Raw genomic sequence first — 115,343 nt, forward strand, 5'->3', positions numbered from 1 at the left:
CGATTTCCCGATTGGCATGTCCGGTGTGCTGCCAGTCAATAATGGCTTTTAGATCAGCAAGCTGAACCTGTTCACCATCAAGGTGGCGCAGTAGATTTTCCAGCAACACTTTCAATGATTTTGGCAATCGATCAATATTACCCAACTCACTCGCCAACTGCGGCAAGCTGTAATAGTGATATTCGCGATCAAGAGTGACCAATCTGGCCATACTCGTTTTGCGTAGATCCAACGACATAGCGCCTCCATTGTTGTTATAGGTGTTCTAAATTAGTGGGTATCTCAACAGGTCTATCCCCTTGAGATTATGAGGTCTGTATTAAATATAACACAACCAAAGTTAACATTTTTGCAACAAGCGTAGTTTTGCTCATTACTTCAGGGTAAATTCCCGACGGTGTGTAACGAGGTCAATACCCTATAAAGTCCTTGGGGGAATTAAAGCAACTATCTTTGAGATATTGGCTAATATTTACGTATTATCGTGACAGGTTTAAATTTTTAATAATGTCGAAACTCTGAAGCAATGAAATAATTTCAAATGCAACAATTTACATTTTTAACGATGAATATGTCAAAACTAAAAGCGGGAATATCAGATGGATAAGATACTGTGTCAACACAATCAAGATATAACGATTATTACCATTAATAATGCGGCAAAGCGTAATTGCTTCGATAATGAAATGTCCATTGCGGTGGTCCAATTAATTCGTGAAGCAGAAAATAAAAAACAGCGCGCCATTGTGATCAACGCTAATCTGTCACAGGGGATTTTTTCAGCCGGTCATGACTTGCATGAATTAACCTCTGCGGGGGAAATTATAAATGACCCTATGTTTGAAATGTTTAAGGTTATCAGTCATTCACCATTACCCGTAATTGCCCAAGTAGAGGGGGCAGTTTATGCTGGCGCTTTACATTTATTGATGGTTTGCGACATGGTTTATGCGACAAAAGACAGTAGCCTTATAATGAGTGCTAATAAAATGGGTGTTCCTTTCTCGCTGAGTAACTATCAACATTGGCTGGCAGTCATAGGCATTCATAAAGTAAAAGAGTTATTTTTCACTGCTCATTCGATATGATGCTAATGATGCATATAACGCTGGTATATTCAATAGAGTATTTGATGATAGAACCAAACTGCAAACTCATATTGAAGAAGTTTGTATCGCTTTAGTCGACTGTTGCGCGGAGGGGATTGCAAACAGTAAATTGCAGTTAAATACTTTATCAAATAATGTCACCATAAACTATGATAAAGCCGCAGAAATAGAAATGTCCAGATACAATATAATCAACAGCCCTAACTTTAAAACGCGGGTAGACGTATTAATTTCTAAATTGGGTCATAAATAATAAGGGAATAGATTATGAGTTCTATGATTTTAAATGATGTATTAGTTATTGATTTCACTCAGGCTTTGGCTGGTCCCTATTGCACTCTGTTACTTTCGTATAATGGTGCCCGTGTAATTAAAATAGAACGCCCGGCATCAGGCGATATGCTCCGCTCAGCGGCTCCTTTCACCCCTGAGGGGCTATCTATTTTTTGGGCGTCTGTTAATTCCAACAAAGAAAGTTGCGCCTTAGACTTAAAGAATAACGATGATCTGGAGTTAATTAAAAACATCATCAGAAAAGCCGATATTTTAGTGGAGAACTTCAGGCCAGGGGTAATGGAAAAGTTAGGTCTTGGCTATGATGATGTAAAGAAAATCAACCCGACAATTATTTATACTTCAATTTCAGGCTTTGGTACAACAGGGCCGATGGCACATGAACCTGGATTTTATTTAATTGGGCAAGGCTATTCTGGCATGATGCCAATTAATGGCGATGTAGATAAAGATATGGGCCGGATTGGTTTTCCTATTGGTGATATAAGCGCAGGAATGTGGGGCTATATGTCGACGATGACCGCCTACTGTGGTCGTTTAAAAACAGGTGTTGGCGCTTATATTGATATATCGATGCTAGATGGATTATTTGCGATGATGCCTGTAGAGGTAACGGCCTACACTAAACTTAACGAACTCGGACACTATACTGGTAATATTGATCCCGCCGCGGCTCCCTTTGGAGCTATACCTACTCAAGATAGTGCTATCATTGTGGCGGTTCTGGGCGAAAAACTGTGGCTCAGCTTTTGTCAGGCAGTAGGAAAAATAGAATGGTATGACGATCCCTATTTCAAAACTGGCCCTGATAGAATCAAAAATAGAGCTGCACTACAAGCTGTTGTACAACCCTTATTCAAACAAAAAAGAACGGCAGAATGGCAAAAGATTCTTACTGATGCGGGTATTCCAAATGGTGTGATCAATGACATTAAACAGGCTTGTGAGCAACCGCAAATTGCGGCACGTAATATGTTGGTAAAAGCGGGAGACTATCTCGTGCCGGGAAATCCAATGAAAATAAGCAGTAATTTTGAAATGAAAACATTTAAAGCCCCGGAAACAATAGGCGCATCTACAGATAAAATAAGAAAAGATTTTAAATAAGTGATAAATAGGAGTGTCAGCACTCCTTCCGCAAAGCAATCTGACAAAACGGAGAATCTAGTATACTCCGCTGATAAAAACCTATAAATCTTACACACGATTATGAACAGTATGATTGAGCAAATAAATTTGGCGTGAAAGAAACTGTTACTGCTGCTGGCCATTCAGCTAAGAATGGTTAGAGCGTGGCTTAATAAATGATTGTTTTTAAAGTAGGCGAGAGTGTTCAGAGTTTTGTGTCACGTTAAAAGCTCATTACAACGTAATCACTTTATCGAGGCGGCCTTCAAAATAAATCGCCAACTGGGACAATGTCAAATTCCAGCTCTGTATCGGCATTATCCATTTACCCTGGGCATTCATCAGCCCGAGATAAAGTCACTTCAATAAACTGTTTTCATTCGGAAAAGCGCCTTTTGTTTTCGTCAGTTTCCTGAACTGACTGTGCTCTGACTCAATATCTGGTGGATAAACCTACGTTCTAATGAAATGTGAAACAGAGGGGATTGATCCCCCCTCTGTTAAGCCCAGGCTCACGGCGGAAAGTTACACATCACTTACACGCAATCTACACATAGTGAGCGAGCACGATTTCCAGGGGAAGATGTAAGCTGTTGATTTAGTTATCACTTAGTCGGCAATTTAATGTCCTTGAACATCGCCTCGATATCATCATTAGAGCGCAGCGCTACGGCTTTATCCACCACATCACGGGTTAGATGGGGGGCGAAACGCAAAATAAAGTCATACATATAACTGCGCAGGAAAGTGCTACGGCGAAAACCAATCTTTGTGGTGCTGTAGGTAAAGATATCACGCGCATCTACCGTCACCAGATCAGGGTCTTGGATGGGATCAACCGCCATGCTGGCAATAACCCCGACCCCTAAGCCCAAACGTACATAAGTCTTAATCACGTCAGCATCGGTGGCGGTAAAGACGATACGAGGCGTTAAACCGGCCCGGTTGAAGGCGGTGTCCAACTCAGAACGGCCAGTAAAGCCAAAGGTGTAAGTGACAATCGGATACGCCGCCAACTCTTCAATACTGACATGGATTTTGCCAGCCAATGGGTGATCCGGCTTAACAACTACAGCACGGTTCCAGTGGTAGCATGGCAACATAATCAAATCGTCATAAAGATGAAGGGCTTCAGTGGCAATGGCAAAGTCAGCACTGCCTTTCGACACCGCCTCCGCAATTTGCGTCGGTGATCCTTGATGCATATGCAACGAAACACGCGGGTAACGCTCAATAAAGCCTTTAATCACATTGGGCAATGCATAACGGGCCTGAGTGTGTGTGGTCGCAACATATAATGAGCCTTTATCCGGATAAGTATGTTCACCCGCAACAGCTTTGATAGCATCCACTTTTGATAAGACTTCACGGGCAATTCGGATGATTTCCAACCCTGCGGGGGTCACCTGTGTGAGATGTTTACCACTGCGGGCAAAAATCTGGATACCCAGCTCATCTTCCAGCATTCTAACCTGCTTACTGATCCCCGGCTGTGAGGTGTATAAGCCTTCGGCGGTGGATGATACGTTAAGGTTATGATTTACCACCTCAACAATATAGCGAAGCTGCTGCAATTTCATATCGATACCATCCTAGGTTGAACACTGCGGGAATACCACAGTTTGGTATATCGGTATCACCCGGTATGCCGAGAAGTTACTCACTAAAACCCGTAAACACCCTGATGTGCGGTGGTCAGTATTGACCTTATAATAACTTTAAGAGATAAAAAAATTATTTATATAACCAATATCACTATATCATTTCAATCGCGGCTGTATAGAACACGGACATAAAAATGATCACATTTTTTGATAAATGCAGCTAGCGGTCAAGAATTGTTAACTTCAACAGATTACTCAAGACTATAAAGCAGTTGAATAAATTAACCCAATAAAAAAACCAGCCATTAAGACTGGTTTTCACTTGTGCTGTTAAGCAGTATCCCCGACAACGGCCATGTTACCGCCCGACGAAGAGAGAAACTTATTTCTTCGTTTCTTTTTTTGCTTCAACCCATTTTCCATCGATATAGAATGCAGACCATCCTGTGGCCTTACCCTCTTTCTCTGATGAAACATACTGCTGTTTAGTCTTGCGGCTAAAGCGAACCATCGTTTTATTGCCGTCATTGTCTACCACTGGCGCATCAGCCAGGTAGCGTAACTTCTCAGGCAAACGATCTTTGAATCTAACCAATTCCTCAACCATTGGCGCGCGGGTTTCACGCGATTTAGGGAAGGTGTTAGCGGCCAGGAACACGCCCGCAGCCCCATCACGTAGCACGAAATAGGCATCTGATTTATCACAAGGCAATTCTGGCAACGGAACCGGGTCTTCTTTCGGCGGTGCAACTTCGCCGCTGCGCAAGATTTTACGGGTATTCTTACATTCGTCGTTGGTACAGCCCATGTACTTACCAAAGCGCCCCATTTTCAGGTGCATTTCAGAACCACATTTCTCGCACTCAACAATCGGGCCTTCATACCCTTTAATTCGGAACTCGCCCTGCTCGATTTCATAACCATCACAGGCCGGATTATTACCACAGACATGCAATTTACGCTGATTATCAATCAGATAACTGTCCATCGCAGTGCCGCACTTCTCGCAACGACGGCGGGCGCGCAAGGCGTTGGTTTCCGCATCATCGCCTTCCAGAATATTTAGAATCTCAGCGTCTGGCACCAGATTGATGGTGGTTTTGCAGCGCTCTTTCGGGGGCAGCGCATAACCGGAACATCCCAGGAACACCCCGGTACTGGCCGTGCGTATCCCCATCTGACGACCACAAGTTGGGCAATCTATACTGGTCATGACCATCTGATTCGGGCGCATCCCGCCCTCTTCAGGATCTTTCTCTGCCTTTTCAAGCTGCTCACTGAACTCAGCGAAGAAGCCATCCAGTACCGTTTTCCATTCAGCCTGATTATTGGCAACCTGATCCAGGCCACTTTCCATACGTGCGGTGAAATCGTAGTTCATCAACTCGCGGAAGTTCTCTTCCAGACGGTCGGTTACAATTTCACCCATTTTTTCAGCATAGAAACGGCGGTTCTCAACCCGGACATAGCCACGATCTTGTATCGTCGAAATGATCGACGCATAAGTAGACGGACGGCCAATACCGCGTTTTTCCAACTCTTTTACCAGCGATGCTTCACTGTAACGTGCAGGCGGCTTGGTAAAGTGCTGGCTGGGGATCAGTTTTTGTAAATCCAGATCAGTGCCAACGTCAATCACTGGCAAGGTGCGATCTTCATCGCCTTTGCGCAGTGCTGGCATCACTTTGGTCCAACCATCAAAGCGCAAAGTACGGCCTTTGGCACGCAGTTGGAAATCACCGGCTTGCACTGTCAACGTGGTGGAATCGTACTTGGCCGGTGTCATCTGACACGCGACGAACTGACGCCAAATAAGCTGATACAGCTTCTGGGCATCGGCTTCCATATCTTTTAACTGCTCCGCCAGCACACTCACATCCGACGGACGGATAGCTTCATGGGCTTCCTGAGAATTCTCTTTGCTACTGTACTGATTCGGCGCGGATGGCAGGTATTTGTCACCAAAGTTATCACCGATATAACCGCGCACCATCGTCAGTGCATCCTGACTTAAATTGGTGGAATCGGTACGCATATAGGTGATATGACCCGCTTCATACAAGCGCTGCGCCATCATCATGGTTTTCTTCACCCCAAAGCTCAGGCGAGTACTGGCCGCCTGCTGCAAGGTAGAGGTGATAAACGGCGCACCCGGCTTACTGCTGGTCGGTTTGTCTTCACGATCCAGCACGTTATAGCGGGCGTTTTCCAATAATTTCAGTGCGGCATGGGTCTGCTCACGGTTAACCGGTTTAAACGGCTTATTGTGCGCATGGGTAACTTCCATTTGTATCGGAACGTCGCCTTTTGCCAGCAGGTCAGCATGTAACTCCCAGTACTCTTCTGGGACAAACGCTTTAATATCTCGTTCACGATCGACGACCAAACGCACAGCCACTGACTGAACGCGCCCGGCAGACAAGCCTCGGGCAATCTTTTTCCACAGCAGCGGAGAAACCATATACCCCACAACCCGGTCCATAAAGCGACGGGCTTGCTGGGCGTTAACCCGATTAATGTTCAATTCACCCGGTTGATTAAATGCCTGTTGGATAGCATTTTTCGTGATTTCGTTAAACACCACTCGACTAAAACGCTTATCGTCACCACCAATCACTTCCCGCAAATGCCAGGCGATAGCCTCTCCTTCGCGGTCAAGGTCGGTTGCGAGATAGATGTGGTCAGCGTTTTCGGCTAATGCTTTCAGCTCGGCAACCACTTTCTCTTTACCGGGCAAAATTTCATATTGCGCTTTCCAGCCATGATAAGGATCGACGCCCATACGGTTCACTAAAGCAACCTTTTCGTCTTTCTTCACTTTTACTTTGGGCTTCTCGGCTTTCTTGGCTTTATCTTCAGTTGAGTCAGCGCTCTTTTTACTGGCTGAGCCACTGGTCGGCAAATCACGAATGTGACCGACACTGGACTTAACCACAAAGTCATTCCCTAAGTATTTATTAATAGTTTTGGCTTTTGCCGGGGACTCAACTATTACGAGAGCTTTACCCATAATTACCTTTTACCTAAATTATTTCTTCTAAAAGAAGGTTTTTATCTTGCCATACCGCGGCATTCTGTATCTCTTTATTTATATTGCGGTAGTTTCACAGGAGATCAACCTGTTTTTTTGATCGGAGCCATAATAATGCAATCCGACGCTCATCTGGCGACCCTGTAAAATGTTTGCTCGCGCCCAAAGCTTTAGCAGTAAACTCTGCTCAATAGCGTCAACAAAACCTTCCACCTAATAGTCTAAAATCCCACACTGTACCTGATAAAAAGCGACACGCAACCTAATTAGCACGGAATCCGAATTTATCCAATAACGGCGATGGAACCACCCAACGCACGAATAAACCTTAGCCGGTTTGCGCACAAATGCTAACCCGCAGTACAATAGTCTGAGAAATTTCACTGTGGTGAGGAGATATAATGAACGCAAACACAACGCCGATCGAACGTAATAAACTCTTGGCGGAAGCCAATAACATTATTCGTCAGCATGAAGATTATCTGCACGGTATGCTGGCGACAGAAGTTGAGCAAAAAGGCCCGGTGTTGGTATTTCGCGGAGAGTTCTTCCTGGATGAGGATGGTTTACCGACAACAAAAACAACCGCGGTATTTAACATGTTCAAACATTTGGCTCACGTATTGTCAGCAAAATATCATCTAGTCGATTAATCGCCGGTTATTTTCATTTTGCCGCACCTTATTTTTGCGGTTGAGTCACCGTTTATTTTTATAAAAATAAACAGGGGGCTGCAAGCCCCCTGTTGTTACTTAGCCAAATCGTTTCATAAACTTATAATAAGGGTTTCTCACCGCGTTGCCACCAGCGCAATAGCAGGCGATCAGCGCTTTCTGCTGCACTACCGGTAAAGCGATCCATCAGGCGTTTGCGACGCGAATAACGGACACCAATAACCTCGTGATTATCCATTTCTGCAATTAATAGATCATCGCTGGTGCCAATGGCATCAACCAACCCTTTTTCTTTTGCTTGTGTACCAAACCAATGCTCACCTGTCGCCACCGCATCAATATCTAATGAAGGCCGCTGCTGCTGCACGAACTGTTTGAATAACAGATGGGTTTCATTTAGATCTTCGCGGAATTTTTCACGCCCCTGTTCGGTATTTTCGCCAAACAGAGTCAGGGTGCGTTTAAATTCACCGGCGGTATGCAATTCAACATCAATATCGTTCTTTTTCAGTAAACGGTGAAAGTTGGGAATCTGCGCCACAACACCAATCGAACCGATAATGGCAAAAGGCGCACTGATTATGCGATCCGCCACACAAGCCATCATGTAACCGCCACTGGCAGCCACTTTATCTACTGCAACCGTCAGACGGATACCTTTGTGACGTAAACGTTCCAATTGCGAGGCCGCCAAGCCATAACCGTGTACCACGCCGCCCGGACTTTCCAATCTCAGCAACACTTCATCTTGCGCAGTGGCCACCGCCAGCACCGCAGAAATCTCTTCGCGTAGCGAAGTCACTTCATGCGCGTCAATACTACCTTTAAAATCAATCACGTAGAGACAAGGTTTAACCGCTGCGATGGCACCGGCCTTGGCACGCTGTTTTTTCAGTTTTTGATCGGATTTCTGCTGTTTTTTAAACTCTTTGCTCCAGACTTTTTGCTCGGCAGACCCCATCCGAGCCAGGCGCATTTCGCGCTGCATTTCCTTATATTGCTCACCCAAATCAACCAGATTCAACTCTCCCCGCTGCCCTTGCTTTCTCATTCCTTGACTGACGATCAGTAGCACCACCGCACCAATCGCTACCACAATGGTCACGACTTTGGCCAGAAACAGCCCATACAGAGAAATTAACTCCACAAATACCGCCTTTCTTTAATATGTTTTTAGAGAGATACCCGCATTCTAGCGAACCCGCAGGCTGGCGTCTTGCGCAAATGAAAAATTGCATTGGTTTCGCTTAAATATAAGAATGTAAGAGATTTCGCGGTATGCCGGGGTAACATCCCCGCCGCCTGTAAGAGGAATAATTATGCATTACCAACCTAAACATGACTTGCTTGATCAGCGCATTATTTTAGTCACTGGCGCAGGTGATGGCATTGGACGCGAAGCGGCAGTGACATACGCCCGTTTTGGTGCCCGTTTAATCTTAGTTGGCCGCACTGAAAGTAAGTTGATTGCGGTGCAACAGCAGATAGCGGATGCCGGTGGGTCTGCCGCCATCGTATTACCACTGGATTTGTCACATGCGACACCACAGAGTTGCCAGCAACTGGCTGACACACTGAACGCGCAGATTCCGTGTCTGGACGGCGTATTACATAATGCCGGTTTATTGGGCGATATCGTGCCAATGGCAGAGCAGAATATCGCCGTGTGGCAACAGGTAATGCAGGTGAATGTTAATGCAACTTTCATGCTTACTCAAGCGCCATTGCCACTATTACTGAAATCCCATGATGCCTCATTGGTTTTCACCAGCTCCAGTGTGGGTCGGCAGGGGCGCTCTGGCTGGGGCGCGTATGCGGTATCTAAATTTGCCACTGAAGGCATGATGCAGGTATTGGCTGAAGAGTATAAACAGAGTAATTTGCGGGTTAATTGTATCAATCCGGGCGGCACGCGCACCCAGATGCGCGCCAGTGCTTTTCCAGATGAAGCCTCCGATAAATTGAAAACACCGGCGGATATTATGCCGTTGTATCTTTACCTGATGGGCGATGATAGCCGCAGAAAAACCGGTATTAGCTTCGATGCACAACCTGGCCGCAAAGCCGGCCCCGCCGAATAAAAGGAATATCATTATGTCTGAAGACCGACACCAGCAGCGCCAACAAAAGATAAAAGAAAAGGTTGAATCGCGGGTTGCCGCCGCTCAAGAGATCCGCGGTATTTTGATTGTGTTTACCGGTAACGGCAAAGGTAAAACGACGGCGGCGTTTGGTACGGTTACGCGCGCGGTAGGTCATGGCCTTAACGCTGGCGTGATACAATTTATAAAAGGGGAATGGCCGAACGGCGAAAAGAATTTGCTTGAGCAGCATGGCGTTGAATTTCAAGTGATGGCAACCGGTTTCACATGGAATACCCAAAATAGAGAAACCGATACTGCGGCTTGTCAGGGCGTTTGGCAGCACGCCTTGCGAATGCTGGCCGATCCGACACTGGATTTAGTGGTATTGGATGAGTTGACCTACATGGTCGCTTACGACTACCTGCCACTGGAGGACGTACTCACTGCGCTCAAACAGCGCCCTGCTCATCAAACCGTCATTATTACTGGCCGTGGTTGCCATCGTGACCTGCTGGAGATGGCCGATACCGTCAGCGAATTACGCCCGGTCAAACATGCCTTTGATGCGGGGATTAAGGCCCAACAAGGTATTGATTGGTAAAAGATGTGTGGTGAGATAGAGGCATTAGATAAGTCATATTGCCGCAGTCACAAAACTGCGGCAATAGAGTTGAGAGCGGTAACTCTGCGCACTCATCACGCGTTAGCCCGATGGCTTACCCGCGCTTATTCGTGCCGCGACGACCCGCAGTGGCTGCCGGCACTGCATTACCTGTATTTTGGCGAGTTGAGCCTTTACGTGCTGAACCCTGGCGGCCAGCAACCTGACGCCCCGCGACTTCAGTATGGCGTTTGACTGCACGGCGGATTTGATTAGCTTTAACCCGACGGCGGTCTTTCTCAACCGGCAATTTACTGACGGTTTCGGAATCCATTTCGACTAATTGACGCAAGTAGTTGGTCGCTTTCAGATCCAGCTCAGTCCAGCCGCCACGAGGCAGACCTTTTGGCAGATTGATATCGCCATAACGCACACGAATCAAACGGCTAACCTGCACGCCGACCGCTTCCCACAAACGACGAACTTCACGGTTACGCCCTTCGGTCAATGTGACGTTATACCACTGGTTAATCCCTTCGCCACCCTGGAAACTGATGGTACGAAAAGCCGCAGGGCCATCTTCCAATTGCACACCACGGCTGAGCTGTTTGATTTTTTCGTCATCAATCAGGCCAAATACGCGCACGGCATATTCACGCTCAACTTCACGGCTCGGGTGCATCAGGCGGTTAGCCAGTTCGCCGTCAGTCGTGAACAGTAATAAACCAGAGGTGTTCACATCCAAACGACCTACCGCGACCCAACGTGAGCCACGCAGTTTAGGCAAACGATCAAATACTGTCGGACGCCCCTCAGGATCATTACGGGTACAAAGTTCGCCTTCCGGTTTGTAATACGCCAAAACGCGGCAAACCGTCTCTTCAGACTCTTTAATAGAAAGAAGGTGACCATCCAGGCGGATTTTAGTGGCCTGAGTCACCTCAACACGATCGCCCAGTGTAGATATTTTGCCATCTACACTGACGCGGCCCTGCTGGATAATAGTTTCGATTTCCCGACGTGAACCGTGACCTGCTCGCGCCAAGACTTTTTGTAATTTTTCACCCACAACTTTTGTTTTATCACCCACAGCCCGGTCGCCCTGTGATTTAGGGCTTTGTGGCTTTGCGTTCGGTAACTGTTGGTTTTCTGACTTCTCGCTCATTGAGCAACCTCTAATGTCGCCTTCACAGGCGTCGTGTTATATATTGTAATCAATAAGTTAAGCTCACAATCAAGCAAAACTCACTGATTGTAATACATTTTGGAACGCAGCATGGCGCGCAGATAACGGCGCAAAAAAACCACACGCTGGTTCGTGACCGCACATATTACACTAATTTCACGATCAGGGTTTCAAAAACTATCCCGGCCGATGACTCAATAGACGTCATTGAAAACCAGTGTGTATAAAGAACAATGCCCTCTCCTGCGTGACTCAATACCTTCGCGTTCAATTCATTACAACAATTGCAGGTTCTGGTCAGTAACGGTTAGCGAAAGGGTGTTGCATCCCCAGCACCTTCACGGATAACCTCTGGAGAGGACTCAGTCAGGTCAATAACGGTGGTCGGCTGCTGGCCCAGCGAGCCGCCGTGAATGATCAAATCGACCAATTTACCCAGATGATCTTTGATCTCTTCCGGATCAGATTCGGCGAAATCATTACCCGGCAGTATCAATGTGGTAGACATCAGTGGCTCACCTAATACATCCAGCAATGCCAGCGCGATAGGATTTGAAGGCACGCGCAAACCAATGGTTTTACGTTTGTCATTCATCAAGCGCCGAGGCACTTCTTTGGTTGCCTTTAAAATAAAGGTGTAATTGCCCGGCGTGTTATTTTTGATCAGACGAAAAGCGGAGTTATCAACATAGGCATACGTCGATAGCTCAGACAAATCACGACATACCAAGGTGAAGTTGTGATTGCCATCGAACTGACGAATACGACAGATACGTTCCATTGCAGATTTATCTTCCAGACGGCAGCCAAGGGCATAACCAGAATCTGTCGGATAAACAACCACCCCCCCTTTACGCAAAACATCAACGCTCTGGTTAATTAAGCGTGGTTGTGGATTTTCCGGGTGAATATAAAAGAATTGACTCATTACTCTACCTCATCATTCAACGTGTGATCGGTATTGGCAGGCACTGTAGGCCAATCTCGCCATACCGGTTCCACCCCTGCGGGCAGCCACAATTTGCGGCCCAATTCAATCCAGGAACACGGTTGATGGAAATCAGACCCCTGGGATGCAAGTAACTTATAATCGCGTGCGTACTGCGCAAGTTGCGCCCGTTCATGGGGCGCTTGCTGGCATTGTGCGACTTCCATTGCGTCGCCGCCTTGTTCAGCAAAATGCGCTAATAACCGTTTTAGCCATTTGGCGGTTAAATCATAGCGCGCAGGGTGTGCCAGCACCGCTTGACCACCAGATTGCTGAATGGCATCAATGGCTTGTTCTATTGTACACCACTGCGCGGGGACATAACCGGTCTTGCCTTTAGCTAAATACTTTTTAAAAACCTGCCCAACATTGCCGGCTAACCCTAATTCCACCAAATAACGAGCAAAATGGCCGCGAGTAACCTGACCGCCTTCAGCCAAGCGATTCGCGCCCTCCCAGGCATCAGGAATTCGTGCTTTTGCCAAACGAGCGCCTATCTCTTGCGCTCTTATATAGCGGTGGTTTGACTGTTCACGCAGCAATTTGACGATGCTGGCATGGTGAACATCAATACCCAGCCCCACAATATGGATTTCGTGGTTTTCCCATAATGTGGAAATTTCCACACCCGAGATAAGTTGCAACGGTAATTGGTGCTGCTCAATCGTGGCGGCAGCCTCGGCCAGGCCCGCAGTGGTGTCATGATCGGTAATCGCTAGCACCCCAACACGCATCGAGGCTGCCCGCAGCACCAGCGCGGAGGGCGCTAAGGAACCATCGGATGCCGTAGTGTGGCTATGCAAATCATAAATCGTAAAAGCAGTAGAAGGGAACGAGCTATCAACGACATCTGCTTTATCAGGTACAGTGGTATTATTCATCACGACTGGCTTATCTATCAAAATGGATTAACCAAAACAAAAATTCAGAAAAACGTAGCTGACTATCATACCCGTTTATCCCCCAGTGACGTTAATCAAACTTCCTCATCACGGCCACGTATCAAAACAAGTGATATTAAAAACAATTAATCAACTGTTGACATTCATCTCATGAACTAGTTTACTAGTACACAAGACATCGCGGTGATGCCAAGACACACGGCTGCACCAATAGGCCAAATGCAATCATAGAGAATAGTGACTGATAATGAAAACTTCCCTGATTTCCTTACTGCGTTGGTGGCACATCTCCCTCTTTTGGGCGATGTAATCACGCATATCAGTCATCAGACAGTGCAGATTGCTTCAGCCCGCGAATAGCGGGCTTTTTTATGGACAGATTTTCAGCGTAACCTTTTTTCAGATCAATTTTTCAGGATGACTACATGATGCCAACATCGCGCCCTAGTTTGCAGTTACTGACAGCCACAGCTTGTTACCGCAATGATCCGACAGCATTGTTTCATCAATTATGTGGGGCGCGACCGGCAACGCTGTTACTCGAATCTGCCGAAGTGACCAGTAAAGAGAATTTGAAAAGCCTGCTTATCATTGATAGCGCCCTGCGTATCACCGCGCTGGGGCAGCAAGTCACGGTCGAAGCCCTGACCCGCAACGGCGCATCGTTATTGCCACTGTTAGATGCCGCCTTGCCAGCCGATGTTAAGATTCAGGTGCGGCCAAATAGCCGCGAGTTAATCTTCCCGGTGATCAATGAGGTACAAGATGAAGATACCCGTTTACAGGCTCTCTCGGTTTTTGATGCGCTGCGTTTACTCCTGACGCTGGTTGATGCTCCAGTTGCCGAGCGGGAAGCGATGTTTGTTGGTGGTTTGTTCGCTTACGATCTGGTTGCCGGTTTCGAGAATTTACCGCCACTGCGCCAAGACCAACGTTGCCCGGACTTCTGCTTCTATTTAGCCGAAACCTTGCTGGTGCTGGATCATCAACATCGCGATACCCGCTTGCAAGCCAGCCTGTTTACTCCGGATGAACATGAGCATCAACGCCTGAGCGCACGACTGGCGCAGCTTGCTCACCAACTGCAACAACCCCCACAGCCCATACCGGCAACATCCGTTCCTGAAATGACGTTACAGTGTAACCAATCGGATGAAGAATACGGCCAGGTTGTCAGTCAATTACAGTTGGCAATCCGTGCAGGCGAGATCTTTCAGGTGGTGCCTTCCCGCCGTTTCTCACTGCCTTGCCCATCACCACTGGCGGCTTACCAGACCCTAAAAGACAGCAACCCTAGCCCCTATATGTTCTTTATGCAGGACAATGAATTTTCGCTGTTCGGGGCGTCACCTGAAAGTGCGCTGAAATATGATGCCAGCAATCGCCAGATTGAAATCTACCCCATCGCCGGTACTCGTCCGCGTGGCCGCCGTGCTAATGGTGAGTTGGACCGCGATTTAGACAGCCGTATCGAACTGGAGATGCGCACCGACCATAAAGAGCTGGCGGAACATTTGATGTTAGTGGATTTAGCACGTAATGATCTGGCCCGTATCTGCGAACCAGGTAGCCGCTATGTAGCTGATTTAACAAAAGTTGATCGTTACTCCTTTGTCATGCATCTGGTTTCCCGCGTCATTGGCACGCTGAGACTCGATCTGGACGTGCTACACGCTTATCAGGCTTGCATGAATATGGGCACATTAAGCGGTGCGCCCAAAGTTCGCGCCATGCAACTGATTGCGGGCAGCGAAGGTACACGTCGAGGCAGCTACGGGGGAGCCGTGGGCTACTTCACCGCTCACGGTGACTTGGATACCTGCATTGTTATCCGCTCGGCTTATGTCGAAGACGGGATAGCCACAGTACAAGCAGGTGCCGGCGTGGTTCTCGATTCAATTCCACAGGCGGAAGCCGACGAAACCCGCAATAAAGCCCGTGCCGTACTACGCGCGATTGCCACCGCACACCACGCCAGGGAGATCTTCTGATGGCCGATATCCTGTTACTCGATAACGTTGATTCCTTTACTTACAACCTGGTAGACCAACTGCGATCCAGTGGCCATCGGGTGGTAATTTACCGCAACCAGATTGCGGCCGATACCCTCATCGAACGCTTGGGGCAGCTTGAAAAACCGGTACTGATGCTCTCCCCCGGCCCCGGCACACCGGCGCAGGCAGGGTGTATGCCTGAATTGCTGCAACGCCTGCGCGGTCAGCTACCTATCATTGGCATTTGCCTCGGTCATCAGGCAATTGTGGAGGCTTATGGCGGCCATGTCGGTCAGGCCGGTGAAATCCTGCATGGCAAGGCTTCGGCCATTGAACATGACGGGCTGGGGATGTTTGCCGGAATGCCCAACCCATTACCGGTTGCCCGCTATCACTCATTGGTCGGCAGCAATATCCCAACAGAATTAACCGTTAACGCCCGTTTTGGCGAGATGGTCATGGCGGTTCGCCATGATGACCACCGGGTTTGTGGTTACCAATTCCACCCGGAATCGATTTTAACGGCCCACGGTGCCCGTTTGCTGGAGCAAACACTGGCCTGGGCGCTATGCCCTGCCACGCCACGTTCTTTGGGTCGGTCGTAAATAAGGAATACCAAATGCACGCGTTATTAGAAAAACTGTTCCGGGCTGAATCCTTAACCCAGGCTGAAAGCCAGCACCTGTTTGCAGCTATCGTGCGTGGTGAGCTGGAACCCAGCCAACTGGCGGCGGTACTGATCAGCATGAAAGTCCGTGGTGAAACACCGGCTGAGATAGCCGGTGCAGCGCAGGCATTGCTGGCAGATGCGCAACCTTTCCCACGCCCTGACTATCGCTTCGCCGATATTGTCGGTACTGGCGGTGACGGCACAAACAGCATTAATATCTCCACTGCCAGCGCCTTTGTGGCAGCCAGTTGTGGGGTAAAAGTGGCTAAACACGGCAACCGCAGTGTGTCCAGCCGTTCCGGTTCATCAGATCTGCTGGCGGCATTCGGTATCCGCCTTGATATGAGTGCCGAGCAGTCTCGATTAGCATTGGATGAGTTAGGGGTGTGCTTCCTGTTTGCGCCGCAGTATCACCCCGGTTTTCGCCATGCAATGCAAGTGCGTCAACAACTGAAAACCCGCACGTTGTTTAATGTGCTGGGACCGTTAATTAACCCGGCACGCCCACCTTTGGCGCTGATTGGCGTTTATAGCCCCGAACTGGTATTGCCGATTGCACAAACGCTGAAAACGCTGGGTTATCAACGCGCGGCGGTGGTTCACGGCGGCGGAATGGATGAGGTTGCTATCCACGCACCGACCTCTGTGGCTGAACTGAATAATGGCGATATTGAAAGCTATCAACTGACACCGGCAGATTTCGGCTTGAACAGCCACCCGCTAGGCGCTCTGCAAGGTGGCGCGCCAGAAGAAAATCGTGACATTTTAGCCCGCTTGTTACAAGGTAAAGGTGAGCCAGCACATGCCGCTGCGGTGGCGGCAAACGTCGCGCTATTACTGAAATTACACGGGCAAGAAAACCTGCGCCACAACGCGCAGCAGGCTTTGGAAATGATACATAGCGGCCAGCCGTTCGAACGTGTTACCGCTTTGGCAGCAAGAGGATAAGTCATGCAGGAAAGCCGTATTAACAAAACCGTGCTCCACGACATCGTACGCGATAAGGAAATCTGGGTTGCCGCGCGGAAATTACAACAGCCTCTGGCCAGTTTTCAAAACGATATCACCCTGAGTCAGCGTGATTTTTACCACGCACTGCAAGGCAGTAAGACCGTTTTTATTCTGGAATGCAAAAAGGCATCGCCGTCTAAAGGCGTAATACGCGAGAACTTTAACCCGGCAGAGATAGCCGCGGTATATCAGCACTACGCTTCGGCTATCTCCGTGTTAACTGACGAGAAATATTTCCAGGGCAGCTTCGATTTCTTGCCGCAGGTTAGTGCCGTCGTGACGCAGCCGGTATTATGCAAAGATTTTATTATTGATGCCTATCAAATTCATCTGGCCCGTTTTTATCAGGCGGATGCCATTTTGCTGATGCTATCGGTGCTGGACGATGACACCTACCACCAGCTCGCTGCGGTGGCGCATAGCCTGAATATGGGGGTGCTAACCGAGGCCAGTAACAGCGAAGAGCTGGATCGCGCCATTGCGTTGGGGGCCAAGGTGGTTGGCATCAATAACCGTGACCTGCGTGATCTCTCTATCGATCTGAACCGCACTCGCGAGCTGGCTCCTCGCCTGCCAAAAGGCGTGACGGTGATCAGCGAGTCCGGTATCTCTCATTACCAGCAGGTGCGTAAACTGAGCCACTTCGCCAACGGATTTTTGATTGGCAGTGCCTTGATGTCTGAACCCGACCTAAACGCCGCCGTGCGCCGCGTATTGCTGGGTGAAAATAAAGTCTGCGGACTGACGCGTGCTCAGGATGCAGCGGCGGCATATAACGCAGGTGCAATATTCGGCGGATTGATTTTTGTCGGCAGTTCGCCGCGCTATGTCGATATTGCCAAGGCACGTAGCGTCATTAGCGGTGCGCCATTGAAGTATGTTGGCGTGTTCCGCGATGCCAAAATTGAAACGGTGCAACAAACCGCACAGCGCCTGTCGCTGGCGGCAATACAGCTACATGGGCAAGAGGATCAGAATTATATCAATCAGTTGCGTGCCATACTGCCCGCGACTTGCCAAATTTGGAAGGCGCTGCGGGTTGACGACACCGTACCGCAGCGCGATTTGCAGCATGTTGAACGCTATGTTTTGGACAGTGGCAACGGGGGCACGGGGCAACGTTTTGACTGGTCACTGCTGGCCGGTCAACCGCTGGATAATGTGCTGCTGGCCGGTGGGTTAGCTGCCGACAACTGTTGTGCCGCCGCTCAACTGGGCTGCGCCGGTCTTGATTTCAACTCCGGTGTAGAAAGCGCACCGGGCATCAAAGATCCGCAACTGATCGCGGCGGTGTTCCAGACATTACGCGCGTATTGATCGTTGATTTTAATGCTAATTTAATTTACGAATACACTTTGGTAAATCCATAGGACAGAAAAATGACCACACTTAATCCTTATTTTGGCGAGTTCGGTGGCATGTATGTGCCGCAGATTTTGATGCCAGCATTAAAGCAACTGGAAGAGGCTTTTGTCAGTGCGCAACTGGACCCAGAGTTTCAAGCCACATTTCAAGATTTGTTGAAAAACTATGCCGGACGCCCGACCGCGCTAACCTTATGCCAGAATTTGACTAAAGGAACCAAGACCAAGTTATACCTGAAACGTGAAGATCTGCTGCACGGTGGCGCGCACAAAACCAATCAGGTTTTGGGGCAGGCTTTATTAGCCAAACGTATGGGTAAGACCGAAATCATTGCTGAAACCGGGGCCGGACAACACGGCGTGGCATCAGCTCTGGCTTGTGCTCTGTTGGGTTTAAAATGTCGCATTTATATGGGTGCCAAAGATATTGAGCGCCAATCCCCGAACGTCTTTCGGATGCGTTTAATGGGGGCGGAAGTGATCCCGGTACACAGTGGTTCATCCACCCTGAAAGATGCCTGTAATGAAGCGCTGCGTGACTGGTCAGGCAGCTATGAAACCGCCCACTATATGCTGGGCACTGCCGCTGGCCCACACCCTTACCCGACGATTGTGCGTGAATTCCAGCGCATGATTGGCGAAGAAACCAAAGCACAGATTCTCGCCCGAGAAGGCCGCCTGCCCGATGCGGTGCTGGCATGTGTTGGGGGGGGTTCTAACGCGATTGGCATGTTCGCCGATTTTATTGATGAACCGGGTGTTGGCCTGATTGGGGTTGAGCCGGCGGGGTTGGGTATCGAAACCGGTCAACATGGTGCGCCACTCAAACACGGTAAAGTGGGCATCTATTTCGGTATGAAATCACCGATGATGCAAACCAGCGACGGGCAAATCGAAGAGTCTTACTCTATCTCCGCCGGGTTGGATTTCCCGTCAGTGGGGCCACAGCACGCTTATCTGAACAGTATCGGGCGAGCTGATTATGTGTCAGTAACCGATGACGAAGCACTGGACGCCTTTAAAGCATTGTCATGCAATGAAGGCATTATTCCTGCATTGGAATCCGCCCATGCGCTGGCTCATGCACTGAAAATGATTAAAGCGTCGCCGGAAAAAGAGCAATTACTGGTGGTTAACTTATCCGGTCGCGGTGATAAAGATATCTTCACCGTTCACGATATTCTGAAAGCACGGGGAGAGATTTAATGTCGCGTTATCAGCAATTATTCCAACAACTGGCGGCAAAAAAAGAAGGCGCATTTGTCCCTTTCGTACAACTCGGTGATCCGACACCAGCCCTATCATTGCAGATTATCGATACACTGATTGCGGCGGGAGCCGATGCATTGGAGCTGGGAATTCCGTTCTCTGACCCATTAGCAGATGGCCCTACCATTCAAAATGCCGCATTGCGGGCTTTTGCGGCGGGCGTTACGCCAGGTATCTGTTTTGAAATGCTGGGGGAGATCCGTAAAAAACATCCGACCATCCCGATTGGCCTGTTGATGTATGCAAATCTGGTATTCCACAACGGGATTGATAACTTCTACCAACGCTGTGCGGAAGTCGGTGTCGATTCTGTCTTGATTGCTGACGTGCCGTTTGAAGAATCCGCCCCCTTCCGTGCTGCCGCAACGCGCCACGGGGTAGCGCCCATCTTCATCTGCCCGCCCAATGCCGACGATGAATTGCTGCGCGAGATTGCATCGCATGGCCGTGGCTATACCTACCTGCTGTCTCGGGCCGGGGTAACGGGTGCTGAAAATCACGGCCATTTGCCGCTAAACCATTTGGTAGATAAATTGCGTGAATATCATGCTGCGCCTGCACTACAAGGCTTCGGTATTTCAGAGCCTGCACAAGTAAAAACCAGCTTAGCCGCCGGTGCTGCGGGCGTGATTTCCGGCTCCGCAATTGTAAAAATCATCGAGAATAATGTCACACAGCCGATGGTGATGTTGGATCAACTGAACCGTTTTGTGTCTGAAATGAAAGCAGCCACCCGCAGCTAGTATTTTAACAACATCAGCGCCTGATTTGCTGACACAAAACAGGCGCTATATTGATGTTTTTAAGTCTCTTCCCTGCCCCACTTCTGCTGTAAATTTGAATAAAAGCCGTTCATAACCAATAATTGTGTAACACACTAAGCATTTCTTTACATTTAAGATGCTATGAGTGATCAGTAGGCTATCTAAAAGTATGAGTTAATAGCACTTTCAACGCATTATCGTTCCACAGCGTCTTGTTAAAACATCGGTAAACATGGAGAGTAATTTATGAAACTTTTTAAGACCCTTTCGGCCTTGTGCATTGCAGCCATTATGGCGATGGCGGTGTCAGCGTGCGCACCTACGCCAAAGTCAGAAGGAACAGGGGGTTATCTTGATGACACTGTGGTGACAACCAAAGTGAAATCAGCACTGTTGGGTGAGAAGAATCTAAAATCGACTGAAATTAGCGTTGAAACCTTTAAAGGCCGCGTTCAGTTGAGTGGCTTTGTCAGCTCTAGTCAGGATGCAAACCGCGCAGTGCAAATTACCCGCGGCGTCCCTGGTGTGAAATCTGTCAGCAATCAGATGCAAATCAAATAATCTCATGAGCGGAGGCGCTCGTCGCGCCTCCTTTGCTACTGATAAGTGAACGTCCCCTACAACGCCAAGAACAAAGGGTAATTAGAAGCGGTAGCCCGCACCGAACATAAACACCCAAGGATCAAGTCGAGTATTGATGCTTTGTTCTACGCCACCGGCTTTGAATTTGACGTCACTTTCAATATTCATCCACCAGACGGACATATTCACCATCCAGTTCTCACTGACCATATAGTCAAGACCCGCCTGCCCGGCGATGCCCCATGAATCCTTCACACTCAAATCCGTTAGGCCTGCTTCACTGCCAGTACTGTTGAACTTCTCATCAAAGAAAGTGGTGTAGTTCAGACCAATCCCCAGGTATGGGCGCAGTTTGTCTTGTTTGTCACGGAAATAGTATTGCGCCATTAATGTCGGCGGTAATTGCTTCACTTCAGCAATAGTACCGGTGGCAGCCAAACCAATCTTATGGCGGAACGGGGTGGCAGCCAGCAGTTCAACGCCAATATTGTCAGTGATCAGATAGCTGAAGGTCATGCCTAACTGGGTATTGTTATCGACCTTAAAAGAGCCGTAACCCAGTACATCATCAGATCCTGCATTTGGTCTGACCGTTGCCGTCCCTGCCCGGAAAATATAATCGCCAGCTTCATGCGCGCTTGCCGCAGTCGGTACTAATGATGCGACAGCTAAGAGTGCTAAAGTGATTTTTTTCATTATCCATTCCATTTGTAGGTATATTTGCGAGCTGAATATACCTATAAATGCGTATTCATGATCCAATCGGGATCACATCTTTGGTAACAATTTAAATAAATCCTATTTTAAGTAAGGTTATTTAATTCCTTAATAATATTGAAATTGATCTGGATCATAAAAACCATTTTCGGCCAAAACGTGCGACTCCCTATTGCCTTGTCATAAATTTAAACGCTCAGGGGAAACTGGAGAAGGTAATGCTACTGCGGTCGTGCCCATTACGGCTTACCACCGTTACCTATTGATAACGTCCACATATTAAGATTGGAAGAAATCAATAACAGACCAATCACAGCATCCCACTGCGCGCCATAACAAGGTATAATCCTCGGCTAAGCGCTATTTTTTCGATCCCAAGGAGCTTTCATGCCTATCACGGCTAACACTTTATACCGTGACAGTTTTAACTTTTTGCGTAACCAGATGCCGGCAATCCTGTTGCTGGCGTTACTGACCGCGTTCATTACCGTCATGTTAAATCAGGCATTTATCCCTGATACTGAACAACTGAGTACCTTAAGCACCACAGAAAATGATCTGACATCGTCGGGCAGCAACATGAGCATCTCTGAGATTGTGTCGCAAATGACACCTGAACAGCAGATGGTGCTGTTAAAAGCCTCGGCCGTGGCAACCTTCTCTGCATTAGTGGGTAATGTTTTATTAGTCGGCGGTCTGTTAACGCTGATTTCTATGGTTTCAACCGGGCGTCGTATCAGTGCATTGCAGGCCATCGGCTTATCTTTACCGATTTTACCGCGCTTGTTATTACTGATGTTTATCGGCACCTTGCTGGTTCAATTAGGGTTGACCATGTTTATCGTGCCGGGCGTGGTGTTGGCCGTCGCGTTGTCCCTGTCACCGGTGATTGTGACCACGGAAAAAATAGGTGTTTTTGCCGCGATAAAAGTGAGCATGAAATTGGCCTTTGCCAATGTCCGTTTGATTGTACCGGCCATGATGCTGTGGATCGCAGCCAAACTGATTCTGCTGTATTTAGACAGCCACCTGACCATTCTGCCCACCACCATTGCTACCGTGGTTTTAAGCGCCCTTAGCAATCTGGTTTCTGCATTATTACTGGTGTATCTATTCCGTTTATATATGTTCTTGCGGCCGAGCACACCTGCCGTCACTGAACCTGCCGAGTAACATCGGTAAGTTCAATCCCAATAAGAAAGGGCCATCACGGCCCCTTCTTATTTTATCATGCAATCACCTGTCAGCCAGGCTCCGGCACCGTGTTATCGCAGCTATCGTCCCTCTCAGCCACCCGCTGTTTACTCTGAATCAGTTTCAGTGCCAGATACAAATCGGGCACCAAAATCAGATCATCATCATGGCTCTTTAGGCGATTAATACGGAACCAGCGCGTCAGCTCAGTGCGCCTTCCCGCCAGTATCAACTTAATATGGCGCAGCTTTAGGTCACGTTTTAGCTCATCAATCGCCGCCAGCACACTGATATCGGCATAGGTAAAACTGGCAACCGCATCAATCACCACCCAATCTGCCGGATGCGGTGTGCTATCGACCAAATTGAGGATGCGCCGCTTAAAATAGGCAACGTTGAAATAGGTCAGTGGCGAGTTAAAACGATAAATCATCACACCGGGCACCGGTTTAATGCCATTTCCACTGCGCATCGAATGAATCATGCCATCGGCATTCACCCCCAATAACTGCTCTGTTGGGCGAAATACCGTGCGCAGGAACTGCAACAGCCCCAATAACACCGCCAAGCCAATACCACTAATCACGCCCACCAAAACCACACTGACGAAAGTAAAAATTGCCAGATAGAAAGCTTGTGTATTGCGTTTGCGCAATTGCCACAGGCTTCTAAACCCCAGTAACGACCAGGCGGCATAGATCAGCACCACGCCCAAGGCTGCGACCGGAATAAATTGCAACGGCCGCGTCAGGAACAGCAATACCGTGGCAATAACCAGTGCGGCAATAATTGAAACCAACTGACTTTTACCGTTGTTGGCATCATTTACCGCGGTGCGCGTACTGGCACCGCTAATAGCAAACCCTTGCGATAACGCCGAGACGATGTTGGTGATCCCTAATGCCCTCAACTCCATATCAGCATCCACTTCATAGCCATTTTTCGCGGCAAAACTGCGTGCAGTCAGCATCATACTGACAAAACTGACCACCGCGAGGTTAAGTGCCGGGATAACCATGTCACGCAGCAGGCCCGGTTGAAAATCGGGCCAATGTACCAGCGGTAACCCGCCCTCAAACCCGCCGACCACCGTCACACCAAACTGCTGCATGTTAGCCGCCCAGGAGACGAAAGTTGCCATCACAATCGCCAGCAAGGGCGCAGGCCAGTTTGGTCTTAGCCACTTCACGCCATATAACACGATAAAGGTCAGTAAGGAGATTGCCACCGTGGGTAAATGGCTGTTAATCAAATTATGCGGCAACGCCAATACCCGCTCAATCAATTGGGGTGGACGGGTCATAAAACCAAACACTTTACCCAGTTGGTCGACAATAATAGTAATCGCCACCCCATTGAGTAGACCGGTCAGTATGGGCCGTGACAATAAATCCGCCAGCGCCCCCAACTTGAAGCGACTGGCCACCAAACACCATGTTCCCATCATTAGGGTCATCATAATGGTTAATTGCCAGTGGACCTCGCTATTCCCCGCCGCCAGTGGCGCGACTACTGCGGCTATTACCGCACAGGTGGCCGCATCAGGCCCGACAATCAGTTGCCGTGAAGAACCAAAAAACGCATAGGCTATCATCGGCAAAATACACGAATACAGCCCCACGGCGGCACTCACCCCGGTCAGTTCCGCGTAAGCAATTGCAATAGGCAACGCGACTGCGGCGACCGATAACCCCGCCCTGACATCGGGCTTTAGCCACTCCCGCTCATAAGCCATTAATTGGGTCAAGCCTGGCATCCAATACCGAAGCGATTTTCTTTGCATATTTACTCCACCCAGCCCTAACCCAATATGGATACCCAATTTACTTATCATGCTGGCTTAGTGCATATCTGGCAATATGCAGACAAAACCTGTTACGTGTTTATCGTAAGTTTCTGCAAATTCTACTGGCGGGACGCGCATTCAGACAGATAATTAAGGATAATACTGTTTTGCCGCAGGTACCCTCATCTGCCTGAATCCGGTATAGTCAGGCGGTGTATAAATAATGGATTGATTCATGAAGCAACTTTTAGATTTTCTCCCATTGGTGGTTTTTTTCGTCTTTTACAAGATGTATGACATTTTTATCGCTTCAGGGGCGCTGATTGTCGCCACGTTGTTAGCGTTAGCCTTTACCTGGTTGAAATACCGCAAGGTAGAGAAAATGACCCTGGTCACGGCAATTATGGTACTGGTGTTCGGGACTTTAACACTGGCGTTTCACAGTGATTTATTCATTAAATGGAAAGTGACGGTTCTGTACGTCTTGTTCGCTGCTGCATTATTAGTTAGTCAGTGGTTCATGAAGAAACCATTGATTCAACGTATGCTTGGCAAAGAGCTGACGCTACCAGATAGTGTCTGGTCTAAACTCAATATGTCCTGGGCGCTGTTCTTCCTGGCCTGTGGCCTCTTGAATATCTATGTCGCGTTCTGGCTGCCGCAAGATATTTGGGTTAATTTCAAAGTATTTGGCTTAACCGCACTGACGCTGGTATTTACCCTGATCAGCGGCGTTTATATTTATCGCCATATGCCCGAAGAACAAAAAAAATCCTAGTTCTGAACCATCTTATTAGGCTCATTGAGCTTTCAGTGAGCCATTCCAGGCGAATTATTACTTTCAAAAGCAGACCGAAATGAACGAACAACAATCACTACCTAACGGTGAACTGGTACTTCGTACCCTGGCAATGCCTGCCGATACCAACGCCAACGGCGATATATTCGGTGGCTGGCTGATGTCGCAAATGGATATTGGCGGGGCGATTCAGGCCAAAGAGATAGCCCACGGGCGGGTGGTGACAGTACGTGTTGATGGCATGACTTTCCTCAAACCCGTCGCCGTCGGTGATGTTGTGTGTTGCTATGCGCGCTGCATTAAGACCGGGCGCAGCTCTATCACTATCAATATCGAAGTGTGGGTCAAAAAAGTCTCTTCAGAGCCTATTGGCCAGCGCTATCGGGCGACAGAGGCGATATTTACCTATGTGGCAGTAGATGATGCAGGTAAAGCCCGTGCGTTACCTGACGGCAGAGGAAATTTTGAGGTCGGTGCGACTCAATAGCCAATGTTCTGTTAGTACAAAGGGTCGCCCACAAAGCGACCCTTTATAATTTTATATCTGATATATCGTTCAAAAGTGATATATCCAAAGCATAAATGTTTTATCTCATCTCCATGTCGCCGCCAATCTTGAACACAATCGTCGTCACATAGTCTTTCGCGGCCACCGCCTCAAAACGCCATTTACGCATCACCTGTTTCACTTCCCGTTCAAAAGTGTTGCGTGGAGCCGCGTCCAATATACGGACATTGGTCACACGGCCATCTTCATCAATGTCATATTGGACTTTAACTTGCCCTTCAACCCCTAACGCCAATGCTCTGGCGGGATAAGTCGGCTTGGCCTTACTTAAGGCTTTTGGCCCAGCAGATGTTGAAGCGCCGGGTACTGAAGCTTTGGGGGCCGATTTAACCGGTGCATTGTTGTCCACCAGTGCCGGTTCATCAGACTTGAATCGCTTATCGTCCGGTGGAGCTTCCACCTTCTTCACATCCGGCTTTTTGACTTCTTTTTTCACCGGTTTAGGCTTGGGCTTAGGTTTTGGCTTTACCGGCTCAGGAATAGGTACAGCAACAGGCTCTGGTAGCACCTCAGGTTCTGGTGGCGCGTCTTCAACCGGTTCTGGCTCAGGCTCGGCGGCGGCAGGTTGTGGTGCCGCAAAAGTGGCGATATTCACCATCGTGACAGCAAGAGGAGCATCCTCTATTTCAGGTTGTATTTTCATTTGCTCTACGGAAACGTATAGCAACGCAGCAACTACGCTACCGTGTAAGGCAATTGAAAATGCGAATGGCCATGTAAGCCGGCGACCCAGGAAAAATTTGTTTAGCTGCATAATAATTCAGTGTCCTCTAATGCAGCCAAGTGTAAATGCAAATAGCAATCATATTCAATAAGCAACCACAAACAATCTCACCAATTAGCGTTAAATGGCGATTAAAACTTCAATCATAACCAAAGCGTACAATAAATTTACCGTCAGTTATCATTTTATTTCATTATAAATAGCGGGTATATTTCAATCAGATGACACAAATAACAGCAGCGCCTCACGATGATTGAATTCATGAGTAGAACATGTTGTTATGGCCCTCCACACACAACCGGCACCACGTTGATAAATTTGAAGGTAAGAAATGTTTTATGTGATTTTTGCAACGGATGTCCCTGATTCACTAGAGAAACGCTTATCAGTACGCCCTGCCCATCTGGCGCGATTGCAAGCATTGCAGGATCAAGGCCGCCTGCTGACCGCGGGGCCAAATCCAGCTATCGACAGTGCCGAACCGGGCAATGCCGGTTTTACCGGTTCAACCGTAATTGCCGAATTCGCCTCGCAGCAAGATGCGAAGTGCTGGGCCGAACAAGACCCTTACGTTGCCGCTGGGGTTTACCAATCGGTGATAGTAAAACCTTACAAACGCGTATTTTGATTCAATAACCGGCCTTAGAGTCCATCCCAGTAGGCATAATTATTGCGGTGAGTTTGAGCACGGACAACGCAGAAGAACCGGAGCGTATACGTAGTACGTGAAGATTCCGAGTACAACCCAGGTTCAAAATGGCAAATAAAATGGCCCTAATGAGATAGGTTCTTCATCACAATAACATCCTTGAATACGCCTGCACTCAGGCGCATTCAAGCCAGCGCCACTAAACTTTATAGTGCTTCAACCAGTGCTCCTCGCAAGCCGCTACCGCTTTATCGAGCATATGAGCGGGTGCTTTTAATATCATATGATCTTTTCTTACCCACACAGGGTAAGTATGTTTACCGGCGGCAATGACTTGTTCAGAATAAATAGCCGCATGGTATACCAGCTCAGACTCTTCACAATAAATCTCATACTTATAAAGTGCAGTACTGACTTTCAAATCCCCGAAGAATACTGTTTTAGCTAATTTATATTGAGACATGAACTCTAGCCTTTGCTGAAGATAGGTAGGTTATCATCCGCCGATTAGCTCGCGTTAACTGTGATATTCACAGCAAAAACCTTCCTAAGTTGATGTCATATTAGCAAAATTCAGTTTTACACCGCCCGGTAACGGCACGCTCAGCGAATATTAAAATCGGTATATTGCAAGGGAAACTTATTAACCTTATTCAACCGCAATGAACTGAATAAGTAACCCTGCATCGCATCAATACCACTATCCGCTAACTGAATAAATTGCTGATGGGTTTCGACGCCTTCAACAATCACATTTTGGCAGTGATCCCGCAGGTGGGCGATCAGATTATTGAAAGTGGCACTCCCTCCGCATTGCCAATAGAAGTTCTTATCAATTTTTACGCATTCAAAAAAACCGCTCGTCGCAGCAGCGAGATGAGCATTACCACTGCCAAAATCGTCTAACCACAACGGATATCGTTCAGCCAACTTACTTAATAATGGGTTCTTAGCACCATCATTGAGATTAGGGAAACTCTCCATCACCTCCAGGCGGATAAACGGCATCACTGCCAATAAAGATATGATTTTTTCGTCATGTAACACGGCTTGCGCCATATCAAAATCTATATTTATTGATAGTGTTATTTGCTGTTCAATAAACCACTGTTGACATTTCTCTACTGCGGATAATTGCTCACATAACAGTAGCGTTTTCGTTTGCGCATTAAGTTGATACAGAAAGCGTTCAGTATAAATTGGCGATTTAAAAGAAGATGTCATAAATCGGCTCAATAACTCCACTGCAAGCAACTTACCCGTTGAGCTGTAAACCGGTTCACAGATAAAGGTGCAATCAACCGCAATGTTTAGCCTGCAACCCATGATAAAAATCCTTTTATTTGATGAGAGCGACAGTATTGATCAATTGATAAAATTGATCAATTTTTTATCATTGATCGTTAAAAGTAATATACAGATTTAAGTGAAGATAACACAGAGTGCATTAACCGATTGAAATAAATGAACTTATAATTTCGCGTTAATAATTCCAAGCGTTACTATTTAAAACTTGCTATTTTCTGGTGAGATGGCCGCTTCGAACAACCAAACAGTAACACCCCTGAAACTGAATGATTAATACGAAGCGACCAAATATATAGAGTAACGCGATGTCATTCTGATGTGAAATAAACTGAGGAGTTATTATTGTGCCTCTTTCTTTATAGCTAATGACATCAGAATTATCGCATTTTGTTAATTTAGGATAGGGATTGTTTTTCTGCGAAAAAAACCATAATTAAAAGTGAAAAATATCCTTGTCGATATTCAATCGTGTAACCTCCCTCTAACAGCAGGACAGGTTACACTCAACCAATAGCCAATATTAATGAAATTTTTTATGTGACAAATAGTTAAAAATCAAAATATTCACCCTTATCAAAAACAAAAACAGCCCCTACAAGGAGGCTGTTTTTACTTCAAGCTCGGGCTACCACTCATAAACAACGGTGAACAATAGCGAGCGTCGGTGCTGATGTTCGTGGAGTTGCCTGACACAGTAGATATGGCGATAACGCCGTGATTGCCCTTCTAGCCAACGATTTCTTCGCCGTTGATTTTGCCGCAGCATTCGCCAACGACCGACTTCATTTTTACTCCGTCGCATGAAAAACTCTTCCAAAGCTGAGAACCACGCTATTATAAACCTTTAAGCTGTTGAGCCAAAGTGCAGTTCGGTGAAATTACGTATTGTGCTCGCCCCCTCTCCTGACGCATTGTTCAACACCTGAATATCAAACCGCGACTTATTACGTAGTCACCGTTGCAAGTCCTTTAGCTTAAAAGATTTTATCCAGTAAAATTCCGATTAAAGGTTTCGCCTTCGCCATACTGTGCGTACACTCTTTTTAGTTACCGTTTGTGAACAGGATTTCCGCCCTTATGACAACATTTTATACCGTAATCAGTTGGCTCTCAGTGTTTGGCTATTGGTTGCTTATTGCCGGGGTAACATTGCGTATTCTGATGAAACGCAGAGCGGTTCCTTCGGCGATGGCCTGGCTACTTATTATCTATATTATTCCTTTGGTCGGAATCATCGCTTACCTCTCATTTGGCGAACTTCATCTGGGTAAACGCCGGGCCGAACGTGCTAAAGCCATGTGGCCCTCCACAGCCCGTTGGTTAAGCGAACTCAAAGATTGCCAACACATTTTTGCCAGTTCAAACAGTGAAGTGGCCACTCCGCTGTTTCAGTTATGCGAACGCCGCCAAGGCATCAGTGGCGTTAAAGGCAATCAATTACAATTATTGACGACCACCGATGACACGCTAAAAGCCCTGATGCGCGACATCGAACTGGCCCGCCACAATATAGAGATGGTGTTTTACATCTGGCAGCCAGGCGGCTTGGTTGATCAAGTTGCCGAATCCTTGATGGCAGCAGCGCGTCGTGGTGTCCATTGCAGGCTAATGTTGGATTCTGCGGGTAGCCAGCAGTTCTTCCGTACCCCTTACCCCGCCATGATGCGCAATGCCGGCATCGAAGTGGTCGAAGCGCTCAAAGTGAATGTTTTTCGAGTATTTTTGCGCCGAATGGATCTACGCCAACATCGGAAAATCGTGCTGATTGATAACTATATTGCCTATACCGGCAGCATGAATATGGTCGATCCACGCTTCTTCAAACAGGACGCCGGCGTCGGCCAATGGATTGATATGATGGCACGGATGGAAGGCCCGGTCGCCACCACGATGGGCATCGTCTATGCCTGTGACTGGGAGATCGAAACCGGCAAACGTATTTTGCCCCCCCCACCAGACGCCAATATCATGCCGTTTGAAGAAGAAAGTGGCCACACGATACAAGTTATCGCATCTGGCCCCGGCTTCCCGGAAGAGATGATCCATCAAGCATTATTGACTGCGGTTTATGCTGCGCGTGAGCAGCTCATCATGACCACGCCGTACTTTGTGCCCAGCGACGACTTGCTGCACGCCATCTGTACCGCTGCACAACGTGGCGTTGATGTCAGTATTATTGTTCCGCGCCAAAACGATTCCATGATGGTACGTTGGGCCAGCCGTGCTTTCTTTGCCGAATTACTGGAAGCTGGCGTCAAAATTTACCAGTTTGAAGATGGCCTGCTGCATAGCAAGAGTGTGCTGGTCGATGGTCAACTGAGTTTAGTGGGTACCGTTAATCTGGATATGCGCAGTTTGTGGCTTAATTTCGAAATCACGCTGGTCATTGATGATGATGGTTTTGGTGCCGATTTAGCCCAGGTCCAGGGTGACTATATCGCCCGTTCAGCCTTATTGGACGGAAAACTGTGGAATAAGCGCCCTCTTTGGCATCGTGTCACTGAAAGATTGTTCTATTTTTTCAGTCCGTTACTGTAATAAGTTACGTGGTTGGGTGTTAGCAAATTGTAGATTCTCTGAGTTACGCAGTAATGGCAGCATAATAATTGTAAAAGCTGTGCCGGGAATGTTTTAATGAGCGCAAACCGCAAATGATAAATGGGAATCTGCAAATGGACCAGAACGCACAAGAGCCAAGCTCAATGGATCTCAATAACCGCCTGACTGAAGATGAAACGCTGGAACAGGCTTACGATATCTTTCTGGAATTAGCTGGGGATAACCTCGATCCGGCCGATATCTTGTTATTTAATCTTCAGTTTGAAGAACGTGGTGGCGCAGAGCTATTTGATCCGGCTGAAGATTGGCAAGAACATGTCGATTTTGATTTAAACCCTGATTTCTTCGCTGAAGTGGTTATCGGCCTGGCTGACAATGATGGTGAAGAGATTAACGATATTTTTGCGCGGGTGCTGCTGTGCCGCGAAAAAGACCACAAACTTTGCCATATCTTGTGGAAAGAGTAATCGATAACGCCGCCAGCGCTGAGCGGTAACATAAAAAAGCCCACCCTTAATTCGGCGGGGCTTTTTGCTATTCGATACGCAACGTTGGGTGAAGCGGCACCATCATATTACAGCGGATCAACTTTCAGACATGAAACCGCGTGTCGGAAACTGCCCTCCAGCAGTGGGCGCGTTTTCGCACATTCTGGCCCGGCAATCGGGCAGCGAGTGCGGAATACACAGCCTGATGGTGGGTTAATCGGCGAAGGTAGCTCCCCTTCCAGCAACTGAATGACTTTAGCCCTTTCTTTGTCCGGATCAGGGATTGGCACCGCAGACATTAACGCTTTGGTATAAGGGTGCTGCGGGTTGTGATAAACCTCATCATAGGTTCCCAACTCCACCGCATGGCCCAAATACATCACTAATACCCGATCAGAGATGTGCTTTACCACCGCCAGATCGTGGGCAATAAAAATCAGTGACAACCCCATTTCGCGCTGCAATTGCTGCAATAAGTTAACGACCTGCGCCTGAATTGACACATCCAGCGCGGAAACCGGCTCATCACAAATCACCAGTTTAGGCTCAAGAATCAGCGCGCGAGCAATACCGATACGTTGGCACTGCCCTCCGGAAAACTCATGAGGATAACGGTTGATTAGGTTAGGTAATAATCCCACCTTTAACATCATGGCTTTAACTTTATCTTTGACTTCCTGCCGTGACATTTTGGGGTGATAAGTGTGTAATGGCTCAGCAATAATTTCGCCAATAGTCATACGCGGGTTTAATGATGCCAGCGGGTCCTGGAATATCATCTGAATGTCACTACGCGTTGCGCGCCACTCAGCTTTGCTCATGTTGAGCAGGTCTTTGCCTAACCACGAGACACTGCCGCCGGAGGCTTTGACCAGGCCGATGATGGCGCGAGCAAAGGTGGATTTACCACAGCCGGACTCACCCACCACACCTAAAGTCTCACCCTCATACAGCCGCAGGGTGACACCATCAACCGCTTTTAGGGTTTTTGAGGGTTGCCAAAACCACTGTTTGCCATCCTGAATATCAAAATGAACTTTCAAGTCAGCCACTTCCAATAATACTTTCTTATCTGTTATGGCATTCATACTAATTCCCCTACTGGCTTAAAACAGGCGCGTAAACGGCCTTCACCAAAGTGCTCCAACTCAGGTGCTGTAGAACAGCGATCCATGGCGAATTGGCAACGCGGCTGGAACGGGCAACCTTTGGGTAAGCGCAGTAAATTCGGCGGATTGCCTGGAATAGTCATTAGAGATTCACCTTCAGCATCAAGGCGAGGAACAGCATTCAACAGGCCAATAGAATACGGGTGGCTTGGGTGATAAAACACATCACGGGCCTGACCGTATTCCATAGTTCGCCCGGCATACATCACCAAAACTTTATTACAGATACCTGCCACAACCCCAAGGTCATGGGTGATCATAATGATCGCGGTATTGAATTCACTTTTCAATTCATTCAGCAAAGTCATGATTTGTGCCTGAACTGTTACGTCCAGCGCAGTTGTCGGTTCATCGGCAATCAATAATTTCGGGCGACATAATAGTGCCATTGCAATCATGACTCGCTGACGCATTCCCCCTGAAAATTCATGGGGGTACATACGCATCCGTTTGCGCGCTTCGGGCATTTTTACCGCATCCAACATCCGAATCGACTCTTCAAACGCCTCACTTTTGCTCATCTTTTTATGCAGTTGCAGCACTTCCATGAGCTGCTCACCCACCCGCATATAGGGATTTAGTGACGTCATCGGGTCTTGGAAAATCATCGAAATTTCTTCCGCCCGCAAACGGTTCAATTGCTTCTCAGGCAGGTTTAGGATCTCACGGCCATTAAATTTCGCGGAGCCACCGATGCGACCATTACTGGCCAGCAGCCCCATTAAAGCGAATGCCGTTTGTGATTTACCCGAGCCAGATTCCCCCACAATACCCAGTGTTTCGCCAGCACGCAGGTCAAAATTGAGTGCGTTAACCGCAGTCACATCACCATCGGGTGTGCCGAATGTGACGGTCAAATCTTTCACATCCAACAGTATTTTTTGCTCCGACAGCGCCGATGGCTGAACAGCAGACTGATTATCAATAGTCGTCATAGTGCTACTCCTCAGCGATCTTTCGGATCGAGGGCATCACGCAAGCCATCGCCGATAAAGTTAAAACAAAACAGCGTCACGACCAGGAAACCGGCAGGAAACATCAGCAACCACGGCGAGACTTCCATTGAGTTAGCACCATCGCTCAACAACGCCCCCCAGCTACTCAGCGGCTCCTGAGTCCCTAACCCAAGGAAACTTAGGAAAGATTCAAACAAGATCATACTGGGAACCAATAAAGAGGCGTAAACCACCACCACGCCCAATACGTTCGGTACGATGTGGCGTAATACGATATTGCGCGTGGAAACACCGCCCACCAGCGCCGCTTCAATAAATTCTTTGCGTTTCAGGCTTAATGTCTGCCCGCGCACAATACGCGCCATATCCAACCAGGAAACCATGCCGATTGCCACGAATATCAGCAGAATATTTTGGCCGAAGAAGGTGACCAGCAGAATAACGAAAAACATAAACGGGAAGGAGTTGAGAATTTCCAGTAGACGCATCATCAGCGAATCGATTTTGCCACCAAGATAGCCGGATAAAGAGCCATACAATGTGCCGACAACCACGGCCACCAACGCCGCCGCGACCCCCACCATTAATGAGATGCGCCCGCCGATGGCCACGCGAACCAACAAATCACGGCCCGATGAATCAGTACCGAAATAATGGCCAGAGGCCATATCCGGTGCGGCTGACATCATGCCCCAATCCGTATCTGCGTAGCTAAATTGCGCTAACATCGGTGCCACAATAACAAATAAGGTAATGAATATCAGGATCACCAAACTGGTGATCGCCGCGCGGTTATGGACAAAACGGCGGCGGGCATCCTGCCAAAGGCTACGCCCTTCAACTTCCAGCTTTTCACTGAAAACATCCAGAGCTTCGCTATTTTTTTTGCTCAACATAATTGGCGTGCTCCAGTGCTAGTAACGGATTTTCGGATCGATGACGGCATACAACACATCCACGATCGCATTAAATAAAATAGTTAAAGCGCCGACCAAAATGGTCAAACTCAGAACCAGGGAGTAATCGCGGTTTAACGCTCCGTTGACGAACAACTGACCAATCCCCGGTAAACCAAAGATAGTCTCAATCACCATTGAACCGGTGATAATACCCACAAAAGCGGGTCCCATATAAGACAGCACAGGCAGCAATGCCGGTTTTAACGCGTGGCGCAATACGATAACCCGCAGTGGTAAACCCTTCGCTCGCGCAGTACGAATAAAATTGGAGTGCAAAACTTCAATCATTGAACCACGGGTAATACGTGCAATGCTGGCGATATAAGCCAGTGACAGCGCTACCATCGGTAAAATAATGAATTTAGGCGCACCACCATTCCAGCCTCCCCCCGGCAACCATTTTAATAGGATGGCAAAAACCAGCACCAATAACGGCGCGACCACAAAACTGGGGATAACGACACCGGTCATGGCAAAGCCCATCACCGTATAGTCCCACTTGGTATTTTGATTTAACGCCGCAATAACACCCGCGCTCACCCCTAATACTACCGCCAATAAAAAGGCGGCAAAACCCAGTTTTGCCGAGACGGGAAATGACGCAGCAACTAACTCATTGACTGTGTAATCTTTATATTTAAATGAAGGCCCAAGATCACCTTGTGCCAGTTGCCCCAAGTAATTGAAATACTGCTTATAAATGGGATCGTTGAGGTGATATTTCGCCTCAATATTTGCCATGACTTCGGGTGGAAGATTACGCTCGCCAGTAAATGGGCTGCCGGGTGCGAGACGCATCATAAAGAATGAGATAGTAATCAAAATAAAAAGTGTCGGAATCGCTTCCAGACAGCGGCGTAGAATAAATTTTAACATTGCCTGTACCTTTAGCCTTTTTGAATTATCAAGCAATAAGGGCAGCACACCCGTTCGCGGCTGCCCCTAATACATTAATGCTTGATAATATAAAGATCTTTAACGTGCATATTGTCCAGCGGATCTTTACCGGTGTAGCCACCGACATAAGGTTTCACAAGACGCGCATTCACGTAGTAGAACAACGGTACAATGGCAGAGTCCTTATCCAACAGAACTTCAGCTTGCTGATACAAAGCGGCACGCTCTTTTTCAGTTTTTACTTTCAGTGTGTCTTTGATCAACTTATCAAACGCCGGGCTTTTATAATGCACGGTGTTATTGCTGCTGTCGGATAGCATCATATTCAGGAATGAAGAGGGTTCGTTGTAGTCAGCACACCAGCCAGCACGCGCGACGTCGAAAGTCCCCTGATGACGGGTATCAAGGAAGGTTTTCCACTCTTGATTTTCCAGCTTAACGTCAACACCCAGGTTTTTCTTCCAGATCGATGCCGCCGCGATAGCCAGTTTTTTATGCAGATCGGAAGTGTTGTATAACAGGTTAAATGTCAATGGTTTGTCTTTAGTGTAGCCCGCGTCAGCCAACAGCTTCTTCGCCACTTCATTGCGTTTTTCTTGCGTCCAGCTAAACCATTCTGGCGGTGTCAATTCAGCGCCACTGGTATACGGAGGCGTGAAACCGTAGGCTGGCAGATCGCCTTGATTCTTCACTTTATTGACAATAATGTCGCGATCCATACCTAGCTTCAATGCTTCACGGACACGGGCATCGGTAAACGGAGCTTTCTGGTTGTTAATTTCGTAGTAATAAGTACACAGATACGGATCAACATGGACTTCTTGTGGGATCTCTTTTTTCAGTTTCTGGAATAACTCGATCGGCATGTTGTTATATGTCATGTCGATTTCACCGCTGCGATAGCGATTTACGTCCGTCACTTCAGAAGAAATTGGCAGGTAGGTGACCTGGTTGATGACAGTTTTCGCATTATCCCAATAGGTTGGGCTACGTTCTAACACAATACGTTCGTTTACCACCCAATCTTTCAGCTTATAAGCGCCGTTGCCGACAAAGTTTTGTGGCTGCGTCCACTTCTCATTAAACTTCTCAATCACCGTTTTGTTAACCGGAGACATTGATGGGTGGGCCAACAGTTTGTCCAGATAAGGAACCGGTTCGGTCAGTGTCACTTCCAGAGTATGGTCATCCAACGCTTTTACGCCCAGCGTATCAGGGGCTTTTTTGCCGGTAATAATATCGTCGATATTAGCGATATGGGCATATTGCACATAACTGGCATAGGGAGAAACCGTTTTAGGGTCAGCCAGACGCTGCCAACTGTAAACGAAATCCTGTGCCGTTACAGGGTCACCATTTGACCATTTAGCATCTTTGCGAATATGGAACGTCCAGACTTTAAAGTCTTTGTTTTCCCAACTTTCAGCCGCACCGGGCAGGATTTTGCCATTAGGATCGTTGATAACCAACCCTTCCAGCAAATCACGAGAGATATTGGATTCTGGCACCCCTTCAATCTTATGTGGGTCCAGTGATTGTGGTTCAGAGCCATTGTTACGTACCAGAACCTGCTTTTCTGCCAGTTGTACGCCAGCAGGGACATTGGCTGCAAAAGAAGTCCCTACGGCCATCATACCCATTGCCGCAGCGATACCTGCCGCCAGTAGCGTTTTTTTTGTGATGTTGGTCATGCTTATATTCACTCCAGTTTTTATTATTGCATCGCCCAGTGACTGAGCAAGCTTCACCTTTAAAAGGTATTTGTAAATTACGTTATTCGGGGAACGAATCCGACTACGTAACATCCCACATGTATAAACATCAGGCCATTTTATCAACCCTGTTATACATCCCTATTGCCTGCCCATTTCAACACCGGTGGAACCACGGCTATCATTGATGCTGCTGAAAACGATAAACCCAGAATAGTGCTAATTATTGCCGATAGTCGCCGCTTAAACTTTATTTGTATTTATCACCGCCCTTTTTACGAGATTTGTGATGTTTTTCTCAATGCTTAAGGCCAATTTGTGGCTAACAACGACTAGCAATAACTATTCCAGAATAGTGAACTTGATAGATTTTTTGTTGAAAAGACAAGAGATCTCTTATCAGAAAGTTGCCCGAAAACTAACAGATGCCGAAATCTGACGCCAATAAATTTTACAGAAATGTTAAGCAATTCTCTTTTCAATATAATTTATAACTATAGTGCTTAAGTACATCAACGCACAATACCTGATATAACAATATGATTTAGATAGATATATTTCGCAAAGCATTTAACTTAAAATCATGAAAAACACCGCCCACCACAAAAAAGAAACATAAAGTTAACATTATTGCCATTGGCAGGATAAACACCTATACATTAGGCGGTAATCACTAATAACATCTAGATAATTTCCGCACAAGCCCTACAGAATGATGTGAGCATTTTAACAACAAATAGCGTGTTTTATTTGATCAAATCCGATACGAGCCGCTCAATAAAGCGGAGTAAATAGACCTTAAACCAAATTTTTAAGATGAGATTGATATAAATGCAGCATTAAAGTGCAATAGATTATATTTGATACGTTCTCTGCACCAAATTAATGCTTAGTTGCCTACAAGATAGGCTTTTGAAATGAAAAAGGTCATCCAATATACATAGATGACCTTTCAATTATGAGGAGGGTTTGCCCGGTGGGTTAAAGTAACCCAGGGAATATCGCTTTAATACCCGTGACAATAAACTCAATACCCAATGCCATCAGCAATAGCCCCATAATACGGGTTATGACGTTAATCCCTGTTTGGCCTAATAAGCGAACTAATAGTGGAGCCGCACGAAATAATAGCCAGCAACAGAAAGCAAACAGCGCTATCGCGACGGTTAAGCCCAATAAATTTTGCCAACTGTGGTAACGAGAACTCCAGACGATGGTTGAACTGATGGCACCCGGCCCGGCCATTAGAGGCAATGCCAATGGGACGACACCAATACTCTCACGCACCGCAGTTTCTGTTTTTTCCTGCTTATTCTGCTTATCTTCACCCAGTTTGCCACTGATCATCGACATGGCAATGCTGACGACCAGAATCCCCCCCGCAATACGGAATGAATCGATAGAAATACCAAATATTTTTAGGATGGCATCGCCAAGGAACAGAGATATCCATAAAATAATCGCCACCGACAGGTTGGCTGTCAGGTTGGTTTTATCCCGCCCTGCTGCGGCCTGATAGCTGGTCATACTGATGAATACCGGCAATATGCCTACCGGGTTAACCAGTGCAAATAAGCCAACAAAAAACTTGATGTAACCTGAAAGGTCCAACAGTGATTGACTCACACATCACTCCGCATTGTTTATAATAAAATCGCTGATAAAAACATTGCTGATAAAACATCATCGGTAGCCGTCAATTATAATCATTCTACCGGCGCACGGCATTGTGGCGCACCGTATCGATGCAATCAACGCGGTGCGTGACAAATATGCATCATATGTTGCCTTATGATAAAACCCTTTCGTGCGTTGTTTTCTGCACGATTTATTTCATGCCAACCACGTCAGGTCGTTCTACCAAAAAACACCGATATGACGCTACTCAGCGAGTTTTCGCGCTAATGTAATGGAATTAGTCACAGGAATCTATGGAATAAAACAGCATTTATACTCAATTTTGGAATGCAGATCGTAATGGCATTTTTTTGTTAAAAATCTGTGGTACTAATGCTGTGTTAAGGTCATGAATTATCGATTTATTCACCAAAATGATAATTACTCTCAACAAATAATTGCTGAATGGTGTCAGCTTGACGGTTTTGTGATTTAAATCACGAAAAGCATACCTAAGAATAGTTAAGCTCAGAGTCGTGGCAGAGAGCGAATCCACGGAGTGAATAAGGTATAAAAGGTTGAAAATGTTTTTTCCTCCCCCACTTTATACTTAACCAACGAGAAGCTCTTTCAGTAAATCAGCGGTCAGAAATAGAAAAGTAGGCTATAAGAACTATCTCTATTTCGCCATACAGTATGGCATAGCCTGTCTATACTAGTTGCTTCAACAGCTCATTTACTAAAAGAGTTTAACATTATCAGGAGAGCATTATGGCTGTAACGAATGTCGCTGAACTTAACGAGCTAGTAGCACGCGTCAAGAAAGCCCAGCGCGAGTATGCCAACTTCACTCAAGAGCAGGTTGATAAAATCTTCCGTGCCGCAGCTCTGGCTGCAGCGGATGCCCGTATTCCATTGGCCAAACTGGCTGTAGAAGAATCAGGCATGGGTATTGTTGAAGATAAAGTGATCAAGAACCACTTTGCTTCTGAATACATTTATAATGCTTACAAAGATGAAAAAACGTGTGGCATTTTAGAAGAAGACAAAACCTTCGGCACCATCACTATCGCTGAACCTATCGGTTTGATTTGCGGTATTGTTCCGACAACCAACCCTACTTCGACCGCCATCTTTAAGGCACTGATTAGCCTGAAGACCCGTAACGGTATCATTTTCTCTCCACATCCTCGTGCTAAAGACGCAACCAATAAAGCTGCCGATATCGTGCTTCAAGCCGCTATTGCAGCAGGTGCGCCAGCAGATATTATTGGTTGGATTGATGCCCCTACTGTTGAGTTGTCTAACCAACTGATGCACCACCCAGACATTAACCTAATTCTGGCAACCGGTGGCCCAGGTATGGTTAAAGCGGCTTACAGTTCTGGTAAACCGGCTATCGGTGTAGGTGCAGGTAACACACCCGTTGTTGTTGATGAAACTGCGGATATCAAACGTGTTGTCGCCTCTATTCTGATGTCAAAAACCTTTGACAACGGCGTAATTTGTGCGTCAGAACAGTCAATCATTGTAGTTGACTCCGTTTATGATGCTGTCCGTGAGCGCTTCTCTTCTCACGGCGGTTACCTGTTACAAGGTAAAGAATTGAAAGCGGTTCAGGATATCATCCTGAAAAATGGTGGTCTGAACGCCGCCATCGTAGGTCAGCCAGCCACTAAAATTGCTGAAATGGCCGGTATTAAAGTACCAAGTAATACCAAAATTCTTATCGGTGAAGTTAAAGTTGTTGATGAATCAGAGCCATTCGCTCACGAAAAACTGTCACCAACACTGGCAATGTATCGTGCGAAGAGCTTTGAAGACGCGGTCGAAAAAGCAGAAAAACTGGTGGAAATGGGCGGTATCGGCCATACATCTTGCCTGTATACCGACCAGGATAACCAACCTGTACGCGTTAAGTATTTCGGCGATAAAATGAAAACCGCCCGAATCTTAATCAACACCCCTGCCTCTCATGGTGGTATCGGTGACCTGTATAACTTCAAAGTAGCGCCATCTCTGACGCTGGGTTGTGGTTCATGGGGTGGTAACTCCATCTCTGAAAACGTCGGTCCGAAACACTTGATCAACAAGAAAACTGTGGCTAAGCGAGCAGAAAACATGTTGTGGCATAAACTCCCGAAATCTATTTACTTCCGCCGTGGCTCCCTGCCTATCGCATTGGAAGAAGTGGCAACTGACGGTGCAAAACGTGCCTTCATCGTGACTGACCGCTACCTGTTCAACAACGGTTATGCCGATCAAATCACCAGCGTACTGAAATCTCACGGTATCGAAACTGAAGTCTTCTTCGAAGTCGAAGCAGACCCTACCCTGAGCATCGTACGTAAAGGTGCAGAGCAGATGAACTCCTTCAAACCAGACGTGATCATCGCGCTGGGTGGTGGTTCACCGATGGATGCTGCCAAAATCATGTGGGTGATGTACGAGCACCCAGAGACGCACTTCGAAGAACTGGCATTGCGCTTTATGGATATCCGTAAACGTATTTACAAGTTCCCGAAAATGGGTGTGAAAGCGAAAATGATCGCCGTCACTACCACTTCAGGTACTGGTTCAGAAGTGACACCATTTGCGGTTGTTACCGACGATGCCACTGGTCAGAAATATCCATTGGCTGACTATGCATTGACTCCAGATATGGCAATCGTTGATGCCAACCTGGTGATGAATATGCCTAAGTCACTGTGTGCTTTCGGTGGTCTGGACGCAGTAACCCATGCGCTGGAAGCGTATGTTTCTGTATTAGCGAACGAATACTCTGACGGTCAGGCTCTGCAAGCGCTGAAACTGCTGAAAGAATTCCTGCCAGCCAGCTACCACGAAGGGGCGAAAAACCCGGTGGCCCGTGAGCGTGTTCACAACGCTGCGACCATTGCCGGTATCGCTTTTGCTAACGCCTTCTTGGGTGTCTGCCACTCAATGGCCCATAAACTGGGTTCTGAGTTCCACATCCCACACGGCCTGGCAAACGCCATGTTGATTTCTAACGTTATTCGTTATAACGCGAATGACAACCCAACCAAACAGACTGCCTTCAGCCAGTATGACCGCCCACAAGCGCGTCGTCGTTATGCTGAAATTGCAGACCATCTGGGTCTGAGTGCGCCGGGCGACCGTACTGCACAGAAAATCCAGAAACTGCTGGTTTGGTTAGATGAAATCAAAGCTGATTTGGGTATCCCGGCATCAATTCGTGAAGCGGGCGTTCAAGAAGCTGACTTCCTGGCAAAAGTAGACAAACTGTCTGAAGATGCATTCGATGATCAGTGTACCGGTGCTAACCCACGTTACCCACTGATCTCTGAGCTGAAACAGATTCTGATGGATACTTACTACGGCCGTGAATTTAGCGAAGAGCTTGACCGTGAAGAAGTGGCTGTAGCCGCTCCGGCACCAAAAGCTGAGAAGAAAGCTAAGAAGTAATAATCGTCATAAGGCTTAAACCCCCACGTTCAAATGGGGTAAAGTAAAGATGATATAACCCCCAATGGGCAACGGCTGATTGGGGGTTTTCTTTTTTATTCCACATGCACCCGCAGCGCCTCCCTATTAATTCTCTCTGTGCCTTCCAACACGCAATCGGCTAAATTGACTCGATATAGTGCGTGCCTCTGCTCATGCGCGCAGTGACACGCGGCTGAAACGTATTTCGGGGTATGGTTCGATGCACATAACGGAGGATCTTTGCAGGCTCCAAGATAAATTCCCTGATGCTGGACGTTCGCTATACACCCGATGAGAGACACAGTTTAAAATATTCAGCGAGTAAAGGTTGCAACAGGAAAGTAAGTCACCACCAAATACCGTTAAGCCTTATTAATTAGCACATAAAGGTTTGTATTGAATTAATACGATGAAAGGCAGACAACCCCACAGACTGAATAAAAAAGCCTGTGAGGTAGCGTACAGCAGAGAATTGACTACTCACATGAATCTGGTTGGCAAGCGGCTTTAATCGCTTCTTTATAATGGCGGCGACAAACGGAAACATAACTTTCGTTGCCACCAATAACCACCTGCTCGCCATCATGTACTGCTTTACCCTGCGCATCTAAACGCAGCACCATATTAGCTTTGCGACCACAATGACAAATCGTTTTTAGCTCCACCAGTTTATCCGCCCATGCCAGCAAATATTTGCTGCCAGGAAAAAGCTCGCCAAGAAAATCAGTTCGTAGTCCATAGCACAATACCGGGATATCGAGATCATCAACCACCTGACACAGTTCCTGAATCTGTTCTTTGGTCAGAAACTGGCATTCATCAAGCAGAATACAATGTATAGGCTTTGCCTGATGTTCTGTCGTGATTATCGCGAACAGTGATGTCGCACTATTATACAGGAGTGCTTGTGAAGAGAGGCCAATGCGTGAACTTACGGTCCCGACGCCAAAGCGGTTATCTATCTCAGCGGTAAATACCAAGGTGCGCATACCGCGCTCCTGATAGTTATAAGAAGACTGTAACAGCGCTGTGGACTTTCCTGCATTCATTGCAGAGTAATAAAAATAAAGTTGAGCCATGGACCCGTAACTCCAATGGTTTAATAAATGATCACAGTGACAACATACGCTCAGTTTATCATAAATTCAGACACGACATAGCGTCTGAGGCTCCGCTATATTGCTGTTTTCCCTATTAAGTAATAGATATTGTTAATGAGACTGTACAAACTTGCATTTGAAATACTGCCTATTATTAGTGACATTACTTGACCAAACTCACAATATTGCAATAGTGAAAAGACTCTGCTTGAACATTAACCAGATTAGTGGTGTAAGAAGCACAAACCACCGCATATGCAGGCCGCACGATTGGTTCATTAATGATGCAAGTAATGTGTTCTCATGATTAATTGGTGTAATAGTGATTACAAATATTGTCAGAACCTGACGAATCCAATACAACATGCCTTTTTGACTTACTGAGTTTTTCACTACACCTATATCTCTCGCTTTTTGCACTATCGGTTATTGCACATACAAACGTGGAAGTTGTCTATTCTTGATTTATTGATATAAAGCAAACTTATAACTTAGTCGGAAAATCATGTTCACTTGTAAGGGCATTTGGCAGCAAAACGAAAAATTGTGTTAAAAAAAGTGCTGAGAATAACAACTGTCCCTCGCTTATTAGTAGCGACCAGCAACTTTCTACAAATAAAATACGTAAATTCGAGCATGTATATCAAATTGGCTATTGCAGAAATTAAAATAGCACTCTATTATTATCCAGACGCCCCCCCACCAATTATAATTTGAGACCAGGACAATGAGCGAAGCGTTAAAGATTCTTAACAACATCCGTACTCTACGTGCACAAGCCCGCGAATGCACTCTTGTAACGTTAGAAGAAATGCTTGAGAAACTTGAAGTGGTCGTTAACGAACGCCGCGAAGAAGAATCTCAATCACAAGCAGAGATTGAAGAACGTACGCGTAAATTGCAGCAATACCGTGAAATGCTTATTGCTGACGGTATTGATCCAAATGAACTGCTGCAAACTTTAGCTGCAACTAAAACTGCTGGTAAAGCAAAACGTGCTGCGCGTCCTGCTAAATATCAGTACAAAGATGAAAATGGCGAACTGAAAACCTGGACAGGCCAAGGCCGTACTCCAGCAGTAATTAAGAAAGCTATTGAAGAGCAAGGCAAATCACTGGATGATTTCCTACTGTAATAGTATTGTTTCATTTACTATTACGATGAAAATACCCTCCCATTCACCGGAGGGTATTTTTTTGTCTCTCATTTAAACTGAGCCATATGCGTTGAAATGCACACCATCATATCGCTGGATTAACATACAAGTGATACATAACCCGTTACCTAAACTTTCGGTTTAGATAAATAACGCTCGGTTATCACTCTGTTGATAAATCTATAAGAATACTCTGCTAATTTATAGTCATACAATAATCAAAATAACTACAACGCAGAATCAATAAAGTCAGTTAACGATATAATCCGATGCTGAGAATGCAGATGTTAGCTACACTATCGAACAAGATTGAGCACAAAATCAGCTAATTTACTTTTTGTACTCAACAGATAAATTCACCTTTACAGACTTATTATGCCCGTCTAATCGAAACACCACGGCCAATCCCGTAATAAGTGAACCCTCGGCTATTTAGACGCTCTGGATCGTACAAATTACGCCCATCAAAAATAATGGGCTGTTTTAGTCGTGACTTGATTACATCAAAATCTGGAGCTCTAAAACTCTGCCATTCAGTGCAAATAACCAAAGCGTCAGCGCCTTGTAAGGCGGACTCTTTTGTCCCCATTAATCTCAGGTCATCTCTTGCGCCATAAATACGCTGCGCCTCATCCATAGCCTCTGGATCATATGCCTGAATAATAGCCCCAGCCTTCCACAAGGTTTCCATTAAAACCCGGCTGGGCGCTTCTCGCATATCATCTGTATTAGGCTTAAATGCTAATCCCCAAAGCGCAAATGTTTTTCCTGCTAATTCTGAGCCAAAATGGCGCTCAATGAATTCGGTCAGCTTATACTTTTGTTGATTATTGGTTTTTTCTACCGCTTGCAAGAGTAGAGGCTGATAGTCATGAGCTTCCGCGGTACGAATTAAGGCTTGTATGTCTTTCGGGAAGCAGGAACCACCATAACCACAACCCGAATATATAAAATGGTAGCCAATGCGTGAATCTGAACCAATGCCTTGTCGTACTTTTTCAATATCAGCGCCGAGGCGTTCAGCAATATTAGCAATCTCATTCATGAAACTGATTTTTGTTGCAAGCATACCGTTTGCTGCATATTTGGTCAGTTCAGCACTACGGATATCCATAATTAATAGCCGATCATGATTTCTATTAAAGGGTTCGTATAACTCGCTAATTAAATCGATCACACCGCTATCATCGGTATCAATACCGATAACGATACGTTCCGGACGCTTACAGTCAGCAACTGCGGCCCCCTCTTTTAGAAATTCAGGATTTGATATCACGTTAAATTCAATGTTCTCTCCACGCTGCTGTAAAACAGCCTGAACCGTTTGCTGTACCTTATCTGCCGTTCCTACCGGGACCGTCGATTTATCGATAATAATCTTCGGTGCATCCATATATTTAGCGATGGTACTGGCAACGTCGAGTACATATTTAAGATCAGCGGCACCGTCTTCATCAGGAGGTGTACCGACCGCAATAAATTGAATAGTACCGTGGGCAACCCCGGCCTGAGCATCCGTTGAGAACTGAAGACGGCCAGACTCATAATTTTCTTTCACTAATGGAGCCAAGCCTGGTTCAAAAATTGCGATCCGGCCTTGTTGTAGGTCGGCAACTTTCTTAGCATCGACATCAATACAAAGTACGTCATGACCAACTTCGGCAAGCACTGCGGCCTGGACCAGCCCTACATAACCAATACCAAAAACGGTAACCTTCATTCCATCGATCCTCGAGTTCAAATTCAATACAAAACTGTCTGTTGGTCATTATCAGTAACGAACCTTAATTTAGCCTGAGGCCGCACATTATCATTGCTGGCTAACATATTAGGCTTACGCAAAAATTAGCCGATGTCGACGCAAGCAAAAGTATATCAAGCCAAATTTCACACATCTTGAACAGACACATAGATTGAAACAAATCGAGTTTATTTCGAAGTTTCGTTATAGAACCATTTATATAGAGAGTCGCGCGATAACGGAAAAGAGGGGAATAGATAGGCTTTATGGCATATTTTCAGGCTAATATATTCAAAAATCAAACTACTCATCAGATGAAAGCATCAGTTTTAAGCGGCTCCCTCCCCCCCATACCTGACACTGCCAGGCATCACAGCGTTGGCTTATTTGATTTAGGTATGTCGTTTTCAGTGTTCCCAAAGGCACACCATTACTTAGCTGAATCTGATTTTTACCTGCACTGACATTGGCATGTAACCCCGCAGAAACCAGAATCAAATTCTGATATTCAACATGGTAATAACCAACTAATAAAGGAAATTGCCCATCCAGATGGGTTCGCCTTAATAATTGATTGACCTGTTTAAGTAAAGATGACATTTGTGGCAGACGTTGCTGTTGATGTGCCAAATGCTCTTGCAATATGCCATTAAATAATACTCGCAACAGTAATGCAGCCAAAATACCATTATCGCCTGCTCGGGTTACGTCCAAACAATAGAAAGCCAAATCTTTATCAGACAATGCTGCAATATCAAGTACCAAACCAGGCTGTTCAACCACGGTCAGTTGACGGTAATTGATTCGACAGCGGGCAATGGTTTGCTGTGCTGGAGGCTGTAGTTGCTTTAATAACTGTGCAGCATCATGCGGATTCTTGCGCAACGCCTCCCAATCCTGAATAAGGTCGGTTTCTTCGATAGCATAAGATGTGAATAGCACCGGGTACAGACATGCCAGTACCGCTTCTCGCAATCGATTCAAATCTACGATTGGTTTCAGCAATACATCTTTTACCCCCAGACGCATCACCTGAGCAATGTCAGTCATCTTATCGGTCGCTGAAATCACCAATACCGGAATCTGAACCCCCTGAATCTGTAAACGTTCAACAAACTCAATCCCGCCCATTTCAGGCATGGCCAGATCACAAAGGATCAAATCCGCAGATTGAACTTTCAGTTGGTTCAATGCCTCCAGGCCGTTTTCTGCCTGATAGATAGTTGCGCCAAGCGAACTCAGGTAGCCGGCGATCACGGTGCGGAAGACAGTTTCATCCTCTACGACTAAAATATTTTTTCCTGCTAGTGGTTTTTCCATGTACTACTTCTCTTACTGACCTTAATGGTAATAGTGGCTCAAAAAGGGTGTTTGTGCTTGTTAGAAATTGTCATGTGATATTTTGTTAATACTGATTCAGCTACTGTCAATTTCTGATTAAATGAGTTAGTTGTTCTGCTTTTATCTCTACGGCTAACTGCCCTGCGGCGATAGCTTCATCTGCACGATGAAAATCCAGCATTGAGATTTGTGGGCAAAAGGGCTGTATTAAGATATCAGGAGGGTCGCCAGCCATGCGATTACGTTTTAAGCGATTCTCTAACACCTGAATCGCGGTAGACATAATTTCCATTGCGCCAGGCGCACTATTGGAAGATTTAGCCGTAAGATTGGCAATCCGCCCTTTTAGCCGCCGTTGCCAACTTTCAGACTGATCAATAGGTTTATCTTCTGAAACCGCGGGTGAAGAAAATAAATCTTGCTGAAATAAATGGGCATCGTGCTGTAAATCAACGGCGATAACAACGTCAGCACCCATAGCTCTTGCGAGCGAAACCGGAACCGGATTAACAACCGCCCCATCAACCAACCAATAACCATCGAACCACACGGGGGCAAATAACCCAGGGATACTGCACGATGCTCTGATAGCCTGCTTAATATCACCTTCAGTAAGCCACAGTTCGCGGCCAGTAGTTAAATTCGTCGCTACGGTGCCAAAAGGCAGCGTACATTCGGCAATGTCACGCACGTCGATGATTTTATTCACCTCATTAAACACCCGCTCTCCGCGTAACAACCCTCCCCGCTGCCAGGAAAAATCCATCATGCGAATAACGTCCCAATATTTGAAAGAACGCACCCAACGTTCCATTGCGTCTAAATGATCGCTGGCATAAGCAGCTCCAACCAATGAACCCACTGAACAACCTGCAACGACATCAATACTGATACCCATTTTATTCAGCGCATTAATTACACCAATGTGTGCCCATCCTTTAGCCGCCCCGGCACCCAGCGCCAATCCTATTTTTATTTTTCTCATTCAATGGCATCCATTTTCAATTTGCTTTGGCAAGTTTTCCCTAAACGGAATGGGCTAAAATCGAGATATGATCAATGGTGTAATCCTTCAATTTTCAAATTAGCGCCGATAGCCTTAACATAAGATATATCTCAAATGTACTCTCTCAGTTTTGAATCGTGTATCACTTCGCCTCTATGACTATAGTGATAAGTCTATGCTTTTGTTAGCGTGATACAAACTATTTACATATTATTACCAATATATAACGCTACCTTCAAAGGACATACTGTGAATATTGAGATATGCCAGACAGATCTGTTTAATCCTGCGCTGATGACATTGATAGCACAATTAGATGCGTACCAACTGCCACGCTATCCTGCAGAAAGTAATTATGCCGACCCTGTAGAGGTTATGCTGCAGGTAAAAACATTGGTATATATTGCTAACGTTAACAATCAGGCCGTTGGATGCGCCGCACTTGTTCTGCCAGAAGGCAGATATCCGGAAGTGAAGCGTATTTTTTTCATACCCGAATATCGCGGTTTGGGTATCGCGAAATTACTGATAACCACGGTAATTGATCAGTCTAACGAGTTAAATTTAAACGATATTTACCTGGAGACGGGTGTTTATCAGCCTGAAGCAATTAAGCTCTATCAATGTTTTGGATTTAAGTTCACATCGGTGTTTGGCCATTATCAATATGACCCATTAAGTTTATATATGGTGAAATCGTTGGATGGGGATAGTTAGTTAATCAACTGGCAACCGATAGGAAAGGAGGAAATAATCATTTATTGTCTGGCATACAAATACAAAATAGCCACCGCAAGGGTAACCATTTAGGAAATACATTCTGGATGACACTCAATTATAGCATTTAATATCGTCTATCAATAAATTTTACGCATAAATAATCGCAAGTCATGCTGCCATTTCACAGGTAGCTCGCGCTGGCTATAGTGTTATTATCTATCCGTAGAGTTATTTTTCAGAATATTCTTGATATCTATTAGTGGTAGAGAAATAATTAACCGTTGAGAGTACCGAAAGAGACATTCATTTTTTCAAAAATGGCGATGATTTTATTGATCAGTTTCATTGTTTATTCCTGTAAATATCATTTTTATTTTGTGACACACTTCACGTTTTACAAATTACGCCATAATGAAACACCGGTCAAGTTTTTATGTGATCACCATCACGAAAATTAAAATGACGCCGGATATCCCGTGGCATCAACAATTTTGAACCTCACGCCGTGATTAGGTAAGATGATACCTATAACGTTACATTGTTAAACCTGCCGCTACGTGATAACGACCTGACTGGGTGGCACTATTAATTATTTCGGAGAGATTTTGTCAGAACAGTGTCCATGCGGCAGTACGCGCGAGTATCAGCAATGCTGTCAGCCCTACCATTTGGGAACGCAGGTGGCAGAAAAACCAGCAATATTGATGCGTTCACGCTATTGCGCCTACGTAAAGAAGAATGCGGATTATCTGATAAGTACCTGGCACCCTGACTGCCATGCCCAAGAATGGCGTGAGGGGATAGTTCAGAGCTTTGCTAATACTATCTGGTGTGGGTTAACGGTGGTCGCGGAAACAGCGGGTAGCCATAATGATGAAGCTTTTGTTGAATTTATCGCCCGCTCCACTGATGCAAATAATCCTCAGATAACCGCCATGCATGAACGTTCGCGCTTCCTTCGTATAAAAGAACACTGGTACTATATCGATGGAGTCCGACCAGCAGTAGGTCGAAATGATACCTGCCCTTGCGGTTCGGCGAAAAAATATAAAAAATGCTGCGGGCGTTAATCAAGAGATAGTCCATTGCCATGCAGTAATATCAAACACTTACACAACATCAAATCATGTTAAGACAGGATTTACCACTTTATGCCACACCAAAACGTACAAAAAAAAGTATTACGCACCATCTGTCCTGATGCCAAAGGCTTGATCGCAAAAATCACCAATATTTGCTACAAACATGAACTGAATATTGTTCAGAATAACGAATTTGTCGATCATCTGACGGGGCGTTTCTTTATGCGCACTGAGCTTGAGGGGATTTTTAATGATACCACCTTGCTGGCAGATTTGGACAGTGCCTTACCGCACGGCACCGTTAGAGAATTACATCCGGCAGGACGACGCCGTATAGTTATCATGATAACGAAAGAAGCACACTGCCTCGGCGACTTATTAATGAAAAGTGCTTACGGTGGCCTGGAGGTGGAAATTGCTGCGGTCATCTCTAACCACAATACATTGCAGAGTCTGGTTGAGCGCTTTGATATTCCTTTCCATCTGATTAGCCATGAAGGTCTGAGCAGAGAGGAACATAACGCGCTTTTAATGGCACAAATTGATTCGTACCAACCAGATTACGTCGTGTTGGCAAAATACATGCGCGTACTAACACCCGCTTTTGTTCAAAATTATCCTAATAAGATAATTAATATCCACCACTCATTTTTACCCGCATTTATTGGTGCCAGCCCTTATCATCAAGCCTACGAACGTGGCGTAAAAATCATTGGCGCGACTGCACATTATGTTAATGAATGCCTGGATGAAGGCCCCATTATTATGCAGGATGTGATTCATGTTGATCACTCATATACAGCCGAAGATATGATGCGGGCAGGGCGTGACGTAGAAAAGAATGTGTTAAGCCGCGCGCTTTATCAGGTACTGGCGCAGCGTGTTTTTGTTTACGGAAACCGGACTATCATTCTATAAGCACACAATAAATCTATATTTATTGTCCAGATAACCGTCGTCGCGCGCAAAAAAACACCGAACAAATTGTTTTTTTCACTTCAAGTCTTTACAGGGGCGCTTCATTTGATATGATGCGCCCGCTTACCAAGACAGCGTTGATAAGCGGTAAGGCCAGTGGTGGGGTTCCCGAGCGGCCAAAGGGAGCAGACTGTAAATCTGCCGTCATCGACTTCGAAGGTTCGAATCCTTCCCCCACCACCATTTTTAACCTTGAGTCTCAAGCCGATTCAGCGTTAAGAATCCAAATGAGCCACTGAGGGGAAGGTGAAAACCTTCGACGCAGGTTCGAGCCGAGCGTAGCGAATCAACGACACGCAGTGGCGGCCCAAAGGGTGAGGAACGAAGTGACGAATAATCCTTCCCCCACCACCATTAACGCTCTAATAATTAGCACAAAGTACGGCCACGTATTAAAAACCACGAATTCAGTGGTGGGGTTCCCGAGCGGCCAAAGGGAGCAGACTGTAAATCTGCCGTCATCGACTTCGAAGGTTCGAATCCTTCCCCCACCACCATTTTTAACCTTGAGTCTCAAGCCGATTCAGCGTTAAGAATCCAAATGAGCCACTGAGGGGAAGGTGAAAACCTTCGACGCAGGTTCGAGCCGAGCGTAGCGAGTCAACGACACGCAGTGGCGGCCCAAAGGGTGAGGAACGAAGTGACGAATAATCCTTCCCCCACCACCATCTATTGCTGTAAGCCTCCTCTCAATACCAATCATCATAATCAAAATAGTACCCACACCGGGGAAGGTAAGCACCTTCGACAAGGTTTACGCCAAAAAAAAGATAAATACACGCAATGCAAGGCGATGACAAATAAACCGCCTGTATCATAATAATGATTATTACGACGTTAAGATGCTAAATAATATTATTCCAATGTGTAGATGTAATCGATGAGTCTATTCAAGACACTAGAGTGTGAACGTGATTTGTAAAAATATAGCCTATTCTCATCTTGGAAATTAGCCAGATTGACGAATTCAAGTTTAGAATCACCATTAAAGTCATCCATCATTGAATCAGTAATACAAATATACCGACCTGAGTAGATAAAGTTCAAGCAACACCCTAAGCTGTCCACCTGCCTAATACTTACCTTACTGTGTTGTTTTTTAACGGATTCCTCCAGTGATTTCACAAATTTACTTTTATATAACGTAGGGTTACACAACCAAATATTGTTATAAAGTATACTTATGATATCTTTGCTTTCATTTATTATATCTTTCCTTCCATAGATGCCAAAACCTGAGTCGGGAACGTCGTTAAGCAATGTAAATCTTTCACTGGTTATCTTCTCAGATGTTAGGATAAGGGAGTTACCATCATAATCCCCAATGTCATCAATATTCTCATAATAAAACTTAATTATATTGGCTTGTATGTTATTTTTTTCTGCCACTTTATATAATCTTGTCAAATTCTCGCTTTTACCCCAATCGTAATAAATATTGATGACATTGGATACATGACCAGTAAGGTGCTTCTTGGTAATTTCCTTTTCTTGCTGATATAAATCCTTCAGGTCGTTATATAAAACCTCTCCATCTCTGGTCAAACTCATACCGAACTTCTCTCGTTTAAATAGTTTTTTACCTATTATATTTTCAAAGTCCTTAATAGACTTAGCTACTGGAGGTGTAGTTCTATTCATTACTCTTGCCGCCTTACTTAATGAGCCATTTTCAACTACAGCCATAAAGGCTTCCAGCTTTCTAGATAAAAACATAGTTCACCAATCCTTTGCATCAAAAGTTCATCAGAAAACCACAAACTATAAACATGTCTACGTGTGAGTTGTTTACTGTAGATAATGTTTAATACATTAATAAAATATATATATAAATTTGATTTATAATAATTAAAAGATGAATAATAAAATAGATATCGCATAGACGTCTATATCGTTAACTTTTTACATTACAGACTAAACCTAAATTATCTGTGTATTTTCATCTTAAAATCACACACATTTTTAACAGACATAACACCGTAGATCCATGATATTTAATAACTATTTTTTATTCTTACCGTTACAAAATCAATTAACAGACCAGTGTATAAAAAAGGACAAACACCGACGATAATAAGTGTTTTTTAATTTAATCGAGAGATAACACTCGTATTAATTGAGTCGGAATGAATATCATCTTGCATGATATTGTTTTTTAAGAGTTAACTTGAGGTGAAAATAGAAATATAAGATTGGAGTTTGTTTTATAATTCAATGCGGCTGCATTTATAAAATAAAAAACCACAAAACAATTTAACTTAAGATTGATATAGAAAAAGATATGCTTTCCTTATTAACTATGAAAATCACTTATCTCTCTATCTATAAATAACGCTTCGCAAGCTGTTCGTAATATTGACACTTTAAAGATTCACATGATTTGAGATCATTAAGTACCGTCACACGGGTTAACACCTAATATCGCAACGCACGCCTATTTAGCTAACATTAGCCGCCGACAGTGCATTACATTTTCACTCTGTTTCTGTTAAAATTTATCTACTTTTTTAGCGATAAACGGTGCTGATCATGAAATTTGTTTCTTTTAATATCAATGGCCTACGTGCAAGACCTCATCAACTAGCGGCTATAATCGAGCAACACCAGCCCGATGTCATTGGTCTTCAGGAAACAAAGGTGCATGACGATATGTTTCCTCTGGAAGACGTTAGCCAACATGGTTATCACGTATTTTATCATGGGCAGAAAGGCCATTACGGTGTTGCGTTACTGACAAAGCAAGAGCCTTTAGCGGTGCGTCGTGGTTTCCCTACCGATGAAGAAGATGCTCAACGTCGGATTATTATGGCGGATATCGCTACACCGCAAGGTCCATTAACGGTCATTAATGGCTACTTCCCGCAAGGGGAAAGTCGCGATCACCCCACTAAGTTTCCAGCTAAAGAGCGTTTTTATGCAGATTTACAACATTATCTGGAACAACAACTTTCTGCCGATGCGCAAGTGCTGATTATGGGTGATTTAAATATCAGCCCGACCGATCTGGATATCGGTATTGGTGAGGAGAGCCGTAAGCGCTGGCTGCGTACCGGTAAATGCTCATTCCTGCCAGAAGAGCGGGCATGGCTGGAACGCTTACAAAATTGGGGCCTGGTTGATACTTTCCGCGCAGCAAATCCTGATTGTAATCAGCAGTTTTCATGGTTTGATTACCGTTCACGCGGGTTTGATGAAAACAGGGGCTTACGCATAGATTTATTGCTAGCCAGCCAACCGCTGGCCGCTCGCTGCATTGCCACAGGGATTGATTACGATATTCGCAGCATGGAAAAACCGTCAGACCACGCGCCGGTATGGTCTGAATTCGCGCTCTGATGCCTATTGGCCCCGCATGAAAATGGGGCCATTACTCAATGTTACCTATCTTCAATTTCAGCAATAAGCCCAGCACAGTAGATGTTAGCCAAAATGAAGGTTTGCCTAAAATGATTGATGTCGTTGCCGCAATAATAGAACAAGATGGAAAGATCTTATTGGCTCGACGAGATGCAGATCGTGATCAGGCCGGTTTATGGGAGTTTCCTGGCGGCAAGGTTGAGGCTGAAGAAAGCCAACCTCAGGCGCTGATGCGTGAATTGTCTGAAGAACTGGGGATTGAAGCGACGATATCTGGCTATATTGGAACCAATCAGTGGGATTCGGGCCACCAGACTATCCGCCTGCATGGCTGGCATGTGATACATTTCAGCGGTGAGCCAGAGCTAAATTGCCACTCAGCAATTGTCTGGCTGACACCGCAGCAGGCTTATCTCTACCCGTTAGCTCCCGCTGATATTCCACTGCTGGACGCATTTATCTCCCGGCAGCAGGCCGTCATTGATTAGCCATTATCGGGTTAATCGTTTCCAAATCAGTGGGTTGGTACCAATAACGTTTGAATCTCGCACACATTGTAACACCTCACCGTCCACGCGTAATACCGCGCCCTCCGAATAGTTCTGGTTTTGATAAACGCAGCAGCGAGTACAGGGGTTATTGTTAGTATTGCGATTTGCTGAGTTATTCCATACCTCTGGCGGCAGTGGCACCACGACATCAACATTGTTACGGTTAGCCATTGCCGCACCAGACATCAGCGTAACAAAGCTAATACAGCCCAACACTCCCCATGTTCTCATGCTTTATTCTCCTTGGCCTTAGACGGTGTTCTCTTACGTTTTTGGGTTGCCGCAGCAGAAGGCGCGGCTGGCAACCCACGGAAAGCCTGAGGTGACCGATTTTGTTTTGCCTGACTGATTAAACTCTGCAACGTGGCCACCAGCGGTTGCATAAAATCCTGATAACGACAGTTTTTCTCACTGATTTGTGTCAGCGTTGACTCCCAGTGTGCCGTCATATCTGGCCGTGCGGCAATATCAGGCAATGCATGAATCAATGCTCTCCCTGCGGGGCTGGCATGGATATAACGCCCTTTCTTAAACAAAAACGTTCGCTTAAAGAGCAATTCGATGATGCCGGCACGGGTTGCTTCTGTACCTAAACCGTCGGTGGCGCGTAACACTTTCTTCAACTCTTTATCCTGCACAAAGCGCGCAATACCGGTCATGGCAGATAATAAGCTGGCATCGGTGAATGGCCGTGGGGGCTGAGTTTGCCGCTCGACAACCTCCCCGCGCTCACACAATAATTCAGCGCCCTTCTCAACCACCGGCAAAGGCGCACCTTCATTCTCTTCATCACGCTCTTTACTGCCTAATAAGGTTCGCCAGCCCGCCTCGGCCAGAAAACGGGCTTTAGCGACAAATTTCCCCCCGGCAATATCCAGTTCAATAACACATTTACGAAACTGCGCATCAGGGCAAAACTGCATCAAATATTGTTGTGCCACCAGCCGGTAAACCTTGCCCTCATCTACCGTCAGATTCACCTTACTTGTCCGCGCCGTCGGGATAATGGCATGGTGAGCATCCACTTTTTTGTCATCCCAACAGCGATTACGCCTATCACTGTCCATCACTTCCAGCGGCAATAAATCAGCCTGATGAATACTGATGGCATTGAGTACAGCATGACGCCCGGCAAAATGCTCTTCAGGTAGGTATCGGCAATCCGAACGAGGATACGTAAGCAATTTGTGCGTTTCATATAAACGCTGGCAAATATCCAGCACTTGCTGCGCACTTAGCCCGAATCGTTTTGCCGCTTCAATCTGCAAGGTAGAAAGCGAGAATGGCAACGGCGCGGTTTCTGATTCCCGTTTATCATTATAGGATGTGACAAGTGCAGGCTGACCCGCAATACGATTAACAACGTGTTCTGCCAGTGGCCGGTGTAACAAGCGCCCTTCTTCATCCTGATAAGATTCGCAAGAATCACTCGGCTGCCATAGCGCAATAAAGCGCTCATCAGCCGGTGTGACGATATGGGCTTTAACTTCAAAAAAATCTTTGGCAACAAAATCTTCTATTTCTTCATCGCGGCGCACCACCAGCCCTAATACCGGCGTTTGTACCCGGCCGACCGATAAGACACCGTCGTAGCCCGCATTACGCCCAAGAATGGTATAGGCCCGCGTCATATTAATGCCGTAGAGCCAATCGGCTCTGGCCCGTGCCAGGGCGGAGACACAAAGCGGAATAAACTCGCGGTTATAGCGCAATCGCTCCACGGCGCGCTCCACGGCTTGCGGGTTTAAATCGTTAATCAAGCAGCGGCGTACATTTTGCCGCTTCTCTGCGACCAAATCCAAATAGTCCAATACTTCATCAACCAGCAGTTGTCCTTCGCGATCAGGGTCACCGGCATGGACCACTTCATCGGCTTGCAGCAACAATTGCTTGATAACATTCAGTTGCTTACTGACTGAGGGACGTGGTTGTAACTGCCATTTTTCGGGAATAATCGGTAAATCGGCCAGCGACCAGCGAGCATAACGGCTGTCGTAAGCATCCGGTTGGGCCTGTTCCAGTAAATGGCCGACACACCAGGTCACCATTTGATCATTGCCACAGGCAATGAATCCATCACCCCGACGATGCGGTTTTGGCAAGATATCCGCAATTGCCCGCGCCAAACTGGGTTTTTCGGCAATAAACAGTCGCATCATTCACCGCACGAATACATAAAAAAAGACATCCAAGGAAAAGTCATTCTGCAATCTCAATCAGCGCCCGGCCACTCACAGCCTTAGTTAACTCACCAATAGGGTTGAGTGTTATGCCATATTGCGCCGCAATCACCTGCACATCAGCCTGTGCATCAGGCAGCACGGCCAACAGTAACCCCCCCGACGTTTGTGGGTCGCATAGCAACGTTCGCTGTAAGTCAGACATTACGCCGATCAGATGACCATAGCTGTCAAAGTTTCGTCCAGTACCGCCGGGTACACACCCTTCAGCAATATAGTCTTCGACGGCAGGTAAACGCGGGATAGCGGAGAAATGCAACGTCGCCTGAACGCCTGAACCCTGGCATATTTCGCTCAAATGGCCGAGCAAGCCAAACCCGGTCACATCCGTCATTGCGGTGACACCGGGGATATGCGCAAAATCAGCGCCCGATTTATTCAACTGACACATGGTTTCCGTGGCAACGCCTTGATGCTCTGGCCGCAATTTACTTTTCTTCTCAGCCGTCGTTAAAATGCCGATACCTAAGGGTTTGGTTAGAAATAGTTTGCATCCCGCTTTTGCCGCGCTATTTTTCTTTACCTGCTCGGTACTGACCACCCCCGTGACCGCTAAACCAAAAATCGGCTCCGGTGCATCGATAGAATGGCCTCCGGCCAGGGAAATACCTGCCTGTTGGCAAACCTGCCGCCCACCTTCGATAACCCGTCGGGCGATTTCGGGTGCCAGTTTATCAATCGGCCAGCCCAGAATGGCTATCGCCATAATCGGTTTGCCGCCCATCGCATAGATATCACTGATAGCATTTGTTGCAGCAATGCGGCCAAAATCGAAAGGATCGTCAACGATCGGCATAAAAAAATCGGTAGTGCTGATAATCCCAACACCACTGCCGATATCATAAACGGCGGCGTCATCACGGGTTTCATTCCCTACCAACAAACGGGGATCAAAAAACTGCTGTTGCTCGGAGTGCAAAATTTTATCCAATACTTTCGGTGAAATTTTGCAACCGCAGCCCGCTCCGTGGCTGTATTGAGTAAGACGTATCGCTGGCGATGTCATAACACTCTCCCGTTTGGTGGTTCAATAATGAGCACGTTAATCAATAAACAAGGCTGTTCGGTCAGGAATGATGCACGCAGGGCCAATATCCCAACAGCCTATGGTAGCGTCTATAGCATGTCTTGGTAAGTACAGGGCGATGGTCGGGCAGATAGGTTGGTCACAAAGCAGCCGAAAACGCAGCGTATTGCCGGAAAAAGGCAAAAGTTGCGTCACGGCCACCTGACAAAACGAGGTTATTGTTAGAAGTGGCGAACAAAAGTGCTGTAATCCGGTGGGGTCACTTTGGTCGAAGACTTCAGTAACGGAGTACCGAGATAGAGAAAACCAACAATTTCATCTTGTTCACGGCAGGCAAAACCTTGACGAACAACCGGATGGTGAGTCCAGGAGCCGGTACGCCAGATACCATTAAAGCCTTGTGCCAAAGCTGCCATTTGCATCGCTTGCACCGCACAACCGGCAGAAACCACCTGTTCCCAGTTAGGCACTTTGCCATTTTCAGTAATGTGGGCAATCACGGTAATAATCAGTGGTGCGCGGAAAGGCGCATTTTTCGCTTTCTCCAGCACCGCATCATCCGCACCATCATGTTGAACGGCTTTTTGTAACAACTGACTAAAACGCTCCAGCCCGTCATTTTCGATCAAAACAAAGCGCCAGGGCTGCAATGTGCCATGATCCGGCGCTCGCATTCCGGCGTGAATAATATGGTCTAACGCCTCTCCAACTGGGGCCGGAGCCGCTAAACGTGATGCCGAACGGCGGTTAAGTAACAGTTCTAATGCATCCATCATTTTCTCCTGATAACGATTTTCATTTTCAGCAAGGTAGCATAAGTTGTCGTTTTGTTGCCAGCGTTGACCTTTCAGCTAGGCTCAACAGTGATTTAAAGCTGACTTTTATTCGTCAGGTCATTAGGATATCCCTACTTGCTCGGTTTTGTTGGAGATAACATGCGCACTTTGTGGCGAATTATTGCTGGCTTTTTCAAGTGGACATGGCGTCTGCTGAATTTTGTCAGAGAGTTTATTCTTAATCTTTTCCTGATACTGCTCATTTTAGTCGGCGTCGGTATTTACCTTCAGTTTCAAAGCAAACCGGTCGAACCGGTTAAAGGCGCTTTGCTGGTTAATTTAACTGGCGTGGTGGTGGATCAACCGGCCGTCAATAATAAGTTGCGTCAATTGGGCCGCGAGTTATTAGGGTCATCCAGTAATCGTTTACAGGAAAACTCGCTGTTCGATATCGTTGATACTATCCGTTTAGCAAAAAACGATAATAATATTACCGGCCTGGTGCTATCACTGAGTGATTTTACCGGTGCGGATCAACCGTCGCTACAATATATGGGTAAAGCACTGCGTGAGTTCCGTGACAGTGGTAAACCCATTTATGCTATTGGCGATAGTTACAATCAAACCCAATATTATTTAGCCAGTTTTGCCAATAAAATTTACCTGTCACCCCAAGGTGCGGTGGATTTACATGGTTTTGCCAGTAATAACCTTTATTACAAATCGTTGCTGGAAAAACTTCAGGTCACCACCAATATCTTCCGCGTCGGAACCTATAAGTCTGCGGTCGAACCCATGATCCGTGATGATATGTCACCAGCAGCCCGTGAAGCGGATAGCCGTTGGATTGGCGGTTTATGGCAAAACTACCTCACCGCGGTCGCGGCTAACCGCCAATTAACACCTGAGCAACTGTTCCCCGGCGCGGCTGGCGTGATCAGTGGATTGCAAGCCGCGGGTGGCTCTCCTGCCCAATACGCGCTCACCAGTAAATTGGTTGATCAGTTGGCTTCACGCCCTGATGTTGAGACTGAGTTGGTCAAAACCTTCGGCTGGGATAAAAAGAGTAATGACTTTAATTACGTCAGTATCTATGACTATCAGCCGATGGCTGTCCCACAACAAGGCGGCCAGATAGCGGTTATTTTTGCTAACGGAGCCATTATTGATGGGCCACAAACGCCAGGCAACGTCGGCGGCGATACGCTGGCAGCTCAAATCCGTCAGGCACGGCTAGATCCGAAGATTAAAGCGGTTGTCCTGCGGGTAAACAGCCCAGGCGGCAGCGTGAGCGCCTCTGAGTTGATTCGCTCTGAATTGACTGCACTGCGCGCGGCTAATAAGCCATTGGTGGTGTCAATGGGTGGAATGGCAGCCTCTGGTGGCTATTGGATCTCAACACCGGCGAACTATATTGTCGCCAGCCCGAGCACCCTGACCGGTTCGATTGGGATATTCGGTGTGATTAATACCTTCCAAAATACGCTGGAAAGTATTGGCGTACACACCGATGGCGTAGCAACGTCACCACTGGCTGATATCTCCATCACCAAAAACTTGCCACCTGAGTTCGCTCAGATGATGCAAATTAATATCGAAAATGGCTATAAGACCTTTATTGACCTGGTGGCAACCTCTCGCCACAAAACGCCAGAGCAGGTGGATCAAATCGCTCAGGGCCATGTGTGGATAGGCGTGGACGCCAAAAGTAATGGTCTGGTAGACCAGTTGGGAGATTTTGACGACGCCGTTAAGAAAGTCGCTGAACTGGCACAACTGAAAACCTGGCAGTTGAACTGGTTTATTGATGAGCCAAGCCTGAGCGATATGATCTTGGGTCAAATGAACGTATCCATTCAGGCGATACTACCTTCAGCCATTCAAGCGATGCTACCGGCTCCGATATCTGCGATGGCACAGGCCGTTAAAGATAAACCGAGTTTGCTTAACACCTTGAACGATCCGCAGAATCGCTATGCGTTATGCGTTATGCTTAAATTGTGGTGATGTCCGCTAGATAATTCACCAAAAGAAAGATAAATACTCCGCCCGGCACCTGCCGGGCTTTTTTTATTCGTCAGGCTCCCTATAATTCACCCATCTCACTTCGCACTCATTTTCAGGTCGCCCCGCCATGCAGAAGAAATCTATTTATGTCGCCTACACCGGCGGTACTATTGGTATGCAACGTTCTGATCACGGCTATATCCCGGTATCTGGCCACTTGCAGCGCCAACTGGCCTTGATGCCTGAGTTCCATCGGCCAGAAATGCCTGATTTTACTATCCATGAATACGCCCCGTTAATTGACTCCTCTGATATGACACCAGAGGATTGGCAGCATATCGCTAATGACATTCAGCAGAATTATGATTTGTATGACGGTTTTGTGATTCTGCACGGTACTGACACGATGGCGTTTACCGCCTCGGCACTCTCTTTTATGTTGGAGAACCTGGCGAAGCCGGTCATTGTGACAGGGTCACAAATTCCCTTAGCAGAATTACGCTCTGATGGGCAAACCAACTTGCTAAATGCGCTCTATCTGGCGGCTAATCATCCGGTGAATGAAGTCAGCTTATTCTTCAACAACAAACTGTTCCGTGGCAACCGCACCACTAAAGCTCATGCAGATGGTTTTGATGCTTTCGCTTCACCCAATCTCTCGGTGTTGCTTGAAGCCGGGATTCATATCCGTCGTATGGTGTCCGTTGAGTCACCGGTCAATAATGGGCCATTGATTGTGCATAGCATCACCCCTCAACCGATTGGGGTGGTGACTATTTATCCAGGAATATCCGGTGCGGTGGTGCGTAACTTCTTGCTTCAGCCGGTAAAGGCTTTGATTTTGCGCTCTTATGGTGTGGGAAACGCACCACAGAAAGCCGAATTATTGGATGAGTTAAAAAATGCCAGCGAACGCGGTATTGTGGTGGTGAATCTGACGCAATGCATTTCTGGCCGGGTCAATATGGACGGTTACGCCACTGGCAATGCACTAGCTAACGCGGGGGTGATCAGTGGATTTGACATGACCGTTGAAGCCGCCCTGACAAAGCTGCATTATTTATTGAGCCAGGCGCTCACGCCTGAAGAGATCCGCGAGTTGATGCAGCAGAACTTGCGCGGCGAATTAACCGACACGAATTGATCCTGCGGAGTTTCAATGAACACAGCCCTACTCTTGATTGATTTGCAAAATGATTTCTGCCCAGGTGGCGCGTTAGCTGTCGCAGAAGGCGACCGTGTCATTGAGATTGCTAACCAGGCGATCGGGGCTTGTATCGCACAACAGATCCCCGTTATCGCCAGTCAGGATTGGCACCCTGCCGAACACCGCAGCTTTGCCATCAATTCAAATGCTAAACAGGGAACTATTGGCGAGTTGAATGGGCTGGTGCAAGTCTGGTGGCCGGTGCATTGCGTTCAGCACCAAGCTGGGGCCGCCTTTCATCCTCTGCTACAGCAAGATGCCATCGAACAGGTTTTCCGTAAGGGGCAAGATCCAGACATCGATAGCTATAGCGCTTTCTTTGATAATGGGAAACGAGCCAAAACGTCATTGGATGCATGGTTAAGGCGACAAGGTGTGGAGAATTTGTTCATTATGGGGCTGGCGACAGATTACTGCGTGAAATACAGCGTGCTTGATGCATTAGCGCTGGGCTATAAAACAACCGTGATCAGCGACGGTTGCCGTGGGGTCAATCTGCAACCGCAGGACAGTGCGGTTGCATTTAAAGCCATGAGCGATGCGGGTGCACAGCAACTCACATTGCAACAATTTTTAGTCGCAACCCAATCTTGCTGAAGTCAGTTCAGCGGGGTAATAGTTTGGTCATTAACCCCTAAGTCGGCGCTAATAGTGGCGCAGTGAGAACGCTCTTCCTGCGCCAGTAATACCGCTTAAAAAACCTTACTCAGGCTTCAACTTTGCCAGCATCGGTTGGCTAAACTGCTGCTTCAACTCTTGCTTGGTTTTCATCACTATCTGCCCATCGGTGCCGATGCTCATATGCTGCGCATCCTTGTTGTGACGGGCCTGCCACAGCATCACCATCTGTAAGCTGTTCTCTTTCTGTTCTGGCGTCAAAACCACACCGTCTGGCCATTTACCTAACTCTACCGCTTGCATCAAGCGCTGGTAGATTTCAGGTGTCATCACGGAAATCAGGTCTTCAAGCTCCATCAGAGCATCCTTAGATAAACGAATAATAAGCTGAATCGTTTTTTCAAACTGCATACCAGGCCGTTATCAGCCCGCAATCTGTTCGCCATTATCGTCATCAACAAAGTTCAATGAGGCCGAGTTCACGCAATAGCGCTCCCCGGTTGGCTGCGGCCCGTCAGGGAATACATGCCCCAAGTGAGCATCACAATGACCACAGCGAATTTCAATTCGCTGCATATTATGTGAGTTATCATCAATATAGCGAATTGAATCGTCTTTAATTGGTTGATAAAAGCTCGGCCAGCCACAACCAGAATCAAACTTTGACTCAGAGATAAACAGTGGCTGATGGCAACACAGGCATTGATAGACGCCATCGCGTTTATTATGTAGCAATTTGCCGCTAAAAGGGGCTTCAGTCCCGCGCTGTTGGGTAACATGCCGCTGAATATCAGACAATTTTTCAATATTTTCGGTAGGGTTCTGTTCTTTAGCCATTTGTGCGCTTCTCTGGCAGGAAATAATATCAACGAAAACAACGTCTAATAATAACAAAAAATTAACAACAAAGCAGTTAAAATTGTCCTAAACTGTATGCCATCGAAGCGGCAACAGTGTAAATGTGATAAAAATCGCAAATATTACTGATTCTCACTTTAAACTGAATAATTCGCCCCAATATAAAAATTAGGCTAATCGAATCTGGAAACGTGCGATTAATGTTCGATCTACCGTTGTTGGTTTGATTTGTAGCAATAATTGACACGATTCCGCTTGACGCTCGGTAAGGTTTTTGTAATTTTACAACCAACCTTTTATTCACTAACAAATAGCTGGTGGAATATATGACTATCAAAGTAGGTATCAACGGTTTTGGCCGTATCGGTCGCATTGTTTTCCGTGCTGCTCAGGAACGTTCTGACATCGAAATCGTTGCAATCAACGATCTGTTGGACGCTGAATACATGGCGTACATGCTGAAATACGACTCTACCCACGGTCGTTTCGACGGTACTGTAGAAGTAAAAGACGGCCACTTGGTTGTTAACGGTAAAACCATCCGTGTTACCGCAGAGAGAGATCCGGCTAACCTGAAGTGGAACGAAGTTAAGGTTGACGTTGTTGCCGAAGCAACTGGCCTGTTCCTGACTGACGAAACTGCACGTAAGCACATCGCAGCAGGTGCTAAGAAAGTGGTTCTGACTGGCCCGTCTAAAGACGATACCCCTATGTTCGTTATGGGTGTTAACCATAAAGAATACGCAGGTCAGGAAATCGTTTCTAACGCTTCTTGTACTACTAACTGCCTGGCTCCACTGGCTAAAGTTATCAACGACAAGTTCGGTATCGTTGAAGCGCTGATGACCACTGTTCATGCCACTACCGCTACTCAGAAAACTGTTGATGGCCCGTCTCACAAAGACTGGCGCGGCGGCCGCGGCGCATCCCAGAACATCATCCCTTCTTCTACCGGTGCGGCTAAAGCAGTGGGTAAAGTTATCCCAGCACTGAATGGCAAACTGACCGGTATGGCGTTCCGCGTTCCTACCCCTAACGTTTCAGTTGTTGACCTGACTGCACGTCTGGAAAAACCAGCGTCTTACAAAGAAATCTGTGCTGCCATCAAAGCGGCTTCAGAAGGCGAGCTGAAAGGCGTTCTGGGTTACACCGAAGACGACGTTGTTTCTACCGATTTCAACGGCGAAAAACTGACTTCAGTATTCGATGCTAAAGCCGGTATCGCGCTGAACGACAACTTTGTGAAACTGGTTTCTTGGTACGATAACGAAACTGGCTACTCAAACAAAGTTCTGGATTTGATCTCTCACATCTCCAAATAATGGATTGATGTAGATTTCTGCCAAAAGCCACCTTCGGGTGGCTTTTTTATTGTTGATACAGTGTGTTCCGAACCTTCGTCCGTTGCTCCACGACAAAAAATTGCGCAATATCAATGATTCACACGACTTTATCGGCGATGTGCTGCAAGATTTTAAGCCTGTGATATTATCAAGAGTCTGAAGTTCAATGGATATCCAGCCCCTTTTCTCATAAGGCCAAACGAATGAACGAGAAAGTATTCACCCTGCCTATTGTCGAACAAATCTCTCCCTATATCAGCCAGCGCCAACTGGATGAGTTACCGGTCGTGGTTGTCTCTCATCCGAAAGTTCGTGCAGCCATAAGCCTGCAAGGTGCCCATCTGTTGGCTTACCAACCCAGTGGTGAACAACCGATTATTTGGCTGAGCAATAACACACCGTTTAAAGAGGGTGTGGCGATTCGTGGCGGCGTACCCATTTGCTGGCCGTGGTTTGGCCCAACGGCGCAACCCTCACACGGCTTTGCACGTATTCTGCCGTGGGTACTTAGCGCCCATGATGAGAATGAAAATGGTGTCATCCTGACCTTCACGTTGGAAGATAGCGACGCTTCTCGTCAGCTATGGCCACATGCCTTCACTTTAATCGCGCGCTTTAAATTGGGTGATGAATGTGAAGTTGAGTTGGAATCGCACGGTGAATATCAAGCGGAAGCAGCACTGCACACATACTTCCAGATTGGCGATATCAACCAAATTAAGGTCAGTGGGCTGGGGGAGAAATACTTAGATAAAGTATTGAAGGTTGCGGATGCAACCCAGCACGGTGATTTGGTGTTTAATGGCCAGACAGACCGGATTTATACTCATCCTGAAGCCTACAGCCTGATAAAAGATGCCGCGTTGCAGCGTACCATTGAAATACATCACCATCACCAAAGTGATGTGGTTGCCTGGAACCCAGGCGCTGAATTATCCAGCAGCATGGTGGATATGCCCAATGAGGGTTATAAGACGATGGTTTGCGTTGAAACCGCACGGGTGAGTAAGCCATTGGTCGCAACGGTAGATGCGCCCGCCCGGTTAGCCATGACGCTTCGTAGCCGTAAGAACACTTGATTTTGACAATAAAAATGGGGCATTAGCCCCATTTTTTATGATTCAATTTGTTACTGTATTTATCAGCGGAAAGTATAAGTCACGCCAGTCCACAGCACACCGGTATAGGATTTATCAACCACCGGGCTATTTTTCACTTCATTAGACAGACGGATATAACGGCCCGTAAAGAAGGCATTCCAGTTTGGGTTGATAGTGTAATGAGCAGACAGTTCCAAATACGGTGACCAGCTATCGCTTGGGTTATATTGCGCAAAGCCACTGCGCGCGGATTCAGCGCCACTTACACCATAGTAATAACCATTTTGATCACTGCTGTTCCAGCTCACACCGGCTCCGGGTATCAGTGTCCAGCTATCGACGGTATAACGGTATAAATAGGCCAGATCCCCGACAAAACCGTTGCTGTTATCCAGCACATCACCTGAGAACATGGTTCGCAATGTTCCCCAGTCCTCAATGTGAGAATATGACATCCCCGCCATCAGGGTGCTGCGTCGTTTATCTAACTGTTTCATCTGTTGGTCATCACTGTCACTCGGTTTGAAGTGCAGTGGTGAATAATAGGCATCAATTGATAAGCGGTTATTATCATCTTTCCACAAGTAATAGCCCGCAGCTAAAGTACGAAAGTAGAAATTATCACTTTCGTAAGTAATGATGGGTACAGGATATACGCGGTCATTCTTGCCACGATAGGGATCTGGGCTAACCAATGCCGACGCCCCCAGAGACCAGGTTCCTGCCATCGCCGCTGGCATACAAACAGCCGTGGCAATAGTTAAAGCAGCCAGAGTTTTCATGCGCGCCATTTTTATATGATGTTTTTTCACTGATTAAATCCTATTAGTAACAAAATATTGCTCAGATCTAGTGTAAATCAATTAGTTGTCTGTGGCGAAATTTTTACACATTTTAGATGGACATCCAACACGCCGGTACAACTTATCCCCGTTATCCTATCCCTGATAACCAAAAAATTTACGTAGATTTGATTGCAATAAAATAACGATATATTCAAATAGATAAGCTTAATTAATCATATATAAAATGCTAGCAATAAAATAAAAAATAGATTTAATCACTAATTGGTGGTTATTTATTGTTCGGTGGGTGACAAATCTATGTTAATGACTCACTTGACCTTTAGAGGAGACGCGACCATAACAATAAGGTAGTAGTTTCAAAATTTTAACCCAATAAAGCGCTACTATTATTTTATGTTCCCAACCATTCAAACAGGACGGGCATCGCTATGAACATATTTGATCACTATCGCCAGCGCTACGAAGCGGCCAAGGACGAAGAGTTCACACTGCAGGAGTTCCTCACTATCTGCCAGCAAGATCGCAGCGCATATGCCAATGCGGCTGAACGTTTGCTGATGGCAATTGGTGAGCCAGTCATGGTTGATACCGCGCTAGAGTCCCGCATGTCTCGGCTGTTTTCTAACCGGGTTATCGCCCGCTACCCTGCTTTTGAAGAATTCTATGGTATGGAGGAAGCCATCGAACAGATTGTTTCCTATCTCAAACATGCGGCCCAAGGCTTAGAAGAGAAGAAACAGATCCTCTACTTGCTCGGCCCGGTCGGTGGGGGTAAATCATCACTGGCTGAACGCTTGAAAGCACTGATGCAACGTGTCCCTATCTACATCTTAAGTGCCAACGGTGAGCGCAGCCCGGTCAATGACCATCCATTGTGCTTATTCAACCCGCAGGAAGATGCGGCAATTCTGGCCAAAGAGTACAACATTCCTAGCCGTTATCTTGGCACCATTATGTCGCCGTGGGCGGCCAAACGCTTGCATGACTTTGGTGGTGATATTACCAAATTCAAAGTCATTAAAGTTTGGCCCTCAATCCTTGAACAGATAGCTATCGCGAAAACTGAGCCGGGTGATGAGAATAATCAGGATATCTCCGCACTGGTCGGTAAAGTTGATATCCGTAAACTGGAAAATCACGCGCAAAACGATCCCGATGCTTATGGTTATTCCGGCGCATTGTGCCGTGCAAACCAGGGGATTATGGAATTCGTCGAGATGTTCAAAGCGCCCATTAAGGTGCTACATCCATTACTGACCGCCACGCAGGAGGGGAACTATAATGGCACCGAGGGGATCTCTGCCCTGCCATTCAGCGGCATTATCCTCGCACACTCAAACGAATCTGAGTGGGTCACTTTCCGTAATAACAAAAACAACGAGGCCTTCCTTGACCGGGTGTATATCGTCAAAGTGCCTTATTGCTTGCGTGTCTCAGAAGAGATCAAAATTTACGACAAGCTGTTGAATCACAGTGAATTAACCCACGCACCTTGCGCGCCTGGCACACTGGAAACACTGGCACGTTTCTCGATTCTTTCCCGAATGAAAGAGCCGGAAAACTCCAGTATTTACTCCAAAATGCGAGTCTATGACGGTGAAAGTCTGAAAGATACCGATCCGAAAGCTAAGTCGTATCAGGAGTATCGCGACTACGCGGGGGTTGATGAAGGGATGAACGGCCTCTCTACCCGCTTTGCCTTTAAAATCCTCTCAAGAGTATTTAACTTTGATCACGCCGAAGTGGCCGCTAACCCGGTACATCTGTTCTACGTGCTGGAACAGCAAATCGAGCGGGAACAATTCCAACAAGATGTTGCAGAGAAATACCTTGAGCATCTGAAAGGCTATTTGATCCCGAAATACGCCGAATTTATCGGTAAAGAGATCCAGACTGCCTATCTGGAATCCTACTCTGAATATGGTCAGAACATTTTTGACCGTTATGTTATCTACGCCGATTTCTGGATTCAGGATCAAGAGTATCGTGACCCAGATACCGGGCAGTTATTTGACCGTGAGGCACTGAATGCTGAACTGGAGAAAATTGAAAAACCGGCGGGTATCAGCAACCCGAAAGACTTCCGTAATGAAATCGTCAATTTTGTGTTGCGCGCCAGAGCCAATAATAATGGCCGTAATCCAAATTGGACCAGTTATGAGAAGCTGCGTACCGTTATCGAGAAGAAAATGTTCTCCAACACGGAAGAGTTATTGCCCGTTATCTCCTTTAATGCCAAGACCTCAACGGATGAGCAGAAAAAACATGATGACTTTGTCGACCGAATGATGGAGAAAGGATATACCCGCAAGCAAGTTCGTTTGCTGTGCGAATGGTATCTGCGGGTAAGAAAATCATCATAACCTGTTATCGATCCACCCTAACATCGCAGGTACAGCTTTCGCGTTGCGGCTGTGTTGGCAGCCAGCACAGCTACAGCGTGAAAGATGTAGGGCACAGAGGCAGGGGGAGTTATGGGCTACTTTATTGACAGACGACTTAACGGCAAGAATAAAAGCATGGTTAACCGCCAACGCTTTTTACGCCGCTATAAGGCGCAAATTAAACAGTCGATTTCCGATGCTATCAACAAAAGGTCGGTAACTGATATTGAAAGTGGCGAATCAGTATCGATTCCTATTGACGACATCAATGAGCCAATGTTCCATCAGGGCCGTGGTGGATTGCGCCACCGGGTACACCCCGGTAATGACCACTTTGTCACTAATGATCGGGTGGAACGCCCGCAAGGTGGTGGTGGCAGCGGCAGTGGTCAGGGTAATGCCAGCCAAGATGGTGAAGATGAATTTGTCTTTCAGATCTCTAAAGATGAATATCTGGATCTCTTATTTGAAGACCTTGCCCTACCCAACTTAAAGAAAAATCAGCATAAACAACTGACAGAATTCAAAACTCATCGCGCGGGTTATACCTCAAACGGCGTACCGGCCAATATCAGTGTGGTGCGTTCGCTGCAAAACTCGCTGGCCCGTCGTACCGCCATGACCGCCAGTAAGCGCCGCGAACTGCGTGAACTGGAAGAGACGCTCAGTGTGCTGGAGAACTCTGAACCGGCCCAATTACTGGAAGAAGAACGGGTGCGCAAAGCGATTGCCGAATTGAAGCAAAAAATCGCCAGAGTGCCTTTTATCGATACCTTCGATTTACGTTATAAAAACTATGAGCGTCGTCCAGAGCCATCCAGCCAGGCGGTAATGTTCTGCCTAATGGATGTGTCAGGTTCGATGGATCAAGCCACCAAGGACATGGCAAAGCGGTTTTACATCTTACTTTACCTGTTCCTGAGCCGAACCTATAAAAATGTCGACGTGGTCTATATTCGCCACCATACACAAGCTAAAGAAGTCGATGAGCAAGAGTTTTTCTACTCACAAGAAACCGGCGGCACCATTGTTTCCAGCGCACTGAAGTTGATGGATGAAGTGGTGCAAGAACGCTATGACCCGGCACAGTGGAATATCTACGCCGCCCAAGCCTCTGATGGCGACAACTGGGCAGATGACTCGCCGCTGTGTCATGAGTTACTGGCAAGAAAGATCCTGCCCATGGTGCGTTACTACAGCTACATCGAGATAACCCGCCGAGCCCATCAAACCTTGTGGCGGGAATATGAAGATTTAGAGGCAAATTTTGCGAATTTTGCCATGCAACATATCCGTGAGCCGGAAGATATTTACCCGGTATTTCGTGAGTTGTTTCACAAACAGACAATTGATAATTAACGATAATAGTAGCCGGTTAACTTTTTCTGCCACAGAAATGGTTTTCCGGCTTTTTCATCGGTTAACATTGTCACACCTCCATTACTCTCAGAGTTAACACCATGAAATGGCATGATGGGCTGCGACAACCCGGTGTATTAGCCGCATTGAGTGCCGCGGTACTGTTTGGTGCTGGCACCCCGCTGGCAAAACACTTACTCGATACCGTCAGCCCGTGGCTACTGGCAGGTTTACTCTATCTGGGTTCGGGTATCGGCTTGGCGCTCTATCGTTTGCTAACCCGCGCAGCGGCTGTTCGCCTGCCCCGTAACGAATTACTGTGGTTGCTCGGTGCTATCAGCGCAGGCGGAATTGTGGCCCCAGTCCTGCTGATGATAGGGCTAACGGGGATGCCTGCATCCGGAGCATCATTGCTGCTCAATGCTGAAGGGGTATTTACCGCCCTGCTTGCCTGGTTTGCTTTCAAAGAGAATTTTGACCGCCGTATCGCCTTGGGCATGATAGTGATTGTTGCCGGTGCGGTGATTTTAAGCTGGCCGGGAGAGGCGCATTTTGCCGGTTTGGGGCCAACACTGGCTATTTTAGGTGCGTGCTTTGCCTGGGGAATTGATAACAATCTGACTCGCAAGGTTTCGTTAACTGATGCCACCTGGATTGCAGCTATCAAAGGGCTGGTTGCTGGCGCGGTGAATCTCACCTTCGCTTTTGCTCTGGGTGCGACGATGCCACCGCTGACAAATCTGCTCAGCGCTTTACTGGTTGGTTTTTTTGCTTATGGCGTCAGTCTGGCGCTGTTTGTCATCGGATTACGTCACCTCGGCACGGCGCGTACCGGTGCCTATTTCTCTATTGCGCCTTTTTTAGGTGCCATATTGGCAATTGCAATGGGTGACACTGTCACATTTACATTAATCGTCGCCGGGCTACTGATGGCGGTGGGGATCGGGTTGCATCTGACGGAACAGCATGAGCATCAGCATACTCATGATGAATTATCGCATGAGCACCAACATCTGCATGATGAGCATCATCAGCACTCACATGATTTCCCTGTGACCGAAGGTGCCGCCCACAAACATCGCCACCAGCATCGGCCAATAAGCCACTCTCACCGGCATTTCCCTGATTCACATCATCGGCATAAACATTGAGCCGGTATAACTGACTAGGTTACACAATTTTGGCCACGCTTATCTGCCGTCCAATTAACCAAAACACAACGCCAGATAATTATGGCTATTTTTAACTTATCCGTGACTAAGAAATTATTTTTTGCTACCTCATTACAATAAATACCGCATTTATCCCACCACTATCGACTAAACTTAATCAAATAAATAATATCTGCTCATGTGGTCAGATAAGTTAACAAAAAATAATTCTATTACTCGCTTAGTAATACACTGGTTTCTATTTTTAATCATAAAGTTAGCACTCTGCCGAAATAAAGAAGACTGCCGTATTTTTTAGTTAACTCATATTTTGATAATTATCCTTTACCCTATTTTTTTAATAAAGAATAGTGATATCTGAATAGTTATAATAGCCGTGTTATTTAGCTAAGACAGCTACCGGATGCATCGCATAGGAATTCACCATGAAATCCCAAAAAACAGCCGTGTCGCCAGGAGTACTTCAGCCTGAGTTTGATGAAAATAGTGCGCTATTAAGCGCCCTGGATAGCTCATTGGCAATTATTGAGTTTGATCTTACCAGCCGTATTATCGACGTTAATCAAAACTATCTGGATTATTTTGGCTATCAACGTGAAGACGTGATTGGTCAGTATCATTTAATGTTTTGTCACCCAAACTATGCCGCCAGTGAGGAATACCAAACCTTAAAAAAATGCCTATTAGCTGGCGAGTCGTTAGAAGGCCGTTTTGAACGGTTACATAAAGATGGCTCAACGGTCTGGCTGGCCGCTATCTATCAACCGGTACGTGGGCCGGATGGCAGCGTGAACCGAATGGTGAAAATTGCCAAAGACATTACGCTCCTGATTGAACAGCAAAAAGCGACTCAGGGATGGGTAGAGCTATTAACGCAATTAACAGATCGCAGTGACAGTGCCATGTTCATTGCTGCAAACAGTGTACATGGACAACAGGCCGTCTACATTAATCAGGGTTTTACCCAGTTATTCGGTTACACGCCCGAGCAGGCACTGGGCCAGAACATGGTTGGCCTGCTACAAAGTGCGCATCCTGAACAATTGGTGTTGAACGATTCGACTTCGCCAAATGCACAACAACAATTGTTACCTAAAGAGCTGTTTTACAGCAAAGACAAGCAACCCCACTGGTGTTCAGCGGTTATCAATTCACTGGTGGATGAACAGGGAAAGTCGAGTTATAGCATCGGGGTATTAACCGATATTACCCTGACCAAAATGTATGAAGTGCTGCAATATAAGGTATTGGAAGCACTGATAAAAGAACACTCACTGGAAGATGTGATGTCACTGCTGTGTCACGAAGTTGAGCGCATCGCACCAGAAGTCACCGCCAGCATCTTGCAGGCCAACGGACAAAACCACCTCAGCCATCTGGCGGCTCCAGGTCTGCCACTCACTTACACGGCAGCATTGGCCTGTGTACCTATTAGTCCGTTCGATGGCTCCTGTGGTACGGCAGCATTTCGTAAAAAACCGGTTGAAGTCCAGGACATTGCCACCGACCCACTGTGGGATAATTATCGTCACTTAATTCTACCTCATGGGCTGCTGGCATGTTGGTCAACGCCGATTCTCTCCAGCCAGGGGCAGATTCTGGGCACATTTGCTTTTTATTACAAAGAAATACGCGGCCCCAGCGAGTTTCATTATCAACTGGTAAAATTGATCGCCAATTTGTGCGCTTTAGCGATGGAACGGGAACAATCGCGTAAACAGATTCAGCACCTGGCATTTTATGATTCGCTAACGGGCCTGCCGAATCGCAATCAGTTTCAGGTATATGCTAAACAAGCCATCGTACAGGCTGCTGAACGTGGCCACACACTCGCGGTATTAGTGATTAATCTGGATCGATTTAAACAGGTTAATGATTCACTCGGCCATGCCGCGGGTGATGAACTGCTCGCCGCCATCGCTCAACGGTTACGTAACGACGTGTCAAAAGGTGATACCCTTGGCCGACTGTCTGGCGATGAATTTATTATTATTTTAGCCCCCAGCACCATGCAGCAAGCCACCCTCAAAGTGGAAAAAATGCTCAGTCTGCTGTCCCAGCCGTGTCAGATTGCGGATATGAATATTATCCCTTCAGCCAGTGTTGGGATCAGTTTATACCCGGAAAATGGCAGCGATCTGGATACGCTAATGATCCACGCTGATATCGCCATGCACAAAGCAAAGAATATGGGGTATGGGCATTTCAATTTCTTCAGTGCCGAAATGAATAATCTCAATCAGCAGCGTCAGGACATGGAAGATGCACTGCGTAACGCATTCCATATCGGCTCACTTGAATTATTCTATCAACCGCAAGTTATGCTCAAAGATGGGCATCTGTATGGCGTGGAGGCGTTGAGTCGCTGGGTTCATCCAATATTGGGCAATATCCTGCCCCAGCGTTTTATTCCGCTGGCCGAAGAGTGTGGTTTGATCAATGAACTTGCGCTGTGGGCAATTGAAACCGCCTGCCGGCAACTGGCGGATTGGCGGTTACGGGGGATTGAAGTGCCCTCGATCTCGGTTAACTTATCACCCACCAATTTTCACAATCCCGGTTTGCCTGAAATGATTTTACATATTTTGCAGCGCAATCATTTACCACCACAGGATCTAACGCTGGAGATTACCGAAGATATATTAATTGAGAATAATGCCGCAATTTTCGTCACCATAGAAAAAATCCATCGAATGGGCGTACGGTTATCGATGGATGACTTTGGCACCGGTTATTCCAGCTTAAGTTATCTACGCCGCTTGGATTTAGACGAGATCAAGCTCGATAAAAGCTTTGTCCACGATCTTGAACATGACGAAACCAGCCGAACCTTGAGCGAAGCCGTCATCCGTATTGGCGAAAGCCTGCAACTGTCGGTGATTGTCGAGGGAGTAGAAAATGAAGCCCAACGCACGTTATTAAGTCGGCAGGGTTATCAAATTGGTCAAGGTTTTCTGTTCTCAGAAGCCCTTCCCGCCATCAAACTGGAACAATGGCTGGAACACCGCACCAGCCGTTAACTAATCCAAGTTAACTAATGAATAGCAAGAGATATATCATCAGTTGTAGTAATCTACTAGAGTCTTAAGAGCGTGAATAAGTGACATTGTCACTATCGTCAGTTTAGGTTGTGCTAAATCTTTTCATCTGTCGGTAAATTCTTTATCCTCACCACCTTCGTCATTTGGATGTTGTTTTTCTGTTATGCAAAAATTCCTTTTTCTGCTGTTAAGTCTGATCCTGCTTGGCCCGCTCGGTATAGACCTCTACTTACCGACCATCCCTGCCATAGCCAAAGGGCTAAATAGCAGTGAATCACTGATTCAATCGACAATCGCCCTATTTATTATGGTATTAGGCATAGGTCAACTGATTGCCGGGCCGCTGGTTGATAAATATGGCCGCAAACCCATCGCCATTATCGGCATCATTCTTTACATGCTGGGAGCGATAATGGCCGCCCTTGCCGTTAACCCAACCATGTTCGTCAGTTCCCGTCTGTTACAAGGTGTAGCGGTATGCTGCACAGCGGTAGTGGCATTCAGCGGTGTGCGTGACCGTCTAAGTGGCAATGATGCGGCGCGAGCTTTTGGGTTTCTTAATGGTACGCTGAATATCGTTCCTGCCTTAGCGCCACTGCTGGGTGGCTTACTCGCAGAAGCATTTGGCTGGCGGGCACCCTTCTGGTTCCTCGCGTTATATGGGTTGTTGGTGTTAATCCTGATTATCGTCTTCCTGCCAGAAACTCGCCCAGCGGGTACGCAAGCGGTGAACGGGCTGCCAATAAAGAACTATCTGCGCATTTTGCGCGATGATCGCTTTTTGGTATTCGCTCTGGTTAACGCCGGCGCAATGGGTATGGCTCTCACTTACGTCTCGCTGGCACCGAATGTCTTAATGGTGGGTGCAGGGCTGAGTCCATTACAATTCTCACTGGTTTTTGGTGCTAATGGTTTTTGGATTATGGCGGTGAGCTTCTTTGCCAATAGAATTATCCAAAAAGTGGGCCGCCCTGCCTGCCTGATGACCGGTAGCGTGTTGATGGCACTCGGGTGCTTCAGTCTGTTGTATGGCCTTCGATTGTCGCCAGAGCTACAACAACACTGGCTGGTTTATATGCTGCCCGTTGCCAGTGCCTGCGCCGGTTTAGCCTTTATGATGGGGCCTGCCACCAGTTATGCACTGGAACCCTATGCCAACGAAGCGGGTGTGGCTTCGGCGTTGGTCGGTTTTGTGCAAATGGCCGGTGGAGCCGCATTGGGCCTGTTGGCGATGGCGTTACCTATTGAGCCTAAGTTATCTCTGGCTATCGTGATGCTGGCAGGGTGCCTACTGGCATGGCAGGCACGCCGCGCCAGCAGACACGTTCGCGGCAAACTGGAAAAAATAAACTAACACTGATCTAGCTGCGCTGGACGGTCACTGGCACGCGGCCTGCCAGCGCACACATCAACTCATAACCTACCGTACCTGCCGCTGCGGCGACATTATCGATAGGCAGATGCTCCCCCCAAACCTCCACCTTACTGCCAACACCCGCCTGCGGGCATGGCGTCAAATCCACCGTTAGCATATCCATCGAAACGGCTCCGACAGTATGCGTTAATACGCCATCGACCCTTATTGGTGTTCCACCTGGAGCCAGCCGAGGGTAACCATCGGCATAGCCGCAAGCAACCACACCGATACGATGCGGTTCGCCTGCGCAATAGTGGCTGCCATAGCCCACGCTGTGCCCAACTGACAGCGTTTGTAAGGCGATAATTTCACTGTGCAAACTCATCACCGGGCGCAAACCTAAAGCGGCGATATCGGCAATGTCGCCGCTGGGAGACGCACCATACAGAATGATCCCCGGGCGCACCCAGTCATAATGGGTTTCAGGGTGGCGCAGTATTGCCGCCGAATTAGCAAAGCAGCGCGCCGCCGAAATATGTTCGCTGACGTGTTGAATCCGTGCGAATTGCTCACCCGCACCAATATGATTATCTGCATTGGCGAAATGGCTCATGAGTGTCACCTCAGCCACATTGCTCAGGCTATTGGCCCATTGCCACACCGCCTCAGCTTGCTCAGACGGGAAACCGAGACGATTCATACCGCTATTAAGTTTCAAATAAATATTGAGCGGCGCATCCAGGCGGGCTGCACGAATCGTCTCAAGCTGCCAATCACTATGCACTGTGGTGGTCAGCCGGTAATGATCGATCAGGGCCAAATCCTGTGGTTGGAAAAAACCTTCGAGCAGCAAAATCGGCCCCTGCCAGCCCTGCTCACGCAGCAGCACCGCCTCATTGAGATCCAGCAACGCAAACCCATCCGTGGCGGCCAACCCCGGCCAAACTCGTGCCAAACCGTGGCCATAAGCATTGGCTTTCACAACCGACCAGATTTTGCTTGTACCAACATGTTGACGAACAATATTCAGATTATGATTCAGAGCAGATAAATTCAGCGTAGCGGCAATGGGGCGAGGCATGGGCGTTCCTTCCAAAACAGTCTTCAGTTATTCACTGCCAACGGTGTGAAATATCGGGTCGGCAGTCATTATCAGTTGAATCTCATTAACGAACCGGATGAATATCGTGTAAAGGCGCGAGATTCAGTGGCCGAAAACCCGCGCTATACCGGGCGACGGAGAGGTCATCAGCTAAAATAGCCGGCCGGCGGCCATACATAATGTCAGCCAATAATTGGCCCGACCCACATGCCATCGTCCAGCCCAATGTGCCATGACCGGTATTTAAATAGAGATTCTTAAGCGAAGTTCTGCCCACAATAGGCGTACCATCCGGCGTCATTGGGCGTAAACCGGTCCAGAATGTCGCCTCGCTGATATTGCCACCGTGGGGATATAAATCACCGACCACCATTTCCAGTGTTTCTCGTCGCGCGGATGCCAGTTGGGTGTTAAAACCGACGATTTCAGCCATTCCCCCAACACGGATACGATCATCAAAACGAGTAATAGCAATCTTGTAAGTTTCATCCAGCACCGTGGATACCGGCGCATAATCAGGATTTGTAATGGGTATGGTCAGAGAATAGCCCTTCAGCGGATAGACCGGAATCGACACTAATCCGGCCAGGAGCGAGGTAGAATAAGCGCCAAAAGCCACCACATAGGCGTCAGCCTTGATAATGTCATCACCACATAACACGCCAGCAATCTGATCGCGGTCCACCAGCAACTTATCCACGGCGCAATTAAAAATGAACTTCACCCCGGCCTGTTCTGCCATTTTTGCCAACCGTTCGGTAAATAACTTGCAGTCACCGGTTTCATCATTTGGCAAACGTAAACCACCGGTCAGTTTATGCGAAACCTGAGCCAGTGCAGGCTCAACGGTTGCCAGTTGCTCTGCGGTCAACAGTGAATACGGCACACCTGCATCATCCAGCACCGCGATATCTTTCGCCGCATTATCAAATTGTTGTTCGGTGCGAAACAGTTGTAATGTGCCGCCCTGACGCCCTTCATACTGGATACCGGTATCTTCTCGCAGGTCTTTTAGGCAATCACGGCTATATTCGGCCAGACGCACCATGCGACTTTTATTGGTCATATAGTGAGAGGTATCGCAGTTTCTCAACATCTGCCACATCCAGCGTAATTGGAAACTGCTGCCATCCAGATGGATTGCCAGAGGTGCATGGCGTTGGAACATCCATTTGATTGCCTTAAGAGGCACCCCTGGCGCGGCCCAGGGTGCGGCATATCCCGGTGAAATCTGGCCCGCATTGGCGGCACTGGTTTCCTGTGCCGGCCCCGCTTGACGGTCAATCACCGTAACATCATGACCGTCTTTCGCTAAATACCAGGCGCTGGCTACGCCGACCACACCACTTCCTAAAATGACAACGCGCATATCATCCTCACCTCAAAATCAGACACAAAGCATAATATTCTGTTGACAGAAAGTTAACCCAGTGGAAAAGACTAGCCAACAGATTAATTACAGACTGTGAGTTTATTCACAATTAATTTACCTTGCGATAACTTTACCATTCAATGGTTTTAGAAAAATAACGATAAATCCCTATTTTTCACCCTACAAGAGGGATAAAGACAATAAAATGACGCCATTAGCCATATTAATAGCATGGATAATTTGCATATCGCCAAACGCTATTTTACTAGTTTTATATTCTGTTAAATAGACAAATAATCAGGACATTATCCCGATAAAATCATTTTTGAAAATATCCCTTCTCACGCTAAAAAATAATCTATATTGACATAAGGTCTTGCCATGCCTCAGTTTGTTCATATTGAGCTAGGATTATTGAAGTGACTGGTATTTTGCAGGGTTATAAACCGTGAGGATGCGCTAATGACAACTTCAACACCGAAACAAACTGCGCAAGATAAGCGCCTGACTGACGGCCCGGACTGGACATTTGAATTGTTGCAGGTCTATTTGGATCAGATAGACCGGGTAGCAAAACATTACCGGCTCGATACCTATCCCCACCAGATTGAGGTAATTACCTCAGAACAAATGATGGATGCTTACTCAAGTATTGGTATGCCCATTAACTATACCCATTGGTCGTTTGGCAAAAAATTCATTGAAACCGAACAAAAGTACAAACATGGCCAGCAGGGGTTAGCCTACGAAATTGTGATTAACTCCAATCCCTGCATCGCCTATTTGATGGAAGAAAACACCATCACTATGCAGGCACTGGTGATGGCTCATGCCTGCTATGGCCATAACTCATTCTTTAAAAACAACTACTTATTCCGCGCATGGACTGATGCCAGCTCCATCGTGGATTATCTATTGTTTGCCCGCCATTACATCAGTGAATGCGAGGAACGCTATGGCGTAGAGGAAGTTGAGCGGTTACTCGACTCATGCCATGCACTCATGAACTACGGTGTTGACCGCTATAAAAGGCCGCAAAAAATTTCGTTAGTCGAGGAAACCGCGCGTCAGAAAAGTCGTGAGGAGTATCTGCAAAGTCAGGTCAACTCGTTATGGAAAACCTTACCCCGCAAAGATAAGGGTGAAGTGCTGGCGCAGGCCCACCGCTACCCCAGTGAGCCACAAGAGAACCTGCTCTACTTTATGGAGAAGAATGCACCGCTACTGGAATCATGGCAGCGAGAAGTATTGCGTATTGTGCGCAAGGTCAGCCAGTATTTTTATCCGCAAAAACAAACACAAGTGATGAATGAAGGCTGGGCGACATTTTGGCATTACACCATTCTTAATCACCTGTACGATGAAGGCCGGGTGACTGACCGTTTTATGATGGAGTTCTTGCACAGCCATACCAATGTGGTGTATCAGCCGCCGTATAACAGCCCTTATTACAACGGAATAAACCCCTACGCACTTGGGTTTGCCATGTTCCAGGACATTAAACGTATCTGTCAATCGCCGACGGAAGAAGACTACTACTGGTTCCCGGATATCGCCGGTAAAGATTGGTTGGATACGCTACATTTTGCGATGCGCGATTTTAAAGATGAAAGCTTTATTAGCCAGTTCCTATCACCTAAAGTAATGCGTGATTTCCGTCTATTTACTGTGCTTGATGATGATAAGAATAACTATCTGGAGATTTCAGCCATTCATAATGAGGAGGGTTATCGTGCTATCCGTAATGAATTGTCAGCGCAATATAATCTAAGCAATCATGAGCCGAATATTCAGGTCTGGAATGTGGATTTACGCGGCGACCGATCTCTAACCTTGCGTTACATTCCCCATGATCGGGCACCATTAGATAAAAGCCGTCAGCATGTGATGAAACATATTCACCGCCTATGGGGATTTGATATTCATATGGAACAGTTGAATGATGATGGCAGCATCGAATTGCTCGATAGTGTGCCACCCAAAGCGAATAAGTGCTAGATAGCCACCGACAGCCACGAAAAGGGGCACTTAGTGCCCCTTTGCTTTGCATCACGATACGCGCTAGCGACGGGCTTCCGCCAAATCACTGGGCATAGTGCCCTGCATACTGTGCCAAATAGCACCACTCTCTTTACCGTATGCACGCAGGCTATCCGGTACCTGATCGTAGGCTTTATCATCACACAGCTGCGACAGCTTGCTATAGAACGTCAATGCCAACTGGCGCGCTTCTGGATTAGAGAAGTAGTAACGCCCGACGCGAGTATATAACCCTTTTAAACCATTCAGGATTAAGCCATAAATCGGATTGCCTGAAGCAAAAGCTAAACCACGGAAAATACCATAATCCAACGCAGTAAACGCTTCTGCGCTGTCATCGACGGTTTTAGCCTCAGCCAGAATTTCCTGAGCCTTATCCGGATGATTACGGATTGCCGTGCGAACAAAAATAGTCGCGATATTTGTTCGTACAGCCAGTAAGTTATCTATCAATTGTGGCACGCTATCATGATCCAAGCGCGCCAGAGTTTCCAAGATACTGAGACCAGAAGTTTCCCAAAAATTGTTTACTTTCGTCGGCTTACCGTGCTGAATAGTGAGCCAGCCATCGCGGGCTAGCCGTTGCAGCACTTCACGCAATGTTGTGCGGGTAACACCAATTAGCTCTGAAAGTTCACGCTCCGCGGGCAAAATAGTGCCTGGAGGGAAGCGATTATTCCAAATACTTTCAATAATATACTCTTCCGCGAAACCGGCAGGACTTTGCGCCTTTATAACCATATTTTTTGACGTTCCGTAGCGATACATTTCAGCAATTTAGTGCGCTCATCATACCAGACCACTGTAACCTGATATAGCACCTCTGCCGAACAAATAGTGAAAGCGGTCATAAAGTTGCGAAAATTGTGCAGTTGTTATGATAGGCAGTTTATACGAACTGCTTTTACAGCAATGACGTAACGGAAAATATAACTTTTAGCGGTAATGCATCACAATAATTTATTCAGGGGATTGTAACTGACGATGGATATGACAAACAGACAAGCTATTCTTAGAAATTTTCTGGGTAACTCACCCGATTGGTACAAACTGGCAATAATCGGGTTTCTCATCATTAACCCACTGGTGTTCTTCTTTGTCAGCCCCTTCCTCGCTGGCTGGATGCTGGTAATCGAATTTATTTTCACCCTGGCGATGGCGCTGAAATGTTACCCATTACAACCAGGAGGGTTACTCGCTATTCAGGCCATTGCTATCGGCATGACCAGCCCACATCAGGTCACAGAAGAGATAGCGGCTAATTTGGACGTTCTCTTACTGCTGATATTTATGGTGGCAGGCATCTACTTTATGAAGCAACTGTTGTTGTTTGTCTTTACCAAACTGTTGCTGAGTATCCGTTCTAAAACCATCCTTTCGTTAGCCTTTTGCGTCGCTTCTGCTTTTCTCTCTGCATTCCTTGATGCATTAACTGTAATTGCAGTCGTTATCAGCATATCTGTTGGTTTCTACACTATTTATCATCATGTTACGTCAAATCATAGCGATAAAGACATTACAGATGACAGTGGTATTGAGAGCCAGGAGAACCGCAAAACACTGGAGCAGTTTCGGGCATTTCTGCGCAGTCTGATGATGCACGCAGGTGTGGGAACGGCCTTGGGCGGGGTGATGACCATGGTCGGCGAGCCGCAGAACCTGATTATCGCCAAAAGTGCCGGCTGGCATTTTGGTGAATTCTTTGTGCGTATGCTACCGGTGACCTTACCGGTTCTGTGTTGCGGCCTGTTAGTTTGTCTGTTTGTCGAGCGTTTCAAGCTGTTTGGTTACGGCGCTCAATTGCCGGACCGGGTGCGCCAGGTGTTGACTGATTATGACAAGCAAGCCGGTGCGAAACGTACCAAACAAGAAAAAATGAAGTTGGTCATCCAGGCGCTAATTGGCGTCTGGTTGGTGTTGGCGCTGGCGTTACATCTGGCCGAGGTAGGGTTGGTAGGGCTATCGGTGATTATTCTGGCCACTTCATTGTGCGGTATCACGAATGAGCACTCACTGGGTAAAGCGTTTCAGGAAGCGTTGCCGTTCGCGGCCTTATTGACCGTATTCTTTGCCGTGGTCGCCGTTATAATCGAACAAAGCCTGTTTACGCCAATCATCCAATTCGTGTTGCAATCTTCGCCATCGGCGCAGTTATCGCTGTTTTATCTGTTTAATGGCCTGCTCTCCTCCGTATCCGACAATGTTTTTGTCGGTACCGTTTATATCAATGAGGCCCGCACCGCATTTGAACAGGGCATTATCTCACTTGGGCAGTTTGAGTTATTAGCGGTCGCAATTAATACCGGAACCAACCTGCCCTCAGTTGCAACGCCGAATGGTCAGGCGGCTTTCTTGTTCCTGCTGACTTCCGCACTGGCACCACTAATCCGGCTGTCTTATGGCCGCATGGTTTATATGGCTCTGCCTTATACTATTGTGATGACGGTGGTCGGGCTGCTGGGGGTGGAGTTTTTATTGGTGCCGGCAACGGAGTGGATGGCGCAGAGTGGCTGGATAAGCTTGCCAAAATAGCCGCAGGGGTTGTCACCACACACTGAACCTTGCATTATAGCTGCTGTCAGCCCTACACTTTCTCTCGGCAACGTTCAATGGCTTGCCGAGAGGCGTTTACGCGCTGGCAGAACAAACCAATATCTTACGAAAAGTTAAATTGATATTCGTGATACCCTGTCACGCGCGAGAAATCGCTGATTTTTACCTAATTTTGCAGTTGGGTGGCTGGCAGCAAAGATGAATTGGTTTACACTGCCGGTACAATTGCTTACTGCATGGAAAATAAAGATATGTTGCAATTCCTTAACCGCTGCTCTAAAGGGCGCGGTGCTTGGCTATTAATGGCCCTGACTGCACTTGCACTAGAATTAGTCGCGCTCTATTTTCAACACGTTATGCTACTACAGCCTTGCGTAATGTGTATTTATGAACGTGCCGCATTATTCGGTATTTTCGGCGCATCATTGCTGGGTGCAATAGCCCCTAAATCACCGCTGCGTTATCTGGCTATTGCCGTCTGGATCTACAGTGCCTGGAGAGGGGTTCAGTTGGCTTGGGTGCATACGATGCTGCAACTGCATCCATCGCCTTTTACCACCTGTGATTTCTTTGTCAACTTCCCCTCGTGGCTACCGTTGGACAAATGGTTCCCGGCGGTATTTCTCGCCAGCGGTGATTGCTCGGTAAAACAATGGGAATTCCTGTCACTGGAGATGCCGCAGTGGTTGGTGGGTATTTTTGCCGCCTACCTGTTAATCGGCGTTCTGGTACTGATCAGCCAATTTGTTAAACCGAAAAGGCGCGATCTGTTTGGTCGATAATTTCCATACGTATCTTTATCTATTAATGGCACCACTATGGTGCCATTTTTATTTATTCGTTAATCAATCCATAATTGATTAACGAATAATTCCACGAGCTGAACGCGAGAAAAAGGCGTTGTAAACTCGCAGTCTTTGCCACTCTCTGGCCATTACGTCAATCTCATCTTTAACATCAGCCACCGGCTTGCCGCTGTGATAGATAAGCTGGTAAGCACGTTCAATCGCATGGTGTTCATCGCGGTTAATCCCGTCGGCACTCATCCCCTGGCTTCTGACACCCACCGGTTTTGCCCTATTCCCCTGCGCAATAACATAGGGCGGTACATCCTGTACCACACAGGTACTGAGATTAATTTGTGCATAAGCACCGATGATACAAAACTGATGGATGGCACTTGCTGCGTAAATCAGAACAAAATCATCCAGTTCCACATGACCGGCCAAACCCACATTCGATGCCAATGAGCAATGGCTACCGATAATACAATCATGGCCAATATGCACATGGCTCATCAGGTAATTATCATCACCCATAGCGGTCAGGCTACTACCCTGAATCGTACCACGATGAATAGTGACATTTTGCTCAATCACATTCCGGTTACCAATAATAACGCGGGTAGGCTCACCGTTATATTTAAGATCCTGATTTACCTCACCAATAGAGGAGAATTGCCCAATATGGTTGTCTTGCCCCAGCTCGGTAATACCATTAATCACAATATGGGATTTCAGTACTGTTCCGGCACCAATAATGACTTGAGAACCAACGAAGCAAAAGTGCCCAATCGGTACATTCGCACCAATGACCGCCCCCTCCTCAATGATTGCAGAAGCAGCGATAACCGCGGTGTTATCAATCACGCTATTTAATTCCCCAGATGTATGGCTCACTCAACTGCTTTGCGGGTAGCGTCATTGCCGACTCAGAATTAATCTATTCGCTGTTTTAGCAGGCATTTACTGATAAAAAAGGGAAAAATTGATTTGCTATATCGGTTTAGCTGCTCATAAGCAAAAACCCCAGTGGTCACCAGGGTTTTGAAAGGGTGCCGGTACTTTCCCGGCCGTCATATTATGGTGTAAGCGTTCATCGTACACTCCGACGTTACACAGCCTAAGCATGACCATTGCACAACAGAGAAGCACACTGCCAATCAATAAGCTTTCCTGCATAGCATCTTATCTATCAACTGCCGTTGATCTAATTATGTTATTATTTTAGCAGGCTAATAATTATACACTGTTATTATCATTCATCAAGCTTATTCAAGAAAACCTCTCATTTAAGATAGTTTTGTCGTTTTTCTATCTTTCATATATTTTCTACAATAGCTTAAAGATCAATGTGGTATATAACAAAAAAGCCACCTTCAAGGCAGCCTTTTTGATTGAGCGAACAACAGATTACGCCGAAGTATAGGTACAAATATATTGGCTGACCTGCTCATTATCAACGATAGCCAGACGTATCGGCATGGCTGAAATATTAAGTGAAGCGATAACCGGCTCTTCGCTGTTAGCCTTCTGGAATATGAGTGCTTCGCCCTGCCCCTCAGGCTTAACTTTTATGAACTGAAAAACGGATTTATCGATGGTCAGTTGCTGATTGGGACCATCTAATATCGCCGCCAGATTACCGCCATTTTTCAGTTGGCAATCCAGATTAATCAATGACGTCCCAGCGGCTTGAACCTGGTGAATACTAGCGAAAGTCGCTGAAACGGTGAAGATAGCAGCAACTAATGTTGAATATTTCATTTTATTGAGTTTCTTGGTTAAATTTCGATGCCAGTATGCCATAGCTGGCTTAGTAAATTCAGACTATCTGGCCCACTGTGGTTTATTTAAAATGTGGTCTTGCCAGTCAACCACTTCACTTTCGCGCACCGCAATATGGCGTACTGAGATACGCTCGCCGTGCATCGCCGCCTTGGAACCGGTTAACAAAGGGTGCCAGTCGGGTAAACCTCGACCCTCTCCCACCATGCGATAAGCGCAGGTAGGTGGTAACCACTCGAATGTCACCAGATTCTCGCGGGTTAGCTTGATGCAGTCTTCTTCCAGCTCAAAGCGCCGCTCATAGTTACGACACTGGCATGTTTTTATATTGAGCTGATCACAGGCCACATTGGTGAAGTAAATCTCATCGGTGTCCTCATCAATCAGCTTATTCAAACAGCATTGACCGCATCCGTCGCACAGTGATTCCCATTCACTATCTGACATTTCAGCGAGTGTTTTTTGCTGCCAAAAAGGAAGTTGTGACATATCGATATCCGGTATAGTTAATAAGCATAGCGTTAAATAAGCGGCTCGTTATAGACGCTTTAGCGGTCAGATGCAAGCCTTGCCGCCTGCGGATATTACGCTGGCGGCAGATTTTAGCTTAGATTATGCGGGTATTCAGCGTCTTGCCATTCAATGAGATTTGCAGCATATCACCCGATTGCATTGGCCCGACTCCCTGAGGTGTACCGGTCAGCACAATATCGCCTGCACGCAAGGTAAAGAAACGGCTAATATAGCTAATTAACGGAATGATAGGGGTGATCATGTCACGGGTATTACCCTGTTGGCGGATTTCACCATTGATTGTCAGCAACAGATCCGCCTGCTGCGCATCGCCAAATTCAGCCACTGGAATAAAGCCAGACATGGGGCAAGAACCATCAAATGCCTTGGCTTTTTCCCACGGTTGACCTGCTTTTTTGAACCCCGCTTGCAAATCACGCAAGGTTAGATCAAGCGCCACACCATACCCTGCAATAGCGCGAGCCACGCGGTCTTCATTCGCTTGTTTCAACGGGGTGCCAATCAAAACGGCCAATTCAACCTCGTGATGTACCGAACCAAAATCCTTCGGGATAGAGACAGGCTGGCGAATATCGCAAAGTGCCGTTTCAGGTTTGATAAACAGCACTGGCTCGACAGAGGCTGTACTTCCCATTTCTTTAATATGTGCGGCATAGTTACTGCCGACGCAAACGACTTTATTTACGGGGAAATCCAGCAAAGCCCCTTGCCAGTCTCTATGTTGATACATACTGTCTCTCCTGAAATTTCACGCTGATAGACACGCCCCACCGCAGCCCATGCCCCATGCAAACAGAGACTATTGGCTTATAGCATCGGCCATCATACCGATGCTGATGGCAAAATAGTAAGAACGGTTCCAGTGCATAATGGTCCGGAAATTATCATAAACCAGAAATGCTCTTCCTCGCACATCATCCGGAATGATAACCCAGGCCCGGAGGTCAGATGATGCAAACTGCCCAGCCGTAGCCGGTGTCACCCCTAACTGCTGCCATTGAGCGACTGTCTTTGCTTGCCCGTTTTTCAATCCAGCCTGGTTTACATCAAAAGTTTGAGGTAAAACAACCTCCTGACCCCAACCTATGCCGGGTTTCCAACCTTCAGTAGACAGATAGTTAGCCGTGGAAGCAAATACATCATCAATATTATTCCAAATATCTATTTTTCCATCACCATCACCATCGGCCCCATAGGTCAGGAAAGAGCTTGGCATAAACTGGCTCTGCCCCATCGCACCGGCCCATGAGCCTTTAAGCTGTGGATCATCAACTTTTCCTTGTTGAATTATTTTCAGCGCAGCAATTAATTCGTTAGTAAAGAAGGCTTCCCGACGCCCTTCAAAGGCCAGCGTAGAGAGCGCTGATATCACATCTTCTTTGCCCTGAATTTTGCCAAAACCGCTTTCCATGCCCCACAGCGCCACAATATAACGTTCGGGTACGCCATAGCGTGCGGTCACTTGTGATAATTGTGGCTGATAGCGCTGATAAATCTCTTTGCCCTGCTCTATTTTGGTCGCAGTCAGAACTTTGGCGAGATAATCATCCAGAGTCACTTTCTTTTCTAACTGATTACGGTCTGACTGGATAACCCGGTCAACAAAATGAATGTTAGCAAAAGCAACATCAAGGGTCGCCTGGCTAATCCCTTTGGCTCTCGCTTGTGCTTTTAATTCATTAACATAGGCAGGGAATTCAGCCGGGGAGCGCCCCTGCTGAGACAACGTAGTTGCTGTGTGGTTACCCGCAGACGACGGCGAACTTAACATCGATTGGGGCGCAGGGGCCGCCTGTGCGCTAGCGATAAGCGGTGTCGCCGTATTTTTATGGGCGCACCCCGCAGACACTAATACTGCCAGCGTGAGTGCGATCATTGACAATTTCATCGGCGTATTCCTTGGTTAAAATGCTACCCTGTGCAGGTGTGAAGATCCCAAGTCAGACGGGTTTCACGCCGTAACTTCCTTCTATTGTAGCTGTGGATGTTGTGACGATGAGCGTTATGAAAATAAAGATTATGGCGATGGGTTTATCGCCATTGGTCACACCGCGCCGCCATTATGCTTTAGTTTCGCCTAAATGCATTTTTAACAAGCTTTCTGGTGGAGGCGGAACTTGCAGATAGAAGCCTTGCTCAACCAATGAGTTCTTCACTTTCTCGACATCAGCGGTAGCGAGGGTTTTACGTTCATTTAACGACAGCAACATCGCAAACTGTGGCTGACCAAAACTGGTGAGTAATTCAGCCGGCACCCGAGAAAAATCATCTTTTTTTTCAATATAAAGGTAGGTTTGATCCCGTTTCGGGCTTCTGTAAATCGCACAAAGCATGTTCTGGACTCTATTTGATGAATTCGATAGTAAACCTGCATAATTAGCAGATAACTATACCACGACTGCACGTTCACACGTTGCAGATATCAATAGATACCAATACAAGGCGGCGGTACATAATATTGGCGCTTGTCTCGGTCAATACGTCTGACTTGGTGGTACGCCTGCTCCTCGCACTTCGCTTTTTTCTCACTTTTACGTCTTGCCGCCTCTGCATCCTCACGAGCTTGCGCCTCGTCTACCTGACGCTGCCAGGATTGTGCGTCGGGTGCAGTGGGTGCCAGTGCTTTGCGCTTTTCCAAATAGTCAGTGGGGACTTTATTATCCTTTGGTATTTCAGCGTGATAATTAAAATCAGCATATGCCGAAAGTGATAAAGATAGAGCTGCACCACAGATGAATGATGGCAGGATGAAGTTCCTTTTCATCGTTATTTTCCTGTACTGATGTTTTATCGAACCCGTAAGTTATCACAAAATAATTATCATTCTCAATAAGGAATCACTAGAGACACTAGTGACTGGCAAAACTAATACCCGATCCCAAGTGAGATTTTTCTGAAATAAATACGGTTGCGTATTTCGACCAACAGATAATAACCTCTTCATTGTCTCTATTTCATCATCTTAAAAGCCGTAATATTGGTGAGCTATAAGTCTATTCGATACAAAACAGCCCTTTTTATGGGTAGAAATAAACCTTAGGTCAGCAAATTTATCTGTTGAAAAAATACACAAGTACAAAACAACAGTGATAACAATTAAATATAGGCAGGTCGGGGCTAGCGAATAGGAGGAACTTATGCTGTAATTTCCTATCAGTTTGGAGTAATTGTGACCTTAAGATCTCAATATATTGATACGGATAGATTTATTTTTATATTACCTATAACATGCTTAGGAACATCGGAATATTGTGCCCCGAATGATATTACGGGGATTAAACGTAGCTGAAACTGAGTCAGGATAGATGTCACAATCGCCAATTGAGTTAAAAGGCAGTAGTTTTACCCTATCGGTCATTCATTTGCATGATGCCCGACCAGAGGTAATCCGTCAGGCTTTACAGGAAAAGGTGGACCAAGCCCCCGCTTTCCTGAAAAACGCCCCTGTTGTGATTAACGTTGCAACGTTACCAAACGGTGCTAACTGGAAAGATCTACAACAGGCTGTCACTTCAGCAGGTCTGCGTATTGTTGGCATCAGTGGTTGTCAGGATGAGCGTCAAAAGCGGGCAATAGCACGGGCAGGTTTGCCGTTATTGAGCGAAGGCAAAGGTCAGAAAATAGCCCCTGAACCTGTCGTCAGCCCACCAGAGAATGCCCCTGTCAAGACACGTATCATCAGTACTCCTGTCCGTTCTGGCCAACAGATCTATGCCCGAAATTGCGATTTGATTGTTATCAGCAGTGTCAGTGCCGGTGCTGAATTAATTGCCGATGGCAATATTCATATCTATGGAATGATGCGAGGCCGTGCGCTGGCAGGTGCATCCGGTGATGCCCAATGTCAGATTTTTTGCACGCATCTGGGTGCTGAACTAGTCTCTATCGCAGGGCAGTACTGGTTAAGTGATCAGATTCCGCCGGGCTATTTCGGTCAGGCAGCACGTCTGCATCTGCTGGATAACGCGTTAACTATACAACCTTTAAATTAAGCCCTTTTGACAAGGAATCCATTTCATGGCACGCATTATTGTTGTTACATCGGGTAAAGGGGGCGTTGGCAAGACCACATCAAGCGCGGCTATCGCAACCGGCTTGGCCCAAAAAGGTAAGAAAACCGTGGTCATCGATTTCGATATCGGCCTGCGGAACCTTGATTTGATTATGGGATGTGAACGCCGGGTCGTTTATGATTTTGTTAATGTTATTCAAGGTGATGCCACGTTGAATCAGGCATTAATCAAAGATAAACGTACAGATAATCTCTATATTCTGCCCGCATCACAAACTCGTGATAAAGATGCCCTGACCAAAGAGGGTGTTGAGAAGATTTTGCACGATCTGGGTGAAATGAATTTCGAGTTCGTGGTGTGTGACTCTCCGGCAGGTATCGAAAGCGGTGCGCTAATGGCGCTCTATTTCGCTGATGAAGCGGTCATCACCACCAATCCGGAAGTCTCCTCGGTACGTGACTCAGACAGAATCCTCGGGATATTGTCCTCCAAGTCACGTCGTGCTGAGAATGGCCAGGAGCCCATTAAAGAGCATCTGCTGTTAACCCGCTACAATCCAGGGCGTGTTAATCGCGGTGATATGCTTAGTATGGAAGATGTCCTCGATATTCTAAGGATACCGTTGGTTGGCGTTATTCCAGAAGACCAATCAGTACTGCGCGCCTCGAACCAAGGCGAGCCTGTTATTCTGGACAAAGAGTCAGATGCTGGTAAAGCTTATGACGATACCGTTGACCGTTTGCTAGGAGAAGAACGCCCCTTCCGCTTCATTGAAGAAGAGAAGAAGGGCTTCCTGAAACGCCTTTTTGGGGGATAAACCATGGCTTTGTTAGACTTTTTTCTGTCCCGCAAAAAACCGACAGCCAATATAGCCAAGGAACGGCTGCAAATTATCGTCGCTGAGCGTCGTCGTGGGGACAGTGAACCCCATTATTTGCCTGACTTGAAACGCGATATTTTGGCGGTTATTTGTAAATATATCCAGATCGATCCTGAAATGCTGCATGTGCAATTTGAGCAGAAAGGGGATGATATTTCGGTGCTTGAACTTAACGTGACATTACCGGAAACGGAAGAAACACCTAAATGATTTCTTCGCAATAACTATCCCCTGTATTTATTTACAGGGGGTATTTCCTTCAAACGGCTGTATATATATCCAGAGTGAAGTCACCTCCACCCTGAATATTGATTAATATTGCTGTAAAATCGCCATTAATTCTACGGACATCAGATCCCCACGCCAGCCACTTAATAATTCAGGTTGTATCTCAGACGACTTCAATTTCCAGTGCCAACTGAGTAACTGATTAATTTGGCGACGCGATGCCAGTAGTTCACTGCTTAATCCACTGCGCTCACTGATTGACGTAATTAATGCTTTAATATCTTTAAAGACCTTCTTGTAGCCAGGTTGATCAATCAGATTAGCCACGGGCAGCGGGAGCTGCTCTTCAGGTACTTTATTTGCTTCTGCCACCAGCGCCAGTAAGGTGCGCCCATGATACCGGATCTCCTGCCCACTCAGGCCCAGAGAGTCCAGTTCACCTAACGAGGTCGGCTGATAACGGGCGACCTGCCACAGGTTCTCTTCACGCACCACAAAATTAACCGCCAAATCACGCTCGCGTGCCTGACGCAAACGCCATGCCGCTAACATCTGCAAACAGGCCAGTTGATGACCGCGCAACTGCCAGGCATTGGTAATCTCGCGGTAAGCCAGCTCTGGATCAAGTGTTTCACTGCGGCGGCGACACAACAATTCACACTCATCAATTGCGGCATCCATACGCCCTGCGGCTTCAGTCGCCTCAACCAGCTTCGCGGCTAACGGCAAAAGATAGAACACATCGGCGGCGGCGTAATCACACTGTTTTTCGCTCAGAGGGCGCGCTATCCAATCGGTGCGTGACTCGCTTTTATCCAGCTCGATACCTTCAAATTCATTCACCAACATGGCAAATCCACAAGACAACGTGCGCCCTGAAAATGCCGCCAGCACCTGCGTGTCAATCATCGGCGTCGGCATCTGCTCAAAAGCATTTAAGAACACTTCCAAATCTTCGCTACCCGCATGTAGGTACTTCACGACACTCAAATCTTGCAGTAACGCGCGGAAGGGTTGCCACTGCGTAATGGGCAAAGGGTCAATCAGTGAAAGTTGTTCACCGTCAAACAGTTGAATCAGCCCCAGTTGAGGATAGTAGGTACGTGTTCTGACAAACTCGGTATCCAGCGCGACATGTGTGTGTGTTCTGGCTTGTTCGCAAACCTGCTGTAACGCACTGTTGGTAGTGATCAACTGATAATTCAAAACGTCATTCTCTATATAGTCGGTAGTCTGTGACAAACACAACAACGCCGGTGATGACCGGCGTTGTTGATGATGATTAGGTGACTCGCTTAGGTTAAGCGGCGTTTTGGTCATCCACCGTAGGCTTAACCTGCTCATCACGTAGTTCTCGGCGCAAAATTTTACCGACATTTGACTTCGGCAACTCGTCACGGAACTCTACAATTCTCGGTACTTTATACCCGGTAAGGTAGCGGCGGCAATGGGTCAATAACTCATCTATTGTTAGTGACGCATCTTTTTTTACCACATAAAGTTTTACCGTCTCACCGGAGACCTCATTAGGCACCCCAACAACGGCAGACTCCAGCACTTTCGTATGCAACGCTACCACATCCTCAATCTCATTTGGGTAAACGTTGAAACCTGAAACCAGAATCATATCTTTTTTACGATCGACAATGCGCAAGAACCCTTGTTCATCCAACGTCGCAATATCACCCGTTGCCAGCCAACCGTCTTTTAATATTTCATCAGTAGCCTCTGGCCGCTGCCAATAGCCTAACATAACTTGTGGCCCACGCACCCATAGTTCACCCGGCTGACCCAATGCAACCTCATGGCCCTCATCATCAACCAGACGTACATCGGTTGAAGGCACCGGTAAGCCAATGCTGCCATTATGGTGCTTCAAATCATAGGGATTGCCGGTAACAAGCGGTGAACACTCAGTTAAACCATAACCTTCCAGCAGGAGCTTGCCGGTCAGTTTTTCCCACCGTTCAGCAACCGCTTTTTGCACTGGCATTCCACCGCCAACTGAAAGACGCAGAGCGGAGAAATCAAGTTTGGTAAACTCCTCGTTATTTAACAATGCGTTAAATAGCGTATTTACCCCGGTTATCGCCGTGAAAGGATAGCGACTTAGCTCTTTCACCATGCCTGGAATATCGCGCGGGTTGGTTATCAATAAACTGCGCCCACCCAACTCGATAAACAGCAAACAGTTCATGGTCAACGCGAAAATATGATAGAGGGGCAGTGCGGTGACGACCATCTCATGGCCGGGTTGCAATAACGGGGCGTAAGCCGCCTTTACCTGTTCCAGGTTCGACTGCATATTACGGTGCGTCAGCATCGCGCCTTTGGCAACACCGGTTGTTCCGCCAGTATATTGCAAAAATGCCATATCGGTATTGATCACGTCGGGCTTAACATATTGCAGGCGGCGGCCTTTTTGCAGCGCGGTGCGAAATGAAATAGCATCCGGCAGATAGTATTTTGGCACCAATCGCTTAATGTATTTCACCACGAAATTCACCAGCGTTCCTTTTGCCGTCGATAGCTGGTCACCCATGCGGGTTAAAATGACGTGTTTTACCTGAGTTTTAAACACCACTTTTTCAAGGGTATGAGCAAAGTTGGAGACAATAACGATGGCGGCAGCCCCGCTATCATTAAGCTGATGCTCAAGCTCTCGCGGGGTATACAGTGGGTTCACATTCACCACAACCATACCCGCACGTAAAATGCCAAACAGGGCAATAGGATATTGCAACAAATTTGGCATCATCAATGCCACGCGGTCACCTTTTTGCAAACCAAGACCTTGTTGCAGATAGGCGGCAAAAGCACGGCTACGCTCTTCCAACTTACGGAAGGTCATCACCTCCCCCATATTGATAAACGCAGGCTGATCTGCATAGCGTAAAGCAGCGCTCTCAAACATTTCCACCAAAGAAGAATAGCGATCCGGATCGATCTCTGCGGGGACATCTGCCGGATAACGCTTTAGCCATACTTTTTCCAAGGTAGTACTCCTGAAATGATTATTGGTCGTTATGGTCGGACACCAATCCACACCAGAACTTTAACAATATTTTAACTCAGCTTACCAGTTTGCTTTTAAACAATTTTGAGGTTGCGATATAGGTCACTATTTTCCAGCACTGAGATCACAAAAATAATTAGCGGCGTCAATATCAACCAGTAATTATTAAATAAATCAATTAGTTATAGTTATTTTTGCTTTTGAGTGACTGTAACCAATTGATTATATACCGTTTTAGTGGTTTTCAGTGCGATAACGGCGGCCATTCGTTTGATTGCTTAACATCACACAGGTTATCTACCTGCCGTATTTAGCCCACTAATTGAGCGGCAAACCGTCATAAAAAAAGGCGCTGACATCAGCGCCCTTCTCAAAGAATAACAACTATCAATATATCGCTAATTATTATAACAACTCTTTATTCCGTAACGATAGTTTGTATCTGTGCCGGGCCTGGATTATACCAACCGCCCCATCCTGGCCCCCACATTCCTGGGTTACGATAGCCCCAAGGCCCCATTGCCGGCGGCATCATCACTTGTTGCTCAAGATTCCAACGCTTGTAACCCGTCGCATTAATCACCACAAAATTGTAAGGTGTCGTACCGATTTTGCCGGCTTCAACACCCGCAATAGGGCCAACAACGGTAACCAGATGCCCACGGAAATCGACCGGTTCAAGGAACCCATTTACATAGGCAATAACACGCCCTTGTGAAGGTTCTCCCAAAGTAGGACGCGCACCAGAATCCAGCGGTACACTGGCAATTTCAAGCCGGGTGCGATGCTGTTCGTTGTTCACATTAATCACCGTGCCACCAAAACGTGCTTCCTGACCCATAAAAGTCTGTGGTGACGTTCTCACCAGATTAAGATTTTGCTGCGGCGTCGCCGTGGTTCCTTGAATCGCCGGAGGAACCGTTACGCAACCCGAAAGTAGCAATACCCCTAGCCCCAGCCAACCATACATCCCTTTGCGGCTTCTGTATTTCATCGAGTGAGTTATTGACGTATTTTTCGCCATCACTTGCTACCCCTTATTATTTCTTAGCTGTCTTAATATTTTAGACTCTAATCTTGATAACAAGTTGCCAGTTTTCTAACGCCCCGGCAGTTTTTTCCAAGTGACTTCATTACGCAGATAAACCGGTTCAGCCAGTTCAACACGCACTGCTTGCCCATTCGCCCAGGATGACAATGCCAGAGGCAGCATATCTTCAGCATGTGGCAGGGCAATTTGCCCGTCAGTCAGCACCACATTGCTGCCGCTGATCAAGTCAGGATAAGTTTGCCAGCCAGTACCCACCGTCGCCCAGTGGCCGTTTAACGACTGCGCACGGGCCACAGTCTGTTCAGGCTTCATCACCGCTTCGGTTTCATCACCCGCCCAATCCCCTGCGCTATTGTGTTCAAACTCCCCCCAATAGACCTCTCCCATACGAGCATCTATTGCGGCCAGCACCCGCGTCGCACCGGTTAGGCGCAATGCGCCTTGCGCCATCGTCTGTAAGGTTGAAACACCGATCATCGGTAAATCAGCGCCTAATGCCAGCCCCTGACCAATACCAATACCAATGCGCACACCGGTGAAACTCCCCGGCCCACGGCCAAACGCCAGTGCATCAAGTTGTTGCAGTGATAAGCCCGAATCAGCCAATATCTGCTGTACCATCGGTAAAATACGTTGGGTGTGTTCCCGTGGACAAAGTTCAAACAGAGCCTGAACTTCGCCGTTATTCCAGAGTGCGACCGAACAAGCTTCTGTCGCAGTATCGATCGCTAAAATTCGCGTGGACATGCCAACCTCGGCAGGAAAGTAGAATGAATTCAATACAGGGCGCGCATGATAGCACACCCCTGCTCGCTTTACCCTCAATCACGCTGCTTGAGAAAAGCAATGGCTTTCGCCAGGCTCCGGGTGCGCGGCGCTGGCGGCAAACTGTTTAAAAACATGGCTCCGTAGGGCCGCATAACCAACCGATTGTCACAAATGACCAGCACCCCGCGATCATCAATGTCACGAATCAACCGGCCCACGCCCTGCTTAAGGGTAATAACGGCATCAGGCAATTGTACGTCATTGAATGGATCACCACCGCGCAGGCGGCAATCCTCAATACGCGCTTTCAACAAAGGGTCATCCGGTGAGGTAAACGGCAATTTGTCGATGATAACGCACGAGAGCGCATCACCACGCACATCAACCCCTTCCCAGAAACTGCTGGTAGCAACTAATAGCGCGTTACCGGCGGCGACAAACTGCGCTAATAACTGCCCTTTACTGGTTTCACCCTGCACCAATACGGGTAACGTCATGCTGGCGCGGAACTCTTCTGCCAGCCCCCGCATCATCTGGTGTGAAGTACACAGGAAAAAACAGCGCCCTTGATTGGCATCAATCAAGGGTTTGAGCATCACGGCAAGTCTGCGCGCCGCCCCCGGTTCATTGGCCGCAGGCAGATCGCGTGGAACACAGAGTAGCGCTTGATTGGCATAATCAAATGGGCTGGGTAACAGCAAGGTCTTGGCATGGGTCAACCCCAAGCGCAAAGTAAAATGTGATAGCTGATCGTTCACCGATAACGTAGCGGAGGTAAAAATCCAGGTGCCGGGCTTCTCTTCGATCAATTCGCGGAAACGGTCTGAGACGGACAGCGGTGTCAGTGCCAGCACGAAATGGCGCGAATTACATTCATACCAGTAGCTGTAGCCTGGGGTGGCTACGTCTTTTAGACGTTTGAGGCGGTTACGATATACTGTAGCCCGTTCAAAAGCCGCGTCCAGCATCGCTGAACGCCCAAGAGACAGCTTCATAACGTCGTAGCACAGCTCCAGCGCATCATCGAGCAGCAATAAGGCGCGCTGGATAGCCGGTTGTTCCATGATATCACGCAAGTTACCGCGATAACCCGGTTCGCCAAGTACTAGGCGAAAATCTTGCGTGCTTTGCGTCAAGCGATCAGCACTTTTTTGCAATTGCGCGGAGTCACGCACTTCGGTGCGATAAGCGATAATGATATCTTTCGCCAAATCCATCAATTGCCGGCTGGTCAGTTGCTGACCAAAATACTGACTGGCGATATCCGGAATCTGATGGGCTTCATCGAAAATCATCACATCGGCGGTGGGGATCAGTTCGGCAAAACCACTCTCTTTCACCACCATATCCGCCAAGAACAGGTGATGATTAACCACCACCACATCCGCATCCATTGCCTTACGGCGCGCTTTCACGACAAAGCAATCTTTATACAGCGGGCAATCGCTGCCCAGACAATTATCATTGGTACTGGTCACCAGTGGCCAGACAAAGCTGTCTTCCGCTACCTGCCCACAGGTGCTGATATCCCCATCGACGGTTTCAGCAGACCACCCCCGCAAGCGCACCAGATCAACCAACGTTTCACCGGCAAGCTCCCCTCCCGCTAGCGATTGCTGCTCGAGGCGTTCCAGACATAAATAATTTGAGCGCCCTTTCAATAGCGCCATCTTACCTTTGTATTTTAGTGCCGTGGCAACGGTGGGCAGATCGCGGGAATAGAGTTGATCCTGCAATGCTTTGGAGCCGGTGGAGATAATCACTTTGCAATCAGCCCGCAGTGCCGGCGCTAAATAGGCAAATGTTTTGCCGGTACCTGTACCCGCTTCCACCACCAGTTGTTGTTTGGTATCGATAGCATCACTGATTGCCGCAGCCATCTGACGCTGAGACTCACGGGGGTTAAAACCTGTAATGGCCTGCGCTAATGCGCCGTCTGTTGCAAAATCGTCTATCACACTTTCTCTTCCGAGTGAAATCAGCGCTGATTATGCCAAGCCTATCGCCCCGCGACCACACATTCTCGCCCTTTGTTATGCTACCCTATCCCCAACAACTGACATCGCCATTCACACACAGGAGCGAAAATGAGTATTGAGCGCATTAATCCAGAAAAACGTTGGTCTGACGCCGTGGTTTACAACGACACAATCTATTACACCAGTGTTCCGGAAAATCTGGATGCCGATATTACCGCTCAGACAGCAAACACGCTGGCAGCAATTGATATGATGCTGAATCAACTGGGTTCGGATAAAGGCCGTATCCTCGATGCGACCATTTTTCTGGCCGATAAAGCGGACTTCGCCGGTATGAATGCGGCCTGGGATGCCTGGGTGGTTGATGGCAATGCACCTGTACGTTGTACGGTCGAAGCCAAATTGATGAATCCAAAGTATAAAGTTGAAATAAAAATCATTGCAGCTATCTGATTCGCAGCCAAATCTCCTTGATTTATCTCGGCCTAATCACAACGTGAATAGGCGGGGAAATGTGCCGAATGGGTCTCTATTTGTTTAAAATACAAGCGGTGTAAGCCGCCGGAGTGCCCATCGGTGCAGTCGCCCCGCCAGACTGCGGATTAAGACAGCTTAATCATCACCATACCCGCCAAGAGCAAGAGCAAACCGATCCAGCCTTTATAGTTCAGCCGTTGATTAAACAGAATCCAACCGGCAGCCACGGTAGCCGCGATACCAAACCCGCCCCATAACGCATAAGCCACTGACAGCTCAATACCTTTCACCGCTTGCGCCAAGGCGCTGAATGCCCCTAACACCGACAATAGCGACAAGATACCTATCCATACCCGGCGAAAACCGTCCGACATTTTCAGCAGGATATTAGCAATAATCTCAAGAATGACCGCCAGGATCAGAAACGCAATATGATAAAACTCAAGCTGCTGCATGATGCTCACCTGAATTTCGGCTCGAACTGTTTGGTTTGTTCGGCTTACGAGTCCCTGATTTCACTAACATGATGCCGCCGACCAAGGTGACTAAACCGGCTATTTTCAGCGGTGAGAGGCTTTCATCAAACCACAGCACACTGAATACGGTAATAATCAGAATACCAATCCCTTCCCACAGCGCATAAGCCACACCCAACGCCACTTTTTTAACCGCCAACGCCAGCAGGATATATGAGCCAGTTATCATAAAATACATCACAATATGCCCGGTCATCTCACCGCTCATACTGGCGTATTTCATTGATAAGGTGCCGATAATCTCTGCAACAATCGCTAAACCTAAGAATATCCAATAAATCATCATTCTTCTCCTAACACGCACAAACGCACGCTAAGGTCTATTTGTTACGGTTATCCTCACGTAGCCCCTCAATTCACAGGGATCAGACGTGTGCAGGCCGTAAGAAATAGAAACTCACTTGGCGTATAAATTTTTAACTAAAATGGGAGAAGAAAGACGCTATAGCTCGCTGCACCAGTGATGCTCACTGGCCAAAATGGCTGACAGGAAGAGTTGACAGGTAGAAGGTTTGAAAGTGATTCCATTAATTTTCATCATAATATATCTCTTTTTTTTAGCCACACGCGCTTTAGCTACATTCTTGTATGCTAAAACCAGTGTGATACGCCTAAAACCCTCATCAAATTAGAATAATTAACTACGCTAGTTTTACCACAGCCGATTTTAGAAAGCAAACCATCAATTTAATAAATACTTTAAAAAAAGAGATTAAAAAATAATAAGTTAGGGATTTCAAAAAAACAAAACCCCTGTATGACAGAGGTTTTATTTTCAGCAAAAAAGCGCGGATTCTCCCGTCAGCTCAGGGAGTTACCACGGTTTATGCCGTTGCACCCGCTACGGCTTGTTTTGCTAATTCTGTAATGCGAGCGTAGTCACCTTTTTCCAACGCATCCGCAGGAACCAACCATGAGCCACCGATACACAACACGCTTTTCAGTGCCAGATAATCACGATAGTTGTTAGGTGTAATACCGCCAGTTGGGCAGAAACGCACTTGTGAGAATGGGCCGCCAATGGCTTGCAACGCTTTCACACCGCCATTAGCTTCCGCCGGGAAGAATTTGAACTCACGCAGGCCATAGCTCATACCCAACATCAGTTCTGAAACCGTGCTGATCCCTGGAATCAATGGAATAGAACCTTCAGTGGCAGCTTTCAGAAGTTCATCTGTTAGCCCTGGGCTAATGGCAAATTGCGCGCCCGCCTCAACCACATCCGCTAACTGTTGCGGGTTAAGCACAGTGCCGGCCCCCACAATAGCCTCAGGAACTTCTTTCGCAATGGCACGAATAGCCTCAACAGCACAAGCGGTACGCAACGTGACTTCCAACACCCGAACACCACCTGCCACTAACGCTTTCGCCAGCGGCACTGCCTGCTCAAGCTTATTAATCACAATCACCGGGACAACGGGACCTGCGGTCATGATTTGTTCTGCGCTCGTTTTCCAGCTTTTCATCAGTTGTTTTCTCCACTTATGCCGATTGGCATGTACTCACCCGAAGGTGTCAGTTGAAATATGGCAGGCAGAATAATGACTCCTGCCTTCTGCCTGCCATAAAGAATCACCATGCGGGCCAGCGCAAGCGCGGTTCAAAGTGGTTTACAACCAATTTGTCTCTCGCTTGCCGCCTTCCTGCAACTCGAATTATTTAGGGTATAGTCATAACCTAAATATTTATTCGAACTCATTCCATGAACGACCATCACGAGTGATCATGGCAACAGATGCAACTGGCCCCCATGTCCCGGATTGGTAAGGCTTAGGCGCTTCATTATCAGCAGCCCAGGCATCCATGATGGAATCGACCCACTTCCAGGCTTCCTCAACCTCATCACGGCGTACAAACAGTGCCTGAATGCCGCGCATGGTTTCCAGTAACAGACGTTCATAAGCGTCAGCAATATGCTGTTCGTTAAAGGTTTTAGAGAAGCTAAGGTCAAGCTTGGTGGTTTGTAAGCGGTGTTTGTGCTCAAGGCCTGGCACTTTATTCAGCACTTCAATTTCAATGCCTTCATCCGGTTGTAAACGAATGGTCAGCTTGTTTTGGGGTAATTGCTGATAAGATTCACGGAACAGGTTCAGCGCGGGGTTTTTAAAGTACACCACCACTTCAGAGCATTTACTTGGCAAACGTTTACCGGTTCTGAGATAGAATGGTACACCGGCCCAGCGCCAGTCATCGATATCGACACGAATGGAAACGAAGGTTTCGGTATTGCTGCTCTTATTCGCGCCTTCCTCTTCCAAATAGCCCGGCACTTTATTGCCCTGCACGAAACCTGCGGTATATTGGCCACGAACCGTAGTTTCACGCACATTAGTGTGATCAATACGGCGCAGAGAGCGCAGCACTTTCACTTTTTCATCACGGATACGGTCGGTGCTCAAGTCCGCAGGCGGCGACATGGCAATCATGGTCAGAATTTGCAACAGATGGTTCTGGATCATGTCACGCATCTGTCCCGCCTGATCAAAATAGCCCCAGCGCCCTTCAATCCCCACTTCCTCAGCAACCGTGATCTGCACATGATCAATCGTGCGGTTATCCCAGTTTGATGCAAACAAAGAGTTGGCAAAACGCAACGCTAATAAGTTCAGCACGGTTTCTTTGCCGAGATAATGGTCGATACGGTAAACCTGACACTCGTTGAAGTATTCAGCAACCTGGTCGTTAATTACCCGCGAAGAGGCTAAATCTTTCCCTAACGGTTTCTCCATGACCACGCGCGCCGGTTCTTTATTAAGACCCGCTTCACCCAAGCCTTTGCAAATTGCACCAAAAGTATTAGGCGGCATGGCGAAATAGTTGATAGTGGTGCGATTTTTTTGGTCTAACATTTTGCCCAATTTGGCAAAGTGTTTGCTGTCATTGACGTCTAAATTACAGAAGTCGAGACGTGAACTGAGTTTTTCCCACAGTTCGTCATCCAGCTTCTCTTTCATAAAGGTATCGAGGGCTTCCTTTACCACGGCTGTGTACGCGTCTTTATCCCAATCGGCACGGCCTACGCCGATAATCCGAGTATCAGGGTGGATGTGACCCGCTTTCTCTAATTGGTAAAGGGAAGGCAGCAGTTTGCGGCGAGCCAGGTCCCCTTTAGCGCCGAAAATCACCAGATCGCACGCCTGGGCTGCCTGGGCTGTATTAGTTACCGCCATGTTATTCTCCTCGTTGCAGGATATTTGTAATTTTCTTACATTACTAATGTACTCTCTTTGACCATAGCCAGTAAACCCAGATAAAATCGGTTCAAAAAAGCTCAAAAAACACCCTCCTAAGCGCCAGGCCGCGTCAAATCAGGCGGCGCTTGCTAGAAATGTAATTTTATGACGTTTTTGACAACTATTTACCATTATGAAAATTAGACACAGGTCATATTCTGATGAAAAAGCCTTACTTACCATCAGATGCCACTGCCAACGGGTACCAGCTCGTAGTATATTTTCATTAAACCGACATAGATTTCTCCTTTAAATGCAATCGGCAAAACCCATGGGTGGCTCTCGCAATATGAATACGCTGGAAAATATCCAAAATAATCTGGACCTCCTGAGCAAATCGGAAAGGAAAGTCGCTGAGGTGATCCTCGCCTCCCCACAAACTGCCATCCATTCAAGCATTGCCACACTCGCCAAAATGGCCAATGTCAGCGAACCGACGGTTAACCGTTTTTGCCGCCGTCTGGATACCAAAGGCTTCCCTGATTTTAAACTGCATTTGGCACAAAGTCTGGCGAATGGCACACCTTATGTAAACCGCAATGTCGAAGAAGATGATAGTGTAGCCGCTTACACGGGGAAGATTTTCGAGTCGACGATGGCCAGCCTCGATATGGTGAAAACCAATTTAGACATCGCGGCCATTAACCGAGCGGTGGATCTATTGACACAAGCGAAGAAAATTTCGTTCTTTGGCTTAGGGGCATCCGCCGCTGTAGCCCATGATGCAATGAATAAATTCTTCCGTTTCAATATCCCAGTTATATATTTCGATGACATCGTGATGCAACGTATGAGTTGCATGAACTCCAGTGAAGGGGATGTGGTAGTGTTGATATCACACACTGGCCGGACAAAAAGCCTGGTAGAACTGGCACATTTGGCGCGTGAAAACGATGCCACCGTGATTGCCATTACCTCGCGTGATACCCCACTCGCTAACGAGGCTACGCTCTCTCTGCTATTAGATGTGCCGGAAGATACCGATGTTTATATGCCGATGGTATCCCGTATCGCCCAATTGACCTTAATTGATGTGCTGGCAACCGGGTTCACTCTACGTCGGGGAGCGAAATTCAGAGATAACCTGAAGCGGGTTAAAGATGCATTGAAAGAGTCGCGCTTTGATAAAAGTTCATCATCAGTCAATAGTAGCGAATAGTGGTAGCACTAAAATGGTGACGGCGGCAGAAATGGCATTGTTTTGTGTTAGCGCATCTTCTGCCCGAATAATTTGACGTATTATCTGAAAATGATCATTGTCATAACTCAGGTAAATATTATCTGAGCAGATAGGGATAAATAGCTCGCTTTTGTAATGTTGTCATTGATGCTCTATGAGCCGACAAATTGGGCCATAGAACACATCAATCGTTTTACATCCGCAAGCGGATAACATGTATGAGGTCATGTGGCGGTAAACATGTAGTCATAAAGCATGTCATCGTAAAATAAGCCCGTTTCACACTCAGGTTTATTATCCGCTGTTTTAACAACACCATGCTTCACCAGTCAACGGAGTAAGAGATGTCCAGACGGCTTAGAAGGACTAAAATTGTTACTACACTGGGGCCAGCTACTGACCGCGACAATAATCTGGAAAAGGTTATTGCTGCAGGTGCGAACGTAGTCCGCCTGAACTTTTCCCACGGTAGCGCTGAAGATCATGAATTGCGGGCCAAAAATGTCCGTGAAATCGCCGCCAGATTAGGGCGTCATGTAGCGATTCTGGGTGATTTGCAAGGTCCTAAAATCCGTGTTTCTACCTTTAAGGAAGGCAAAGTTTTCCTTAACATCGGTGATAAATTCCTGTTAGACGCCAATATGGCGAAAGGCGAAGGCGACAGAGAAAAAGTCGGTATCGACTATAAAGGATTACCTGCTGATGTGGTTCCCGGCGATATCTTGTTACTAGACGATGGCCGCGTGCAGTTGAAGGTTATCGAAGTTCAGGGCATGAAAGTCTTTACTGAAGTCACCGTTGGCGGCCCACTCTCTAACAACAAAGGTATCAACAAGTTAGGAGGAGGTCTTTCCGCTGAGGCACTGACCGAAAAAGATAAAGCCGATATTATTACCGCAGCCAAGATTGGTGTGGATTTCCTGGCAGTCTCTTTCCCACGTACCGGTGAAGATTTAAACTACGCCCGTCGTTTGGCCCGTGATGCAGGCTGTAATGCAAAAATCGTCGCCAAAGTGGAGCGGGCAGAAGCCGTTGCCAGCGATGAAGCGATGGATGACATCATTCTGGCCTCCGATGTTGTTATGGTGGCGCGTGGTGATTTAGGCGTTGAAATTGGTGACCCTGAGCTGGTTGGTATTCAGAAAAAACTGATTCGCCGCGCTCGTCAACTGAACCGTGCGGTTATCACCGCAACTCAGATGATGGAGTCAATGATAACCAACCCGATGCCAACCCGTGCTGAAGTCATGGACGTGGCCAACGCGGTGCTGGATGGCACCGATGCGGTAATGTTGTCTGCCGAAACCGCCGCAGGTCAGTACCCGGCGGAAACCGTTGCGGCGATGGCAAAAGTTTGCCTGGGCGCTGAAAAAATCCCAAGCATCAATGTGTCAAAACATCGCCTGGATATGCAATTTGATAATGTCGAAGAAGCTATCGCGATGTCGACCATGTATGCGGCAAACCACCTAAAAGGTATCACTGCGATTATTGCCATGACCGAGTCAGGCCGTACCGCACTGATGATGTCGCGTATCAGCTCCGGCTTACCGATATTCGCCATGTCACGCCATGTACACACCTTAAATCTGACCGCCATCTACCGTGGTGTGACACCGGTATTCTGTGATACTCATACCGACGGTGTTCTCGCCGCGACTGAAGCGGTTAACTGTTTGAGAGATAAAGGCTTCCTGGTGTCTGGCGATCTAATTATTGTCACTCAGGGCGATGTGATGGGGACGATTGGCACCACCAACACCAGCCGCATCCTGCGTGTTGAATAATTTATTTTAAGCGACTAAAAGCAAAAGGCCCGCTACTGGTAGCGGGCCTTTTAAATTCAAACCGGGTAAGGGTTACTACGGTTAGATATCCCTACGAACATAAGGCTCTATCTCACCCTGTTTGCGGGTTTTCAGCAGCTTAAGAATCCAGGTGTATTGTTCTGGATTCGGCTTAACCAACAATTCAACCTCTTCATTCATCCGGCGCGCAATATAGGCATCGTCTGCATCGGCCAAATCATCCATCGGCGGACGAATATAGATATCAAGGCGGTGCTCACGATAGTTATATACCGGGAACATCGGCACGATTGCAGCACGGCAGACTTTCATCAAGCGGCCAACCGCTGGCAATGTCGCTTTATAAGTCGCAAAGAAATCAACAAACTCACTTTGCTCAGGGCCGTAATCTTCATCAGGTAAATAGTAACCCCAGAAGCCTTGGCGCACTGAGCTAATAAAAGGCTTAATACCACTTTCACGCGCATGGATACGACCGCCAAAGCGCAAACGCGCACTATTCCATAAATAATCCACCAACGGATTGCGCTGATGGTGGAACATACCGGCCACAGGTTTGCCCTGCTCGGCCAAGAGCATCGCTGGAATATCGATAGACCACGCATGGGGCACCAACAGAATAACATTACGCTCCTGTTGTTGCAGCCCGTCCAAAATCTCCAGTCCATGCCAATGAACACGAGACAACACTTTTTTGGGATCACGAAAACAAAGTTCTGCCATCATCATTAACGGTTGTGCGGCAGTGGCAAACATCTGATCGATAATATGTTCGCGTTCGGCTTCCGGTAGTTCTGGCATACAATAAAGCAGGTTAATTCGGGCGCGACGACGGGCGCTTTTGGCAAACTTTCCGGCAAGGCGACCAATGCCGGCTAACAGAGGATCACGGAATTTCGGCGGCACATACGCCATCACCGCCATTGCACCAGCACCTAACCACACTCCCCAAAAACGTGGGTGCAGGAACGATTTTTGAAATACCGGAATAAAACCAGCTGCGTCGTTTTTTTCTTTATGCATGGGAAACTCTTGGAATTGGCGATGGGCTAATTATATACCGCTGGGTATAAACACGCCGGTAGCACAGGGCTACCGGCGTGTTGTTAATCCAGTTGCAACTGCGGAATGACCTGTTTGGCAAGCGCCAGATATTCGCTGCGGTCTTTACCGCTTAACCCTTCTGAACGCGGTAACTTGGCGGTCAATGGGTTAACTGCTTGCTGATTCATCCAAAATTCATAATGCAGATGCGGGCCTGTTGAACGGCCGGTGTTACCTGATAATGCGATACGGTCACCACGTTTTACTTTTTGGCCTGGCTTAACCAATAACTTTTTCAAATGCATATAACGTGTGGTGTATTGGCGACCATGACGGATAGCGACGTAGTTTCCCGCCGCCCCACTGCGTTTAGCAATGACAACTTCACCATCACCAACAGCCAATACAGGTGTGCCAACAGGCATCGCAAAATCCACCCCTTTGTGCGGTGCAATACGCCCGGTCACTGGGTTAATTCGGCGCGGATTGAAGTTAGACGAAACGCGGAATTGTTTGATGGTAGGAAAACGCATAAAACCACGCGCCAGACCAGAACCCTGACGGTCATAGAATTTACCGTCCTCGGCGCGGATAGCATAATAATCTTTACCGCCAGTGCGCATACGCACCCCGATTAATTGGCTTTGTTCACTGCGCCCATCCAGCATTTCTCGTGACATTAATACCGAAAACTGGTCACCTTTGCGCAGTTTGGCGAAGTCCAATTGCCATTGCAATGCTTTGGTTACAGCACGAATTTCCGCGCCAGTTAGCCCCGCTTTTTTGGCGCTGGTAACAAAACTACCGTCAAGACGCCCGGTAAGAACGCTGTTACTCCACTCACCTTTCTGCAATTCTTTGGTTTCTTTGAAGTTATTTCCGACACGATCATAAGTGCGGGTTTCACGGCGAGAAACTTCCCACGTCAAACGCTGCAAATCACCGGTGTCATTGACGGTCCAGGAGATTTGCTGCCCTATCTTTAAATTTCTCAGATCACGGTTTTGCGTTGCTAACAGGGAAACATCAGAAATATCAATACCATACTGGGTAAGAATGCTGCTCAGGGTATCCCCAGTGGAGACAACATACTCATGGACGCCAGTTTCGCTGACATCTTTGGCATCTAACTCATCTTGCGGAATCTCATCATCCGGCGAAGGTTGATCGATAGGTTCACTGGCTTCAGGCAACAAAATGCGGGTTTGAGTGGTATCTAATACCACACTTTTAGCGATAGGCTCATGATCCGAATGATAGACAAATGGCCGCCAAACAACGGCGGCCAGTGTCATTACGGTCAGCGACCCCAACATAATACGATGGGGGCGTGGGAGATTGTTATACGCCAAGGTGATAGTTCTGACTATCTGCTGCACTTATGAGTATCCTTTTAATCTTACTTCAGGCAGCTCACGTATTGGTTAGACAACTGAGACATAAAGTTCACATAGCTGTCCTTGCCTAATACTATGCCACTCCCCAATGGATCCAAGGTGCCTGAACGCACGTTAGTTCCTTTGGCGACAGCATTAATGACGGCTGGCCTGAATTGTGGCTCAGCAAAAACGCATACCGCTTTATGCTCAACCAACTGTGTTCGAATTTGATGTAAACGCTGCGCACCAGGCTGTATTTCGGGATTGACTGTAAAATGCCCCAACGGGGTTAAGCCAAAGTGTTTTTCAAAGTAGCCATAGGCATCATGAAAAACGAAGTATCCCTTACCTTGGGCAGGCTTTAGCATAGTAGCAATATTTTTTTCATTTTGCGCTAGTTGATCCTCGAATCGGCGCAGGTTTGCATCTAATTTGTCCTTATTTTGTGGCATAAGTTCCAATAATCTGTCGTGAATAGCAATTGCGGATTGTTTAGCAATGGTTGGGGACAACCAAATATGCATATTTAGTTCGCCGTGATGATGCTCGTCACTGTGATTATCTTTAGCATGATCATGGTCATGCCCCTCACCTTCCCCTTCAGCTTCATCATGTTCATCACCCTTCATCAACAACGGCGTGACCGACGGCAATTGCGCAAGGGCTAGCTTTTTATTATCAGCAAGTTGCGTTAGCGGCTTTGACAAAAATGCTTCCATTTCCGGCCCAACCCAGATAACCAGGTCAGCGCTACGTAACCGCTGGACATCTGATGGGCGCAGGGCATAATCGTGTGGCGATGCGCCATCGGGCAGTAATACTTCTGTTGGCAAGATGCCATCAGTAATAGCAGAGGCAATAAAACCCAACGGACGCACTGATGTAACGACCGCAGCAGAAGCAACACTTAATGGGTTAGCGATTAACATTGCACTGGCCAACATTGCCCGTGCCAGCCACTTATTTTTATGTAACATAATACGAATTCTCGACGTTTCAATAGGGAAAGCGTAATATTATAACATTCACTCGGTTCTGCAAACGTAATCATAATGTCCACACTGGTAACTCTTAATAAGATATCCGTCACTTTTGGTAATCGGCGGGTGCTCAATGATATTTCCCTTTCTTTGCATCCAGGGAGAATCCTTACCCTGCTTGGGCCAAATGGCGCAGGCAAATCGACCTTGGTTCGCGTGGTATTAGGGCTTATTGCCCCTACCAGCGGTTCGGTTATTCGTGAGCCGGGTTTGCGCATCGGTTATGTTCCGCAAAAACTCCATTTAGATGCCACCTTGCCACTCACGGTTAGCCGCTTCATGCGGTTAAAACCGGGCGTCAAAAAAACAGAAATTCTACCCGCACTACAGCGGGTACATGCGGCACACCTGTTGGATCAACCGATGCAAAAGCTGTCTGGCGGGGAGAACCAACGTGTATTACTGGCCAGAGCTTTATTAAATCGGCCGCAGTTGTTGGTGTTGGACGAGCCGACCCAAGGTGTTGATGTCAATGGGCAACTGGCACTGTATGACCTGATTGAACAATTACGCAAAGAGCTAGGGTGTGCCGTTTTGATGGTTTCCCATGACCTGCATTTGGTCATGGCTAAAACCGATGACGTGTTGTGCCTCAACCAACATATCTGTTGCTCCGGCACGCCGGAGGTGGTTTCAACTCACCCCGAATTTATTGCCATGTTTGGTAACCGTGGTGCCGAGCAGTTAGCAGTATATCGTCATCACCATAATCATCGTCACGATTTGCACGGAAAGATTATTTTGAAAAACAGCGGGAGTCGTGACGCATGATTGAGTTATTGCTGCCCGGCTGGTTAGCCGGTGTATTGCTGGCAACGGCAGCTGGCCCATTGGGATCTTTTGTTGTTTGGCGTCGGATGTCCTACTTTGGCGACACACTGGCTCACGCTTCTTTACTGGGTGTGGCATTTGGCTTACTGCTCAATGTGAATCCGTTTTATGCCGTCATTGTAATGACAATGGTGCTGGCCTTGATTCTGGTTTGGCTGGAACGCCGCCCGCAACTGGCGGTTGATACACTGCTGGGGATCATGGCTCACAGCGCCCTTTCGCTCGGTTTGGTGGTTGTCAGTTTGATGCATAATGTGCGTGTCGATCTCATGGCCTACCTGTTTGGTGATCTGCTGTCGGTGACGCTAAGCGATATCTGGCTGATTGCAGGCGGCGTGGTGGTGGTTTTAGCTGTGCTGTGCTGGCAATGGCGCGCACTATTATCGATGACCATTAGCCCTGAGCTGGCGCATGTGGATGGGGTTAATTTAGAGCGAGTGCGGATGCTGCTGATGCTGGTAACCGCGCTGACCATCGGGTTGTCGATGAAATTTGTCGGTGCGTTAATTATCACATCACTGCTGATCATTCCCGCTGCTGCCGCTCGCCGATTTGCCCGCACACCAGAACAAATGGCGGGTATCGCCATCGGTATTGGTATTGTTGCTGTGACCGGTGGTTTAACATTCTCAGCCTTTTACGACACCCCAGCCGGGCCTTCAGTGGTGCTTTGTGCGGCAGCCATGTTTGTACTGAGTTTGTCGCAAAAAGCGCGCGGATAATCATGTTATTAACCAGGGCTTATTGTCTTAAGCCCTGTTCATCTCCTTTAATTACACACGTCTTTGATTCCCCTGCCTGCTATAACAATTACCTACTGTATTATTGCCTTCCGTTTATTAAAAAAGCGTTAATCATCAATTCTGATTTTTATATTTTAATTAGTGTGATCAACCACAAATACAGCCAATCGGCAGTGTAATACCCTGATAACCAATCAAACCAATGAGCAATATGACGTTATGCAGAAAAGCACTGAATTTCTGTATGGGCTTGTATGCTCCCAATTGACACGGAATCATTATTCCGCAGAGGCGACCTCTCATGGATAGATCCACTACACCGGGTTTATTACAACAGCCCAAACCCTTCTTCATGATCTTCTTTGTTGAGCTATGGGAAAGATTTGGTTATTACGGCGTTCAGGGTATTTTGGCCGTTTTTTTCGTCAACCAGTTGGGATTCTCGCAAGAGCAAGCCTTCGTTACCTTTGGTGCTTTTGCTGCATTGGTTTACGGCCTGATTTCTATCGGTGGTTATGTTGGCGACCATTTATTAGGCACTAAACGCACGATGGTCTTGGGCGCTGTGGTTCTGGCTCTGGGCTATTTTGCTACCGGTTTATCCCTCTACAAACCAAACCTGATTTTCTTCGCGTTAGGGACGATTGCTGTGGGTAATGGGTTATTTAAAGCCAACCCTGCCAGCTTGCTTTCTAAGTGTTATCCACCGAAAGATCCGCGTCTTGATGGTGCATTCACTCTGTTTTATATGTCGATTAATATCGGCTCTTTGATCTCACTGTCATTGGCTCCGGTTATTGCAGAGCGTTTCGGTTATACCGTGACCTATTATATCTGCGGTATAGGTTTGATTTTTGCCCTGCTCGTGTATTTTTGTTGTCGCCATATGGTAAGCCATATCGGTTCCGAACCGGATACAAAACCCTTGAATTGGCGCTATCTACTACTTGTGCTTATCGGCAGTGCCGTCATGATATGTGTCTGTGCCTGGCTAATGAATCATGTGGTTATTGCCAATCTGGTGCTGATCGTCTTATCACTGATTGTCGTATTTATCTTTTTTAAAGAAGCGTTTAAACAGGATAAACTTGGGCGAAATAAAATGTATGTCGCTTTTATTTTGATGATTGAAGCCATTGTTTTTTACGTGTTATATGCACAAATGCCAACTTCGCTCAACTTTTTCGCTATCAATAATGTCCATCACGAGATCCTCGGTTTTACCATCAACCCAGTCAGCTTCCAGGCGCTAAATCCGTTTTGGGTGGTGGTCGCCAGCCCAATTCTGGCCTCAATCTATACCCGTTTGGGCAGTAAAAAACGCGACTTGTCGATGCCAGCTAAATTTACTTTAGGCATGTTTTTATGTTCGCTGGGTTTCCTCACTGCGGCGGCTGCGGGAATGTGGTTTGCGGATGCGCAAGGTCTAACATCACCTTGGTTTATTGTTCTGGTTTATCTATTCCAAAGTCTTGGGGAATTGATGATAAGCGCCCTCGGTCTGGCGATGGTGGCAGCATTAGTACCACAATATCTGATGGGGTTCATTCTGGGCATGTGGTTCCTGACTCAGGCGGCCTCATTCCTGATTGGTGGCTATGTAGCTACCTTTACCGCAACACCTGAAGGCATGACGGACCCACTTGAAACCTTACCTATCTATACGGATGTGTTTGGCAAAATTGGCATGGTCACACTGGTGATTGCGTTGGTTATGGCGCTACTTATCCCGTGGCTTAACCGAATGATTAATACCTCTGGCACTGAACCCGCCACTGTCTGACAGCCCTACCCGCCAGGGCTTGGCGAATGCCAGCCCTGCATCAAAAAGACTCACTCTTCGCGGGCGATACCAAAGTGTTTATAGGCATGGTTGGTGGCAATCCGCCCGCGCGGTGTACGCTGAATAAAACCTTGTTGGATTAAATACGGCTCCAGCACATCTTCAATGGTTTCCCGCTCCTCGCCAATCGCGGCTGCCAGGTTATCCAATCCTACCGGCCCACCCATAAATTTATCGATAACGGCCAGCAATAATTTACGATCCATAAAATCGAAGCCTTCAGCATCGACATTCAGCATATCCAGTGCTTTCATCGCCACATCGCCATTGATAGCGCCATCGGCCCGCACCTCAGCGAAATCACGCACACGACGCAACAGGCGGTTAGTAATACGCGGGGTTCCTCTGGAGCGGCGAGCCAGTTGGTGCGCCCCTTCAGCCGTTAGTTCTAGCCCCAGACACTTGGCACTGCGCGCGACGATATGTTCTAAATCGGCCACCTGATAAAATTCAAGACGCTGCACAATACCAAAGCGGTCACGCAGCGGAGAGGTTAAAGAACCGGCGCGGGTGGTGGCACCAATTAAGGTAAACGGCGGAAGGTCGAGTTTGATGGAACGTGCAGCCGGGCCTTCACCAATCATGATATCCAGTTGATAATCTTCCATTGCCGGATAGAGGATTTCCTCAACTACTGGTGACAAGCGGTGGATTTCATCAATAAACAACACATCGTGCGGTTCGAGATTGGTTAGCATCGCGGCTAAATCACCGGCTTTTTCCAATACCGGCCCTGACGTGGTACGCAGATTGACCCCCATTTCATTGGCAACAATATTAGCCAATGTGGTTTTACCCAACCCCGGAGGCCCGAATATCAGCACATGGTCCAGTGCATCACCACGCTGCTTTGCCGCCTGAATAAAGATTTCCATTTGTTCGCGAACATGCGGTTGCCCGACATATTCAGCCAACAGTTTCGGACGGATAGCCCGGTCAATGCTCTCTTCATCACTGATAACACTGGCAGAGATCAGGCGGTCTGCTTCAATCATCTTTTATAACTCACTTTATAATGCGGAACGCAGCGCATCGCGGATCAGGGTTTCACAATCGGCACCTGGCTTGGCAATTTTGCTCACCAGGCGGCTGGCTTCTTGTGGTTTATAACCCAGAGCCACCAGTGCAGAAGCGGCTTCCGCTTCGATATCGGCATCTGAGATTTGTGACGAGTTGCTGGCAGGCAACTGGATATCACCGGTATTATTGAACAAGTCACCATTGAGGCCTTTAAAGCGGTCTTTCATTTCAACCACCAGCCGTTCGGCCGTTTTCTTGCCAACACCCGGTAATTTTACTAGCGTGGTGATATCTTCGCGTTCAACCGCAGCCACAAACTGTTGCGCTGACATTCCGGAAAGAATGGCCAGCGCCAGTTTTGGCCCGACGCCGTTCACTTTAATCAGCTCACGAAACAGCGCACGCTCCTGCTTATCATTAAAACCGTACAGCAGTTGAGCATCTTCTCGCACCACAAACTGGGTAAAGATAATGGCTTCCTGCCCCACATCAGGTAGCTCATAAAAACAGGTCATGGGTAATTGGACTTCATAGCCAACACCGTTTGTTTCCAGCAGCACCAATGGCGGCTGTTTTTCCAGAATGATACCTCTGAGACGCCCTATCACGTTGACTCTCTCCTCGTTTACCCACATTCGGGTATAAACATAATGGCTGTTTATAGCATAAAAAAGGCTGGATGGATATCCAGCCTACAATAACAGTTAACCTGCTCGCATTAAAATATGGGTTAACGAATTCTGCCGCGAGCCAACGTCATTTGGTCATTGCCTAATCGCTGCGTATTTTGGCTCAGATGGCAATGGGTGATAGCAATTGCCAGTGCATCCGCAGCATCTGCCTGAGGGTTGGCGGGCAGTTTTAACAGTGAGCGCACCATGTGTTGCACCTGGCTTTTTTCCGCCGCACCGGTGCCTACTACCGTCTGTTTAACCTGACGAGCGGCATATTCGG

Annotated in this window: 102 protein-coding genes, 2 tRNA genes, 2 other RNA genes, 4 pseudogenes and 1 other annotated feature (2 of these 111 only partly in view); of the genes and pseudogenes, 51 read left to right on the forward strand and 59 right to left on the reverse strand. The window is 47.0% G+C overall.

The genetic code is table 11. The features are described from left to right. Positions 1-238, reverse strand: the beginning of a protein-coding gene (acnA, locus tag AT01_RS02390; protein WP_042545935.1) for an aconitate hydratase AcnA. 2,435 nt of this gene lie to the left of the window's left edge; the window shows 238 of its 2,673 coding nt (coding positions 1-238); its start codon is at positions 236-238; the stop codon falls past the left edge of the window. A gap of 361 nt (positions 239-599) precedes the next feature. On the opposite strand from acnA, the gene AT01_RS02395 reads away from it, so the two are divergent. Together AT01_RS02395 and AT01_RS02400 are read left to right on the forward strand one after the other, a co-directional pair. After that, positions 600-1,088, forward strand: coding sequence for an enoyl-CoA hydratase-related protein (locus AT01_RS02395; RefSeq protein ID WP_042545936.1), 489 nt, complete (start codon positions 600-602; stop codon positions 1,086-1,088). A gap of 288 nt (positions 1,089-1,376) precedes the next feature. Continuing rightward, complete coding sequence (locus AT01_RS02400) at positions 1,377-2,510, forward strand: CaiB/BaiF CoA transferase family protein (RefSeq protein ID WP_042545937.1); 1,134 nt, start codon at positions 1,377-1,379, stop codon at positions 2,508-2,510. A 255-nt stretch (positions 2,511-2,765) separates the two neighbouring features. Here AT01_RS02400 and AT01_RS20470 read toward each other — a convergent pair. From AT01_RS20470 to AT01_RS22545, 4 genes and pseudogenes are all read right to left on the reverse strand, one after another. Then, positions 2,766-2,969, reverse strand: a pseudogene (locus AT01_RS20470) (IS256 family transposase); the annotation flags it as partial. A gap of 167 nt (positions 2,970-3,136) precedes the next feature. Continuing rightward, the gene (gene cysB, locus AT01_RS02410; protein WP_042545938.1) at positions 3,137-4,111 is read right to left on the reverse strand and encodes an HTH-type transcriptional regulator CysB; all 975 of its coding nucleotides are present in this window, start codon (positions 4,109-4,111) and stop codon (positions 3,137-3,139) included. 406 nt (positions 4,112-4,517) lie between these two features. Next, the gene (gene topA, locus AT01_RS02415; protein WP_042545939.1) at positions 4,518-7,145 is read right to left on the reverse strand and encodes a type I DNA topoisomerase; all 2,628 of its coding nucleotides are present in this window, start codon (positions 7,143-7,145) and stop codon (positions 4,518-4,520) included. A 237-nt stretch (positions 7,146-7,382) separates the two neighbouring features. Next, positions 7,383-7,583, reverse strand: a pseudogene (locus AT01_RS22545) (hypothetical protein); the annotation flags it as partial. Here AT01_RS22545 and AT01_RS02420 point away from each other — a divergent pair. Beyond that, positions 7,568-7,819, forward strand: coding sequence for a YciN family protein (locus AT01_RS02420; RefSeq protein WP_042545940.1), 252 nt, complete (start codon positions 7,568-7,570; stop codon positions 7,817-7,819). The pseudogene AT01_RS22545 and the gene AT01_RS02420 overlap by 16 nt on opposite strands. Positions 7,820-7,940: 121 nt before the next feature. Here the strand turns inward: AT01_RS02420 and sohB are convergent, their stop codons facing one another. Continuing rightward, positions 7,941-8,987 carry a protease SohB gene (sohB, locus tag AT01_RS02425; RefSeq protein WP_042545941.1) on the reverse strand — a complete coding sequence of 349 codons (1,047 nt, stop codon included), beginning with the start codon at positions 8,985-8,987 and terminating at the stop codon, positions 7,941-7,943. A 172-nt stretch (positions 8,988-9,159) separates the two neighbouring features. On the opposite strand from sohB, the gene AT01_RS02430 reads away from it, so the two are divergent. Together AT01_RS02430 and cobO are read left to right on the forward strand one after the other, a co-directional pair. After that, positions 9,160-9,921 carry a YciK family oxidoreductase gene (locus AT01_RS02430; RefSeq protein ID WP_042545942.1) on the forward strand — a complete coding sequence of 254 codons (762 nt, stop codon included), beginning with the start codon at positions 9,160-9,162 and terminating at the stop codon, positions 9,919-9,921. Positions 9,922-9,934: 13 nt separating this feature from the next. After that, on the forward strand, positions 9,935-10,525 hold the full coding sequence (cobO, locus tag AT01_RS02435; RefSeq protein WP_042545943.1) for a cob(I)yrinic acid a,c-diamide adenosyltransferase: 591 nt from the start codon (positions 9,935-9,937) through the stop codon (positions 10,523-10,525). A gap of 115 nt (positions 10,526-10,640) precedes the next feature. Here the strand turns inward: cobO and rluB are convergent, their stop codons facing one another. The 3 genes from rluB to rnm all read right to left on the reverse strand — a co-directional run bounded on the left by rluB (position 10,641) and on the right by rnm (position 13,580). Then, entirely contained in the window at positions 10,641-11,690 is a 1,050-nt protein-coding gene (rluB, locus tag AT01_RS02440) for a 23S rRNA pseudouridine(2605) synthase RluB (RefSeq protein ID WP_042545944.1), read from the reverse strand. Between the two features lie 328 nt (positions 11,691-12,018). Next, positions 12,019-12,639, reverse strand: coding sequence for an L-threonylcarbamoyladenylate synthase (locus AT01_RS02445; RefSeq protein ID WP_042545945.1), 621 nt, complete (start codon positions 12,637-12,639; stop codon positions 12,019-12,021). Beyond that, positions 12,639-13,580, reverse strand: a complete 942-nt coding sequence (rnm, locus tag AT01_RS02450; protein WP_042545946.1) for an RNase RNM — start codon at positions 13,578-13,580, stop codon at positions 12,639-12,641. Before rnm ends, AT01_RS02445 begins: the two co-directional genes overlap by 1 nt. 268 nt (positions 13,581-13,848) lie before the next feature. Between rnm and trpL the strand changes: the two genes are divergently transcribed. From trpL to AT01_RS02485, 7 genes and pseudogenes are all read left to right on the forward strand, one after another. Beyond that, positions 13,849-13,911 (forward strand): trp operon leader peptide, encoded by a 63-nt coding sequence (trpL, locus tag AT01_RS21530; RefSeq protein ID WP_144404964.1) that lies wholly within the window; start codon positions 13,849-13,851, stop codon positions 13,909-13,911. Next, positions 13,873-13,974, forward strand: a sequence feature (Trp leader region). Its footprint overlaps the gene before it by 39 nt. A 55-nt stretch (positions 13,975-14,029) precedes the next feature. Continuing rightward, a complete protein-coding gene (locus AT01_RS02455; RefSeq protein WP_042548460.1) occupies positions 14,030-15,592 on the forward strand; it encodes an anthranilate synthase component 1 in 1,563 nt (520 codons plus the stop codon). After that, positions 15,592-17,213, forward strand: a pseudogene (trpD, locus tag AT01_RS22155) (bifunctional anthranilate synthase glutamate amidotransferase component TrpG/anthranilate phosphoribosyltransferase TrpD). The gene AT01_RS02455 and the pseudogene trpD overlap by 1 nt, the downstream one beginning before the upstream one ends. A 3-nt stretch (positions 17,214-17,216) precedes the next feature. Beyond that, complete coding sequence (trpCF, locus tag AT01_RS02470; protein WP_052489932.1) at positions 17,217-18,593, forward strand: bifunctional indole-3-glycerol-phosphate synthase TrpC/phosphoribosylanthranilate isomerase TrpF; 1,377 nt, start codon at positions 17,217-17,219, stop codon at positions 18,591-18,593. Between the two features lie 62 nt (positions 18,594-18,655). Then, positions 18,656-19,846: a tryptophan synthase subunit beta gene (trpB, locus tag AT01_RS02475; RefSeq protein WP_042545949.1), complete on the forward strand. Its 1,191-nt coding sequence runs from the start codon at positions 18,656-18,658 to the stop codon at positions 19,844-19,846. After that, the gene (gene trpA, locus AT01_RS02480; RefSeq protein WP_042545950.1) at positions 19,846-20,652 is read left to right on the forward strand and encodes a tryptophan synthase subunit alpha; all 807 of its coding nucleotides are present in this window, start codon (positions 19,846-19,848) and stop codon (positions 20,650-20,652) included. Before trpB ends, trpA begins: the two co-directional genes overlap by 1 nt. 267 nt (positions 20,653-20,919) lie before the next feature. Then, the gene (locus AT01_RS02485; RefSeq protein WP_042545951.1) at positions 20,920-21,234 is read left to right on the forward strand and encodes a BON domain-containing protein; all 315 of its coding nucleotides are present in this window, start codon (positions 20,920-20,922) and stop codon (positions 21,232-21,234) included. 81 nt (positions 21,235-21,315) lie between these two features. Here AT01_RS02485 and ompW read toward each other — a convergent pair whose 3' ends face one another. After that, complete coding sequence (gene ompW, locus AT01_RS02490) at positions 21,316-21,951, reverse strand: outer membrane protein OmpW (RefSeq protein ID WP_042545952.1); 636 nt, start codon at positions 21,949-21,951, stop codon at positions 21,316-21,318. A gap of 408 nt (positions 21,952-22,359) precedes the next feature. On the opposite strand from ompW, the gene AT01_RS02495 reads away from it, so the two are divergent. After that, positions 22,360-23,145, forward strand: a complete 786-nt coding sequence (locus AT01_RS02495; RefSeq protein ID WP_042545953.1) for a YciC family protein — start codon at positions 22,360-22,362, stop codon at positions 23,143-23,145. 70 nt (positions 23,146-23,215) lie between these two features. Here the strand turns inward: AT01_RS02495 and AT01_RS02500 are convergent, their stop codons facing one another. Next, on the reverse strand, positions 23,216-24,949 hold the full coding sequence (locus tag AT01_RS02500) for a SulP family inorganic anion transporter (protein ID WP_042545954.1): 1,734 nt from the start codon (positions 24,947-24,949) through the stop codon (positions 23,216-23,218). A 238-nt stretch (positions 24,950-25,187) separates the two neighbouring features. Between AT01_RS02500 and AT01_RS02505 the strand changes: the two genes are divergently transcribed. Both AT01_RS02505 and yciA read left to right on the forward strand, forming a co-directional pair. After that, positions 25,188-25,730: a septation protein A gene (locus AT01_RS02505; protein WP_042545955.1), complete on the forward strand. Its 543-nt coding sequence runs from the start codon at positions 25,188-25,190 to the stop codon at positions 25,728-25,730. A gap of 79 nt (positions 25,731-25,809) precedes the next feature. Next, positions 25,810-26,238 (forward strand): acyl-CoA thioester hydrolase YciA, encoded by a 429-nt coding sequence (gene yciA, locus AT01_RS02510; RefSeq protein ID WP_042545956.1) that lies wholly within the window; start codon positions 25,810-25,812, stop codon positions 26,236-26,238. Between the two features lie 100 nt (positions 26,239-26,338). On the opposite strand, the gene tonB is transcribed toward yciA, so the two are convergent. Next, entirely contained in the window at positions 26,339-27,073 is a 735-nt protein-coding gene (tonB, locus tag AT01_RS02515; RefSeq protein WP_042545957.1) for a TonB system transport protein TonB, read from the reverse strand. A gap of 301 nt (positions 27,074-27,374) precedes the next feature. On the opposite strand from tonB, the gene AT01_RS02520 reads away from it, so the two are divergent. Further along, on the forward strand, positions 27,375-27,671 hold the full coding sequence (locus AT01_RS02520; protein ID WP_042545958.1) for a YciI family protein: 297 nt from the start codon (positions 27,375-27,377) through the stop codon (positions 27,669-27,671). Between the two features lie 220 nt (positions 27,672-27,891). Here the strand turns inward: AT01_RS02520 and AT01_RS02525 are convergent, their stop codons facing one another. The 3 genes from AT01_RS02525 to AT01_RS20480 form a co-directional block, all read right to left on the reverse strand. Then, positions 27,892-28,155, reverse strand: a complete 264-nt coding sequence (locus tag AT01_RS02525) for a hypothetical protein (protein WP_004699178.1) — start codon at positions 28,153-28,155, stop codon at positions 27,892-27,894. Between the two features lie 140 nt (positions 28,156-28,295). Then, positions 28,296-29,018: an EAL domain-containing protein gene (locus AT01_RS02530; protein ID WP_042545959.1), complete on the reverse strand. Its 723-nt coding sequence runs from the start codon at positions 29,016-29,018 to the stop codon at positions 28,296-28,298. A 607-nt stretch (positions 29,019-29,625) separates the two neighbouring features. Then, positions 29,626-29,802, reverse strand: coding sequence for a YciY family protein (locus AT01_RS20480; RefSeq protein WP_071841479.1), 177 nt, complete (start codon positions 29,800-29,802; stop codon positions 29,626-29,628). A 275-nt stretch (positions 29,803-30,077) separates the two neighbouring features. Between AT01_RS20480 and cls the strand changes: the two genes are divergently transcribed. Both cls and AT01_RS02540 read left to right on the forward strand, forming a co-directional pair. Beyond that, positions 30,078-31,538: a cardiolipin synthase gene (cls, locus tag AT01_RS02535; protein WP_042545960.1), complete on the forward strand. Its 1,461-nt coding sequence runs from the start codon at positions 30,078-30,080 to the stop codon at positions 31,536-31,538. 164 nt (positions 31,539-31,702) lie between these two features. Further along, a complete protein-coding gene (locus tag AT01_RS02540; RefSeq protein WP_025378148.1) occupies positions 31,703-32,026 on the forward strand; it encodes an HI1450 family dsDNA-mimic protein in 324 nt (107 codons plus the stop codon). Positions 32,027-32,133: 107 nt separating this feature from the next. Here AT01_RS02540 and oppF read toward each other — a convergent pair whose 3' ends face one another. From oppF to AT01_RS02570, 6 genes are all read right to left on the reverse strand, one after another. Next, positions 32,134-33,135: a murein tripeptide/oligopeptide ABC transporter ATP binding protein OppF gene (gene oppF, locus AT01_RS02545; protein WP_042545961.1), complete on the reverse strand. Its 1,002-nt coding sequence runs from the start codon at positions 33,133-33,135 to the stop codon at positions 32,134-32,136. After that, complete coding sequence (oppD, locus tag AT01_RS02550; protein ID WP_042545962.1) at positions 33,132-34,151, reverse strand: ABC transporter ATP-binding protein; 1,020 nt, start codon at positions 34,149-34,151, stop codon at positions 33,132-33,134. The genes oppF and oppD overlap by 4 nt, the downstream gene beginning before the upstream one ends. An 11-nt stretch (positions 34,152-34,162) precedes the next feature. Then, positions 34,163-35,071: an oligopeptide ABC transporter permease OppC gene (oppC, locus tag AT01_RS02555; RefSeq protein ID WP_042545963.1), complete on the reverse strand. Its 909-nt coding sequence runs from the start codon at positions 35,069-35,071 to the stop codon at positions 34,163-34,165. A gap of 15 nt (positions 35,072-35,086) precedes the next feature. Then, complete coding sequence (gene oppB / locus AT01_RS02560; protein WP_004699155.1) at positions 35,087-36,007, reverse strand: oligopeptide ABC transporter permease OppB; 921 nt, start codon at positions 36,005-36,007, stop codon at positions 35,087-35,089. Positions 36,008-36,081: 74 nt separating this feature from the next. Further along, the gene (oppA, locus tag AT01_RS02565) at positions 36,082-37,719 is read right to left on the reverse strand and encodes an oligopeptide ABC transporter substrate-binding protein OppA (RefSeq protein WP_042545964.1); all 1,638 of its coding nucleotides are present in this window, start codon (positions 37,717-37,719) and stop codon (positions 36,082-36,084) included. Between the two features lie 1,002 nt (positions 37,720-38,721). Further along, positions 38,722-39,366: a YchE family NAAT transporter gene (locus AT01_RS02570; RefSeq protein ID WP_004708395.1), complete on the reverse strand. Its 645-nt coding sequence runs from the start codon at positions 39,364-39,366 to the stop codon at positions 38,722-38,724. 762 nt (positions 39,367-40,128) lie between these two features. Between AT01_RS02570 and adhE the strand changes: the two genes are divergently transcribed. Next, on the forward strand, positions 40,129-42,804 hold the full coding sequence (gene adhE, locus AT01_RS02575) for a bifunctional acetaldehyde-CoA/alcohol dehydrogenase (RefSeq protein ID WP_042545965.1): 2,676 nt from the start codon (positions 40,129-40,131) through the stop codon (positions 42,802-42,804). Between the two features lie 497 nt (positions 42,805-43,301). On the opposite strand, the gene AT01_RS02580 is transcribed toward adhE, so the two are convergent. Further along, positions 43,302-43,904, reverse strand: a complete 603-nt coding sequence (locus AT01_RS02580) for a thymidine kinase (protein ID WP_042545966.1) — start codon at positions 43,902-43,904, stop codon at positions 43,302-43,304. 748 nt (positions 43,905-44,652) lie between these two features. Here AT01_RS02580 and hns point away from each other — a divergent pair. Next, a complete protein-coding gene (gene hns, locus AT01_RS02585; protein ID WP_042545967.1) occupies positions 44,653-45,060 on the forward strand; it encodes a histone-like nucleoid-structuring protein H-NS in 408 nt (135 codons plus the stop codon). 394 nt (positions 45,061-45,454) lie between these two features. Here the strand turns inward: hns and AT01_RS02590 are convergent, their stop codons facing one another. The 3 genes from AT01_RS02590 to rssA all read right to left on the reverse strand — a co-directional run bounded on the left by AT01_RS02590 (position 45,455) and on the right by rssA (position 49,148). Further along, entirely contained in the window at positions 45,455-46,801 is a 1,347-nt protein-coding gene (locus AT01_RS02590) for a UDP-glucose dehydrogenase family protein (RefSeq protein ID WP_042545968.1), read from the reverse strand. 324 nt (positions 46,802-47,125) lie between these two features. Next, positions 47,126-48,142 carry a two-component system response regulator RssB gene (gene rssB / locus AT01_RS02595; RefSeq protein ID WP_004699139.1) on the reverse strand — a complete coding sequence of 339 codons (1,017 nt, stop codon included), beginning with the start codon at positions 48,140-48,142 and terminating at the stop codon, positions 47,126-47,128. A 106-nt stretch (positions 48,143-48,248) separates the two neighbouring features. Continuing rightward, positions 48,249-49,148, reverse strand: a complete 900-nt coding sequence (rssA, locus tag AT01_RS02600; protein WP_042545969.1) for a patatin-like phospholipase RssA — start codon at positions 49,146-49,148, stop codon at positions 48,249-48,251. 270 nt (positions 49,149-49,418) lie between these two features. On the opposite strand from rssA, the gene AT01_RS02605 reads away from it, so the two are divergent. The 7 genes from AT01_RS02605 to AT01_RS20495 all read left to right on the forward strand — a co-directional run bounded on the left by AT01_RS02605 (position 49,419) and on the right by AT01_RS20495 (position 52,617). Next, positions 49,419-49,886 carry a GNAT family N-acetyltransferase gene (locus tag AT01_RS02605; RefSeq protein WP_082039528.1) on the forward strand — a complete coding sequence of 156 codons (468 nt, stop codon included), beginning with the start codon at positions 49,419-49,421 and terminating at the stop codon, positions 49,884-49,886. A 608-nt stretch (positions 49,887-50,494) separates the two neighbouring features. Then, positions 50,495-50,959 (forward strand): YchJ family protein, encoded by a 465-nt coding sequence (locus AT01_RS02610; RefSeq protein ID WP_042545970.1) that lies wholly within the window; start codon positions 50,495-50,497, stop codon positions 50,957-50,959. Between the two features lie 81 nt (positions 50,960-51,040). Beyond that, a complete protein-coding gene (gene purU / locus AT01_RS02615) occupies positions 51,041-51,889 on the forward strand; it encodes a formyltetrahydrofolate deformylase (RefSeq protein ID WP_042545971.1) in 849 nt (282 codons plus the stop codon). 158 nt (positions 51,890-52,047) lie between these two features. Further along, a tRNA-Tyr gene (locus AT01_RS02620) sits at positions 52,048-52,132 on the forward strand. A gap of 43 nt (positions 52,133-52,175) precedes the next feature. Further along, a non-coding RNA gene (locus AT01_RS20490) (RtT sRNA) lies at positions 52,176-52,303 on the forward strand. Between the two features lie 58 nt (positions 52,304-52,361). Next, positions 52,362-52,446, forward strand: a tRNA-Tyr gene (locus AT01_RS02625). A 43-nt stretch (positions 52,447-52,489) separates the two neighbouring features. Continuing rightward, positions 52,490-52,617: non-coding RNA, RtT sRNA (locus tag AT01_RS20495), on the forward strand. 187 nt (positions 52,618-52,804) lie between these two features. On the opposite strand, the gene AT01_RS02630 is transcribed toward AT01_RS20495, so the two are convergent. Next, on the reverse strand, positions 52,805-53,665 hold the full coding sequence (locus AT01_RS02630; protein WP_042545972.1) for a LysR family transcriptional regulator: 861 nt from the start codon (positions 53,663-53,665) through the stop codon (positions 52,805-52,807). Positions 53,666-54,478: 813 nt separating this feature from the next. Between AT01_RS02630 and xthA the strand changes: the two genes are divergently transcribed. After that, positions 54,479-55,285 (forward strand): exodeoxyribonuclease III, encoded by an 807-nt coding sequence (gene xthA / locus AT01_RS02635; protein ID WP_042545973.1) that lies wholly within the window; start codon positions 54,479-54,481, stop codon positions 55,283-55,285. A 110-nt stretch (positions 55,286-55,395) separates the two neighbouring features. Further along, positions 55,396-55,794, forward strand: a complete 399-nt coding sequence (locus AT01_RS02640) for a pyrimidine (deoxy)nucleoside triphosphate diphosphatase (RefSeq protein ID WP_042548463.1) — start codon at positions 55,396-55,398, stop codon at positions 55,792-55,794. 3 nt (positions 55,795-55,797) lie between these two features. Here the strand turns inward: AT01_RS02640 and AT01_RS02645 are convergent, their stop codons facing one another. The 4 genes from AT01_RS02645 to AT01_RS02660 all read right to left on the reverse strand — a co-directional run bounded on the left by AT01_RS02645 (position 55,798) and on the right by AT01_RS02660 (position 59,897). Then, positions 55,798-56,088, reverse strand: a complete 291-nt coding sequence (locus tag AT01_RS02645; protein WP_042545974.1) for a DUF1496 domain-containing protein — start codon at positions 56,086-56,088, stop codon at positions 55,798-55,800. Beyond that, the gene (locus tag AT01_RS02650; protein WP_042545975.1) at positions 56,085-58,013 is read right to left on the reverse strand and encodes a DNA topoisomerase III; all 1,929 of its coding nucleotides are present in this window, start codon (positions 58,011-58,013) and stop codon (positions 56,085-56,087) included. Before AT01_RS02650 ends, AT01_RS02645 begins: the two co-directional genes overlap by 4 nt. A gap of 43 nt (positions 58,014-58,056) precedes the next feature. Further along, positions 58,057-59,103: a selenide, water dikinase SelD gene (gene selD / locus AT01_RS02655; protein ID WP_042545976.1), complete on the reverse strand. Its 1,047-nt coding sequence runs from the start codon at positions 59,101-59,103 to the stop codon at positions 58,057-58,059. 242 nt (positions 59,104-59,345) lie between these two features. Then, positions 59,346-59,897, reverse strand: a complete 552-nt coding sequence (locus AT01_RS02660; protein WP_042545977.1) for an NAD(P)H nitroreductase — start codon at positions 59,895-59,897, stop codon at positions 59,346-59,348. A gap of 162 nt (positions 59,898-60,059) precedes the next feature. Here AT01_RS02660 and sppA point away from each other — a divergent pair, with 162 nt between their 5' ends. The 3 genes from sppA to pncA all read left to right on the forward strand — a co-directional run bounded on the left by sppA (position 60,060) and on the right by pncA (position 63,711). Next, complete coding sequence (gene sppA, locus AT01_RS02665) at positions 60,060-61,907, forward strand: signal peptide peptidase SppA (protein WP_407703522.1); 1,848 nt, start codon at positions 60,060-60,062, stop codon at positions 61,905-61,907. Positions 61,908-62,034: 127 nt separating this feature from the next. Continuing rightward, positions 62,035-63,051, forward strand: a complete 1,017-nt coding sequence (ansA, locus tag AT01_RS02670) for an asparaginase (protein ID WP_004699110.1) — start codon at positions 62,035-62,037, stop codon at positions 63,049-63,051. Positions 63,052-63,066: 15 nt separating this feature from the next. Beyond that, positions 63,067-63,711, forward strand: a complete 645-nt coding sequence (gene pncA, locus AT01_RS02675) for a bifunctional nicotinamidase/pyrazinamidase (RefSeq protein WP_042545978.1) — start codon at positions 63,067-63,069, stop codon at positions 63,709-63,711. Between the two features lie 105 nt (positions 63,712-63,816). Here the strand turns inward: pncA and AT01_RS02680 are convergent, their stop codons facing one another. After that, on the reverse strand, positions 63,817-64,089 hold the full coding sequence (locus AT01_RS02680) for a YeaC family protein (protein ID WP_042548464.1): 273 nt from the start codon (positions 64,087-64,089) through the stop codon (positions 63,817-63,819). Between the two features lie 66 nt (positions 64,090-64,155). Continuing rightward, the gene (gene msrB / locus AT01_RS02685) at positions 64,156-64,569 is read right to left on the reverse strand and encodes a peptide-methionine (R)-S-oxide reductase MsrB (RefSeq protein ID WP_042545979.1); all 414 of its coding nucleotides are present in this window, start codon (positions 64,567-64,569) and stop codon (positions 64,156-64,158) included. Between the two features lie 347 nt (positions 64,570-64,916). Between msrB and gapA the strand changes: the two genes are divergently transcribed. Together gapA and AT01_RS02695 are read left to right on the forward strand one after the other, a co-directional pair. Next, on the forward strand, positions 64,917-65,912 hold the full coding sequence (gene gapA, locus AT01_RS02690) for a glyceraldehyde-3-phosphate dehydrogenase (RefSeq protein WP_042545980.1): 996 nt from the start codon (positions 64,917-64,919) through the stop codon (positions 65,910-65,912). Positions 65,913-66,136: 224 nt separating this feature from the next. Continuing rightward, positions 66,137-67,012: a D-hexose-6-phosphate mutarotase gene (locus AT01_RS02695; RefSeq protein ID WP_042545981.1), complete on the forward strand. Its 876-nt coding sequence runs from the start codon at positions 66,137-66,139 to the stop codon at positions 67,010-67,012. A 62-nt stretch (positions 67,013-67,074) separates the two neighbouring features. Here AT01_RS02695 and AT01_RS02700 read toward each other — a convergent pair whose 3' ends face one another. Then, positions 67,075-67,824 (reverse strand): MipA/OmpV family protein, encoded by a 750-nt coding sequence (locus AT01_RS02700; RefSeq protein WP_391592606.1) that lies wholly within the window; start codon positions 67,822-67,824, stop codon positions 67,075-67,077. A 219-nt stretch (positions 67,825-68,043) separates the two neighbouring features. Then, a pseudogene (locus tag AT01_RS22460) lies at positions 68,044-68,226 on the reverse strand (hypothetical protein). Between the two features lie 41 nt (positions 68,227-68,267). Here AT01_RS22460 and yeaG point away from each other — a divergent pair. The 5 genes from yeaG (at position 68,268) to AT01_RS02725 (ending at position 77,149) form a co-directional block, all read left to right on the forward strand. Next, a complete protein-coding gene (gene yeaG / locus AT01_RS02705; RefSeq protein ID WP_042545983.1) occupies positions 68,268-70,202 on the forward strand; it encodes a protein kinase YeaG in 1,935 nt (644 codons plus the stop codon). A gap of 111 nt (positions 70,203-70,313) precedes the next feature. Then, positions 70,314-71,582 carry a YeaH/YhbH family protein gene (locus AT01_RS02710; protein ID WP_042545984.1) on the forward strand — a complete coding sequence of 423 codons (1,269 nt, stop codon included), beginning with the start codon at positions 70,314-70,316 and terminating at the stop codon, positions 71,580-71,582. 101 nt (positions 71,583-71,683) lie between these two features. Beyond that, positions 71,684-72,733 (forward strand): DMT family transporter, encoded by a 1,050-nt coding sequence (locus AT01_RS02715; protein ID WP_042545985.1) that lies wholly within the window; start codon positions 71,684-71,686, stop codon positions 72,731-72,733. A 446-nt stretch (positions 72,734-73,179) separates the two neighbouring features. Next, the gene (locus AT01_RS02720; RefSeq protein WP_042545986.1) at positions 73,180-75,774 is read left to right on the forward strand and encodes a bifunctional diguanylate cyclase/phosphodiesterase; all 2,595 of its coding nucleotides are present in this window, start codon (positions 73,180-73,182) and stop codon (positions 75,772-75,774) included. Positions 75,775-75,958: 184 nt separating this feature from the next. After that, positions 75,959-77,149: a multidrug effflux MFS transporter gene (locus AT01_RS02725; protein ID WP_004699092.1), complete on the forward strand. Its 1,191-nt coding sequence runs from the start codon at positions 75,959-75,961 to the stop codon at positions 77,147-77,149. A 7-nt stretch (positions 77,150-77,156) separates the two neighbouring features. On the opposite strand, the gene dadX is transcribed toward AT01_RS02725, so the two are convergent. Continuing rightward, positions 77,157-78,233 (reverse strand): catabolic alanine racemase DadX, encoded by a 1,077-nt coding sequence (gene dadX / locus AT01_RS02730; protein ID WP_042545987.1) that lies wholly within the window; start codon positions 78,231-78,233, stop codon positions 77,157-77,159. 85 nt (positions 78,234-78,318) lie between these two features. After that, the gene (locus AT01_RS02735; protein WP_042545988.1) at positions 78,319-79,623 is read right to left on the reverse strand and encodes a D-amino acid dehydrogenase; all 1,305 of its coding nucleotides are present in this window, start codon (positions 79,621-79,623) and stop codon (positions 78,319-78,321) included. Between the two features lie 465 nt (positions 79,624-80,088). On the opposite strand from AT01_RS02735, the gene AT01_RS02740 reads away from it, so the two are divergent. Beyond that, positions 80,089-81,624 carry a SpoVR family protein gene (locus tag AT01_RS02740; protein ID WP_004699087.1) on the forward strand — a complete coding sequence of 512 codons (1,536 nt, stop codon included), beginning with the start codon at positions 80,089-80,091 and terminating at the stop codon, positions 81,622-81,624. A 63-nt stretch (positions 81,625-81,687) separates the two neighbouring features. Here the strand turns inward: AT01_RS02740 and fadR are convergent, their stop codons facing one another. Then, the gene (gene fadR, locus AT01_RS02745) at positions 81,688-82,407 is read right to left on the reverse strand and encodes a fatty acid metabolism transcriptional regulator FadR (RefSeq protein WP_042545989.1); all 720 of its coding nucleotides are present in this window, start codon (positions 82,405-82,407) and stop codon (positions 81,688-81,690) included. A gap of 243 nt (positions 82,408-82,650) precedes the next feature. Here fadR and nhaB point away from each other — a divergent pair, with 243 nt between their 5' ends. Together nhaB and dsbB are read left to right on the forward strand one after the other, a co-directional pair. Beyond that, positions 82,651-84,198: a sodium/proton antiporter NhaB gene (gene nhaB / locus AT01_RS02750; RefSeq protein WP_042545990.1), complete on the forward strand. Its 1,548-nt coding sequence runs from the start codon at positions 82,651-82,653 to the stop codon at positions 84,196-84,198. A 272-nt stretch (positions 84,199-84,470) separates the two neighbouring features. Beyond that, positions 84,471-85,001 carry a disulfide bond formation protein DsbB gene (gene dsbB / locus AT01_RS02755; RefSeq protein WP_042548465.1) on the forward strand — a complete coding sequence of 177 codons (531 nt, stop codon included), beginning with the start codon at positions 84,471-84,473 and terminating at the stop codon, positions 84,999-85,001. A gap of 78 nt (positions 85,002-85,079) precedes the next feature. Here the strand turns inward: dsbB and lpxA are convergent, their stop codons facing one another. The 7 genes from lpxA to AT01_RS02790 all read right to left on the reverse strand — a co-directional run bounded on the left by lpxA (position 85,080) and on the right by AT01_RS02790 (position 90,084). Continuing rightward, complete coding sequence (gene lpxA, locus AT01_RS02760; RefSeq protein WP_042548466.1) at positions 85,080-85,868, reverse strand: acyl-ACP--UDP-N-acetylglucosamine O-acyltransferase; 789 nt, start codon at positions 85,866-85,868, stop codon at positions 85,080-85,082. A 543-nt stretch (positions 85,869-86,411) separates the two neighbouring features. Then, complete coding sequence (locus tag AT01_RS02765) at positions 86,412-86,765, reverse strand: hypothetical protein (RefSeq protein WP_042545991.1); 354 nt, start codon at positions 86,763-86,765, stop codon at positions 86,412-86,414. A 63-nt stretch (positions 86,766-86,828) separates the two neighbouring features. Beyond that, on the reverse strand, positions 86,829-87,275 hold the full coding sequence (locus AT01_RS02770; protein ID WP_004699075.1) for a YcgN family cysteine cluster protein: 447 nt from the start codon (positions 87,273-87,275) through the stop codon (positions 86,829-86,831). 118 nt (positions 87,276-87,393) lie between these two features. Next, positions 87,394-88,050, reverse strand: coding sequence for a fumarylacetoacetate hydrolase family protein (locus AT01_RS02775; protein WP_042545992.1), 657 nt, complete (start codon positions 88,048-88,050; stop codon positions 87,394-87,396). A gap of 69 nt (positions 88,051-88,119) precedes the next feature. Beyond that, a complete protein-coding gene (locus AT01_RS02780; RefSeq protein ID WP_042545993.1) occupies positions 88,120-89,208 on the reverse strand; it encodes a lytic murein transglycosylase in 1,089 nt (362 codons plus the stop codon). Between the two features lie 172 nt (positions 89,209-89,380). Further along, positions 89,381-89,653: a YcgL domain-containing protein gene (locus AT01_RS02785; protein WP_042545994.1), complete on the reverse strand. Its 273-nt coding sequence runs from the start codon at positions 89,651-89,653 to the stop codon at positions 89,381-89,383. A gap of 89 nt (positions 89,654-89,742) precedes the next feature. Next, on the reverse strand, positions 89,743-90,084 hold the full coding sequence (locus tag AT01_RS02790) for a hypothetical protein (RefSeq protein WP_042545995.1): 342 nt from the start codon (positions 90,082-90,084) through the stop codon (positions 89,743-89,745). A gap of 541 nt (positions 90,085-90,625) precedes the next feature. On the opposite strand from AT01_RS02790, the gene minC reads away from it, so the two are divergent. Genes minC through minE form a run of 3 tightly spaced genes read left to right on the forward strand, consistent with a single transcriptional unit; the run spans position 90,626 to position 92,423 of the window. Then, positions 90,626-91,312, forward strand: coding sequence for a septum site-determining protein MinC (gene minC / locus AT01_RS02795; RefSeq protein ID WP_042545996.1), 687 nt, complete (start codon positions 90,626-90,628; stop codon positions 91,310-91,312). A gap of 25 nt (positions 91,313-91,337) precedes the next feature. Next, positions 91,338-92,150, forward strand: a complete 813-nt coding sequence (minD, locus tag AT01_RS02800) for a septum site-determining protein MinD (protein ID WP_042545997.1) — start codon at positions 91,338-91,340, stop codon at positions 92,148-92,150. A 3-nt stretch (positions 92,151-92,153) separates the two neighbouring features. Then, positions 92,154-92,423, forward strand: a complete 270-nt coding sequence (gene minE / locus AT01_RS02805; RefSeq protein ID WP_002211180.1) for a cell division topological specificity factor MinE — start codon at positions 92,154-92,156, stop codon at positions 92,421-92,423. Between the two features lie 102 nt (positions 92,424-92,525). Here the strand turns inward: minE and rnd are convergent, their stop codons facing one another. The 5 genes from rnd to AT01_RS02830 all read right to left on the reverse strand — a co-directional run bounded on the left by rnd (position 92,526) and on the right by AT01_RS02830 (position 99,234). Next, the gene (gene rnd / locus AT01_RS02810; RefSeq protein ID WP_004699060.1) at positions 92,526-93,647 is read right to left on the reverse strand and encodes a ribonuclease D; all 1,122 of its coding nucleotides are present in this window, start codon (positions 93,645-93,647) and stop codon (positions 92,526-92,528) included. A gap of 94 nt (positions 93,648-93,741) precedes the next feature. Next, the gene (gene fadD, locus AT01_RS02815) at positions 93,742-95,436 is read right to left on the reverse strand and encodes a long-chain-fatty-acid--CoA ligase FadD (protein WP_004699058.1); all 1,695 of its coding nucleotides are present in this window, start codon (positions 95,434-95,436) and stop codon (positions 93,742-93,744) included. A gap of 439 nt (positions 95,437-95,875) precedes the next feature. Then, positions 95,876-96,481, reverse strand: a complete 606-nt coding sequence (locus AT01_RS02820; RefSeq protein WP_042545998.1) for a Slp family lipoprotein — start codon at positions 96,479-96,481, stop codon at positions 95,876-95,878. 75 nt (positions 96,482-96,556) lie between these two features. Next, positions 96,557-97,255: a tRNA (adenosine(37)-N6)-threonylcarbamoyltransferase complex dimerization subunit type 1 TsaB gene (gene tsaB, locus AT01_RS02825; RefSeq protein WP_042545999.1), complete on the reverse strand. Its 699-nt coding sequence runs from the start codon at positions 97,253-97,255 to the stop codon at positions 96,557-96,559. Between the two features lie 74 nt (positions 97,256-97,329). Further along, positions 97,330-99,234: an ATP-dependent DNA helicase gene (locus AT01_RS02830; RefSeq protein WP_004699052.1), complete on the reverse strand. Its 1,905-nt coding sequence runs from the start codon at positions 99,232-99,234 to the stop codon at positions 97,330-97,332. A gap of 129 nt (positions 99,235-99,363) precedes the next feature. On the opposite strand from AT01_RS02830, the gene AT01_RS02835 reads away from it, so the two are divergent. Continuing rightward, positions 99,364-99,708 carry a RidA family protein gene (locus tag AT01_RS02835; RefSeq protein ID WP_042546000.1) on the forward strand — a complete coding sequence of 115 codons (345 nt, stop codon included), beginning with the start codon at positions 99,364-99,366 and terminating at the stop codon, positions 99,706-99,708. A gap of 149 nt (positions 99,709-99,857) precedes the next feature. Here the strand turns inward: AT01_RS02835 and mdtI are convergent, their stop codons facing one another. The 4 genes from mdtI to zwf form a co-directional block, all read right to left on the reverse strand. Continuing rightward, positions 99,858-100,187, reverse strand: a complete 330-nt coding sequence (gene mdtI, locus AT01_RS02840; RefSeq protein ID WP_042546001.1) for a multidrug/spermidine efflux SMR transporter subunit MdtI — start codon at positions 100,185-100,187, stop codon at positions 99,858-99,860. Further along, a complete protein-coding gene (gene mdtJ, locus AT01_RS02845; protein WP_042546002.1) occupies positions 100,174-100,551 on the reverse strand; it encodes a multidrug/spermidine efflux SMR transporter subunit MdtJ in 378 nt (125 codons plus the stop codon). Before mdtJ ends, mdtI begins: the two co-directional genes overlap by 14 nt. A gap of 541 nt (positions 100,552-101,092) precedes the next feature. After that, complete coding sequence (locus AT01_RS02850; RefSeq protein WP_042546003.1) at positions 101,093-101,734, reverse strand: bifunctional 4-hydroxy-2-oxoglutarate aldolase/2-dehydro-3-deoxy-phosphogluconate aldolase; 642 nt, start codon at positions 101,732-101,734, stop codon at positions 101,093-101,095. Between the two features lie 219 nt (positions 101,735-101,953). Next, positions 101,954-103,438, reverse strand: a complete 1,485-nt coding sequence (gene zwf, locus AT01_RS02855) for a glucose-6-phosphate dehydrogenase (protein ID WP_004699040.1) — start codon at positions 103,436-103,438, stop codon at positions 101,954-101,956. 352 nt (positions 103,439-103,790) lie between these two features. Here zwf and AT01_RS02860 point away from each other — a divergent pair, with 352 nt between their 5' ends. Together AT01_RS02860 and pyk are read left to right on the forward strand one after the other, a co-directional pair. Beyond that, positions 103,791-104,660, forward strand: coding sequence for a MurR/RpiR family transcriptional regulator (locus AT01_RS02860; protein ID WP_042548467.1), 870 nt, complete (start codon positions 103,791-103,793; stop codon positions 104,658-104,660). 365 nt (positions 104,661-105,025) lie between these two features. After that, on the forward strand, positions 105,026-106,468 hold the full coding sequence (gene pyk, locus AT01_RS02865) for a pyruvate kinase (RefSeq protein WP_004699036.1): 1,443 nt from the start codon (positions 105,026-105,028) through the stop codon (positions 106,466-106,468). 81 nt (positions 106,469-106,549) lie between these two features. Here the strand turns inward: pyk and lpxM are convergent, their stop codons facing one another. The 3 genes from lpxM to znuA form a co-directional block, all read right to left on the reverse strand. Next, positions 106,550-107,512 carry a lauroyl-Kdo(2)-lipid IV(A) myristoyltransferase gene (gene lpxM / locus AT01_RS02870; protein WP_042546004.1) on the reverse strand — a complete coding sequence of 321 codons (963 nt, stop codon included), beginning with the start codon at positions 107,510-107,512 and terminating at the stop codon, positions 106,550-106,552. Positions 107,513-107,595: 83 nt separating this feature from the next. After that, positions 107,596-108,912: a murein DD-endopeptidase MepM gene (gene mepM, locus AT01_RS02875; protein WP_042546005.1), complete on the reverse strand. Its 1,317-nt coding sequence runs from the start codon at positions 108,910-108,912 to the stop codon at positions 107,596-107,598. Between the two features lie 20 nt (positions 108,913-108,932). Next, on the reverse strand, positions 108,933-109,889 hold the full coding sequence (gene znuA / locus AT01_RS02880; RefSeq protein ID WP_042546006.1) for a zinc ABC transporter substrate-binding protein ZnuA: 957 nt from the start codon (positions 109,887-109,889) through the stop codon (positions 108,933-108,935). Positions 109,890-109,964: 75 nt separating this feature from the next. On the opposite strand from znuA, the gene znuC reads away from it, so the two are divergent. The 3 genes from znuC (at position 109,965) to dtpB (ending at position 113,309) form a co-directional block, all read left to right on the forward strand. Next, the gene (znuC, locus tag AT01_RS02885) at positions 109,965-110,723 is read left to right on the forward strand and encodes a zinc ABC transporter ATP-binding protein ZnuC (RefSeq protein ID WP_004699029.1); all 759 of its coding nucleotides are present in this window, start codon (positions 109,965-109,967) and stop codon (positions 110,721-110,723) included. Next, positions 110,720-111,505 (forward strand): zinc ABC transporter permease subunit ZnuB, encoded by a 786-nt coding sequence (gene znuB, locus AT01_RS02890; RefSeq protein ID WP_042546007.1) that lies wholly within the window; start codon positions 110,720-110,722, stop codon positions 111,503-111,505. The genes znuC and znuB overlap by 4 nt, the downstream gene beginning before the upstream one ends. Before the next feature lie 322 nt (positions 111,506-111,827). After that, positions 111,828-113,309: a dipeptide/tripeptide permease DtpB gene (gene dtpB, locus AT01_RS02895; RefSeq protein WP_042546008.1), complete on the forward strand. Its 1,482-nt coding sequence runs from the start codon at positions 111,828-111,830 to the stop codon at positions 113,307-113,309. Positions 113,310-113,359: 50 nt separating this feature from the next. On the opposite strand, the gene ruvB is transcribed toward dtpB, so the two are convergent. The 3 genes from ruvB to ruvC form a co-directional block, all read right to left on the reverse strand. Further along, a complete protein-coding gene (gene ruvB / locus AT01_RS02900; protein ID WP_042546009.1) occupies positions 113,360-114,364 on the reverse strand; it encodes a Holliday junction branch migration DNA helicase RuvB in 1,005 nt (334 codons plus the stop codon). Between the two features lie 15 nt (positions 114,365-114,379). After that, positions 114,380-114,997, reverse strand: coding sequence for a Holliday junction branch migration protein RuvA (gene ruvA, locus AT01_RS02905; protein WP_042546010.1), 618 nt, complete (start codon positions 114,995-114,997; stop codon positions 114,380-114,382). Between the two features lie 122 nt (positions 114,998-115,119). Next, positions 115,120-115,343: the end of a crossover junction endodeoxyribonuclease RuvC gene (ruvC, locus tag AT01_RS02910; protein ID WP_042548468.1), read on the reverse strand. Its footprint extends 298 nt past the window's final position; 224 of the gene's 522 nt are visible here — the last part of the coding sequence; its start codon lies off the right edge, out of view — the gene reads right to left on this strand; the stop codon is at positions 115,120-115,122.

This window comes from Yersinia aldovae 670-83, assembly GCF_000834395.1.
Classification (GTDB): domain Bacteria; phylum Pseudomonadota; class Gammaproteobacteria; order Enterobacterales; family Enterobacteriaceae; genus Yersinia; species Yersinia aldovae.

Coding starts and splice junctions, on each gene's coding strand:
- AT01_RS02395 (WP_042545936.1), top strand. CDS start 600: ATGGATAAGATACTGTGTCAACACAATCAAGATATAACGATTATTACC.
- AT01_RS02400 (WP_042545937.1), top strand. CDS start 1,377: ATGAGTTCTATGATTTTAAATGATGTATTAGTTATTGATTTCACTCAG.
- cysB (WP_042545938.1), bottom strand. CDS start 4,111: ATGAAATTGCAGCAGCTTCGCTATATTGTTGAGGTGGTAAATCATAAC.
- topA (WP_042545939.1), bottom strand. CDS start 7,145: ATGGGTAAAGCTCTCGTAATAGTTGAGTCCCCGGCAAAAGCCAAAACT.
- AT01_RS02420 (WP_042545940.1), top strand. CDS start 7,568: ATGAACGCAAACACAACGCCGATCGAACGTAATAAACTCTTGGCGGAA.
- AT01_RS02430 (WP_042545942.1), top strand. CDS start 9,160: ATGCATTACCAACCTAAACATGACTTGCTTGATCAGCGCATTATTTTA.
- cobO (WP_042545943.1), top strand. CDS start 9,935: ATGTCTGAAGACCGACACCAGCAGCGCCAACAAAAGATAAAAGAAAAG.
- rluB (WP_042545944.1), bottom strand. CDS start 11,690: ATGAGCGAGAAGTCAGAAAACCAACAGTTACCGAACGCAAAGCCACAA.
- AT01_RS02445 (WP_042545945.1), bottom strand. CDS start 12,639: ATGAGTCAATTCTTTTATATTCACCCGGAAAATCCACAACCACGCTTA.
- rnm (WP_042545946.1), bottom strand. CDS start 13,580: ATGAATAATACCACTGTACCTGATAAAGCAGATGTCGTTGATAGCTCG.
- AT01_RS02455 (WP_042548460.1), top strand. CDS start 14,030: ATGCCAACATCGCGCCCTAGTTTGCAGTTACTGACAGCCACAGCTTGT.
- trpCF (WP_052489932.1), top strand. CDS start 17,217: ATGCAGGAAAGCCGTATTAACAAAACCGTGCTCCACGACATCGTACGC.
- trpB (WP_042545949.1), top strand. CDS start 18,656: ATGACCACACTTAATCCTTATTTTGGCGAGTTCGGTGGCATGTATGTG.
- trpA (WP_042545950.1), top strand. CDS start 19,846: ATGTCGCGTTATCAGCAATTATTCCAACAACTGGCGGCAAAAAAAGAA.
- AT01_RS02485 (WP_042545951.1), top strand. CDS start 20,920: ATGAAACTTTTTAAGACCCTTTCGGCCTTGTGCATTGCAGCCATTATG.
- ompW (WP_042545952.1), bottom strand. CDS start 21,951: ATGAAAAAAATCACTTTAGCACTCTTAGCTGTCGCATCATTAGTACCG.
- AT01_RS02495 (WP_042545953.1), top strand. CDS start 22,360: ATGCCTATCACGGCTAACACTTTATACCGTGACAGTTTTAACTTTTTG.
- AT01_RS02500 (WP_042545954.1), bottom strand. CDS start 24,949: ATGCAAAGAAAATCGCTTCGGTATTGGATGCCAGGCTTGACCCAATTA.
- AT01_RS02505 (WP_042545955.1), top strand. CDS start 25,188: ATGAAGCAACTTTTAGATTTTCTCCCATTGGTGGTTTTTTTCGTCTTT.
- yciA (WP_042545956.1), top strand. CDS start 25,810: ATGAACGAACAACAATCACTACCTAACGGTGAACTGGTACTTCGTACC.
- tonB (WP_042545957.1), bottom strand. CDS start 27,073: ATGCAGCTAAACAAATTTTTCCTGGGTCGCCGGCTTACATGGCCATTC.
- AT01_RS02520 (WP_042545958.1), top strand. CDS start 27,375: ATGTTTTATGTGATTTTTGCAACGGATGTCCCTGATTCACTAGAGAAA.
- AT01_RS02525 (WP_004699178.1), bottom strand. CDS start 28,155: ATGTCTCAATATAAATTAGCTAAAACAGTATTCTTCGGGGATTTGAAA.
- AT01_RS02530 (WP_042545959.1), bottom strand. CDS start 29,018: ATGGGTTGCAGGCTAAACATTGCGGTTGATTGCACCTTTATCTGTGAA.
- AT01_RS20480 (WP_071841479.1), bottom strand. CDS start 29,802: ATGCGACGGAGTAAAAATGAAGTCGGTCGTTGGCGAATGCTGCGGCAA.
- cls (WP_042545960.1), top strand. CDS start 30,078: ATGACAACATTTTATACCGTAATCAGTTGGCTCTCAGTGTTTGGCTAT.
- AT01_RS02540 (WP_025378148.1), top strand. CDS start 31,703: ATGGATCTCAATAACCGCCTGACTGAAGATGAAACGCTGGAACAGGCT.
- oppF (WP_042545961.1), bottom strand. CDS start 33,135: ATGAATGCCATAACAGATAAGAAAGTATTATTGGAAGTGGCTGACTTG.
- oppD (WP_042545962.1), bottom strand. CDS start 34,151: ATGACGACTATTGATAATCAGTCTGCTGTTCAGCCATCGGCGCTGTCG.
- oppB (WP_004699155.1), bottom strand. CDS start 36,007: ATGTTAAAATTTATTCTACGCCGCTGTCTGGAAGCGATTCCGACACTT.
- oppA (WP_042545964.1), bottom strand. CDS start 37,719: ATGACCAACATCACAAAAAAAACGCTACTGGCGGCAGGTATCGCTGCG.
- adhE (WP_042545965.1), top strand. CDS start 40,129: ATGGCTGTAACGAATGTCGCTGAACTTAACGAGCTAGTAGCACGCGTC.
- AT01_RS02580 (WP_042545966.1), bottom strand. CDS start 43,904: ATGGCTCAACTTTATTTTTATTACTCTGCAATGAATGCAGGAAAGTCC.
- hns (WP_042545967.1), top strand. CDS start 44,653: ATGAGCGAAGCGTTAAAGATTCTTAACAACATCCGTACTCTACGTGCA.
- AT01_RS02590 (WP_042545968.1), bottom strand. CDS start 46,801: ATGAAGGTTACCGTTTTTGGTATTGGTTATGTAGGGCTGGTCCAGGCC.
- rssB (WP_004699139.1), bottom strand. CDS start 48,142: ATGGAAAAACCACTAGCAGGAAAAAATATTTTAGTCGTAGAGGATGAA.
- rssA (WP_042545969.1), bottom strand. CDS start 49,148: ATGAGAAAAATAAAAATAGGATTGGCGCTGGGTGCCGGGGCGGCTAAA.
- purU (WP_042545971.1), top strand. CDS start 51,041: ATGCCACACCAAAACGTACAAAAAAAAGTATTACGCACCATCTGTCCT.
- AT01_RS02630 (WP_042545972.1), bottom strand. CDS start 53,665: ATGTTTTTATCTAGAAAGCTGGAAGCCTTTATGGCTGTAGTTGAAAAT.
- xthA (WP_042545973.1), top strand. CDS start 54,479: ATGAAATTTGTTTCTTTTAATATCAATGGCCTACGTGCAAGACCTCAT.
- AT01_RS02640 (WP_042548463.1), top strand. CDS start 55,396: ATGATTGATGTCGTTGCCGCAATAATAGAACAAGATGGAAAGATCTTA.
- AT01_RS02645 (WP_042545974.1), bottom strand. CDS start 56,088: ATGAGAACATGGGGAGTGTTGGGCTGTATTAGCTTTGTTACGCTGATG.
- AT01_RS02650 (WP_042545975.1), bottom strand. CDS start 58,013: ATGCGACTGTTTATTGCCGAAAAACCCAGTTTGGCGCGGGCAATTGCG.
- selD (WP_042545976.1), bottom strand. CDS start 59,103: ATGACATCGCCAGCGATACGTCTTACTCAATACAGCCACGGAGCGGGC.
- AT01_RS02660 (WP_042545977.1), bottom strand. CDS start 59,897: ATGGATGCATTAGAACTGTTACTTAACCGCCGTTCGGCATCACGTTTA.
- sppA (WP_407703522.1), top strand. CDS start 60,060: ATGCGCACTTTGTGGCGAATTATTGCTGGCTTTTTCAAGTGGACATGG.
- ansA (WP_004699110.1), top strand. CDS start 62,035: ATGCAGAAGAAATCTATTTATGTCGCCTACACCGGCGGTACTATTGGT.
- pncA (WP_042545978.1), top strand. CDS start 63,067: ATGAACACAGCCCTACTCTTGATTGATTTGCAAAATGATTTCTGCCCA.
- AT01_RS02680 (WP_042548464.1), bottom strand. CDS start 64,089: ATGGAGCTTGAAGACCTGATTTCCGTGATGACACCTGAAATCTACCAG.
- msrB (WP_042545979.1), bottom strand. CDS start 64,569: ATGGCTAAAGAACAGAACCCTACCGAAAATATTGAAAAATTGTCTGAT.
- gapA (WP_042545980.1), top strand. CDS start 64,917: ATGACTATCAAAGTAGGTATCAACGGTTTTGGCCGTATCGGTCGCATT.
- AT01_RS02695 (WP_042545981.1), top strand. CDS start 66,137: ATGAACGAGAAAGTATTCACCCTGCCTATTGTCGAACAAATCTCTCCC.
- AT01_RS02700 (WP_391592606.1), bottom strand. CDS start 67,824: ATGGCGCGCATGAAAACTCTGGCTGCTTTAACTATTGCCACGGCTGTT.
- yeaG (WP_042545983.1), top strand. CDS start 68,268: ATGAACATATTTGATCACTATCGCCAGCGCTACGAAGCGGCCAAGGAC.
- AT01_RS02710 (WP_042545984.1), top strand. CDS start 70,314: ATGGGCTACTTTATTGACAGACGACTTAACGGCAAGAATAAAAGCATG.
- AT01_RS02715 (WP_042545985.1), top strand. CDS start 71,684: ATGAAATGGCATGATGGGCTGCGACAACCCGGTGTATTAGCCGCATTG.
- AT01_RS02720 (WP_042545986.1), top strand. CDS start 73,180: ATGAAATCCCAAAAAACAGCCGTGTCGCCAGGAGTACTTCAGCCTGAG.
- AT01_RS02725 (WP_004699092.1), top strand. CDS start 75,959: ATGCAAAAATTCCTTTTTCTGCTGTTAAGTCTGATCCTGCTTGGCCCG.
- dadX (WP_042545987.1), bottom strand. CDS start 78,233: ATGCCTCGCCCCATTGCCGCTACGCTGAATTTATCTGCTCTGAATCAT.
- AT01_RS02735 (WP_042545988.1), bottom strand. CDS start 79,623: ATGCGCGTTGTCATTTTAGGAAGTGGTGTGGTCGGCGTAGCCAGCGCC.
- AT01_RS02740 (WP_004699087.1), top strand. CDS start 80,089: ATGACAACTTCAACACCGAAACAAACTGCGCAAGATAAGCGCCTGACT.
- fadR (WP_042545989.1), bottom strand. CDS start 82,407: ATGGTTATAAAGGCGCAAAGTCCTGCCGGTTTCGCGGAAGAGTATATT.
- nhaB (WP_042545990.1), top strand. CDS start 82,651: ATGGATATGACAAACAGACAAGCTATTCTTAGAAATTTTCTGGGTAAC.
- dsbB (WP_042548465.1), top strand. CDS start 84,471: ATGTTGCAATTCCTTAACCGCTGCTCTAAAGGGCGCGGTGCTTGGCTA.
- AT01_RS02765 (WP_042545991.1), bottom strand. CDS start 86,765: ATGAAATATTCAACATTAGTTGCTGCTATCTTCACCGTTTCAGCGACT.
- AT01_RS02770 (WP_004699075.1), bottom strand. CDS start 87,275: ATGTCACAACTTCCTTTTTGGCAGCAAAAAACACTCGCTGAAATGTCA.
- AT01_RS02775 (WP_042545992.1), bottom strand. CDS start 88,050: ATGTATCAACATAGAGACTGGCAAGGGGCTTTGCTGGATTTCCCCGTA.
- AT01_RS02780 (WP_042545993.1), bottom strand. CDS start 89,208: ATGAAATTGTCAATGATCGCACTCACGCTGGCAGTATTAGTGTCTGCG.
- AT01_RS02785 (WP_042545994.1), bottom strand. CDS start 89,653: ATGCTTTGTGCGATTTACAGAAGCCCGAAACGGGATCAAACCTACCTT.
- AT01_RS02790 (WP_042545995.1), bottom strand. CDS start 90,084: ATGAAAAGGAACTTCATCCTGCCATCATTCATCTGTGGTGCAGCTCTA.
- minC (WP_042545996.1), top strand. CDS start 90,626: ATGTCACAATCGCCAATTGAGTTAAAAGGCAGTAGTTTTACCCTATCG.
- minD (WP_042545997.1), top strand. CDS start 91,338: ATGGCACGCATTATTGTTGTTACATCGGGTAAAGGGGGCGTTGGCAAG.
- minE (WP_002211180.1), top strand. CDS start 92,154: ATGGCTTTGTTAGACTTTTTTCTGTCCCGCAAAAAACCGACAGCCAAT.
- AT01_RS02820 (WP_042545998.1), bottom strand. CDS start 96,481: ATGGCGAAAAATACGTCAATAACTCACTCGATGAAATACAGAAGCCGC.
- tsaB (WP_042545999.1), bottom strand. CDS start 97,255: ATGTCCACGCGAATTTTAGCGATCGATACTGCGACAGAAGCTTGTTCG.
- AT01_RS02835 (WP_042546000.1), top strand. CDS start 99,364: ATGAGTATTGAGCGCATTAATCCAGAAAAACGTTGGTCTGACGCCGTG.
- mdtI (WP_042546001.1), bottom strand. CDS start 100,187: ATGCAGCAGCTTGAGTTTTATCATATTGCGTTTCTGATCCTGGCGGTC.
- mdtJ (WP_042546002.1), bottom strand. CDS start 100,551: ATGATTTATTGGATATTCTTAGGTTTAGCGATTGTTGCAGAGATTATC.
- AT01_RS02850 (WP_042546003.1), bottom strand. CDS start 101,734: ATGAAAAGCTGGAAAACGAGCGCAGAACAAATCATGACCGCAGGTCCC.
- zwf (WP_004699040.1), bottom strand. CDS start 103,438: ATGGCGGTAACTAATACAGCCCAGGCAGCCCAGGCGTGCGATCTGGTG.
- AT01_RS02860 (WP_042548467.1), top strand. CDS start 103,791: ATGAATACGCTGGAAAATATCCAAAATAATCTGGACCTCCTGAGCAAA.
- pyk (WP_004699036.1), top strand. CDS start 105,026: ATGTCCAGACGGCTTAGAAGGACTAAAATTGTTACTACACTGGGGCCA.
- lpxM (WP_042546004.1), bottom strand. CDS start 107,512: ATGCATAAAGAAAAAAACGACGCAGCTGGTTTTATTCCGGTATTTCAA.
- znuA (WP_042546006.1), bottom strand. CDS start 109,889: ATGTTACATAAAAATAAGTGGCTGGCACGGGCAATGTTGGCCAGTGCA.
- znuC (WP_004699029.1), top strand. CDS start 109,965: ATGTCCACACTGGTAACTCTTAATAAGATATCCGTCACTTTTGGTAAT.
- znuB (WP_042546007.1), top strand. CDS start 110,720: ATGATTGAGTTATTGCTGCCCGGCTGGTTAGCCGGTGTATTGCTGGCA.
- dtpB (WP_042546008.1), top strand. CDS start 111,828: ATGGATAGATCCACTACACCGGGTTTATTACAACAGCCCAAACCCTTC.
- ruvB (WP_042546009.1), bottom strand. CDS start 114,364: ATGATTGAAGCAGACCGCCTGATCTCTGCCAGTGTTATCAGTGATGAA.